The sequence below is a fragment of the Streptomyces sp. NPDC002386 genome (assembly GCF_053593175.1).
In genome coordinates, this window is sequence record NZ_JBSFBX010000004.1 from 223328 (window position 1) to 335112 (window position 111785).

Here is a 111785-nt window from a genome sequence, read left to right on the forward strand (position 1 = left end):
CGGGGTCGGGCAGGCCCAGGCCCCGGGCCGAGCGGGTCAGCCGGTCCAGGTGGCGGGTGAGCGCGAAGAGCCTGCCGTCGACGGCCTTCACCGTCTCGAAGACGCCGTCGCCGACGGTCAGCCCGTGATCGAGGACGGACACCCGGGCGGAATCGATGTCCCGCAGCGCGCCGTCGAGCCAGATCCTCATGTGAGAGCCCCTCCACTTTCCTGGTACAGCCCCGACGCTACCGCGAGCAGCCGGGACGCCTTCAGCTCGGTCTCCCGCCACTCCCCCTCGGGATCGGATCCCCAGGTGATGCCGGCCCCGGTGCCGAAGCGCAGCACCGGCGCGCCGGGGGCGGAGCGGTCGATCCAGAAGGTGCGGATGCCGACGGCCAGCTCGCCGACGCCGCGGTCGGCGTCGACCCAGCCGATGCCGCCGCAGTACGGGCCGCGCGGGGCGGGCTCCAGGGCCTCGATGATCCTGAGCGCGCTGGACTTGGGGGCGCCGGTGACGGAGCCGGGCGGGAAGGCCGCGGCGAGCAGTTCCGGCCAGCCGGCGTCCGGGCGCAGTTCGCCGCGGACCGTGGAGACCAGGTGGACCAGGCCGGGGTGCTTCTCCACGGCGCACAGGTCGGGGACGCTCACGCTGCCGGTGGCGCAGACCCGTCCGATGTCGTTGCGGACCAGGTCCACGATCATCACGTTCTCGGCGTAGTCCTTCTCCAGCAGGTCCGCCTCGGTGCGGCCGGTGCCCTTGATGGGGCCCGACTCGACGGTCCTTCCGGCGCGGCGCAGGAACAGCTCGGGCGAGGCGGTGGCGATCTCGACGCCGTGCCCGGGCAGCCGGACGGTGCCCGCGTACGGCGCCGGGTTGCCGCGGGCCAGCAGGGCGGTCAGCGCGTCCACGTCGGCGTCGGGGGCGACGGGCGCGCTCAGCACCCGGCAGAGGTTGGCCTGGTAGACCTCGCCGGCGGCGATGTGCTCGCGGATCCGGCCCACGGCCGCGGTGTATCCGGCGCGGTCCAGCGAGGAGGTCCAGTCGCCGGCCGCCGGGCCGCGCCAGGCGCCCGGCACCGGGGCGGGCACCGGCTCCTGCCGGACCTCGGCGAAGCGGGCGCAGGTCAGCCGGCCCTCGAAGTCCGCGCAGACCGCCCAGAAACCGGCCGATTCCAGGGCGGCGGGGTCGTCGGTGACATCGAGCAGGCCGGTGGCGAGGCGGGTACCGAAGCGGGCCAGGGGAGGTGGGCCGGAAGGGTGGTGAAGCACGAGGTCGAGTCTAGGGCTGGTGTCCGAATCGCGGCCGGGAGATGTCCCCCGGGAGCAGCCGGCCGTCACATCCGCCGAGTGCAGCGCAGCACGCTGCGCAAACGCGTTTTTGTACTGGACCGGGAATCCGCTAGAGTTCAACACGTCGCCGGGACGCGAGAGCGGACCGAAACGACAGGCGGACGTAGCTCAGTTGGTAGAGCGCAACCTTGCCAAGGTTGAGGTCGCGAGTTCGAGCCTCGTCGTCCGCTCGAAGGAAGAAGGGGTCATCCCGATCCCCTACACTCCTGGTGGAGTGGCCGAGAGGCGAGGCAACGGCCTGCAAAGCCGTCTACACGGGTTCAAATCCCGTCTCCACCTCCAAGGACGATTAGCTCAGCGGGAGAGCGCTTCCCTGACACGGAAGAGGTCACTGGTTCAATCCCAGTATCGTCCACTGGTTCCGCCGGCTCGTACGGCAGGGCCCGAACCCGCGCGATTAGCTCAGCGGGAGAGCGCTTCCCTGACACGGAAGAGGTCACTGGTTCAATCCCAGTATCGCGCACTGTCTGTGACTCACGGGTCACAGCCCGCGGACGATTAGCTCAGCGGGAGAGCGCTTCCCTGACACGGAAGAGGTCACTGGTTCAATCCCAGTATCGTCCACACAGCAAGAAGCCCCCGGCCGTCTCGTACGGCCGGGGGCTTCTTCGTGGTCCGGGCTCAGCTGGAGAACAGCATGTGGCCGAAGCTCTTGTGGCGGTGGTGACCGCCGTAGTGGCCGCCGTGGTGGCCACCGCCGTGCGGCGCGCCCCAGGCGGGAGCGGACGGCGCCGGGTACGCCTGCGGGGCGGCCGGGGGCGGGGGCGCCGGCTGGGACCACTGGGACTCCAGGCGGGTCAGCGACTCCAGCTCGCCGTAGTCGAGGAATATGCCGCGGCAGCCGCTGCACTGCTCGATCTGGACGCCGTTGCGGTTGTAGGTGTGCATCGGCGCATGGCACTTCGGACACTGCATGGTCGGCTCAACTCCTCGCCGGTAGGTCCTGCTTCGTGTTTCCCCAGGACAGACTCCGTGCGGCCCCGGTCGGTTGCACCCTACGCCGGGAAACCGGGCTTCAACTGGCGGGGTACGGGACTCATTCGGGCACAGGCGTCGACCAGGGCCTGCTCCACCTCGTCCAGCGGGCGGCCGGCGGCGATCGCCTTGGTGAGGGCGCGGGCCGCGGTCTGCGCGGTGAGCGCGCGGGCGGGGACGTCCAGAGCGGGCCAGGGGTCGCCGTCCGCCGGTACGGCGGGGCCGCCGGCCTCGCGGTAGGCGGCCAGGAACCGGGCCCACTCGTCGGGCGGGAGCAGGCCGCAGGCGTACCAGGCGGCGGGGCGGGCGAGATCCCAGGCCGGGACGCCGAGGCCGAGGTCGTCCACGTCGATCAGCCGCCAGGGGCCGTCGGGCGCCGGGTGCCGCACGAGCTGGCCGAGGTGCAGGTCGCCGTGGCAGAGGGCGGGGGTGCCGGGCATGGGGGCCTCCGCGCGGGCCCAGGCGGGGAGCGCGGCCCAGGCGCGGAGGACGGGGGTTCCGGCCGGATGCGGGGCGGCACCCAGGGACGCGCGCAGGCGGGCGATGGCGTGGGCGGCTTTGAGCGGGCCGCGCATCGGGGGTGGGGAGACGCCGTCACCGGGGGCCGTTCGGTGCAGGCGCGCGAGGAGGGTGGCGGCCGCCTCCCAGGGGGCGGCGTCGGGGTCGTCCGGGTCGACGGGGGCGCCGTACGGCCAGAGGGTGACGAGGCGGTCGTGCAGGACTGTGGCGGCGGTGGTGAGCGGGGGCAGGAGGACGTCCGGGACGCGGGCCGCGGCGGCCAGGCGGAGGGTGAGGCCGGCGGCGTCGGTGTCCGGGGCGTGGGCCTTGGCGACGATGCCGGCGTGGCGGACGACGGTGGCGTCGGGGCGGTCGGCGAGGGTTGCGCCCGGGCAGGGGCAGGGGGCTCCGCGGGGGTGGGGGTGGGCGGCGGCGACGGCCTCTTGGGCCAGGGCGGTCAGGAGGGTCACGGCGTTGCTTCGGCCTCGGGGGTGTTGGAGTGCGCGGGGTGAGCGTACGCCTGGGGTGGGCGGAGCTGGGGTGGTGGGCGGCGTCCTGGGCTCGGTGGGGTCGGGATGGGCGGTGCTGGGAGGTGGGCCGTGCCGTTGCCGGCCGCAGGGTGTTTCGCTCACCCGCGCTTGCGGGGTGCCTCCCCCACCGCCCACCCGTGCCGCCCCTGGCGGCACGCATGCCCGCGGCTACGCGGGCCCGGTACCCGAAGCCGGGTGGCCCACGTGCCCGAAGCCGGGCGGGGCGGATGCTGCCCGAAGCCGGGCGGGCGGATGCCTGCTGCTGGGCGGGGCGCCGGCCGCCGCCACGCGGGGCCTGGTGCGCGCCCGCAGTCCAGTGGGGCGGTGCTCGTAGCCGGGGCGGGGAACGGCGCAATGCCTGCGCGGGTCGGGGAACGGCGTAATGCCGGCGCAGCTCCCCAGCTGCGCCGGCATTTGTGCCGTCCGCCGCACCCCCGTCCCCACGGGGTTTCATGGATGGATGTCCCCGCCCGGACCGCTCTTCCGGGCCTGGGGTCGCCGCTCAGCGCCCCAGCATCACACCCACGGACGACGCCTGTGTGGCCACCGTCTCCCAGCCGTCGAAGACGAGCAGGAGCAGGGCCGCCAGGGGGAGGGCCATGAGCGTCGCCACCATCGGGTGGCGACGGCCCGTGCGGCGGGGGGCGAACGTGGTGCGCCGTGGTGCCGTGTGGGCCATGGTCCCTCTCCTGACCGTCTCTGTCTCACTGGATCCTGTGCCAGCAGCGGCGGGTGTCTGACCTCGGGGGACGAGTGCTGCCACCCGCCGCTTGACCTCAAATCTAGGCGCGCGGCGCGGGGCGGGCGTCATGCCCTCGTACCGATTGGCGGGCCTCCCGGAGGATGAGCGACGACCGGCGGAGTACTCCCCTGGGTGGAGACATGAACCTGACTCTCGGGGTCTTCCCGGAGGGGGCGTCCGCTGTGTCCCGTCATGTCCGGACCCGCCGGTGCGTCACTTCGAGTGAGTTCGATCACTTCCTCCGTTTCCGGGCGGTCGGCGGCGGGTGTCCTGATCGTCCGGTGGCCGGCCCCGCCGGGCGCGGTCCGGTCCGGGCGCGGGTGCCGCGTCCCGGCCGCCGGGGACTGCGCCGGGTCGCGGCGACCCCGGTCAACACACCTGTGACAAGGCCGGATTGGGGGCGTCCCGGCCTCAATGCCCCCGACGGGGACGGCTTCCTGACCTTGCCTCACCTCGCCCGTCCGAGGTGGACAATCCCTCGGGCCGAGAGGGCGCGGCCTATGCGCGCGGGCGGCCGTGGAAACGTAAGCTGTGCCACGTCACAGGGACCGGGCAGCGGGGATGAACATGGCGATGATGCGCCTGAGGCGCGAGGACCCGCGCGTCGTCGGCTCGTTCAGGCTTCACCGACGGCTCGGCGCGGGCGGGATGGGCGTGGTCTACCTCGGCTCCGACAAGAAGGGGCAGCGGGTCGCGCTCAAGGTGATCCGGCCCGATCTGGCGGAGGACCAGGAGTTCCGGTCGCGCTTCGCCCGCGAGGTCTCGGCGGCCCGGCGGATCAGGGGCGGCTGCACGGCCCGGCTGGTCGCCGCGGACCTGGAGGCCGAGCGGCCCTGGTTCGCCACGCAGTACGTGCCCGGACCCTCCCTGCACGACAAGGTCGCCGACGACGGCCCGCTCGGCGCGGCCGACGCGGCGGCGATCGGCGCGGCCCTGTCCGAGGGGCTGGTCGCCGTGCACGAGGCCGGCGTCGTGCACCGGGACCTGAAGCCGTCCAACATCCTGCTGTCCCCGAAGGGGCCACGGATCATCGACTTCGGCATCGCCTGGGCCACCGGGGCCTCCACGCTCACCCACGTCGGAACGGCGGTCGGCTCGCCGGGCTTCCTCGCCCCCGAGCAGGTGCGCGGCGCCGCCGTGACCCCGGCGACCGACGTGTTCTCGCTGGGGGCGACGCTGGCCTACGCGTCGACCGGCGACTCGCCGTTCGGGCAGGGCAGTTCCGAGGTGATGCTGTACCGCGTGGTGCACGAGGAGCCGCAGCTGCACGGTGTGCCGGACGCCCTCGCCCCGCTGGTCCGGGCCTGTCTGGCCAAGGACCCCGACGACCGCCCGAGCACGCTGCAACTCTCGCTCCGGCTCAAGGAGATCGCCGCCCGCGAGGCACAGGGCCTGGCCGACGTACGGCCGCCCGGGCCTCGCACCGCGGAGGCGGACCTGCCGACCGGCCGGCTCGTCGACACCTACCCCGAGCAGCAGCGCGCCCAGCGGCGCACGGCTCCCGGCACTCCGGTGCCGCGCGGGAACACGCCCGCCAGGGGCGGTGCGGCCGCCCGCGGCGGCAGCGCTCCGCGGAGCGGCGGGGTGGCCTCACGGCCGGGCGCGGCCCGGTCCACCCCGCCCCCGCGCGGCGGCGGCCCGCGCTCCGGCAGCCGGCCCGCTCCGCGCAGCGGTACCGGGCGGCCGGCGCCGCGCCCGACGGGAAGCCGGCTGCGGCCGGCCAATCCGCGGCTGCTGCGGCAGCGGCTGTTCGTGTTCGTCGTGGTGACGCTGCTGGTCGCGCTCGGCATCGCGGTCGCGCAGGGCTGCCAGGGTCCGGCGCGCGGTCTGGGCGACGACGGGCGGCGGCAGCAGCACGCGCAGCCGGACCCGCGGGCGGCGACCGGCGAGGAGCCGGTGCCGCATACCCACGGGGTGCGCCTGGAGGCAGGGACCCCTGCGTAAGAGGCCGTGTGCCGAACGGCGGTCCATGCCCCGGGTCTGGCACGGACGCGACTTCGAACGCCTCCGTCCGGGCGCGCGCGAGCCGGGTGTGGGCGCGAGACGCGCCGACGGTGCGGGGGGGGGTCAGCCCGTCGTCGCGACGGGCGAAACCGGCGTCAGCAGGCCCCGGGCCTGGACGGTGGGGAGGGACAGCGTGCGATAGCCCACGCTCTCGAAGAGAACCGTGATCCTGTTCCCCTCCTCGCTCATCACCTCGCCCTCACCCCACGCGCTGTGCCCCACCCGCGTCCCGGGCGGGAAGGCGCCGTCGGCCGCCACGGGTTCCAGCGGGTCCGGGCCCGTACCGGACAGGATGTCTCCCGGCCGTGCGGGATCGTCCCTCAACTCCCGTGCACGGGTGCATGTGTCGCAGCCCGCGCATTCGCCGTCCGCCAGGCTCTCACCGAAGTACCCGAGCATGTGCCGCCGGCGACAGCCGTTCGTCTCCGCGAACGCCCGCATCATCTCCACCCGGGAACGCTCCAGGTCGACTCGGGCGGAAGCGATCCGCATCGCCTCGCGGACGCACACGTCCCGCCGCGCCCCGGGCACGGCGCGAACACCGCCGCGCTTCTCCGTCGTCACGGCTCCCGCTTCTTCCAACAGGTGCAGCATCGACGTCAGCGGCGTCTGGGACAGGCCGGTGCGTTCGCGCAGAGCTGTGGCCGTGACCGGTCCCCGGTGCTCGCGCACCGCGTCGATCAGCCCGCCCAGCGCCTCCGGGTCGGGGGCGGCGCCGGTCCGGAACCGCTGGACGCCGAGATCCTCGGGCCGGTACGCGAGGATCGCCGTCGACGGTTCTCCGTCGCGACCCGCCCGGCCGATCTCCTGGTAGTAGGTATCGAGGGAACCCGGCACCGATGCGTGCAGCACGAAGCGGATGTTCGGCTTGTCGATGCCCATCCCGAACGCGGAGGTGGCGACGACCACGTCGAGTTCGCCGTCCCGGAAGCGGTCGTGCGTCCGGCTGCGCTCGGCCGCCGGCAGGCCCGCGTGGTAGGCGGCGCTGTCGAACCCGAGCGCGGACAGCTCCCGCGCGTACTCCTCGGTCTCCCGCCGCGTTCCCGCGTAGACGATGCCCGGTTTGGCCTCGGCGGCGGCCCGTTCCACCACCCACCGGCGCTTCTCCGCGTTCTGCCGGTGCCGCACGACCTCCAGCGTGATGTTGCGGCGGTCGAACCCGGCGACCACCTCGTGCACCTCGTGCATGCCGAGCCGCTCCACGATGTCCGCCCGCACGGGAGCCGCCGCGCTGGCGGTGAGGGCGAGGAGCGGAGGCCGGCCGATGCGCTCGCGCACATGGCACAGGGACAGGTAGTCGGGCCGGAAGTCGTATCCCCAGGTGGACACGCAGTGTGCCTCGTCGACGACCATCAGCGCGGGAGCGGCCGCGGCGATCTGTTCCACCACCTCGTCCTTCGCGAGCTGCTCGGGCGAGACGAACAGGAAGTCCAGACTGCCCTCGCGTACGCGCTCCCACACGGCCTCGTTGTCACTCGCGCGTTGCGCGGAGTTGACGGCCGAGGCGTCGAACGCCTCGATGCCGGAGAGATGGGCGACCTGGTCACGCTGGAGCGCTATCAGGGGCGAGACCACGACGGTCGGCCCGTCCAGCAGCACGCCCGGCACCTGGTACACGGCGGACTTCCCCGCACCCGTCGGCATCACCACGATGGTGTCGCGGCCCTCTATCACGGCCGTCATGGCGGCGAGCTGGGGCGGGCGCAGACTCTCCCAGCCGAACACCTCACGGGCACAGCGGTGCAGGCGCCTGCCGAGTGATCTGGTCTTGAGGGATCCGACCTTGACGCGCATGGCACTCCTGACGCCGCTCTCCAGTGGGTTCGGCGCTCGTGTACCCCCGGAAGGCACGAAAAACGGGCCGCTCGCGGGGAGATGCCGTTCCGTGTCCTGGACCCGCCTCCCGCGGGACGGCGCCCGCCTCCGGTCCTCCGCGGTCGGTCAGGACCTCTGACGAGTGGCGTAGAAGGCCACCGCGGCGGCCGCGCCGACGTTCAGGGAGTCGACGCCGTGGGCCATTGGGATGCGCACCCACTCGTCGGCGGCGGCCAGCGCCTTCGCGGACAGGCCGTCACCCTCGGCGCCGAGCATCAGGGCCACCCGGTCCATGCGGTGCGGGGCGACCTCGTCGAGGGTGCGGGCCTTGGCCTCGGGGGTGAGCGCGAGGAGGGCGAAGCCGGCCTCGCGGACCGGGTCCAGGCCCTTGGGCCAGGTCTCCAGGCGGGCGTAGGGCACGGAGAAGACCGCGCCCATCGAGACCTTCACGCTCCGCCGGTACAGCGGGTCGGCGCAGTCGGGTGAGAGCAGCACCGCGTCCATGCCGAGGGCGGCCGCGGAACGGAAGATCGCGCCGATGTTGGTGTGGTCGTTGACCGCCTCCATGACCACGACCCGCCGGGCGCTCCGCAGCAGTTCCGCCGTCGTCGGCAGCGGCTTGCGCTGCATGGAGGCGAGGGCGCCGCGGTGCACGTGGTAACCGGTGACCCGCTCGGCCAGGTCCGGGGTGACCGCGTACACCGGCGCCCGCGTGTCGTCGATGACGTCCCGCATGGCGTCGATCCACTTGGCCGAGAGCAGCATGGACCGCATCTCGTACCCGGCGTCCTTGGCCCTTCGGATGACCTTCTCGCCCTCGGCGATGAACAGGCCCTCGGCGGGCTCGCGCCTGCGGCGCAGCTCGACGTCGGTCAGGCCCGTGTAGTCACGCAGGCGCGGGTCGTCGGGGTCCTCGATGGTGATGAGCTCGGCCACGGGGTGATACTGCCTTGTCCTGGGGTGGGTCGGTTGCCGGCGGCGGGGAAGAGGGCGGGACGCCCCGGGTGCTGCTTCGGGTCGTGCCTGGTCAGACCGCGGGTTCGGGGCCCACGTTCACGACCTCGCCCACGACGATGACCGCCGGGGACCTGACGTCCTCGGCGCGTACGGTCTCGGCGACCGTGGCGAGGGTGGCGTCGACGCGGCGCTGCGCGGCCGTCGTGCCCTCCTGGACGAGGGCGACGGGGGTCTGCGGCGGCCTGCCGTGCGCGACGAGCGTGTCGGCGATCTTCCCGATCTTGTCGACGCCCATCAGGATCACCAGCGTGCCGGTCAGCCGGGCCAGGGACGGCCAGTCGACCAGGGAGCGCTCGTCGTCGGGGGCGACATGGCCGCTGACCACGGTGAACTCGTGGGCCACGCCCCGGTGGGTGACCGGGATGCCGGCCGCGCCGGGCACGGAGATGGAGCTGGAGATGCCGGGCACGACCGTGCACGGGATGCCGGCCTCGGCGAGCGCCTGGACCTCCTCCATGCCGCGGCCGAAGACGAACGGGTCGCCGCCCTTGAGCCGGACCACCGACCTGCCCTGCCTGGCGTGCTCGATCAGGGCGTTGTTGATGGCCTCCTGGGCCATGTAGCGGCCGTAGGGGATCTTCGCCGCGTCGATGACCTCGACGTGCGGCGGGAGTTCGGCGAGCAGGTCGCGGGGGCCCAGGCGGTCGGCGATGACCACGTCGGCCTCGGCGAGCAGACGGCGGCCCCGCACGGTTATCAGGTCCGGGTCACCGGGGCCGCCGCCGACCAGCGCGACCCCGGGGGTGCGGGTGCGGTGGTGCGGGGCGACGAGCGTGCCGTCGCGCAGGCCCTCGACCACCGCGTCGCGGACGGCCGCCGTGTGCCGGGGGTCGCGGCCGCGGGCGTCGGTGGTGAGGACGGCCACCGTGACGCCCTCGCTGTGTCCGGTCGCCGGGGTCCAGGCGGTCGCCTGGTCGGCGTCGTCGGAGCGTACGCACCAGACGCGGTTGCGCTCCGCCTCGGCGGAGGCGGCGGCGTTGGTCTCGGCGTCGCTGGTGGCGATGAGGACGTACCAGGCCTGCGCGAGGTCGCCCTCGGCGTACGGCCTGCGCTGCCAGATGATCTCGCCGCCGTCGGCCATGGCCTCGACGGAGGGCGTGGCCTCCGGGGAGACGAGGACGATGTCGGCGCCTGCCGCGATCAGCGCAGGGAGGCGGCGCTGGGCGACCTGTCCGCCGCCGAGGACGACCACGCGGCGGCCGGAGAGGCGGAGGCCTACGGGGTAGGCGGGATGTTCGGCCATGAGGGAGGGCTCCTCGTGCAGCTCTGCGATGGGCGCGCCGCGGCGTTGGAGCGGCCCTGACGTGCGGATTTTAAGACGTGGGAGCGAACGGGGCACGGGCGGTCCGGCAGCTGAACACCGGACCGCCCGCGGGGCCGCTACTTCTCCGTGACGCCCGCCGAGTCGAACGTGGCCACCTCGTGCATCGCGCGGGCGGTGCTCTGGACCAGGGGCAGGGCCAGCAGGGCGCCGGTGCCCTCGCCGAGGCGGAGGTCGAGGTCGACCAGGGGGCGCAGGCCCAGCTTGTTGAGCGCCGCCACATGGCCGGGCTCGGCGCTGCGGTGGCCGGCGATGCAGGCCGCGAGGACCTCGGGGGCGATCGCGCGGGCGACCAGGGCCGCCGCGCCGGCGCTGACGCCGTCCAGGATCACCGGCGTCCGCAGCGAGGCGCCGCCGAGGAGCAGGCCGACCAGGGCCGCGTGCTCGAAGCCGCCGAGCGCCGACAGGACGCCGATCGGGTCGGCCGGGTCCGGCTGGTGCAGTTCCAGGGCGCGGCGGACGACCTCGGTCTTGCGGGCCAGCGTCTCGTCGTTGATGCCGGTGCCCCGGCCGGTGACCTCGGCCGGGTCGGCGCCGGTGTACACCGAGATCAGCGCGGCGGACGCGGTGGTGTTGGCGATGCCCATCTCACCGGTGAGCAGCGCCTTGTTGCCGGCCGCCACCAGGTCGCGGGCGGTCTCGATGCCGACCTCGATGGCGGCCTTGGCCTCCTCGCGGGTCATCGCCGGGCCGGTGGTCATGTCGGAGGTGCCGCCGCGGATCTTGCGGGGCAGCAGTCCGGGCGTGGCCGGCAGGTCGGCGGCCACACCGACGTCCACGACGCACACCTCGGCGCCGACCTGGCCGGCGAAGGCGTTGCACACCGCTCCCCCGCCGAGGAAGTTCGCCACCATCTGCGCGGTGACCTCCTGCGGCCAGGGGGTCACGCCCTGGGCGTGCACCCCGTGGTCGCCGGCGAAGATCGCGACGGCCGCGGGCTCCGGGATCGGCGGCGGGCACTGCCGGGACAGCCCGGACAGCTGGGCGGAGATGATCTCCAGCATGCCGAGCGCGCCGGCCGGCTTGGTCATGCGCTTCTGACGCTCCCAGGCCTCGCCGAGGGCCTTGGCGTCGAGCGGGCGGATCTGTGCGACGGTCTCGGCAAGCAGGTCGTGGGGTTCCTCTCCGGGCAGGGCGCGGCGGCCGTACGTCTCCTCGTGCACCACCCAGGACAGCGGGCGCCGCTTGGACCAGCCGGCCTGCATCAGCTCGGGTTCGTCCGGGAACTCGTCGACGTATCCGACGCACAGGTAGGCGATGACCTCGAGGTGCTCGGGCAGGCCGAGGGCGCGGACCATCTCGCGCTCGTCGAAGAAGCTGACCCAGCCGACGCCGAGGCCCTCGGCGCGCGCGGCGAGCCACAGGTTCTCCACCGCGAGCGCGGCGGAGTACGGGGCCATCTGCGGCTGGGTGTGCCGGCCCAGGGTGTGGCGGCCGCCGCGGGTGGGGTCGGCGGTGACGACGATGTTCACCGGGGTGTCGAGGATGGCCTCGATCTTCAGTTCCTTGAACTGCTTGGCCCGGCCCTTGGGCAGCGACTTGGCGTAGGCGTCCCGCTGGCGCATGGCGAGTTCGTGCATGGCCCGCCGGGTGTCGGCGGAGCGGATGACCACGAAGTCCCAGGGCTGGGAGTGGCCCACGGAGGGCGCCGTGTGGGCGGCTTCCAGGACGCGCAGCAGCACCTCGTGCGGGATCGGGTCACCGCGGAAGCCGTTGCGGATGTCGCGGCGTTCGCGCATCACCTTCAGGACGGCCTCGCGCTCGGCGTCGTCGTAGGCGGGCGCGGCGGGTCCGGCGGACCGTCTCGGCTCCTCCACCGCGGCCGTGCCCTCCTCCTGGTCGGCGGCCGTGGTCAGCAGGTCCTCCGCGTGCTGTACGACGTCGGGCTGTACGACGGCGGGAGCGGCGTCGGCGTCCTGCGCGACCGGTGCCGCGACGGGCTCGGCCTCGCGGGGCGCGGGCACGGTGGCCACGGGCTCCGGCTGGTCCTGGGCGGGCAGCACGACGGGGTGCGGCGGGGTGGGGGCCAGGTGCGGGGTGGTCGGCACCTGGCCGTCCACGGGAACGAACTCGCCGAGCGGCTGCTCGGGGTGCGGCTGCAGCGGCACGGCGGAGGGCAGGGGCTCGGCCGGCGCGGCCGGGTCCCGCTCTCCGGCGGGCGCGGGCGGCGCCCCGGCTTCGGCGGCGACCGGTGCGGGCGTTGCCTCGACGGTCGCCGGCCCGGCGGACGTCTGCTCGGCGGGCACCGGCTCGACGGGCTGCTGCTGCGGGCCGGAGGGCACGCCGGGGCCGGTGGTCGGGGCCGGCATGCCGTCGGTGGCGGCCGGAACGGCGCCGTCCTCGGCGGGCTGGACCTGGGGCTGCTCCTCGACGGCCTGGGGCTGCTGCGGGGCGGTCGCCGCGTCGCCGTCCTCGGCGGCGGGCACGGTGAGCTGCGGGTCCTGCGCCTGCGGGACGGCGGGCGCGGCTGCCTCGGTGACCGGCGGGGCGGTCTCGGCCTCGGGCGCCGGGGCGCCGGACTGGGCGGCCGGGGCCGCTTCGGCGCCGTGCGCCGGCTCGGGGGCCTGGACCGGGTCGGGAGTCCGGGGCGGCTCGGGGACCCGGTCCGGCTCGGACGCCTGTGCCTGCTCGGGTGCCGGCAGCGGCTCCACGGCGGGGGCGGGTGCGGCGGCCTCGGCCGCTACGGGCACGGCGGAGGGGATCCCGACCGGCGCGGCGGGCTGGTCCTCGGCGGGCGCCTCGACCGCGTCGGGCACCTCGAGGGGAGCTGCGGCCTGCGCGGCGACGGCTTCGGCCGGCTGAACCGCTTCGGCCGGCTCGGTGCCGCCCTGAGGCGTGGCGGCGGCGGCCTCCGCCACCGGATCGGCACCGGGTGCGGAAACGGCGTCGGCGGCTTCCGGGACGGCGCCGGACGCCACGTCCACGTCCGGGGCGTCCCCGGCGGGCAGTGCCTCGGCGGCGACCGGGGCGTTCTCCTCCGGCTGGAGGGGTTCGGCGGCGACCGGGGCGTTCTCCCCCGGCTGGAGGGGTTCGGCGGCCTCGGCCGGTACCGCGGGCGCGGGCGCGGGCGGCGCCTCGGGGTCCTCCGCGGCCTGCGCCGGCGTGCCCGGAGCGGCCTGGTCCGCGAGGTCGGCGGCGTGCGGACCCGCGACCGGCTGTCCGGGCTCGGCGCCCTGCACCGCTTCCGCGGCCTCGGCCTCGGACACCGCTCCGTCGGTCTCCGCCACCGGCGGTGCCTCCACCACGGGCGGCTCGTCCGCACCGGCGCCGGACGCGGCCTGCGGTTCCTGGCCGGCGTCCGTCGGCAGCGGACCGCCCTGGGCCTCCTGCCCCTGGTCCGCCGCGGCGACGTACACCCCGTCGTGACCGAGCGCGGGCTGGACCCCGTCGTGACCGTGCACATCCTGGGCCACGGCGTCGTCCTGGGGCTCCTCGGCGGGTGCCTGCGCGGCCACCTGGGTGGTGAGGCGGGCCACCGCGGCCTGGGCGGCGCCGGCGACCGGCTCGGGCCCGGCGGCCGGAGCAACCGTTTCCGCAGCCGGGACCTGGGCGTCGACCTGGGCCACGGCGGCGGGCGCGGCGCCCCAGGGGGCCGCGCTCTGCGGGGCCACGCCGGGCAGGGCCTGGACGTCGAGGTACTCGAGCCCGGTCGTGGCAGGGCCGGAATGCCGGACCGGCGCTCCGGCGGGGCCGCGGTCGGCGAGGGAGCGGACCGGGCTGGCGGAGGCGTCGGGGATCGGCGGACCGAGGTGCAGCGGCCGGCGCTGCTGCTGGGGCGCCGCCGTCGCGTCGTGGGGGGCCGAGAGGATGGGGGAAGGGGGTACGGACGCCGGACCCGAGTCGGGCAGCCGGACGCCGCTGAGGTCGACGGAGCCGCTGTCCCGGCCGGCCGTCTCGTGCGGACCCGGCTCGTGGAAGGTCTCGACGACCGGTTCCGGCGCGGGCGGCGGAACCTCGTTGCCCCAGGCGCCCTGAGCACCCGGCAGCAGCAGGTCTTCGTCCTCGGCGGGAAGCTCGGAGAGGTAGGTGTACGCGCCGTGCGCGGGGACGCCCGGCTGCTCCACCATGCCTGCGCTCTCCGGCTGTCCCTCGGCCGGGACCTGCCCGGTGTCGGTCATGCGTACCCCTCGCCCATCGGTTAGTGCTTCTCTACGACCAGCTCACCCGGAACGGCGCACCGACCGCCCCGTAGTCAAGAACGAGCGTGCGTGCCCAGCGGCACGAACGACCGCCCGGAAAAGGCGACAAAGCCATTCAGTGGCATTGTCCCGGCCGTTCCGCCGTCGCGACAGCATGATCCGCGACAGCCCGCTGTGGACTGCGCCACGTTGCGCGTCCTCGGGTTCTGCCGTACCACACCCACCCCAAAACGGGCGCGCTTTCCGGACATTGATGAACGAAGCTCCGGGCCACCGGTACGGCACAACGATCGGCCAGCCTACCGCGCGCGGTACGACAACAGGATCACGGGGCGCGATCGGCCGGGCCCGTCCCGTCGTCCGGCCGCCGCCCGTCAGCGAGGCGCTTCGCGCCGCTGGATCTCCCCCGTGAGCAGGAACGCGACGTTCCGCTCGGTCTCCGTCCAGGCCCTGGTGTCCAGTTCGACGGACTGCAGCAGGGCGCACTCGACCCGGTACCCGTGCTCGGTCAGGCCGCGCCCGACGAGTTCGGCCTCGTCGCGGGTGGCGGCGTGGGTGACGATGCGCTGCGGCCGGCGGTCGGCGACCGCGGAGACCACGGCCGCTCCCCCGCCGCCCACGCGGACGACGTCGGGTTCGGGCAGGTTCTCGAGGACGTGCGGGGCGGCGCCGTGGACCACTTGGAGCTGGACGCCGAAGCGGCGCGCGGCCGCCTCGGTCCGGGCGCAGGCGTCGGGCAGCCGGTCGACGGCGATGACGGCGGCTCCGGCGCGCGCGGCCTCGGTGGCCAACGCGCCGCTGCCGCAGCCGATGTCCCAGACGAGGTCACCGACGCGGGGGCCGAGGCGGGCGAGTTGGGCGGCCCGCAGCAGCTGGGTCTCGCCCTCGCCGAGGTCACCGGGCGCGCCGTACTCCTCGTCCGGCCGCACCCAGCCGCGCGGCCCGGCGCCCGGGTCGCGGCCGGCGATCCAGCCGCCGTCCCCGGCCGTCGTCGCCCGGCCGCCGACGACGATGACGACGTTGGGGTCGCGCCAGGTGTGGTCGGCGGCCTTGTCGGACGTGACGACGGTGACCTGTTCGCGTGCGGTGCCGAGTTCCTCGCAGATGACGAAGGTCCGGTGCACTCCCTCCATCAGGAGGCCGAGTTCGGCGGGGCCGGCGCCCGGTGAGGTGAGGACGGCGACCTTGGTGTGGGCCCGGCACACGTTGACGGCGCGGCGCAGGGTGCGGGGATGGGCGACGACCACCTGGGCGTCGTCCCAGGGCATGCCGGCGCGGGCGAAGGCGGCGGCCACGGAGGAGACGGCGGGGACGACCTCGACCTCCAGCCCGAACTCCGGTGCGCGCAGGGTCCGTACGACGCCGAAGAAACCGGGGTCGCCGTCGGCCAGCACGACCGCGGTGCCGCGGTGCGCGGCGACGCGGCGGGCGGCGAGGGCGACGCTGCCGAGGCGGACGCGTTCGGCGGCGGGCGGGATCTCGGGGAGCTCCAGGTGGTGGGCCGCGCCCGCCACGAGCGTGGCGGCACCGAGGGCGGCGCGTGCCGCTTCGGTCGGCGGCGAGCCGTCCCAGCCGATCACCGTGACCCGGTCGGCCATCGTCGTCAGTCTCCGTTTTCGCAGGTCGTCTGGGGTACGGGGCCCTGAGTGGGCTCCGTGAGCGTACCCGGTGAAGCCGGCGGACGCGCGGTGGGGGCGGTGCGGAGCGTGCGCACGGCCCCGGTGGGGTCAGTTCCAGTCGGCGTAGGAGCTGAAACCCCCGGTGTCGGCGAACTGCTCGTCGCCGCCTTCGAGGTCTTCCGGCAGCAGGCTCCAGACGATGAAGTCGGTACGGCTGTCGGTCCAGGTGCCGTCCGCGGTGCGGACGTGGGCTATGCAGGCGTTGCGCAGCACGCCCTCGCTGATGCAGCCGATCTTCTGGGCGACCTGCTGGGAGGCGGTGTTGTCGGCGGCCGTGCGCAGCTCGATGCGCTCGAACTTCTGGTCGCCGAAGAGCCAGTGGGCGGTGGCGAGCGCGGCCTCGGACGCGTAGCCCTCGCCGCGGGCCCAGGGCGCGATGATGTACGACAGCTCGGTGGCGCGGACGTGCCAGTTGGTCCTGGTCAGCTGGACGATGCCGACCAGGCGCTGGGTGAGGAACTCGGTGACCGCGAGGTCCAGGCCCCGGCCCGCGGCGCGTTCGGCGGGCGCGTACGCGGTGATCCAGTGCCGGGCGCCGTTCTCGGTGAACGGCTGCGGTACGTCGGTCCAGGCGGCGACCTGCTCGTCGTTCATCATCTCGGCCATCGCGGGCACGTCGTCCTCGTCGAGGGGCCGCAGCACCAACCGCTCCGTGCTGATGGAGATGTTGGGGAAGGTGCTACTCATGCGCCGCTCCGTAACCTTCGGAAGAACCTGCAGGGGCTGCTGAACTGCCCAGCATGCAGCATGAAAGCACCGAATCGCACAACGGGGCCCTCCCCCACGGCCCGAAAGGCGTGGGGGTACCCCACCATGTGGGGAAGCGGGCCCCGTGCGTGGCGATATGGGCTCAGAAGGACGGGATGACCGAGCCCTGGTACTTGTCCTCGATGAACTTCTTCACCTCGGGCGAGGTCAGCAGCTTGGCGAGCTTCTTGACCCGGGGGTCCTTCTCGTTGCCTTCCTCGACCGCGAGGAAGTTGCCGTACGGGCTGTTCTTCGCGGACTCCAGGACCAGCGCCTCCTTGGCGGGCTTGATGCCGGAGGAGATGGCGTAGTTGCCGTTGATCACCGCGGCGTCCACGTCGTCCAGGGAGCGTGCGGTCTGGGCCGCCTCGACCTCCTTGAACTGGAGCTTCTTCGGGTTCTTGGTGATGTCCCGCGGGGTGGCCTCGGTGCCGACGCCGTCCTTGAGGGTGATGAGCCCGTTGGCGGCGAGCAGCTTCAGGGCACGGGCCTCGTTGACGGCGTCGTTCGGGACGGCGACGGTCGCACCGCTCTTCAGGGCGTCGGCCTTCTTGACCTTGTGGGAGTAGAGGCCGAGCGGCTCCAGGTGCACCGTGACGACGGGGGCGATGTGGGTGCCGCGCTTCTTGTTGAAGTCGTCGAGGTACGGCTGGTTCTGGAAGTAGTTGGCGTCCACCGAGCCGTCCTCGGTCGCCGTGTTCGGCGTGATGTAGTCGGTGAACTCCTTGACCTCCAGGTCGAGTCCCGCCTTCTTCGCCAGGTTCTGCTTGACGAAGTTCAGGATCTCGGCGTGCGGGGTCGGGCTCGCGGCGACGACCAGCGGGCCGCTGTAGTCGGAGGAGCCGGCGGAGTCCTTGCCGGAGCCGCAGGCGCTGAGCCCGAGGGTGAGGGCTCCGACGGCGAGGACGGCGGTGGTGAGCTTGGCGGTGTTACGCACGAAAAGTGCCTTTCCTTAAGGGTGGTGCGGCCCCGTGATGGGTGCACGGGGAGTTCGGGGGGCGGTGGCGCTCAGGCGACCTCGGTGACGTCGGCGGCCGCGGGCTCCTTCGCCTTGAGCAGGCGGAGCCTCGGCGCGGGGCCGGAGCGGGTGCCGCGGTGGTGCAGGGCGCGGGCCGCGAAGTCGCCGGCGAACTGGATGAGGGAGATGACCACGGCGAGGATCGCCACGATCACCCACATCAGGCCGGTCTCGAAGCGCTGGTAGCCGTAGCGGACGGCGAGGTCGCCGAGGCCGCCGGCGCCGACGGTGCCCGCCATGGCGGAGTAGCCGATGAGGGCGACGAGGGTGGTGGTCGCGGAGGCGATCAGCGAGGGCAGGGCCTCCGGCACCAGGACCTTGCGGACGATGGTGAGGGTGTTGCCGCCCATGGACTGCACGGCTTCGACGAGCCCGCCGTCCACTTCGCGGACGGCCGTCTCGACGAGGCGCGCGAAGAACGGGATGGCGCCGATGGCCAGCGGCACGATGGCCGCGTCACGGCCGATGCTGGTGCCGGTGACCCACCGGGTGAAGCTGGTCAGGGCGACCATGAGGATGATGAACGGCATGGAGCGGGTGATGTTCACGACCTGCCCGAGGACCTTGTTCACCACGACGTTCTGCAGCAGCCCGCCGCGCTCGCTGAGCACGAGCAGGATGCCCAGCGGCAGACCGCCGGCGATGGCTATGAGCGTGGACCAGCCCACCATGTAGGCGGTGTTCCAGCACTCCGGTTCCAGCAGCGACCACATCTCGGACCAGGTCACTTCGCACCCTCCTTCACCAGCACGGGCTCCTGGCCCTCGTGGCCGACGACGTCGATCTGCAGGCCCTGCTCGCGCAGGAATCCGACCGGCACCACGTTGTCCTCGTAGCGGCCGGGCAGCTCGATGCGCATACGGCCGATCTGGAGTCCGCCGACGGTGTCGATGGCGGCACCGAGGATCGAGATGTCGATGTTGTAGGTGCGCGAGAGCTGGGAGATGACCGGCTGGGTGGCGGCCTCGCCGTGGAAGGTGACGTCCAGGACGGTCCGGTCGGCGCCGGAGGCCTCGCCCCCGACCGGGAAGAGGGCGGAGGCCAGTTCGGAGCCGGGGGTGGCCAGCAGCTCGCTGACCGTGCCGGACTCCACGATCCGGCCCTTGTCCATGAGGGCGGCGGAGTCGCAGATCGACTTCACGACGTCCATCTCGTGGGTGATGAGCAGGACGGTCAGGCCGAGCTGCCGGTTCAGGTCGCGCAGCAGCTGGAGGATCGAGCGGGTGGTCTCCGGGTCGAGGGCGCTGGTCGCCTCGTCGGAGAGCAGCACCTTGGGGTCCCCGGCCAGGGCGCGGGCGATGCCGACGCGCTGCTTCTGGCCGCCGGAGAGCTGGGCGGGGTGGGCCTTCGCCTTGTCGGCGAGGCCGACCAGGTCCAGCAGTTCCAGGGCCTTGCGGGAGCGCTCCTTGCCGGACTTGCCGAGGATCTCCAGCGGCAGCTCGACGTTGTCCTGCACGGTCCGGGTGGAGAGCAGGTTGAAGTGCTGGAAGACCATGCCGATCCGGCTGCGCGCCCGGCGCAGTTCCCGGCCGGCCCGCGGGCCGTGTCCGGCGAGGGCGGTGAGGTCCTGTCCGGCGACGGTCACGGTGCCGGCGGTGGGGCGCTCCAGCAGGTTGACGCAGCGGATGAGCGAGGACTTTCCGGCGCCGGACTGGCCGATGACGCCGTAGACCTCGCCCTCGCGGACGTGGAGATCGACGCCGTCGAGGGCGGTGACCTCGCGGCCGCGGGAGCGGTAGACCTTGGTCAGGCCCGATGTGGTGATCACTGGGATTCCGTCACTGTCGAGTGCGCGGGCGTGGGTGTGCCCGGGCACGGGTGCATTCGTTGCATTCGGTCAGGGACGCGGCACGGTTCTCGCTGTGGCGATGGAACCGGGGAGAACATCGTGTGCGCGGCGGGCTCCCCATGCCGTTCGGGGCAGTGGGGATGGCGTCAGTCCGCGGTGCCGCGACGGCGGCGGGGACTGGCCACGGCTCTCGCTTCGGGGCGCGAGGCTCAGGTGGTGCGGGGGCCCTCTAGAAGGCGCACATTCGACACATACAGCGAGCACCGGGCGGCATGGTCGCCTCGGTCGCGGGGATGCGGCTGCTCGTCGTGGTCATGCGATCAGTAAACCAGAGGGACGGTGCTGACCGGCGACCGCCGTCCGCATAGTGGACAGCGATGGACAGTGAGGGGACGCGCTCAGCCGCGGACGGAGATCTCCACTCCCTCGTCGGTGACCAGTGCGGACAAGGCCGAGAGGTCCCCGACCACCAGGTCGGCCCGGAGTTCGGCGGCCCGGTGGGTTGTGGTCAACGCCACGGTGGTCATGCCGGCGGCGCGGCCCGCCTGGAGTCCGGCGGGCGCGTCCTCGAAGACCACGCAGTGGGCCGGGTCCACGCCGAGCTGCCGGGCCGCCAGCAGGTAGGGCTCGGGGTCGGGCTTGCCGCGGGTGATGTCGTCGGCGGCGACGAACGTCTTCGGCAGGATGCCGACCGCGTTCAGCCGCGCCTCCGCGAGCCGCCGGGTGGCGGAGGTCACGACGGCCCAGCGGTCGGCGGGCAGCGAGTCGAGGAAGTCCCGCGTCCCGGGCAGCAGCCGCACCCCTCCGCCCGGCACGTCCTCCACCTCCAGCTGCTCGACCCGCGCGACCGCCTCCGGGACGAGGCGGGCGGGCAGCAGGTCGGCGACTATCTCCGCCGCGGGCCGCCCGTGCAGCTCCACGCGCCCGAACTCCTCGGCCGTGATCCCGTACTCCCGCGCCCAGCGCGTCCAGCAGCGCTCGACGGATTCGAGGGAGGAGACGAGGGTGCCGTCGTTGTCGAACAGGAGGGCTTGTGCGTGGATCGTCATGGTCTAGACCCTACGGCGTACGACGGGGTCGGCGGCGGCGGGCCGTTTCCGCCGTAATAGGGTCACCGCATGCTCAATGCCCTGACGCTGGTGACCGGGCTCACCGCGCTGCTGCTCGCCGCCTGGTGCGGCTGGGCCGCCTACCGGGACCAGCCGACCAAGGACTGGCACTTCATCGGCATGGCCGTGGTGTCCCTGCTGGCCGTGGTCCAGCTGGTCGTCGGGGTCGTGCTGCTGGCGCGGGGCGAGAAGCCGGAGCAGGGCACGGCGATCTTCGTGGCGTATCTGCTGGGCGCGTTCGCCTGCGTGCCGGCGGCGGGCTTCATGTCGCTGGCCGAGCGGACCCGCTGGGGCTCGGTGACGGTGGCCGCCGGCGGTGTGGTCCTCGCCGTGCTGGAGGTGCGGCTGTATGACATCTGGGGAGCCTGAGATGACGGCGGTTCAGGAGAAGCGGGACCGGCTGATCAGCGGTCCGGGCATGCTGCTGGTCTGGTTCTACGGCGTGATGGTCGTCGGGGCGGTGTCGCGCTCGGTGTACCAGATCGCCACGGACTTCGACCGGGCACCGCTGGCCTACTCGCTGTCGGCGGTGGCCGGCCTGGTGTACGGGTTCATCACGTACTCGCTGGTGCGGGGCGGGGAGACGGCCCGCAGGGCGGCACTGGTGTGCTGTGCCGCCGAGCTCGCGGGCGTGCTGATCGTGGGTACCTGGACCCTGGTCGACCCCTCCGCCTTCCCGGACGCGACCGTGTGGTCCGACTACGGCATGGGGTACGTCTTCATCCCGGTGCTGCTGCCGCTGTCGGCGATGTACTGGCTGCGCAGGTCGCGCGAGCGCGTCACGCGGTAGCCGCGTAGGTACCGGCCCGCTTCTCCAGGACGATCAGCTCCACACCGTCGGCGCCCGTGGACCGGCCCACCGTCTCGTAGCCGACTCGGCGGTACAGCCGGAGGTTGCCCTCGCTGCGGTGCCCGGTGTGGAGGCGGAAGCGGGTGGCGCCGCGCTGCTCGGACAGCGCCGTCTCGGCCGCGCGCAGCAGCCGCGCGCCGATGCCGTGGCCCTGGAGCCGCGGGTGGACACAGAGCTTGCCGATGGCGGCCGCGCCGTCCTCGGTCACCTTGCCGCGCACCGAGCCGACCACCTCCTCGCCGAGCCGTGCGACGAACACGCAGTCGGCGACGACCTCCTGACGGACGGAGTCGAGGCTCTGCACGAGCGGGTCGATGCGGTAGTTGCCGTACAGCGCCGCCTCGCCCTGGAAGCACAGGTACTGGAGTCTGAAGATCTGCTCCACGTCCTGCTCGGTCGCCACCGAGATGGTCACGCTCATGCCCATGTGCGCACGCCTCCCGCTCACCTGATCGCCGGTTGTCCCACACTCCTATCCCCGTGCTTCGCGGGCCGCAACCTCCGGCGCGAGCAATCGCCGCAGACATCCCAGACATCTGGAGCGTTCCGGTCCGAGGCTGCCCTGTGAGATACCCAACTCCCCGGCGATTTCCCGGTATGTCGGGTCCTTCGGCGAGAGCAGCGCCGCCAGCAGCCGGGGGCAGCGCCCGGGCAGTGCGCGGACCGCTTCCCGCAGGGCGCGGTGCCGGGCGGCGGTGAGGGCGGACTGCTCCGGACCGGGGCGCGCGTCGTCGGCCGGTTCGGCCGCGTACGGCCGCTCGCGCCGGGCGGTACGGCGGCCGCGGCGGGCCTCGGCGCGCACCGCGCCGCGCAGCCAGCGGTGCGGGTCGGGCGGCGGGCCGGCGGCCGCCAGGCGCTCCAGGAGCCGCAGCCAGACGGCCTGTTCCAGGTCGGCCGGGTCGCTCCCGGCCGCCTGCGCCTCGGCCGACGCCTCGGCGGTGAGCAGGGGGCCCAGGGCGGCCACCAGGTCGTGCGTCATGTGCGGAACGACGCGCCGCCCCGGTGCCGGGTTCCGGGACGGCGCGCACTCACCCCGAAAGGGTGCGTGGCCGCTGGGCGTTGACGTGGGCCGCGGGTCAGCGGGCCAGGAAGTCGGCCCGGGCGAGCAGGCCGGTGTCGGCGTTGTCGGTGAAGACGCCGTCGATCCCGGTGGCGAAGTAGGTGGCGAAGGCGCCGAAGGCGTCACCGTAGGCGTCCGCCGCGCTTCCCTTGCGGTACTCGGCCGGGAGGAAGGGGTTCTCGTTGCGCATGGTGTAGGGGTGCAGGATCAGCCCGACCTTGTGCGCGTCGGCGACCAGCGTGCTCGGCTCGGCGAGGGTGCCGTCCGCCTTCCTCGGGATGACCAGGTCGAGGGTGGGGCCGATGCCCTGGGCGTAACCGGCGATCTCGCGCAGCCCCTTGGGCGCGATGAGGTCGGCGACCGTGCGCGGGTCGCCGGTGTCGACGAAGTCGTAGGGGCGGCTGTTCGCCGAGGAGAGCAGCACCAGCAGCGGGTTGTCGACGAGCCGGTTCAGCCGCTGGATGCTGGTCGGCTCGAAGGACTGCAGGATCACCGGCGCGTTCCGGCCGTCCTTGCCGTGCTTGCGCAGCAGCTTCGCCACCCGCTCCTCCAGGCCCAGGCCCAGCTTGCGGAAGTAGGTGGGGTGCTTGGTCTCCGGGTAGATCCAGACCTGCCTGCCCCGCCTGCGGGTCTGCTCGTCCTGCCACTTCAGGACCTCTTCGAAGGTGGGGATCCCCCAGCGGCCGTCGTAGAGGGTGTTGTGCGGCCGGTTGGCCGGGATGCGCTCGACGGCGCGCAGCCGCTTCAGTTCGGCGAGGGTGAAGTCCTCGGTGAACCAGCCGGTGGTGGAGACGCCGTCCAGCACCTTGGTGGTCCTGCGGCCGGCGAACTCGGGGTGCGAGGCGACGTCCGTGGTGCCGCCGATCTCCGGCTCGTGCCGGCAGACGAGATGGCCGTCCCGGGTGGGCACCAGGTCACCGGCCTCCACGATGTCCGCGCCGAGGTCGAGGGCCAGCTCGTAGGAGCCGAAGGTGTGCTCGGGGCGGTAGCCGCTGGCCCCCCGGTGGCCGATGATCGTCGGGACCGGCAGGCCCTTCAGCCCGTGCCCGCCGTGTGCGGCCGTCCCGGCGCCGGCGGCCCGGGCGGTGCCGGGCAGTCCGAGGACCGCCCCGCCCGCGCCGAGCACCGCCGCGCCGAGCACGGCCCGCCGTCCCGTGGTCCGCTGCCCCTCGTTCGCCCGGTCGCCGTCCATGCGGTCCATGCGCCCTCCTGCCGTTCGCTGGGTGTCCGTACCCGGCGCTCCGGTTCCGGGGCGCCGGTGCGCGCCGATCGTAGGGGTGCCGGTGTGACGTACGGGAGACCTTTGTTCGAACACGCGGGTGACGCCGGATGTCCGGCGGGCGGCGTAATCTGACGGTACGTCGGTGTCGCCGGGCGCCGGGCGGGCAGCCGGACCATGCGGGCTCCGCGCGATGTCCGTCACATCGCCCACCCGGACGCCACACCTGAGTTCCGGCGCTTCACCGCAGGTAAACCAGTGTCAACAGTGCGTAAGACCTCGGTGAACCGGGCCTCCCCGATGTGCGCTTCCCCCGGAGCCGCGAGTAATGTCCTCACCTGCACAGACACATATCGCCCACCTCGACATCGGAGGACCCGTTGTCCCGCTTCGCGCTCATCAAGGCCGTGCTCGGACCGATCATGCGTCTGATGTTCCGCCCTCAGGTGGAGGGCGTGGAGCACATCCCGGGGGACGGGCCGGTGATCCTGGCCGGCAACCATCTGACCTTCATCGACTCGATGATCCTTCCTCTGGTCTGCGACCGTCAGGTCGTCTTCATCGGCAAGGACGAGTACGTCACCGGCAAGAGCCTCAAGGGCCGCCTCATGGCGTGGTTCTTCACCGGCGTCGGCATGATCCCGGTGGACCGCGACGGCGGCCGCGGCGGTGTGGCGGCCCTGATGACCGGGCGCCGCGTCCTCGAGGAGGGCAGGATCTTCGGCATCTACCCCGAAGGCACCCGCTCCCCCGACGGCCGCCTCTACCGCGGCCGCACCGGCATCGCCCGGCTCACCCTGATGACGGGCGCCCCGGTGGTCCCGTTCGCGATGATCGGCACGGACAAGCTGCAGCCGGGCGGGGCGGGCATCCCGCGGCCCGGCCGGGTGACCGTCCGCTTCGGCGAGGCGATGGAGTTCTCCCGGTACGAGGGGATGGACCGGGACCGCTACGTGCTCCGGGCGGTGACCGACTCGGTGATGGCCGAGGTCATGCGGCTCTCGGGGCAGGAGTACGTCGACATGTACGCGACGAAGGCGAAGGCGGCGTAGGCCTCCGGCGGTTGGGCGATTCACCGCCGTGGGGGTGCTGCTTCGTCGCGCCTGCAGGTGCTTCCTGGCTGGTCGCGCAGTTCCGCGCGCCCCTTTGGGGGTGCTTGGCTCAGCCGGTGTTTTCCAGGTTCTGGTTCTTCAGGAGGAACCAGGCCGCCGCTGCTGCGGCGAGCAGGACCGCCGCTCCGGCGCCCGAGGCCAGGTGGAGGCCGTGGACGAAGGAGTCGCGGGCGGCGTCCAGCATGTGCTGCGCCGGGAGGGCCGGCATGTCCCTCGCCGCCTCCACCGCGCCGCCCAGTGACTCGTGCGCCTGGGCCGGGGTGCCGGCCGGGCCGGTGAATCCGCGGTAGGCGCCCGTCACGATGGAGCCCAGCAGGGCGATGCCCAGCGCGGCACCGAGTTCGTACGCCGTCTCGGAGACCGCGGACGCCGCGCCCGCCTCGTCCTTGGGGACACCGGCGAGGATGACGTCCGCCGTCACCGTGAAGGAGAACCCGGCGCCCACGCCCACGACGAGCAGCGCGGCGCCGAGCAGCGGGTAGCCCGTCGACCTGCTCAGCGTCGTCAGCACGGCCAGGGCCGCACCGACCGCCGCGAGGCCTCCGGAGACCACCACCCGCACCGAGAAGCGGCGCGCCGCGCGGCCCGCCACCAGGCCGGCCGCCACCGCGCCCACGGCCGCGGGGAGTTCGGCCAGGCCCGCCTCGAACGGCCGCCTGCCCTGGACGAGTTGCAGGTACTGGGAGAGGAAGAACACCAGGCCGGACATGCCCAGCACGGTCAGCAGGTCGGCGAGGACCGCACCGCTGAAGCCCCGGCGCCGGAACAGGCGCATGTCCAGCAGCGGGACCGGCATGGTGAGCTGGCGGCGCACGAACCCGTACAGCGCGGCCGCGCCCAGCAGGCCCGCGGTCAGCGCGACCGGGGTCGGGCCGTGCGCGGCGGCGTCCTTGACCGCGTACACGACGCCGATCATGCCGACGAGGGACAGCGCGACACTGCTCAGGTCCCAGGGCCCGGGGCGGGGGTTGCGGGACTCGGGCAGCGTGCGGATGCCGACCAGGACCAGCACCGCCATCACCGGCAGGTTGATCAGGAACACCGAGCCCCACCAGAAGTGCTCCAGCAGGAAGCCCCCCGCGATGGGGCCGACGGCCGTGCCGGCGGAGGCGGTGGCGCCCCAGATGCCGATGGCGAGGCTGCGCTCGCGCGCGTCGTGGAAGAGGTTGCGGATCAGGGCGAGGGTGGCGGGCATCAGGGTGGCGCCCGCGACACCGAGCAGCGCCCGCGCCAGGATCATCAGTCCGGGTGTGGTCGCGTAGGCGTTCAGGACGGATATCGCGCCGAACGCCGTGGCGCCGACGAGCAGGATGCGCTTGCGGCCGATGCGGTCGCCGAGGCTGCCCATGGAGACCAGCAGTCCGGCGATGACGAACGAGTAGACGTCGCCGATCCACAGCAGCTGGGTGCCGGTGGGGCGCAGGTCCTCGCTGATGTAGGGGGTGGCGAGGCCGAGCACCGTGGCGTCGACGGCCACCAGCAGCACGGCCAGGACGAGGACCGAGAGCGCGAGCCAGCGGCCCGGGCGCTTCACCGCCTCGGTCGTGCCGGCCGGCTGCAGGGTGCTGGTCATGATTCCTCTCTTCGCGGTGCGTTCGCACGTCGTGCGCCGCCGAGCAGCAGCTCGACGACCATGTGGCTGAAGTCCTTGCCGGCCACCCGGCCCTCCGTGACCGCCCATGCGGCGGAGGCCAGCAGGCCGTACAGCGCCTCGGTGAGCCAGGCCGGGGTCAGGTCGATGCGGAACTCGCCGCTCTCCTGGCCGCGCCGGAACAGGTTCGTGAGGCGCTCGTCGAGGCGGGTCCAGCCCTGGTTCTGCTCCTCGCCCTCGAAGAGCTGGTTCTCGGTGTAGAGGAAGGCGAGCAGGCCGGCCGCGGGTTCGATGGCGCGGACCAGGCGGCCGACGGCCTCGCCCGCCGGACCCTCGTCCAGGCGGGCCGCGTCCAGGGCTGCCTCGCACTCCGCGATGCCGAGCGCCTCCAGGGCCCGGACGAGGGCGTCGCGTCCCGCGAAGTGGCGGTGCAGGGTGGCCCGGCTGATCCCGGCGGCCTTGGCCACCTCGTCCATGGTCGCGGTGGACTTGCGGGTCAGCAGGGCGGCTGCGCTGCGCAGCACATGGTCACGATCAAGGGCCATGAGACAAGCATAGTCCATATGAGACATTGATGTCTCACTGTGGGCATGCGTGACTCATGACTGCTGGTCGGAGCCGGTTCGCAGCGGGTGTGTGTCAGTGCCAGGGCAGCTGCCCGCGCCGCTCCCAGTAGGCGTCCGGGTCCTCCACCAGGGTGGCGAGCCGGGTGAGCTGGTCCACGTCCAGGTCCACGACGGCGGCGTGCAGGTTGGAGGCGAGCTGGTCGAGCGTCGCGGCGCCGGAGAGGACGACCCCGGCCCAGGGCTGGCGCAGGATCACGGCGAGCGCCACGGCGTCGCAGCCGAGGCCGGTCTCCTCGGCCACCGACCTCAGCATCTCCGGGGCGTGCGGCGCGGCGAGCCGGCCGTTGGCCATGCCCTCCTTGACGATCACGGTCAGCCCGGCGTCGTGCGCCTCGGCCAGCGCGGGCCCGGCCGAGGTCTCGAGGGCGTTGTACGTCGACTGGACGGTGCGGAAGAGCGGCTCGCCCTCGACCGCCACCTCGAGGGCGGCCCGGATGGCGTCGGCCTGGGCGGGTCCGCTGGTGGAGAAGCCGACGGTGAGTCCGCCGGCGGCGGCCTCGGCGAGCCTGGCGTGCAGCTCCTTGTCGGTGAGGGCCGGGCTGTCCGGGGTGACCGAGTGGATCTGGTAGAGGTCGAGCCGGTCGCCGAGGAGTTCGCCGGTCTCGGCGCGCTGCCGCTCGTAGGTCGCCAGGCCGTGGTCCTTCACCTCGTGCCGTTCCGCGTCGGTGGACCAGCCGGCGGTGTAGGTGTAGCCCCACTTGCTGCCGACGACCACGTCGACGACGTCCGGGCGGGCGGCCAGCCAGTCGGCGAGGAACTCCTCCGAACGGCCGTAGGAGCGGGCCACGTCGATGTAGCGCACGCCCTGCGCGTAGGCGGCGTCGAGGAGTTCGTGGGTGCGCTCGCGCAGGGCCTCGATGCTGCGGTTCTCCCCGAGGTCCTGCTCACGGCCGAGGTTGATGTAGCCGGGGCGGCCCACCGCGGCCAGACCGAGGCCGATGTGGCTCGTCGGCGTGGTCGCGGTCGAGAGGCGGGCGAAAGGCATCGCGGGCTCCGTTCGGTCGGCTCCGGTACGGCTTCGACGACCAACGTAACCCGCGACGACCTCGCGGTCCGCCCGGCGACTCGGATGGATCGCCGCTTCGGCGGGGACGGACGCCCTACGCCCCGGCGAGCGGCCCGGTGTGCGCCTTCCGGGGCGCGGTGGCCCACGCGTGCTGCGCCGCGACGTCCGCCTTGACCTCGGCGAGCTGGACGGCGACCGCGCTGGGCGCCGTACCGCCGCGGCCGCTGCGGGAGGCGAGCGCGCCGGGGACGTCGAGGACCGAGCGGACCTCCGGGGTGAGGTGCGCGGAGATCTTCGCGAACTGCTCGTCCGTGAGCTCGTCCAGCTCCTTGCCCTCGGCCTCGGCGACCTTCACGCACTCCCCCGCGACCTCGTGGGCCACGCGGAACGGCACGCCCTGCTTCACCAGCCACTCGGCGATGTCGGTGGCGAGCGAGAAGCCGGCCGGGGCCAGTTCCTCCATGCGCTCGCGGTTGACCGTGAGGGTGGCCATCATGCCGGTGAAGGCCGGGAGCAGGACCTCGAGCTGGTCGCAGGAGTCGAAGACCGGCTCCTTGTCCTCCTGGAGGTCTCGGTTGTAGGCCAGGGGCAGGGCCTTCAGCGTCGCCATGAGACCCGTCAGGTTGCCGATCAGCCGGCCCGACTTTCCGCGCGCCAGCTCGGCGATGTCCGGGTTCTTCTTCTGCGGCATGATCGACGAGCCGGTGGAGAACGCGTCGTGCAGGGTCACGAAGGAGAACTCCTTCGTGTTCCAGATGATGATCTCCTCGGCGATCCGGGACAGGTCGACGCCGATCATCGCGGTGACGAAGGCGAACTCCGCCACGAAGTCGCGGGAGGCCGTGCCGTCGATCGAGTTGCCGGAGCTGCCGCGCTCGAAGCCGAGGTCCTTCGCCACCGCCTCCGGGTCCAGGCCCAGCGAGGAGCCCGCCAGGGCGCCGGAGCCGTACGGCGAGACGGCCGTGCGCTCGTCCCACTGGCGCAGCCGCTCGGCGTCCCGGGACAGGGACTGCGCGTGCGCGAGCACGTGGTGGGCGAAGAGCACCGGCTGGGCGTGCTGGAGGTGGGTCCGGCCGGGCATCGCCACGTCCGGGTGGGCCTCGGCGAGGCCGATCAGTGCGTCCTGGAGTTCGGCGATCAGGCCGCCGATGATCCGGGCGTGGTCCCGCAGGTACATCCGGAAGAGCGTCGCGACCTGGTCGTTCCTGGACCGGCCGGCGCGCAGCTTGCCGCCGAGGTCGGGGCCGAGGCGCTCCAGCAGGCCGCGCTCGAGCGCGGTGTGGACGTCCTCGTCGGCGACCGTGCCGACGAAGGAGCCGTCGGCCACGTCCGCCTCCAGCCGGTCGAGGCCGGCGATCATGCGGGTCAGCTCGTCCTCGGTGAGGAGCCCCGCCTTGTGCAGCACGCGCGCGTGGGCGCGGGAGCCCGCGATGTCGTAGGGCGCGAGCCGCCAGTCGAAGTGGACGGACGCGGACAGCTTCGCCAGGGCCTCGGCGGGACCGTCGGCGAAACGGCCGCCCCAGAGCCGTACGTCACCGCTGTTGCTGCTCACTTGCGTTGCTCCTCGAAAGTCGTCTCTGTGCGGCCGCCTCCCCACCCTTGCAGGCGGGGAGGCGGCTGTCAGGCGATGCGTGCGAGGTGACCCGTACGGGCCCCCGCCCTGGCTCAGCCCAGGTCGCGCTTGGCGGCGATCTTCGACGACAGGCTGTAGATGTCGATGAAGCCCTTGGCCGCGGCCTGGTCGAAGGTGTCGCCGGTGTCGTAGGTGGCGAGGTTGAAGTCGTACAGCGACGACTCCGAGCGCCGGCCGGTGACGACGGCGCGGCCGCCGTGCAGGGTCATCCGGACGTCGCCGGAGACGTGCTGGTTGGCCTCGTCGATGAAGCCGTCCAGGGCGCGCTTGAGCGGGGAGAACCACTGGCCGTCGTAGACCAGCTCGCCCCAGCGCTGCTCGACCTGCCGCTTGTAGCGGGCCAGCTCGCGCTCGACGGTGACGTTCTCCAGCTCCTGGTGGGCGGTGATCAGGGCGATCGCGCCGGGGGCCTCGTACACCTCGCGGGACTTGATGCCGACCAGGCGGTCCTCGACCATGTCGATCCGGCCGATGCCCTGGGCGCCGGCCCGCTCGTTGAGCTGCTGGACGGCCTGCAGCACGCTGACGGGCTTGCCGTCGAGGGCGACCGGGACACCCTCCTTGAAGGTGATGACCACCTCGTCGGCCTCGCGCTGGACGGCCGGGTTGGAGGTGTACTCGTAGATGTCCTCGATCGGGGCGTTCCAGATGTCCTCCAGGAAGCCCGTCTCGACGGCGCGCCCGAAGACGTTCTGGTCGATGGAGTACGGGGACTTCTTGGTGGTGGCGATCGGGAGCTGCTTGGCCTCGCAGAAGGCGATCGCCTTGTCCCGGGTCATCGCGTAGTCGCGGACCGGGGCGATGCACTTCAGGTCGGGGGCGAGGGCGACGATGCCGGCCTCGAAGCGGACCTGGTCGTTGCCCTTGCCGGTGCAGCCGTGGGCGACCGTGGTGGCGCCGTGCTTCTGGGCGGCGGCGACCAGGTGCTTGACGATCGTCGGCCGGGACAGCGCGGAGACCAGCGGGTAGCGGTCCATGTAGAGGGCGTTGGCCTTGATCGCCGGGAGGCAGTACTCGTCGGCGAACTCGTCCTTGGCGTCGGCGACCTCGGCCTCGACCGCGCCGCACGCGAGGGCGCGCTTGCGGATGACGTCCAGGTCCTCGCCGCCCTGGCCGACGTCGACCGCAACGGCGATGACCTCGGCGCCCGTCTCCTCGGCGATCCAGCCGATGGCGACGGAGGTGTCCAGACCGCCTGAATAGGCGAGTACGACGCGCTCGGTCACGGGTTTCTCCTCACAGTGCATTCGCTGACATGCATGAGTATGCAGAACTCCGCATGATTCGTCAATCGCCGCTCGGGCGAGCCGGACTTTTCCGGGAAAGTCCGGGCATCCGGCGGGGGGGCCGCGGCCGGGCGAGAGCCGGTCGCCTTCCAGGGGCCGCCGAACGTCGTCCGGGTCCACGGCCGGGGCGAGCCGGTCCTCCGCGACGACCCGCGCTTCGCCGGTCTGCTCGCCCGCTTCCCGGACACCGACCCGAGCAGGCACGGACTGCGCGCGATCGTCGTCGTGCGCGCCGAACCGGTCCGCGGCAGCTGCGGCTACGCCGTTGCCCGCATGGCGTACGAGGAGGACCGCGGCCTGCACGGGAAGCGGTTCGCGCGGGAGGACGACGCCTCGCTGAGCGCGTACTTCGCCAAGAAGGAGCACGTGGCGACGAGCCTGGACGGACTACCCGGGCTGCCGTTGCCGCTCCCCCCGTCTAGCGTCTGAGCCATGCGCCAAGGTGTCGTCCTCGCCCTCGTGTCCGCGTCCGTGTGCGTACTCGGTGTCTCCCCCCGCCACGGCCCGGATCCGCTGCCCGCCCGGATGGCGGACACCGGGGGCGGCACCCAGCTGATCACCGCGTCGGCCCCGGGCACCGGCTCGACGTCGGGGACGGTGACCTGGTGGGACCTGCGGGACGGGCAGTGGGTGGAGGCCGGTTCCGCGCCCGCCCGGTTCGGGGCGAACGGGCTGGTGGAGGGCGGCGCGCGCCGGCAGGGCACCGACACGACCCCGACCGGGCTGTACGGCATCCCGTTCGGCTTCGGCATCAAGGCGGCACCGGCCGGGACCCGGGTCGAGTACCGGCCGGTGACGGCCGCTTCCTGGTGGTGCCAGGACAACGACTCGGCGTCGTACAACCGCTGGACCGAACCGCTGCCCGCCGACTGCCGGGCCGCCCAGTCCGAGAAGCTGGGCTCCTACGACCCCCAGTACGGGTACGCGCTCGTCATCGGCTTCAACTACGACCGGCCGGTGCGCGGGCGCGGCGCCGGAATCTTCCTGCACGTGAACGGCAAGGCCGCTACGGCGGGTTGCGTGTCCGTGCCCGAGGACGCCATGCGGAAGATCCTGAGCTGGGCGGATCCGGCCCGCGAGCCGCACGTCGCGATCGGGACGGAGGACGGCGCCACGGCCGTCACGCGGTACTGAGCAGCACCGTGAAGGTCGTGGACCCCGGTTCGCTCACCAGCTCGACGCTTCCGCCGTGCGCCTCCACCACGGCCGCCACGATCGACAGACCGAGCCCCGCGCCGCCGCCGGAGGCGTCCGCGCGGCGGCGGTGCTCGGCGCGGGTGAAGCGTTCGAAGACGCCCGGCCGGACGTCCTCGGGGACGCCGGGGCCGTCGTCGTGGACCGAGAGGCGGGCCGTGCCGTCCGCGGCCGCCAGGGTCACCGTCACCTCGGTGCCGTCGGGGGTGTGCAGCCGGGCGTTGGCCAGCAGGTTGGCCAGCACCTGCTGAAGCCGGTGGGCGTCGCCCGTCACCGTCACCGGTTCCTCGGGCAGGTCCAGGGTCCAGCGGTGGCCGGGGCCCGCGGCCCGGGCGTCCGTCACCGCGTCCAGCACCAGCCGGGTCAGGTCGACCGGGCGGCGCTCCAGCGGGCGGCCGGCGTCGAGGCGGGCCAGCAGGAGCAGGTCGTCGACCATCTCGCCCATGCGGGATGACTCCGCGGCGATCCGCTCCAGGGCCCGGCTCACCTCCGCCGGTACCGGGCCGGGGTGCAGCAGTGCCAGCTCGGCGTGGCCGCGGACCGAGGCGACCGGGGTGCGCAGCTCGTGGCTGGCGTCGGCGGCGAAGCGGCGCAGCCGCTCCTCGCTGGCGTGCCGCTTGGTCAAGGCGCCCTCGACATGGCCCAGCATGCGGTCGAAGGCGGCCGCCACCTGGCCCACCTCGCTGCGCGGCTCGGACACCGGGGCACGGGGCGGCAGGGCGACCTCGCCGCTTGCCAGGGGGAGCTCGCTGACCCGGGTGGCGGTGGCCGCGACCCGGCTGAGCGGGCGCAGCGACCAGCGGACCCAGAGCGCCCCGGCCACGCCGGTGATCACGAGGGCGAGACCGAAGACGACGCCCGCCACCCGTTCCAGGCGGTGCACGGTGGCCTCGACCGGCTCCAGCGGCAGGCCGACGATCAGGACGTCCCCGTCGCGGCCCGGGGAGGCGATCACCCGGTAGTCGTGCAGGGCGGAGAGCTCGATGGTGTGGGGGCGGCCGTCCACCGGGAGCCGGGCGAGCCGGCCCTGGTCCCCGGCCGTCAGGTCGACGTTCAGGTCGGCGGACGGGTCACCGGAGCGGATGAGGCCCTTGTGGGTGACCTCGCCGTCCACCAGGCGCGCGCCGAAGGTGCCGGTGGCCTGGCGGCGGGTGTCGAGGGGCTCGTCGCCGTCGTGGTCGGTGCGCGGCGCCTCGTGCTCCATGCTCTCCGGGAAGCGGGTGCCGACCTGGACGAGCTGTTCGTCCAGGCGCTGGGTCAGGAAGCCGTTCAGTTCGACGACCGCGGCGAGTCCCACGGCGGCGCAGCTCACCGCGAGCAGGACGACGAGGCCGACGGTGAGCCTCGCGCGCAGCGTGCGGGGGCGGGGCAGGCGGCGCACGGCCCTCACCGGGTCACCGGCTTCAGCACGTAGCCCGCCCCGCGCACCGTGTGGATCATGGGTTCGCGCCCCGCGTCCACCTTTTTCCGCAGGTAGGAGATGTACAGCTCGACCACGTGGGCCCGGCCGCCGAAGTCGTAGGACCAGACCCGGTCGAGGATCTGGGCCTTGCTGAGCACCCGGCGCGGGTTGCGCATGAGGAAGCGCAGCAGCTCGAACTCGGTCGGGGACAGTTCGATCAGCTCCCCGGACCGGGTCACCTCGCGGGCCTCCTCGTCCATGACCAGGTCGCCCACGACCAGCCGGGGCCCGTCCTCGAGCTGGCGGGCCATGCCGGCCCGGCGCAGCAGGCCGCGCAGCCGGGCGACGACCTCCTCGAGGCTGAAGGGCTTGGTGACGTAGTCGTCGCCGCCCGCGGTGATGCCGGCGATACGGTCCTCGACCGCGTCCCGGGCGGTGAGGAACAGCACGCACACCTCGGGCTTCACCTCGTGCAGACGCCGCAGCACCGCGAAGCCGTCGGTGTCGGGCAGCATCACGTCGAGGACGACGGCGTCGGGCAGCAGCTCGCGCGCGGCGCTGACCGCCGCGGCGCCGTCGCCGGCCGCGCGCACCTCCCAGCCCTCGTAGCGCAGGGCACCGGTCAGCACCTCCGCGAGGTCGGGATCGTCGTCGACGACGAGGACGCGCAGCGGGGTGCCGTCGGGCCGGGTGAGGGCGGGGCGGCCGGAGCGAGTGGTGTTCATGGCGTCTACCAGCATCGCCCCTCGGAGGGCCGGCTGTCCGCCCTCCCCCCTCTGAGTTTCCTCTGAGCGTGCGGGCAGCTCCCTGAGATTCCTCTGAGAAAGCCCGCCGGGACCCCTGCGAAGCGGGTTTTTCAGAGGTGCCTCAGAACTTCGGCCCGCACAGTGGCATGGCTGACGGACGAAGGGAACGGCACAGATGACCACCGTGGAGACGAGGCGGGCGGCCCCGCCCCGGCCGGGGACCGCGCGGCGTTCCCCGGCGGCCTGGGTGCTCGCCGCGCTGTGGGCAGGCGTGGCGGCCGTGATCGCGCTCTGGTGGACGGACACCGGTTCCGTGGTCGGCACGGCCGGCTGGCTGACCGGGGCCGGCCGGATCGCCGGTCTGCTGTGCGGGTACGCCTGCGCGGTGCTGGTCGGGCTGATGGCCCGGGTCCCGCTGCTGGAGAGGCGGATCGGCTCGGACCGGGTGGCCCGGTGGCACGCGATGGCCGGCCGCTACACGATCTGCCTGCTCCTCGCGCACGTGGTGTTCGTCCTCGCCGGTTACGCGGCGCAGGACCGGGCCTCGCTGTGGCACGAGACGGTGACGGTGGTGCTGGACTATCCGGACATGCTGAAGGCGACCGCCGGCACGGTGATCCTCCTCGCGGTCGGCGTCACCTCGGCACGGGCGGCACGGCGCCGTACCAGTTACGAGTTCTGGTACTACGTCCATCTGCTGACCTACGCGGCCGTGTTCCTGGCCTTCTTCCACCAGCTCTCGCTGGGCGACCAGTTCAACGGCAGGCCCGTGGCCACCGGCCTCTGGTACGCGCTGTACCTCGGGGTGGCGGCCCTGGTGCTGTGGTTCCGGATCCTCGCGCCGGTGCGGCTCAACCGGCGGCACCGGCTGCGGGTGGACTCGGTGCACCAGGAGGCGCCGGGCGTGTACTCGGTCGTCGTGCGCGGCCGGCACCTGGACGAACTGGGGGCGCGGCCGGGCCAGTTCTTCCGCTGGCGGTTCCTGGGCGAGGGCATGGGCTGGACGTCCACGCCGTACTCGCTGTCGGCGCCGCCGCGCCCGGACCTGCTGCGGATCACCGTCAAGGCGCTCGGCGACCACAGCGCGGCCGTGCCGCTGCTGCGGCCGGGCACCCGGGTGTGGGCGGAGGGCCCGTACGGCTCGCTGACCGCCGACCGAGCCACCTCGCACCGCTCCCTGCTGATCGCGGCCGGCGTCGGCATCACCCCGCTGCGGGCGCTGTTCGAGACGCTCCCCGGCGAGGTCACCCTGCTGTACCGGGCCCGCGCCGCCGAGGACCTGGCACTGGGCGGCGAGCTGGAGGCGATCGCCCGCCGGCGCGGCGCCCGGGTGCTGTACGCGCTCAACGGACCGCACGGGCGGCGCCCGGCCTTCACGGCCGAGTCCCTGCGGGCCGCCGTCCCGGACCTGGCCGGGCACGACGTCTACATATGCGGGCCGCACGGCTTCGCGCAGGACGTGTACCGGGCGCTGCGGGCGGCCCGGGTCCCGGACCGCCGTATCCACCACGAGTCCTTCGAGCTGTGAGGGTGCTTCTCCGTGCACGCGCTGAACAAGAACCGGCCCTTCCGCCGCATCGTGCTGGCGAGCGCGGCCACCGTCTCCGGGATGGTGCTGCTGCTGTCGCTGAAGCCGCACGCCGGCCCGGCGCTCGCCGCCGGCACCCCCGCGCCCGCGCCGACCAGCAGCGGCGCCGGCGCCTCCCCGGGGACGACGAAGGCGCCCGCCACCGGGACGAGGACGGTCACCGGTGACTCCGTCCAGACCCGCTGGGGCCCCGTCCAGGTGCGGGTGACGATCCGGAGCGGCAAGCTCACCGACGTCACCGCGGTCACCTACCCGACGGAGAACCCGCGCGACCAGGAGATCAACAGCTACGCCGTCCCGCAGCTGCGGCGCGAGGCGCTGGACGCGCAGAGCGCGCAGATCGACTCGGTCTCGGGGGCCACGTACACCAGCGACGGTTACCGCCAGTCGCTCCAGTCCGCGCTGGACTCGGCGGGCCTCTGAACACTCGGCGCACCCGGCGCGTATCTCTGGGCCAAGGGTCAAGTCCCCACGGAGGAACCGTGACCACCACGCTCGCAGGCGGACGTGCCGCCCGCCGCCAGACGATGCGCCGCATCCGCCCGCGCCGCTCCCCGGCCGTTCCGCTGCTCATCGCGGTCTGGGCGGGCGCGGCGGCCGTGCTGTGGCTCTGGTGGCACAACACCCCGGCCATCGCGGACAACAACGGCAGGATCCTGAACGCGGGCCGGATCACCGGCCTGCTGGCGGGCTATCTGATGGCGCTGGTCGTGCTCCAGATGGCGCGGGTGCCGGCGCTGGAGCGGCGGGTCGGCTCCGACCGGGTGGCCCGCTGGCACGCGATGAGCGGCCGTTACACGCTCTGCCTGATCGTGGCGCACGTGTTCCTGACCATGTGGGGCTACGCCCTGCAGGCGGGCAAGTCGCTCGGTGACGTGGTGCAGCAGACCGTCGACTCCGTCGACCAGCTCCCCGACATGGGCAAGGCCGCCGTAGGCACCGGTCTGTTCGTGCTGATCGGGGTCAGCTCGGTGGGCGGGATCCGCCGCCGGCTGCCGTACGACGCCTGGTACCACGTGCACCTGCTGACGTACGCGGCGGTGTTCCTGACGTTCTGGCACCAGATCAGCACCGGCAACGACTTCGCGGTCGAGCCGGTCGCCAAGACCTTCTGGTACGGGCTGTACGGCGCCGTCACGGCGCTGCTGCTCTGGTACCGGATCCTCACCCCGGTCCGGCTGAACTCCCGTCACCGGATGCGCGTGGAGGCGGTGATCGAGGAGACGCCGGGCATCGTGTCGGTGCTGATCGGCGGGCGGAAGCTGCACCGGATGGGCGCGGAGGCGGGGCAGTTCTTCCGCTGGCGGTTCCTGGCCCCGGGGATGCGGTTCAGCTCGCATCCTTACTCGCTGTCGGCGGCGCCCCGGCCGGACATGCTGCGGATCACCGTGAAGGCGATCGGCGACCACAGCTCCCGGCTGCGCGAGCTGGAGCCCGGCACCCGGGTGTGGGCGGAGGGTCCGTACGGGGCGCTCACCGCGCAGCGGCGCAGCCGGGGCAAGGTGCTGCTGGTGGCGGGCGGCGTCGGCATCACGCCGATGCGGGCCCTGTTCGAGACGCTGCCCGGGGCGGCCGGCGACATCACCCTGCTCTACCGGGCCAACACCACCCAGGACCTGGCCCTTTGGGACGAGCTGGCCGCGATCGCCGAGGAGCGCGGCGCCCGGCTGATGTACGCGGTCAACAGCCCGGACGGTGAGCGGCCGGACATCTCGGCGGAGAACCTCCAGCGGAAGATCCCGGACGTCGACCGCCACGACGTCTTCATGTGCGGGCCGCCCGGGTTCGCGCAGTCCGTGTACGAGGCACTGCGCGGCGCGGGGGTCCCCGCGCGCCGTATCCACCACGAGTCGTTCGAGATGTGAGCGGGAGCTGCGAAGCGATGAGGAAGAGCCACCCCATTCGGCGCGTCGTGCTGGCCACCGCGGCCACCGTGTCCGCAGTCGTGCTGCTGCTGTCGCTGAAGCCCGCGTCGGACCCGGCGGCGGCACCGGCGGCCGGCGCGGCGGCGCAGCCGGGAGCGGGCGCGCAGCAGGCGCCGCAGGGCGGGCAGCAGGGCGGCGGCACGGCGGCGGGCACCGTCACCGGTGACGCGGCGCAGACCCAGTACGGGGCCGTGCAGGTACGGCTGACCGTGGCGGACGGGAAGATCACCGGGGCGGAGGCGGTGCAGGCGCCCAAGGGCGGGGTCAGCGACCAGAAGACCGCGCTCGCCGTGCCGAAGCTCAACCAGGAGGCCGTGGCCGCCGGGAACGCCGACATCGACGCGGTGTCCGGGGCGACGTACACGAGCGCGGGGTACAAGAAGTCGCTGCAGTCGGCGCTGGACAAGATGAAGGCGTCGTCCGCCGGCGCCGGGTCCTCGGACGCCGGGTCGGGCTCGGGCGCCGGGTCCTCGGGTGCGGGGTCGGGCTCGGGCGCCGGGTCCTCCGGCTCGGGGGCCACGCGCACCCGAACCCTCACCGGCCGCGTCGCGCAGACCCAGTACGGCCCGGTGCAGGTCCGGATCACGGTCAGCGGGGGCAGGATCAAACAGGCGCAGGCGGTGCAGGCGCCCAAGGGCGGGGTCAGCGACCAGAAGACCGCGCTCGCCGTGCCGAAGCTCAACCAGGAGGCCGTGGCCGCCGGGAACGCCGACATCGACGCGGTGTCCGGGGCCACCTACACCAGCACCGGCTACCAGCAGTCGCTGCAGTCGGCTCTCGACCAGGCCGGTGGCTGACCCGATGACCGGACCGGCCGGCGCCCCTGACGCGGTGCGGCACGCGGAGGAGGTCATGGGCACCGTCTTCTCCTTCGACGTCCGCGGCGGGCTGCCCGGCGCGGTGCGCGAGGCGCTGGCCGGGGCGGTCGCCGGGCTGCACCGGGCCGACGCGCTGTTCTCCACCTACCGCGAGGACAGCGAGCTGTCCCGGCTGGCCCGGGGCGAGCTGACCGTCGCGCGGTGCGCGCCCGAGATGGCCGAGGTGCTGGAGCTGGCGGCCGAGGCGGAGCGGGTCAGCGAGGGCTGGTTCAGCCCCCGGTACCAGGGCGGGCTGGACCCGACCGGGATCGTGAAGGGCTGGGCGGCGGAACGGGCCGCCCGGCTGCTGGCGGCGGTGGACGGCGTGTGCGGGGTCAGCGTGAACGGCGGCGGCGACGTCCAGATGCTGGGCGCGCCGGAGCCGCAGCGGCCGTGGCGGGTGGGAGTGGCCGACCCGCTCCGGCCGGGCGGGCTGGCGGCGGTGATCTCGGCGGCGGGCGTGGAGGAGCTGTCCGTGGCCACGTCCGGCACGGCGGAGCGGGGCGCGCACATCGTGGATCCGCGCACCGGCCGCCCTGCGGTCACCGACCTGGTCTCGGTGACGGTGGTGGGGCCGCGGCTGACCTGGGTGGACTGCTGGGCCACGGCCGCGTTCGCGATGGGGTCGCGGGCGGGGCTGGCGTGGCTCGACTCGCTGCCCGGCGTGGAGGGCCTGCTGATCACGGCCGGGGACGAGGTGCGGTGCACGGGGGGCCTGGCGGACCGGCTGGGCTGAAAGTTCAATTGGGTTCTTTTTACCTCCGAACGCCATCCGGCTCCGGCCCTGGCCCGTATCCCCTGTGAGGCAAGTTTCAGGAGGAACGCATGGCCATCTTCAGCAATCTCATGCCGGCCAACGGCCATGACCACGGCGACGACTCGTCCTTCGACGGCGGCTCGCGGAACGGCTTCGGCCACGACCACGGCGACCGTCACGGCTTCGGGGACCGCCACGGGCATGGTCACGGCCACGGTGAAGGCCACGGTCACGGTGGTCACGGCCACGGCGGCCACGGCGGCTACTGATCGCATCCCGAGGCGGAACGGACCGGTGACCGGAGGACCCGGTCCGCTCCGCCGCCGACTTCCGAGGAACGGATGCCATGGCGCACCTCCTGCGGCGTCTGCTGTCGGTGGGGGAGACCTCCGACGCCGTGGTCGCAGCCGCGCCCCCGGTGCCCCTGCGTGAGGTGTTCCGGCGGTTCTGGCCCTACACCCGTGGCGGGCGGCGCTGGCTCGTTCCCCTGGCCCTCTTCAGCCTGGCCGGTCCGGCCGTGGACGCGGCCGAGATCTGGCTCTTCAAGATCGTCGTGGACGATGTGCTCGTCCCCCGGGACCTGCGCCCCTTCCTGTGGATCGCGCCTGCCTATCTGGGGCTCATCCTCTGCTCCGGCGTCCTGGGCTTCGGCGACAACGTGACGTCCACCTGGGTCAGCGAACGCTTCCTGCTCTCGCTGCGCTCCGACGTCTTCCGGCACGTCCAGGGGCTGTCGCTCGGCTTCTTCGAGCGCCGGCGGCTCGGCGACGTGCTGTCGCGGGTCACCGGCGACGTCGACGCGGTGGAGACGTTCCTGCTGTCCGGGGTGGCGGACGTCCTGTACTACGTGATCCGCCTGGGCGTCTTCCTCGGGCTGCTGTTCTACCTGCGCTGGGACCTGACCCTGCTCGCCCTCGCCATCGTGCCGCTGTTCTGGGGTGCCGCCCGGCACTTCTCGCGGCTGATCAAGGCGGCGTCGCGGGAGCGCAGGCGGCGCAGCGGCTCGATCAGCGCGATCGCCGAGGAGTCGCTGGGCAATGTCGCCCTGGTGCAGGCGTACAACCGGCAGGGATGGGAGGAGCGCCGGTTCGAGCAGGAGAACCTCGGCAGGTTCCGGGCGGCGATGACGTCGGCCCGGATCCGTGCCGTGTACGGCCCCGTCGTGGAGATCATCGAGGTGGCCGGCGGTATCGCCGTGATGGGCCTCGGCACCTGGAAGCTGGCGCAGGGACAGCTCACGCTGGGCGGTCTGCTGGTCTTCCTGGCGCTGATCGGCAAGCTCTACGGCCCGGTGCGCGGCCTGTCCCACCTCGGCACCACGTTCTACGCGGCCTCCGCCTCGGCCGAGCGGATCATCGAGCTGCTGGACCAGCGGCCGCAGGTCGTCGAGGCCGCGCACCCCCGGCGCACCGGCCGGGCGCGCGGCGAGGTGGAGTTCGACGGCGTCTGCTTCCGTTACCCCGGGACGGAGTCCTGGGCCCTGTCGGACGTGTCCTTCGAGGTGGCCCCCGGTCAGACGCTGGCGCTGGTCGGGGCCAGCGGAGCCGGTAAGTCGACGATCGCGAAGCTGCAGCTGCGCTTCTACGACCCGGACCGGGGTGCGGTCCGCCTCGACGGCAGGGACCTGCGGGAGCTCAGCCTGTCCGACGTACGGGACAGCGTCGCCGTGGTGCTGCAGGAGACGCTCGTCTTCCACGGCACCGTGCGGGAGAACATCGCCTACGGCCGGCCGGAGGCGACGGAGGCGGAGATCGTCGCGGCGGCCCGCGCGGCGGACGCGCACGAGTTCGTCGAGCTGCTGCCGGACGGGTACGACACCCTGGTCGGCCAGCGGGGCCGGACGCTGTCCGGCGGACAGTGCCAGCGGCTGGCCATCGCCCGGGCGATGATCCGGGACGCGCCCGTGCTGGTGCTGGACGAGCCGACCACCGGCCTCGACGTACGGTCGGGCCGGCGGATCATGGACCCGCTGCGCCGGCTGATGGCCGGGCGGACGACCGTCGTGATCTCCCACAACCTGCTGACCGTCCGGGACGCCACCCGCATCGTGGTGCTGGACCACGGCCGGGTCGTCGAGCAGGGCACCCACGACGACCTGCTCGGCCACGACGGCGCCTACGCACGGCTGTACCGGCTGCACGCCCCGAACGGCGTCCCCTCCCCGGGACGGGTGCCGTCGTGAGCGCCCCCGCCGCCCCCACCGCCCGGGAACCCGCCCCGGCCCTGGCACCGGGCACGCGGCCGGTCCCCGGCTACGAGATTCTGGGCCATCTGACCCGTACCCGCTGGCTGGACGTCCACGACGCCTGGAGCGAGGAGCGGGACTGCCGCTGCGTGATCAAGGTGCTGCGGCCCGACCGGCGGGGCGAGGCGGGACTGGGCGAGCGGCTGCTGCGGGAGGGCCGGTGGCTGCGGGAGTTCAGCCATCCCCATCTGGTCCGCGGCTACGAGACCTTCGAGGCGCCCGAGCCGCTCGTGGTCCTGGAGACCCTGACCGGGGAGACACTGTCCCACCTGGTGCGGCGGCTGCGGCACCGGGCGTCCGCCGCCGACGTGGCGCTCCTCGGGGTCCAGCTCTGCTCCGCCGTCCACTACCTGCACCGCCAGGGGCTGCTGCACCTGGACGTCAAGCCGGGCAACGTGGTGGTGGACCGCGGGTACGCGAAGGTGCTGGACCTGAGTGTCGCGCGGCCTCCCGGCCCGGCCCCCGCGGGCGTGGGCACGTTCCGCTACCTGGCCCCGGAGCAGGCCGCAGGCGACCCGCTCACGGCCGCCGCCGACGTGTGGGGCATCGGCGTCACCCTGTTCGAAGTGGCCGTGGGCGAGCCGCCGTTCGGCCGCGACGACGGCACCGGGGACCCGGACGGACGGCGCTGCCTGCGACTGGACCGGACCGCCCCGCCCGTCGCGTCCCGCCGGCGCCTGCCGCCCGCTCTCGCCGCCGCCCTCGACGCCTGTCTGCGCCCCGGTCCGCCGGCCCGGCCGTCGGTCACCGAGCTGTCCGCCGCCCTGGGCTCGGCCCGGCCCGGGGCCCGTTCCCCCGGCTGAGGCCGGTACGGGCGCTCACGCCTCGCTCACGCGTCGCCGGTGCGGACCTGGCCGGTCTCCAGCGGGGCCGTGGCGAGGACCGTGCCGTCCGGGGAGGTCAGGCGGGCGCCCGACACCGCGGCCGGATCGACGGGGGCCGCCACGCCCCAGGCGCCGCGCCCCGCGTGCATCGGGAACTCGCCGAGCCGGACCGTGGAGCCGTCGGGGCGCTCCAGGAGACAGGTGACCTTGCCCTCGTACGCGCTGCCGGGGCCCGTCAGGTCGACGGACATGAACACCCAGCCGGGGCTCCCGGGATGGGCGTAGACCTCCCCGGCGGGCCGTGGTCCGGCCCCGGCCGAGGTCAGATCGCCGACCAGCATGGTCTCGGTCCCGGCGGGCGCCGCGGGCGCGGCCGTGACCTCCTCGATGGCGGTGCCGATCCCCCAGCCGGCGAACCCGAAGGCGACGGCGAACGCGACCGCCACCGACGCGAGCCGCAGCCTCGTCCGCCGGGCGCGGCCGCGCAGCCCCTCACGCAGGGACGCGCGCGCGGGCGGGCGCCGCTCGTCCGCCCCCATGTCCTGGGTCAGGGCGTGCGCCACCCGGGTCTCGAAGCCCGGCGGCGGCTCGCGGTCCGGCAGCAGGCCGATCAGCCGGTCACCGAGGAGGGTCAGGTGCTCCACGTACTCGCGGCACTCCGCGCAACCGTCCAGGTGCGCGACGGCGGCGGCGCGCTCGCGGCCGTCGAGCACGCCCAGCGCGAGCTCGGCGCCGAACTCCCGCAGTCGCCCGCAGGTCACCTCACTGGACATGGTTGCCTCGCTTCGGATCCGCGAGGGTGGTCCGCAGTTTGCCCATGGCCGCCCTGATCCGCGTCTTGGCGGTGCCCAGCGGGATCTTCTCCCGTTCGGCGATCTGCTGGGCCGTCATTCCGTAGACACCCGCCATCACCAGGGCACGCGCCTGTTCCCGCGGCAGCCGCGCCAGGGCGGCCCGGAGCTGGGACGAGGCCTCGTCGGCCAGCGCCCACCGCTCGGGGGTCTCGGTGACGACGCCCAGGAGCGCCTCGAGGTCCTCGGGCGCCACCGCCTGCGTCCGCCGGGCGCGGACGGCGTCGATCGCGAGGTTGTGCGCGATGGTCGTCAGCCAGGTCGTGACCGACCCGCGGCGCGAGTCGTAGATCTGCGCGTGACGCCATGCGCGCTCGAACGTCTGCTGGGCGATGTCCTCGGCGAGCTGCGGGTCACCGGTGACGGCCATCGCGACACCGAAGACCCTGTGCTGGAACCTCCGTACGAAGGCGACGGCGAGTTCCTGGTCACCGGTGGAGAGCCCGGACAGCAGAGCCTCGTCCGGAAGGCGCTCCACCGGTGTCCCGTAACCCGACACACCTCTGTATACGGTCGGCCGACGCCTGGGGATTGCGCCCCGGCTCCGGAAGATCACACGGCCATTGTCCGCCGGTCGGCCGGGCCCCGCACGCGGGTCACGGGCCGTTCTGCGCCAGCCGCAGCAGATGGGCCGCGAGCGCCTGCCCGCCGTCCGGGTTCCGGCTGATCAGCAGCAGCGTGTCGTCGCCCGCGATGGTGCCGAGGATGTCGTGCAGCTCGGCCTGGTCGATCGCGGAGGCGAGGAACTGGGCCGCGCCGGGCGGGGTGCGCAGCACCACCAGATTGGCGGACGCCTCGGCGGAGATCAGCAGCTCCTGGGAGAGCCGCCGCATCCGCTCCTCCTTCGCCGACTCCCCCAGCGGCGCGCGCGGGGTGCGGAAACCGCCCTCGCTGGGCACCGCGTAGATCAGGTCGCCGTCGTTGTTGCGGATCTTCACCGCGTTCAGCTCGTCGAGGTCCCGCGAGAGCGTCGCCTGGGTGACGTTCAGCCCGTCGTCGGCGAGCAGCTTCGCGAGCTGGCTCTGGGACCGCACCGGCTGCCGGTTGAGGATGTCCACGATCCGGCGGTGACGGGCGGTGCGGGTCTGCGGGACGGCGGGCCCGGCACCCGCCGCCTGCTCGTGGTCCTGCGCCTGGCTCATCGTCGTCTCATTCCCCGGATCGTCCGTCCCCGTCGGCTGCGTCGAGGATGCCGGGCAGTGCCCGCAGCAAGGCGCCCGTCTCGTCGTCGCGCAGGTTCAGCGGCGGCATGAGCCGTACGACGTCGGGAGCGGGCGCGTTCACCAGGAACCCGGCTTCCTGGGCCGCCTGCTGCACCTGTGGCGCGTGCGGCCCGGTGAGCACGATACCCAGGAGCAGGCCCGCGCCCCGGACGTGGTCGATCATCGGGTGGCCCAGCGCCTCGATTCCGTCGCGCAGCTTCTCGCTCTGCCGCTTGACGTTCTCCAGCAGTCCCTCGTCCGCGATGGTGTCCAGGACGGCGAGTCCGGCGGCGCACGCGACCGGGTTGCCGCCGAAGGTGGTGCCGTGCTGGCCGGGCCGGAGCAGTTCGGCGGCGCGCCCGAAGGCGACGGTGGCGCCGAGCGGCAGCCCGCCGCCGAGGCCCTTGGCGAGCGTGACGACGTCCGGCAGGACGCCCTCGTGGGCCTGGTACTCGAACCAGTTGCCGGTCCGGCCGATGCCGGTCTGCACCTCGTCCAGCACCAGCAGGGCGCCGGTGGCGGCGGTGATGGCGCGGGCCGCCTTGAGATAGCCGGCCGGGGGCACCACGACCCCGTTCTCGCCCTGGATCGGCTCGATGACGACGAGGGCCGTCTCCTCCGTCACCGCGGCGGCCAGCGCCTGCGCGTCGCCGTACGGGACGTGGGTGACGTCGCCGGGCAGCGGCAGGAAGGGCTGCTGCTTGCCGGGCTGGCCGGTGAGCGCGAGGGCGCCCATGGTCCGGCCGTGGAAGCCGCCCCGGGCGGCGACCATGTGGGTCCGCCCGGTGAGCCGGCCGATCTTGAAGGCGCCCTCGTTGGCCTCGGCCCCCGAGTTGCAGAAGTAGACCTTTCCGTCCCGGCCGAAGAGCTGGAGCAGGCGTTCGGCGAGGGCGACCGGCGGCTCGGCGACGAACAGGTTGGAGACATGGCCGAGGGAGCCGATCTGCCGGCTGACGGCCTCCACCACGGCCGGGTGGGCGTGGCCGAGCGCGTTGACCGCGATACCGCCGACGAAGTCGAGGTACTCCTTGCCGTCGGCGTCCCACAGCCGGGCGCCCGCACCGCGGACGAGGGGCAGCCGGGGGGTGCCGTAGTTGTTCATCAGCGCGCCCTGCCACCGCGCGGTCAGCTCCTGGTTGCCCGTCATGACTGCTCCCCCTGCGTGTCGTCGGGCACGACCATCGTGCCGATGCCCTCGTCGGTGAAGATCTCCAGCAGGATCGAGTGCTGCACCCGGCCGTCGATGACGCGGGCGGTGCGCACGCCGCCCCGCACCGCGTGCAGGCAGCCCTCCATCTTCGGGACCATGCCGGCGGACAGCTCCGGCAGCAGCTTCTCCAGCTGGGAGGCGGTGAGGCGGCTGATCACCTCGTCGGAGTTCGGCCAGTCCTCGTAGAGGCCCTCGACGTCGGTGAGGACCATGAGGGTCTCGGCCCCCAGTGCCGCAGCGAGTGCCGCAGCCGCCGTATCAGCATTGACGTTGTAGACATGTCCGTCGTCCTGTGACCTGGCGATCGAGGACACGACCGGGATGCGGCCGTCGGCGAGCAGTGCCTCGATGGCGCCGGTGTCGATCGCGGTGATCTCGCCGACCCGCCCGATGTCGACCAGCTCGCCGTCGATCTCGGGCTGGTGCCTGGTGGCGGTGATGGTGTGGGCGTCCTCGCCGGTCAGACCGACGGCGAGGGGCCCGTGCTGGTTGAGCAGACCGACCAGTTCGCGCTGCACCTGACCGGCGAGCACCATCCGTACGACGTCCATGGCGTCCTCGGTGGTGACCCGGAGGCCGGCCTTGAACTCGCTGACGATGCCGTGCCGGTCGAGGGCGGCGCTGATCTGCGGACCGCCGCCGTGCACCACGACCGGCTTGAGGCCGGCGTGGCGCAGGAAGACGACGTCCTGGGCGAAGGCGGCCTTCAGGTCCTCGTCCACCATGGCGTTGCCGCCGAACTTGATGACGACGGTCCTGCCGTGGTGCCGGGTCAGCCAGGGCAGGGCCTCGATGAGGATCTGGGCCTTGGGCAGTGCCGTGTGTTTCCGCGTCGTGGTCATGAGGAGTAGGCGCTGTTCTCGTGGACGTAGTCGGCGGTCAGGTCGTTGGTCCAGATGGTCGCGGTCTCGCCGCCGGCCGCGAGGTCGGCGACGATGTGCACCTCGCGGTAGCGCATGTCGACCAGCTCGCGGTCCTCGCCGACCGATCCGTTCCTGCAGACCCAGACGCCGTTGATGGCGACGTTCAGCCGGTCCGGGTCGAAGGCGGCCGCGGTGGTGCCGATGGCGGACAGGACGCGGCCCCAGTTGGGGTCCTCGCCGTGGACGGCGCACTTGAGCAGGTTGTTGCGGGCGATGGAGCGGCCCACCTCGACGGCGTCGTCCTCCGTCGCGGCGTTGATCACCTCGACCTTGATGTCCTTGGCCGCGCCCTCGGCGTCGCCGATGAGCTGCCGGCCGAGGTCGTCGCAGACCTGCCGGACGGCCTCGGCGAACTCGTCGTACCCGGGGGTGACGCCGGAGGAGCCGGAGGCGAGCAGCAGCACGGTGTCGTTGGTGGACATGCAGCCGTCGGAGTCGACGCGGTCGAAGGTGACCCGGGCCGCGGCGCGCAGCGCCTCGTCCAGCACCTCGCCGTCGAGGTCGGCGTCGGTGGTGAGGACGACGAGCATGGTGGCGAGGCCCGGCGCGAGCATGCCGGCGCCCTTCGCCATGCCGCCGACGGTCCAGCCGTCCCTGCTGACCACGGACGTCTTGTGGACGGTGTCGGTGGTCTTGATGGCGATGGCGGCCTTCTCGCCGCCGTGCTCGCTCAGCGCGCCGGCGGCCGTCTCCACCCCCTTAAGGAGCTTGTCCATGGGGAGCAGCACGCCGATGAGCCCGGTGGAGCAGACGGCGACCTCGATGGCGCCCCGGCCGAGCACCTCGGCCGCCTTCTCGGCGGTGGCGTGGGTGTCCTGGAAGCCCTGGGGGCCGGTGCAGGCGTTGGCGCCGCCGGAGTTCAGCACCACGGCCGACACCTGGCCGCTCCTGAGGACCTGCTCGGACCACAGCACCGGGGCGGCCTTCACACGGTTGGAGGTGAAGACACCGGCCGCGGCACGGCGGGGCCCGTCGTTGACCACGAGGGCCAGGTCGGGGTTGCCGTTCTCCTTGATCCCGGCGGCGATGCCCGCCGCCGTGAATCCCTTGGCTGCCGTGACGCTCACGGTGCGACTCCGATCGTGGAAAGTCCCGTGGTCTCGGGGAGACCCAGGGCGATGTTCATGCTCTGCAGGGCACCGCCCGCGGTGCCCTTGGTCAGGTTGTCGATGGCGCTGATCGCGATGACGCGGCCCGCGGCGGCGTCGTACGCGACCTGCACCTGCACGGCGTTGGAGCCGTACACGGACGCCGTGGCCGGCCACTGCCCCTCGGGGAGCAGGTGGACGAAGGGCTCGTCGGCGTAGGCCTTCTCGTAGGCGGCGCGGACGGACTGGGCCGTCACCCCGGCGGCGGCCCTGGCGCTGCACGTGGCGAGGATGCCGCGCGGCATCGGCGCGAGGGTGGGGGTGAAGGAGACCGAGACCCGCTCCCCCGCCACCCCGCTGAGGTTCTGGATCATCTCGGGGGTGTGCCGGTGGCCGCCGCCGACGCCGTACGGCGTCATGGAACCCATGACCTCGCTGCCGAGCAGGTGCGGCTTGGGCGCCTTGCCCGCGCCGGAGGTGCCGGACGCGGCGACGACCACCGCCTCGGGCTCGGCGAGGCGGGCCGCGTAGGCCGGGTAGAGGGCGAGGGACACGGCGGTCGGATAGCAACCGGGTACCGCGATGCGCTTGGACCCCTCCAGCGCGGCGCGGGCACCCGGCAGTTCGGGGAGGCCGTAGGGCCAGGTACCGGCGTGCGGGGAGCCGTAGAACCGCTCCCAGTCGGCCGGTTCCCGCAGCCGGAAGTCGGCGCCCATGTCGACGACGAGGACGTCCGGGCCGAGCCGCTCGGCGACCGCGGCGGACTGCCCGTGGGGCAGCGCCAGGAAGACGACGTCGTGCCCGGCGAGGTTCTCCGGGGTGGTCTCGGCCAGCACCCGGCCGGCCAGCGGCAGCAGGTGCGGCTGGAGCGCGCCGAGCCGCCGGCCGGCGTTGGAGCTGCCGGTCAGGGCACCGATCTCGACCTCGGGGTGCGCGAGGAGCAGCCGCAGGACCTCACCGCCCGCGTATCCGCTCGCTCCGGCCACCGCCGCACGTACCGCCATGTCCACCCTCCTCTGGATGGCATGACTATACGTATCGCTGCACGTTTATGCAATCGTCCGGATCTGCCTCCGCTTTTGGCTTGCCGAAGCGCCTTGGGGACCCGGCCCCCGGGAGTAGCGTTGACCGCAGGGATCTTCGGGGCACGGGGGAGTCGTCATGGGATCTGAAGCGGCGCCGTCCGGGTGCGGCAGCGTCCGGGTGCGAGATGTGGTGCGCGACGTGGTGGCGGAGACCGCCCCCGAGGAACTGCCGGTCGTCGCCGGGCTGGCCCACCTCGACGACGCGGCCGTCCTGCGGCGGCTGGAGCGCGGGGGCCGCGGACGCCCGGATCCGCTCGGTTTCGGTCTGGGCGAGATCACCGTGCTGGTGGCCCCGGTGGTGTGGCTGGTGGTGGACCAGGCGGCCCGGCAGATCGGGAGCGCCGCCGCGGAGAGCACGACAGCCGGCCTGAGGTCGCTGCTGCGCAGGAGGTTCCGGCGCGGGAGTTCCGCGGTGACGGTCCCGCCGCTGACCCCCGGCCAGCTCGCCGAGGTGCACCGCCGGATCTCGGAGACGGCCGGGCGGCGGGGGCTGGCGCAGGAGCGCGCGGAATCGCTCGCGGACGCGGTGGTCGCGAGACTGGCGCTGATCGCGCCGGAGGAGCGGACGGACACGCCCGCGGCACCGGCCGCGCAGCGAGAGCCGGCGGACGCGCGCAGAACCCTGACCGCTCCGGCCGGGGACGCCGACCAGCCGCAGGGCTAGCCGGCGGTGGCAGCGAGCCCTGAGACGGCTTCCGGGGACACGCGGCCGGTCGGTGACGGCACGACCGTGCGGTTCGCCGTTCTAGTGATCCTGATCCTGGCGACCAGCGGCCTGATGCTGATGTACGTCGCCCTCTGGTGGGTGTCGGACGCCGACTCGTCCGGCTGCGGCCTCGCCGCGGGGCTGGACCCCAGCCACCCCTCCGATCTGCAGGCCGTCGTCAGCCAGATCAACCAGGGCATGGCGTACGCGAACTGCCAGCGCCGCTTCGCCCAGCCGCCGCCGTGGTGGGTGCCCGTCTCCTGGCTGGCCCTGCTGGCCGCCGCCGCCGTCGCGCTGTTCAGCTGGCTGCCGGTGTGGAAGGCCCGGCGGAGCCGGGTCGTCCCGCTGGCCGCCGTCGACGGGGACGGGGAGATCCGGCGCGTCCTGAAGGAGGTCGCCTCGGTGGCCGGGGTGGCCCGGATGCCGCGTGTCGTGGTGGATCCGGCGGCCGCCTCCGTCGGGGCGCTGGTGTTCGGCCGCACCGGGAAGCCGGTCCTGAGCCTGCACGGCGGCCTGCTCGCTCGCCGGGTCCGCGATCCCGAGGGCTTTCGCGCGGTCCTGCTGCACGAGTTCGCCCACATACGCAACGGGGACATCACCCTCACCTACGCTACGGTCGCCCTCTGGCGGGTCTTCCTGGCCCTGGCCGCTCCGCCGTATCTGGCGGGTCTGGCCATGATCCTCTTCGACGGGCTGCGGTCCGGCAGCCGGTTGCTGGCGGCCCCGTCGCGCAGCGTCCTGCTGATGGCCTTCCTCACGGCCCTGGTGTACCTCGCGCGGTCGGACGTCCTGCGCAGCCGGGAGTTCCACGCCGATCGCGCCGCGGCGCGCTGGGGCGCCGACCCCCGCGGCTGGCACGGCACGGCGCCGGCGAAGAGGGGCGGCGTGCTGACGCGAGAACTGGCCACTTTCGCGGGTCTGTGGCGCCCCCATCCCCGGTGGGACCAGCGCCAGGACGCCCTGACGGACGCGGGTCCGGTGTACGGCGTCTTCGCCCTGCCGATGTTCCTGACCGGCGCCGGCGCCATTCTGATCGACACCCAGCTCCTGGCCGCCCCGATGCCGTACGTCCAGTACACGGTCGGCCAGCTCGTCGGGCAGGCGGCGGCGCTGGTGGCGGCGGGCACGGCCGCGGGAGTCGTCGGGACCGCCCTGTGGCGGGCGGTGATCCACGCGGTGCTGACCGGGCGCCGCTCTCCCTCAGGCATCCGGGCGGGGCTGTGGCTGGGGGCCGGCATGACCGTGGGCAACCTGATCAGCGGCCAGGGCACGATCGCGCAGTTCTTCCCGAGCCGCAGCACGCTGCTGCTGCAGTTCCTGCTCGGCGGCCCCGCCTTCACCTGGTGGACCGCGCAGTGCGCCCAGCTGTGGGTCAGGACGTGGCGGGGGCGCACCCTCCGGCCGGCCCTGGTCGTGAGCCTGGTGGCGGGCGGACTGGCACTGGCGCAGTGGTTCACCTGGTGGCACGGCTACGGGGTGCGGCTCGCGACCGGATGGTGGTACGACCCCGCGGGGTTCCGGCAGTGGCTGGAGCAGGTGTACCCCGGCCCGGCCGCGGACCACCGGACCATGCTGTCGGCGATCACCCTCGTCTCCCCCTTCATGCTGAATCTGGCGCAGGGGGTGCCGCTCGTCGGTCTCGCGGTCGCGGCCCTGTGGGTCGTGCCGCTGGCGGCCTGGACGCTTCGCCCGCGTCCTGGCGCGCCGCCCTGGACGCGCGGCGCCGCAGGCGACATCGAGGGCGCCGTGGAACCGCCCGCCGAGGCCCTGCCCGGGATGCGCCGGGTGATGCTGCCGAGCGTGCTGTGCGGGGTCGGGTGCTGGGGCGTCGTGGTGGCGGCGCTGGTGATCCCGCAGGCCGGTGTGTTCGCAGCCGATCCGCGGCGGGCCAGCATCCCGGGACTGCTCTTCCTCGCCTGGACCTACGTCGCGCTGACCGCGACGGCCCTGACGGCCGCCGTGGTCGCCGCGGTGCGGGCGGACCGCTACCGGCTGCTCGTCACCCTCGCTGCCGCCCAGACCACCGTGCTGGTGGGCCTGGCCGCCCCGGTGGCACTGCTGACCTTCGACGGCTGCGTCGACCGGCTGAGCCTCTTCGAGTCGTCCTGCGGATGGCGGCCCGCCAGGCTCGCCGGCTGGACCGACTCCCACATCGTCCTGGACTTCGCGGTGATGACCGTGACCGTCGCGGCCGTCGCGGTGGCCGCGACGGTGTCGGCCGTCCGCAGGACGCCCTGGTTCCGGCGGCGGCCTCCCTCCCCGGCACCACAAGGTAGGGAGGGTCCGCGAGTGCGCCGCGTCCTGCTGACGGCGCTGTGCGTCCTGGCGCTGACGGTCTCCGCGGTCCGGGCGGTGCACCAGGAGGAGCTGGTCACGGCCAACTTCGACGTCCGTCACTGGCAGGAGTCCGCCCTGCGCGACCGGCAGGAGCAGTCCCGGAAGGTGTCTCCCAGGATCAGGACCGGGCCGGTCTCCCCGCGGATCAGGGCGATGCAGGTGAACGCCTGGAGCCGGCTCGGCGGGGAGGAGCTCCTGCACCGTGTCCGCCGCGAGCGGGACGGCATCGACGCGATCGGGCGGGTGTTCGTCGCGGGGAAGAAGCCGCCTGCCTACCTCAACCGCATACGCCCCCACTGTGAGCGCATCGGCCTGACGGCCGTCGACGCGGCCTCGTACTTCGACGTGCCCGACCCCCAGGCGCAGAAGCTCTGGCAGCGGTTCATGCTCAACGCCGCCTACTCGACCCTGAACTGCCGGAAAGGCCTCTCCCACCTGAACGCCAACCGCTCGAAGGAAGCGCACGACGCCCTCGGCACGTCGTTCCGGGAGATCCGCGCGGCCTGCCTCCTCAGCGAGGCGATCGACTCCCGGATCGAGGCGGTCGAACGCGCGGGCGGCATGTAGTCCGGGCCGGCCCGGACAGGCACCCGGTGTGACCGCGGGGCCGTATCCCGTCGGCTCGGGCGCGGCCGTCAGGTCACCCGCCACCCGGGGCCGCCCGGGCCGGGACGCACCGCCACGCCAGGGCCGCGGCGGACAGGTAGGCGAGGGCGCCGACGGCCATGGAGACGCGCAAGCCGGTGCCGTAGTCGGTGCCGGTGGCCAGCAGGCTGCCGCCCAGGGCGACGCCGGCGGCACTGCCGATCTGGCGGGTGGTGTTGAACAGGGCGGAGGCGGCGCCCGCGTAGGCCGGAGGCGCGGCGCCCATCACGGTGGCGGTCGCGCCGGTCAGCGCGAAGGACGTGCCGAAACCGGCGGCCATCATCGGGAGCACCAGCAGCGGGTACGCGGGGTCGGGTCCGGCCGCGGCCCAGCCGGCCAGGCCCAGGGCGCCCAGGAGCATGCCGGTGACGACCAGCGGGCGGTCTCCGGTGCGGCGGCTCAGCCGGCCGGACAGCACGGAGGCGAACATCGTCATCGCCACCGCGGGGAAGAGGGCGAGCCCGGTCCTCAGGGCGCTGAAGCCGCGCTGGTGCTGGAAGTACAGGCTGGCGGTGAAGACCATGCCGTAGAAGCCGAAGTTGAACAGCAGCCCTACGACGGCACCGCCGCTCATCGCGCGCGAGCGCAGCAGCCGCGGCGGCAGGGCGGGAGACCGGGCGAGCCGCTCGCGCAGCGCGAACGCCGCGACGGCGAGCACGGCCAGGGCCAGACCGGCGAGTACGGCGGGGTCGGTCCAGCCGCGCCGTCCCGCCTCGTTCAGCGCGGCGGTGAGCAGGGCCACCGCCGCCACCACGGCGCACTGCGCCGGCCAGTCCAGGGCCCGGTCCGGGTGCCGTGGCGAGGGCGCGACGAAGCGGGACGTCAGCAGCAGGCAGACCACGCCGACCGGCAGGTTGATCAAAAAGACCCAGCGCCAGCCCACCGTGGACACCAGCAGCCCGCCCAGCAGCGGCCCGGCGGAGGCCGCGATGCCGGCCATCGACCCCCAGAGGCCGAAGGCGCGGGAGCGGGCCGCCGGCGCCGGATAGGCCTCCTGGAGCAGGGCGAGGGAGCCGGGCACGATCAGGGCCGCGCCGAGTCCCTCCACGAGCCGGGCCGCGACGAGGAAAGAGGCGCCCGGGGCGAACGCGCACGCCGCCGAGGCCACCGTGAACACCCCGACGCCCGCGCAGAAGACACGCCGGTTGCCCAGCCGGTCGCCCAGCGCTCCCCCGGTCATCAGGAAGCCGGCGAGGACGAGGGTGTACCCGTCGGTGATCCACTGGACGCCGGTGAGCGAGGCACGCAGGTCCCGGCCCACCACGGGCACGGCCACGTTGATGATCGTGACGTCCAGGATGACCATGAAGTATCCGGCGCACACGGCCAGCAGCGGTGCCGTGGAGCGTGGTGCCGCCGCGGCGCCGGGGTCACCGCCGGCGGTGGACTCCGCGAAGGGCATGGCGCCGACCCCGTCCTGTCCGGAACCCCTGAGCGGTGAGCATGCTAGGCGGACGCGGACGCCGGTCCGGCGAGACCGGGCCGCCGGGCGGCCCGGGTACACCGGACGGGCCAATCGGAGGCGGCCGGCCACCGGCCGGCCCGGCATGGGGGCTCGGGCCCGGCCCGGCAGGCGTCCGCCGGCGTTCCTCAGCGCCTCCCGCCGAACTCCCAGTCGTGGACCTCCACGGCGGCGTATCCGCCGGGAGCCAGGACGGCGCGGGCGGCCGCCGGGTCCGGGGCCCGGACCAGTGCCGCCGTACCCAGCCAGGTGGCGCCGTCGTCGGACAGCAGCGGCCCGAAGGCGATCAGGTCGTCCCGGCCGGGCGGCACCGCGAGCTCGGCGGCCCGCTCGACGCCGAGCCCGAGCACCAGGTACCGGTTGCCGCCGGCCGGCCCCCCGGGGAAGTCCCACATGGTGCGCCCCAGCAGGTTCCGCCACCGGCGCAGCAGCACGTCCCGGTAGACGCCGGCCTGGTGGTTCGGCTCGTCGAAGGCGAACGCGCGGGCGGCGGCGGGACCGGGCAGGTCGACGATGTGCACGCTGCCGGTGGGCGTCTCGCCGCCGGCGGCGAACGTCGGGCCGCGCGCGATCAGCTCCTTCGCGTACCGGTCCATGTAGGACCAGTGCGCCTCCAGCAGTTCGTCGCGCAGTGCCCCGGAGCCGGGCCGGTCGCGGTGGTGGCAGAAGAACTCCATGCGGCGGACCCTCGCGCATCGCGGGCCGGTGCCTCAACCGGATTACGTCACGCGGGCATCTCCGGCCGGTCCCGGACCTTCCGGCCGCCGGGCAGCATGATGCGGCGGGACACGACGAACGTCACCGGGACGGCCACCGCGGAGGCGAGCAGGGGGGCGAAACGGTTTCCGGCGTGGAGGACGTCCACGATCAGGTACACACCCGCGGTGGTGACGAGGAAGTTGGTGACGTTCGTCAGCGGGAACAGCAGGAATTTCCGCCACGTGGGCCGCGTCCGGTAGGTGAAGCGCGCGTTGAGGAAGAAGGATCCGACCATGCTGAGCAGAAATGCCAGAACATGCGCGCCGAGATAGGGAAGCCGGTGCAGGAGCAACAGGTAGAGACCGTAGTAGACGGCCGTGTTGACGACGCCGACCACGGCGAAGGTGACGATCTGTCTCGGTACCACGGTCTTTTCCGGCATCAGGGGATGAGGTCTTTCGTTCGTTCCACGTCGGTCGCCTTCACCAGGGAGTGCGGCCGCCCCCTCACCTCGTGGAAGATGCGGCCGGTGCACTCCCCGACGACTCCCAGCATGACCATCCACGCGCCCGCGAGGGCCGTGAAGGCGGTGATGATGGTCACACAGGCGGGGCGTCGTCGCGCGGGTTCGGCGACGACCTGGTCGTGGCCCTGCTCCCGCGGCCGGACCAGGCGCTCGATCAGCTCGGACGGGTGCTGGAGCTCGGCGTCCATGACGACGACCGGGTCGCCGGGACCGGCCTTGACCTGGAGTGCGCTCCAACTCCTAGCGTGACGGCAACGGCGAACGGCCGTCGCGCCGAGCGGCGGCCCGGAGGGGATGTACCGGCATGAGCGAGAGCACCACCCGTGACGAGCGTTTCGCCCACGGCCTGGAGGTCCTGCGGAAGGTCGACGGCGAGGCCGGGCAGCGGGTCGTCGACTCGCTCGCGGACATCAGCCCCGAGCTGGGCCACCAGGTCGTCTCCTGGGCCTTCGGGGAGATCTACGACCGGCCCGGACTGGCGCCGCGCGACCGCCAGTTGGTCACGCTGGGCGTGCTCACCGCGCTGGGCGGCTGCGAGGCCCAGCTCGACGTGCACGTGGGCGCGGCCCTGAACGTGGGCCTCACCCCGGAGGAGATCACCGAGGCGCTGCTGCACTCCGCCGTCTACTGCGGGATGCCGAAGGCGCTGAACGCGACGTTCGCCGCGAAGAAGGTCTTCGCCGAGCGCGGGCTGCTGCCGGTGGGACAGCGGCCCGCGCCCGGGACCGGCTCCGCCTGATCCCGCGCTCGGTCCCGGGGGTCGGTCCGGCGCCGTACGGGCCGCGGCCGACCGGGCGCGGGCCCGCTCGTAGACTCGGGGCATGCCTGCGCCGACGCCCTGTCCGATCATGCTCGGCCGCCTCGCCGCGGTCCCGCCGGCCCGTACGGGACTCGGGCGCGCGATCCGTCGCCGCGGCTCGGTCGGCGGCCGTGTGGGCGCGGCACCGGCCGCCTACGAGGAGGCCCTCCGGGCGACGAGCCACGCCTCGCACCACGAGATCCGCTGCCGGGCCGGGCGGAGGTCCCCCATCGGGTCGCCGGACGGTCCGCGCCGGGGGTCCTGGAGGGGCCGGCGATGAGCGGGGTGCTGTCCGTACCCGATGTGCTGGCCTATCTGGCCGGGCGCTGGCGGGTGGAGCGGAGCGTGCGGGATCTCGCGGGCGGGGACGAGGGGCACTTCGCGGGGGTCACCGTCTTCGGTCCGCTCGACGGCGGCGGGCTGCTGCACGAGGAGTCCGGGGAGTTCACCTGGCGCGGTGTGCCCCGGCCGGCGACGCGGACGCTGCGGTTCCTGCCGGGGCGGGAGCCGGGCACGGCGGACGTGCGGTTCGCGGACGGCCGGCCCTTCCACGAGCTGGACCTGACCTCGGGGCGGTACGTCGCCGGCCACCCCTGCGCCGCTGACTTCTACCGGGGCGAGTTCACCGTGACCGACGCCGACCGCTGGCGCACGGTGTGGCTGGTGGGCGGCCCGGCCAAGGACCTGGTGCTCACCACGGACTACGTGCGCGAGGGCTGAGCGAGGACGCCGTCGAGACGGAGGTTCCAGCGGCCCGAGCGGCCCGTCACGGTGGTGACCGACAGCGGGCGGACGTCGATGTTCCAGTACGCGGCGGGCGGCGCCTTCAGGGTGTACACCAGGGCCGCGCGGATCACGGACGGCTCCGCGACCGCGACGATCCGGCCGCCGTCGTCGACGGGACGGGTGTCGAGCCAGCCGCCGACCCGGGAGACGAAGGCGAGCAGCGACTCGCCGCCGTGCGGGGTGGAGCGCGGGTCGGCGAGCCAGGCGTCCACGGACTCCGGCTCGCGGGCCATCGCCTCGCCCAGCGTCAGCCCGCGCCAGCGGCCCATGTCGCAGTCGCGCAGCGCGAGCTGGACCAGCGGGGCGTAGCCGAGGGCGTCGCCGGTGGCACGGCTGCGCGGGGTCGGTGAGCAGTAGCGCAGTTCGGCCGCCGACAGCGGCAGCAGGTCCCCGGCGGCGCGCTGCACCTCGTCCCAGCCGGCCTGGTCAAGCGGCCGGTCGTCCTCGAAGCGCTCCGCGAGCAGCGGGGAACTGCGCGCGGCGGCGACGAACGTCACCCGAAGTGGCATGCGGAGATGGTGAGCCTCGGGGGTACGCAGGTCAAGAGGCACAGACCATCGGTTACCGAAGGTAAATGAACGCTCACTCGAAGGTGTGGATCATCCACCGTTCCGGGTGGTCGACCGCCCGGAAGCCGAGCCTTGCGTACACCTCCTGCGCGTCCTCGGTGGCCAGCAGGACGCGGCGCAGCCCGTACGGCCGCAGGTGCTCGCGGATCCGGCCGACGAACGCCGTGCCGACCCCCTTGCCGCGCACGCCGGGGTCGACGTACACGTCGGCGAGCCAGGCGAACAGCGCCCGGTCGGTGACCACGCGCGCGTACGCAACCTGCTCCCCCGACCCGGCGTCGTACACCCCGAAGTTGACCGACTCCGCCATCGCGCGCTCGTGCTTCTCGCGGGACCGGCCGATCGCCCAGTAGGCGTCGCGGGACAGCCAGCCGTGGACGCGGTCCACGTCCACGCGGTCGGTCTCGGCGGAGAACTCGTAGCCCTCGGGCAGCTCGGGTGCGTCGCTCATGCCGGTATCCTCACAGCCCGCCGCGGCCGGCGTCGACTCCGTTTCCCCGCCCGGCCAGGACGTTCGGGCCACCGCTCCCGGTCAGCGGCGTCCGGGCCGGAAGACCTCGTCGCAGGCGGCCCGCAGCCGGCGCACCCCCTCCGTGATCTCCCCCGTGCCCGCGACCGCCGCGAAGCTCAGCCGGAGGTGGCCGGCGGGAGGTTCGGCGCTGAAGTAGGGGCGGCCGGGGGTGACGGCGACGCCCGCGCGCAGGGCGGCGGCGGTGAGGGCGGACTCCGCCTCGGGACCCGAGCCGCCGGTGCCCGCCACGCCCTCGGGGAGGCGGAGCCAGAGGTGGTAGCCGCCGGACGGGATGTGGGGCAGGGCGAGTTCGGGCAGACAGCGGGCGAGCTCGGCGGTCATGGCGTCGCGGCGGGCCTTCAGCTCGGCCGACAGGGTCCGCAGATGGCGCGGCCAGGCCGGGGAGCCGACGAGTTCCAGCGCCGCCTCCTGGAGCGGCCGGGGCACGAAGAAGCTGTCCACCACCTGGATGGCGCGCAGCCTTTCCAGCACCGGCCCCCGGGCGGCCAGCGCGCTCACCCGGAAGCTGGGCGACGTCGCCTTGGTCAGCGAGCCGACGTGGACGACGACGCCGTCGGGGTCGTCGGCGGCCAGCGGCCGGGGCAGCGGCCCGGCGTCCGCGTGCACCAGACGCCGCACGAAGTCGTCCTCGACCACGAACGCGCCCGCCGACCGGGCGATGCCCAGCACCTCGGCGCGGCGGCCGGGGGCGAGGACGGCGCCGGTCGGGTTCTGGAAGAGCGGCTGGCAGACGAAGACCCGGGCACCGGTGGCCCGGAAGGCGTCGGCGAGCAGGCCGGGGCGGACCCCGTCGGGGTCGACCGGCACCGGGACCGGGCGCAGCCCGGCGGCGCGCGCGAGGGCGAGCATGCCCGGGTAGGTGGGGGACTCGACGAGCACCGGGGCACCGGGCGGGGCGAGCGCCCGCAGGGCGGTGGCCAGCGCGGACTGGCCGCCCGCCGCGACGAGCACCTCGGCGGCGGTGACGGCGCCGCCGATGCCGCGGGCGAACCACTCCCGCAGTTCCGGCAGCCCCTCCAGCGGAGGTCTGCCCCACGCGCCGGGCCGCCGCCCGGCCCGGGCGAGGGCGGCCGCCATCGCCCGCTCGGGCTGCAGGCAGGGGTGCGGATAGCCGCCGTTGAACTCCAGGACGCCCGGTGGCGGCGCGGCCAGCGAGACCGTGACCCCGGAGGCGTCCACGGTGCGCGGCACCAGGTCGGCGCCGTCGGCGCTCAGCGCGACCTCCTGCCAGGAGGTGTCACCGGCGGGCGCGGCGGCGGTGCGCGGTCCGGCCCGGAAGGCACCGGCGCCGGGCCGGGTGACCACCAGCCCCTCGGCGGCGAGCTGGGCGAGGGCCCGGGAGACGGTCACCGGACTCACCCGGAACCGTTCGACCAGGGCCCGGCTGGACGGGAGCTTTCCTCCGTGCGAGTAGCGGTCCAGCTCTCGGCGCAGCCGTTCCGCCAGTTCACCCACACTGCTACTCTGCTCCATGAAAGTACAGAGTAGCGCTACTGCCGCCACCCCGATAGCGGTCACCGCCCCCGCCGCCGAGCGCCGGGGCTTCGGCACCGGTCAGGCCGCGCTCGGTGTCCTCGCCTTCTCCCTCACCTTCCCGGCCACCGCCTGGGGCCTGGAGAGCTTCGGGCCCTGGTCGCTGGTGGCCGTGCGCAGCGTGCTCGCGGCGCTCGTGGCCGGCGGCTGCCTGCTGGCCCTGCGCGTGCCGCTGCCCGGGCGCCGGCAGCTGGCAGGCCTCGCGGTCGTCGCCGGCGGAGTGGTGTTCGGCTTCCCGCTGCTGACCACGCTGGCCCTGCGGACCTCCACCACCGCGCACGCCGCCGTGGTGGTGGGTCTGCTGCCGCTGACCACCGCCGTCTGCTCGGCCCTGCGCACGGGCCACCGCCCCGCACGGCGGTTCTGGCTGGCGGCGCTGGCGGGCGCGGCGGCGGTGGTCGCCTTCACCGTCGGCCAGAGCGGCGGCGCGCTCACCGTCGCCGACGGGTATCTGTTCGCCGCGCTGCTGGTGTGCGCGGCCGGGTACACCGAGGGCGGCAGGCTGGCCCGGGTGATGCCCGGCTGGCAGGTCATCGGCTGGGCCCTGGTGCTGTGCCTGCCGCTGAGCGTGCCGGCCGCCGCGCTGGCGCTGTCGTACGAGCCGGTGCGGCTGACCGCGCACGGGGTGACGGGTCTGCTGTGGGTGGCGCTGGGCTCGCAGTTCCTCGGGCTGGTGGTCTGGTACCGGGGCATGGCGGCCATCGGCATCCCGAAGGCCAGCCAGTTGCAGTTGGCCCAGCCCCTGCTCACACTGGTGTGGTCGGCGCTGCTGCTGGGCGAGAACCTCACGGCGGCCGCTCCCCTGACCGCCGTCGCCGTACTCGTGTGCATCGCCGTCACCCAGCGGTCGTGACGTGAGGAGGGCCTGCCGATGCGTGCATCCGTGGGAGACCAGCTTGTCCAGCACGGCAGGGTGGTCGGCCAGCACGATCAGGTGTCGGAAGTCGTCGAGGTGATGGGCACGGAGGGCAGCCCGCCCTACCGGGTCCGCTTCGCCGACGGACACGAGGCCGTGATGTCCCCCGGCCCGGACTGCCAGATCAAGCACAAGGAGAAGGAACAGCGGCTGTAGCTCAGCGCGGGGTCCTCGCCGGCTGCCGGTAGTGGTCGGCGACCACCCGCGCCATCGCCCCGATCGGGTCCGCCGCCACCTCCTTGGCGGCGAAGAACACGTGCCCGCGCACCTGCGGGTACCGGGCGGCGAGCGTGAGGTGCCGGGACAGCTCGACGGGGTCCTGCCACTGCGAGGGCTGCCCCGCCGCCCCCGCCTTGTACAGCGCCTCCCCGACGTACAGGCGGGTACCGGTGCCCCGCGCCACCCCGGCCCACCAGTCGACCAGGGTGGCGTAGTCGGCGGCGGCGAAGCCGATGTTCCAGTAGAGCTGCGGGACGATGTAGTCGATCCAGTGGTTGCGCACCCAGGTGCGGGTGTCCGCGTGCAGGTCGTCGTACGTCTGCACGCCCGCCCGGGTGTCCGAGCCCAGCGGGTCGGTCGTGGCGTTGCGCCACACCCCGAAGGGGCTGATCCCGAACCGGGTGCCGGGCCGTACCCGCCGGATGCCCGCCGCCATCTCCCGCACCAGCCGGTCGATGTTGTCGCGGCGCCAGTCCGCCCGGGCCGTGAAGTCACCGCCGTACCGGTCGTAGGAGGCGTCGTCGTCGAAGGTCTGTCCGGCGACCGGGTAGGGGTAGAAGTAGTCGTCGAAGTGGACGGCGTCGACCGGGTACCTGGCGACCGCGTCCAGCATGGCCCGCTGCACGAAGGCCCGGACCTCGGGCAGCCCCGGGTCGTAGTAGAGCCTGCCGCCGTACGGCACCACCCAGTCCGGGTGCAGCCGGGCCGGGTGGGACGGGGCCAGCCGGCCGGGGTCGGTGTGGTTGGCGACGCGGTACGGGTTGAACCAGGCGTGCAGTTCCAGGCCGCGGGCGTGGGCCTCGCGCACGGCGGTGCCCAGCGGGTCCCAGCCGGGGTCCCGGCCCTGGGTGCCGGTGAGGTACTCGGACCACGGCTCGTACGGCGAGGGCCACAGGGCGTCCGCCGTCGGTCGCACCTGGAGGATCACCGTGTTGAGCCTGTCCCGGACCGCCCGGTCCAGATGGCCGATCAGCTCCTCGCGCTGCTCGGCGGCCGTGAGGCCGGGCTTCGACGGCCAGTCGCGGTTGGCCACGGTCGCGACCCACACGCCCCGCATCTCGGCGGGCGCGCCGTGCCCGCCCGCCCCGCCCCGCCCGGCGCCGGCGCCCCGCCGGCCGGGCGCCGCCACCGCCTCCTGGGCCCCGGCCGCCTGGGCCGCCGCCAGCGTCGACAGCGCCGCCGCAGCGAACGCCCGGCGTGAGATCCGCCCCATTCCCGCACCCCCATACGCTCCGGATCCGCACCCTCACGGATCGTTCCGGGCCCCAGGATGCCCCCACCCGCGCGATCGATCATCGATACTTGGCGGTAACGTGCACGATCGGAGCAGGCGCCGACCCGGAGTCCTGCCACACCCGGACAAAGCCGGAGAACCAGCGAAGGGGACGATGTGACCGACATCGAGCGCGTCGGAGTCGTGGGCTGCGGCCAGATGGGCGCGGGCATCGCCGAGGTGTGCGCCCGCGCGGGACTGGACGTGAAGGTCGCCGAGACCACCGGCGAGGCCCTGGAGATCGGCCGGACCCGGCTGCTCAACTCCCTGACCAAGGCCGCCGAGCGCGGCAAGATCTCCGAGGAGGAGCGGGACTCCACGCTCGCCCGGCTGAGCTTCACCACGGACCTCGGCGAGTTCGCCGACCGCGACCTGGTGATCGAGGCCGTGGTGGAGAGCGAGCAGGTGAAGACGGAGATCTTCCAGGTGCTCGACCAGGTGGTGACCCGCCCGGACGCGATCCTCGCCTCCAACACCTCCTCCATCCCGCTGGTGAAGCTGGCGGTCTCCACCTCGCGGCCCGACCACGTCGTCGGCGTCCACTTCTTCAACCCGGCCCCGGTGCAGAAGCTGGTGGAGCTGATCCCGGCGCTCACCACCTCCGAGGGCACCCTCAGCCGGGCCCAGGCGTTCGCCGAGAAGCTGCTCGGCAAGCACGCGATCCGCGCCCAGGACCGCTCCGGCTTCGTGGTCAACGCGCTGCTGGTGCCCTACCTGCTGTCGGCGATCCGGATGTTCGAGTCCGGCATCGCCAGCCGCGAGGACATCGACAACGGCATGGAGATGGGCTGCGCCCACCCGATGGGCCCGCTGAAGCTGTCCGACCTGATCGGCCTGGACACCATCGTCTCCATCGCCAACTCCATGTACGCCGAGTACAAGGAGCCGCTGTACGCCGCTCCCCCGCTGCTCCAGCGCATGGTCGAGGCCGGCCGGCTCGGCCGGAAGACGGGGTCGGGCTTCTACAGCTACTGATTACCGTCCGCTACACCCGTGGGCCCGGCACCGATTTCGGTGCCGGGCCCATCTGTTTCACACACCGTGTGCGCGCCGGGCCCGCATATGCCCGTCACACACGCTCCCCACGCGCTTACCAGCGGAGTTGACTCTGCATGCGCATGCAAGTGGTGTGGAACCACCACGTCCGACTACGGAAAGGAGTGGACCCGTGAGCGCCGAACCGGAGCATCCCGTGGTCCATGGAGAACTCGCAGAGTTACGGCGCCGCCTCGACGTGGCGTACGCCCGCGTCGAGGGAGGACTCGCCCTGCTCAGTCACCGCGCCGAGGAGACCGCGAAGGAGGTGGACGACCTGCACACGCGCATGAGCTCACTGGAGCACGCACGCTGGCCCCTGCCCTCGCTGGCCGTCCTCACCGCCCTCGGAGCACTCGTCGTGACGGTCTGGCAGGCGCTGGCCCGCTAGGCGGCCCGGTCGTCGGCGAGCCTCATGTGGTGCAGCAGGAGTAACGCGGCCGCCATGTTGGCGGCCGGGACCTCCCCCCGGGCGACGAGGTCGGGGACGATCTTGAGCGGGACCCACTCCCGGCGGTCCGACTCGAAGTCGTCCACGGGGTGTCCGACGTACTCCCCGTGGTCGGACCAGTAGATGTGGTGCCGGGCGTCGGTGAGGCCGTTGGACGGCTCCACGCTCATCAGGTGGTGCAGCGGTCCCGGCCGCCAGCCGGTCTCCTCCTCCAGTTCCCTGGCGGCCGCGCTCGCGATGTCCTCGCCGTCCTCCACCACACCGGCGGCCAGTTCCCAGCCCCAGCTGTCGGTGATGAAGCGGTGCCGCCACAGCAGCAGGACCTCGTTGGCCTCGTTGACGACCGTGGCGACGGCGACCGGCCGCAGCCGGATCAGGAAGTGGTCGAGATGCCGGCCGTCCGGCAGCTCCACATCTGCGAGATTGACGCTGAACCAGCGGTTCTCATAAACAGTTTGTTCGTTCTGTTTCGTCCACTGCACGGTTCTGCCACCTTCCACCGAGTAAGGGGCAATATCGCAGCAGGGGCTGTGTACCTACAGTGCGCCTACAGCGGTACGCGCAGTGCGCCGTCGATGAGTTCGGCGGCTTCGGCGGTCCCGGCCGAGCCGCAGCGCACCAGGTGCTCGCGCACCGCGCGGAGTCTGTCGCGCAGTCGCTGGGACTCCATCCCGCGCGCCTGCTCGGCCATCTGCACGGCCGTGGCCACCGCGTTGTCGGCGTTGCCCTGGCGCAGTTCGATGGTGCTGAGCATGGCGAGCCGGTGCACCCGGCCGCGGTCGTGCGCGGGGTTGTCCACCGCGGCCGCCGCGTGCTCCCGGGCGGCGGCCAGCTCACCGAGGCTCAGCAGCGCCTCGGCCACCTGGACGTTGACCAGGCCGGGCTGTACGTATCCCGTCTCGTCCGGCTCGTACCCCCGCCGGATGCGGTCGGCGGCCGTCTCGGCCCGGCGGATGCAGGACAGGGCGCTGCCGGAATCTCCGAGGTGGGCGTACGCCTTCGCCTGCATCGCGTACAGGTCGGAGGCGAGGGCCGGGGTGATGTGCTTGCCCGCCGCGCGCAGGGCCGCCTCGGCGAACGCCACCGCCTGCCGGTGCTCCCGCATGAACAGCGCCTGGTTGACCAGCAGCGCGATCACGTACGCGCCGAGCCCCCGGTCCCCGCTGGCCTTTGCCAGCCGCAGTGCCTGGTGGAAGTAGCGCTGGGCCAGCCCGTGCGCGTCGGAGTCGTAGGCGCAGATACCGGCGATCGCCACCAACCCGCCCGTGGCACGGTGCAGTTGGCGCCCGGTGGCGTCGGTGTAGCCGCCGCGCAGCAGTGGGGCCGCCTCGGCGTTGAGGAAGCCGACGATCCGCGCCCGGGTCGCCACACCGCCGGCCTTGCGGTACATCTGCTCGTAGTGGGTGCGGGCCGCGCGCAGCAGTTCGAGGTCGGCCGCGGTGACCCGGTGGCGGCCGCCCCGGGAGACGTCCACGTCCTCGGGCGGGTTCTCCCACTCCCACACCGGCATGACGGCGGGGGTGCCGGTGACCGCGGGCGCGCCGAGCACGTGCGGGCGCTGCTGTTCGTCCGAGCGCCACAGCGCGGTGGCCCGCTCCACGAAGCCGGACAGCGAGCCGGTGTGCGGGGCGCTGGGCTCACCGGGCACGCCGAGGCCGATGTCGTCGAGGGTGACCGGGCGGTGCAGCCGTCCGGCGAGCACCTCGCAGATCAGGTCGGGCACCTGGCCGCGCGGCCGCTGGCCCTTCAACCACCGTGCCACGGCGGTGTGTTCGTAGCGGAGCGCGAGACCCCGTCCACGGCCGGCCTGGTTCACGTGGGCGGCGAGACCGGCGTGCGAGATCCCCGCCTCGTCCAGGATCGCGTCGAGCAGAGTGTTGGGCTGCATGGATGCCCCCCGAGTGGCCTGGTGTCCGTCAGCGTAGTGGCTCGGCCTTCACACGGGGTGTGAACGGAGTACGCGCATCCGCGGCGTGCGCGCGCTGTCGCGGAGCGTGGTGCCGCCGGTTGACTGGTCGTCCGGCCAAGCCGCCGGCTCCCCCTCAAAAAGCGGTGGCTTGGCCGGGTCGCCCTCCGGCGGTTCGGGGCGGTGGGCAAAGCGAACGGACCGGCCCCCGAAGGGGCCGGTCCGTCGCCGCCGGCAGTCGAACGAGACGGGCCGGCGGCCGCGTCGACGCGGATCAGCCGCGCAGCACGGCTCCGGTCCGCTCGCCCGCCAGGGCGACCGCCGCGTCCCGGGCCGCGGACGCCTCGTCCACGGTCAGCGTCCGGTCACCCGCGCGGAAGCGCAGCGCGTAGGCCAGGGACTTGCGGCCCTCGCCGAGCTGCTCCGCGTTCTCGTACACGTCGAACAGCCGGATGGACTCGAGCAGTTCGCCCGCGCCCTCCCGCAGCGCGGCCTCCACCTCGGCGGCGGGGACCGGCCGGTCGACCACGAGGGCGACGTCCTGCGTGGCCACCGGGAACGTGGAGATGCTCGGCGCCTGCACCACGCCGTCGCCGACCGCCTCCAGGGCGTCCAGGTCCAGCTCCATCGCGCAGGTGCGCTCGGGCAGGCCCAGCGCCTTGAGGACCCGCGGGTGCAGTTCGCCCGCGTGGCCCACGACCCGCTCCGTGCCTCCGTCGGCGACGACGAGCTCGGCGCAGCGGCCCGGGTGCCAGGGACCGTACTGGCCCTTGCGCACGATCAGGTCGGCACCGGCCTCCGCGGCGACGACGCGGCCGGCTTCGATCGCGTCGGCCCAGTCCGCCGGGCGGCCCTTGCCCCACCAGCCGGCCCGCTCGCGAGCGCCCGCGAGCACCACGGCGACGTGCCGGGGCTGCTCGGGCAGCGCGCCGTTCAGCGACGCGATCTCCTCGTCGGTCGGGCGGCGGTCGACGGACAGGTGCACGCCGGCGCGCTGCTCCTCCCGGGGCTGGAACACCAGTCCGGTCTCGAACAGGGCCAGGTCGTGCGAGCCGCGGCCGTCGTTGCGGCGCAGCGCGCCCAGCAGGCCGGGCAGCAGTGTCGTCCGGAGCGCGGGCTCCTCGTCGTTGAGCGGGTTGACCAGCTTCACCACGCGGCGGGCCGGGTCACCGGACTCCAGGCCGAGCTGGTCGAAGACCTGCTCGCCGACGAACGGGTAGTTCGGCGCCTCGACGTAGCCGGCGCCGGCCAGCGCGCGGCCCACCCGGCGGTGCAGCCGCTGGCGGTGGGTCAGGCCGCGGCCGGAGGGCGGCTTCGGCAGCGTGGAGGGCAGGTTCTCGTAGCCCTCCAGGCGGATGACCTCCTCGGCCAGGTCGTTGGCCTCGGTGAGGTCGGGCCGCCAGGACGGCACCGTGACGACCAGTTCGTCCTGGCCCTGGACGTCGCAGCCGATCTCCTGCAGCCGGCGCACCACGGTCGCGCGGCCGTAGTCCACGCCCGCGACCCGGTCCGGGTGGTCGGCGGGGATCGTGACGGTCCGCGGGGCGGTGGGCGCGACGACCTCGGTGACGCCGGCCTCGGCCGTGCCGCCGGCGAGCAGCACCAGCAGGTCCACGGTGCGCTGCGCGGCGGCCGCGGCGGCCCGCGGGTCGACACCCCGCTCGAAGCGGCGGGAGGCCTCGGAGGACAGCTTGTGACGGCGGGCCGTACGGGCGATCGAGACGGCGTCGAAGTGGGCGGCCTCGATGACCACGTCGGTCGAGGCGTCCACCCCGTTCCCGGTGTCGTCGTGGTCGGCGATCTCCGTGTTGGCGCCGCCCATGACACCGGCCAGGCCGATCGGGCCGCGCTCGTCGGTGATGACCAGGTCCTCCGAGTGCAGCTTGCGCTCGGTGCCGTCGAGGGTGACGAGCTTCTCGCCCTCCTCGGCCCGGCGGACGCCGATCGTGCCCTGGACCAGATTCCGGTCGTAGGCGTGCAGCGGCTGACCCAGCTCCATCATCACGTAGTTCGTGACGTCGACGGCGAGCGAGATCGGGCGCATGCCGACCTTCTGCAGCCGGCGCCGCAGCCAGATCGGGGAGCGGGCCTCGGGGCTCAGGCCGGTGACCGTGCGGGCGGTGAAGCGGTCACAGCCGACCGGCTCGGCGACCTGCACCGGGTAGCCGAAGGCGTTCGGGGCGGGCACGTCGAGCAGTGCCGGGTCGCGCAGCGGCAGGCCGTAGGCGATGGCGGTCTCGCGGGCGACGCCGCGGATGGACAGGCAGTCGCCGCGGTTGGCGGTGACGGCGATGTCCAGCACCTCGTCGACGAGCTGGAGCAGCTCGACGGCGTCCTGCCCGACCTCGGTCTCCGGCGGCAGCACGATGATGCCGTGGGTGCCGTCGTCGCCCATGCCCAGCTCGTCGGTGGAGCAGATCATGCCGTGGGACGTCTTGCCGTAGGTCTTGCGGGCGGCGATGGAGAAGCCGCCGGGCAGCGTGGCGCCGGGCAGGACCACGACGACCTTGTCGCCGACGGCGAAGTTCCGGGCACCGCAGACGATCTCCTGCGGCTCGCCCGTGCCGTTGGCCTGGCCGACGTCGACGGTGCAGAAGCGGATCGGCTTCTTGAAGCCCTCCAGCTCCTCGATGGTCAGCACCTGACCGACGACCAGCGGCCCCTTGAGGTCGGCACCGAGCTGCTCGACGGTCTCGACCTCGAGGCCGGCCGAAATGAGCTTGGCCTGTACGTCACGGCCGGTTTCGGTCGCCGGCAGGTCGACGTACTCCCGCAGCCAGGAAAGCGGGACCCGCATCAGATCTCCATCCCGAACGGCCGGGTGAACCGGACGTCACCCTCGACCATGTCTCGCATGTCTTCGACGTTGTGGCGGAACATCAGCATCCGCTCGATGCCGAACCCGAAGGCGAACCCGCTGTACTTCTCCGGGTCGACGCCGCAGGCGGCCAGCACCTTGGGGTTGACCATGCCGCAGCCGCCCAGCTCGATCCAGCCCTCGCTGGAGCAGGTGCGGCAGGGCCGGTCGGGGTTGCCGACGGACTCGCCGCGGCAGACGTAGCACACCATGTCCATCTCGGCGGACGGCTCGGTGAACGGGAAGAAGTTCGGCCGCAGCCGGGTCTTCATGCCCTCGCCGAACAGGGACTGGACCATGTGGTCCAGGGTGCCCTTGAGGTCGGCCATGGTCAGGCCCTCGTCGACGGCGAGCAGCTCGACCTGGTGGAAGACGGGAGTGTGGGTGGCGTCCAGCTCGTCGGTGCGGTACACGCGGCCGGGGCAGATCACGTAGACCGGCAGCTCACGGCTGAGCAGCGAGCGGATCTGCACCGGCGAGGTGTGGGTGCGCAGCACGACGCCGGAGTCGGCGGTGCCGTCCGGGCCGCTCACGAAGAAGGTGTCCGCCTCGCCGCGGGCCGGGTGGTCCGGGCCGATGTTGAGGGCGTCGAAGTTGAACCACTCGGCCTCGACCTCGGGGCCCTCGGCGACCTCGTAGCCCATGGCGACGAAGACGTCCTCGATGCGCTCCGAGAGCGTGGTCAGCGGGTGCCGGGCACCCGCCGGGACACGGTCGTGGGGCAGCGTGACGTCGACGTCCTCCTCGACCAGCACGCGGGCGTCCCGCTCGGCCTCGAGCTCGGTCTGGCGGCCGGCGAGGGCCTTGTTCACGGCGCCTCGGGCCATGCCCACCCGCTTGCCGGCCTCGGCCTTGGCGTGCGGGGGCAGGGCGCCGATCTCGCGGTTGGCGAGGGCCAGCGGGGAGGCGGGGCCGGTGTGGGCGACCTTGGCCTCGTGGAGCGCGTCGAGGGAGTCCGCGGCGGCGAAGGCGGTGAGCGCCTCGTCCCGCATGCGCTCGATCTCTTCAGGTTTCAACGCCTCGACCTCGACAGGGTCGTACGACTTATTCGGTGCCGACATCTCTTCCCGTGCTTCCGGTTGGCTGGCGGACGGTCCCCGTCACCGACGTCGAGCCGGCTGTGGCTCTCGGCGGGCCGTGTGCAGGACACAAAGGTGCCAAAGGCCGATTCTAACGGGGTGGGGGTGGACGAATGGCCCGTGGGCCGCTAGGCGAGATACGCCGGCGTGCACACGGGCAACGTAAATCGGAACTCGGCGCCGCCGCCGGGGGCGCGGCCGACCGTGATGGTGCCGCCGTGGGCTTCGACGATGCCCTTGACGATGTACAGCCCGAGGCCCGTCCCGCCGCGCTTGCTGCCCCGCCAGAAGCGGGTGAAGACGCGGTTCATGGACTCCTCCGGGATGCCGGGCCCCTCGTCGCTCACCGTGACCGACGTGGCCGTTTCCTCGCCCTCGCGCGGGGACGGCGCGGGCGTGACGTCAATGGTGACGGTTCCCTCGCCGTGCCGCACCGCATTTTCCAGCAGGTTGCTCAGCACCTGGTCGACCTTGTCGGGGTCGGCCCACAGGGCGGGCAGCGGCTGCTCGACCCGCAGCAGGAAGCGGTCGGCCCGCTGGCCGGCCGCGACGTAGGCCTGGATGTGCCGGCCGACGGCCGCGCCGATGTCGACGGGCTGCCGGCGCACCTCGAGCCGCCCGCTGTCGATCCTGGAGATGTCCAGCAGCTCGGCGATCAGGCGGGTGACGCGGTCGGCGTCGGCGTCGACGGTCTCCAGCATCAGCCGCTTCTGGTCGTCGGTGAAGCGTTCCCACTTGGCGAGGAGCGTGGCGGTGAACCCCTTGACCGAGGTGAGCGGGGAGCGCAGCTCGTGAGCGACGGTCGCTATCAGCTCGGCGTGGCTGCGCTCGGTGCGGTGCCGGGCCTCGGTGTCCCGCAGGGAGACGACCACCCCGCGCACGGGCCCGAGGGGTTCGTCGCGCACGTACCGCGCGGAGACCAGCACCTCCCGTCCGCCGGGCAGCAGCAGGTTGCGCTCGGGCTGCCGTACCCGGATGGCGAGGCCGCCGTAGGGGTCGGTGAGCTGCCACCAGCGCCGCCCCTCCAGGTCCTCCAGGGGCAGCGCCTTCTCCAGGTGCCGGCCGAGGGCGTCCTCGGCCCGGATGGCGGTGATGCGCTCGGCGGCGGCGTTGAAACAGGTCACGCGGCCGTCCTCGTCGGCGGTCACCAGGCCGTCGGGCAGCTCGTCGGGGTCGATGCCGGGACCGGTGCCGGAGCGGCCGGCGTGCCGGGGCGCGGGTGCGCGGCGCACGTCACGCCCGTCCGGCGCGGTGCTGCTGCCGACCACCCTCATCCCCGTACCCCACCTCTCAGACGGCGCAGGGCCCCGAGCTGGCCACCCTACTAGCTCTGGGTGACGGAGCGGCACCCTCCGGAGGCGCGCTGGGCACGCGCCGACGCGTAGAGACATACGGCGGCGGCGGTGGCGAGGTTCAGGCTCTCGGCGTTCCCGTGGATGGGGACGCGCACGACGGCGTCGGCCAGCGCGCGGGTCTCCTCCGGGAGCCCCCAGGCCTCGTTGCCGAACACCCACGCGGTGGGGCCGCCCATGGTGCCCTTGTCGAGTTCCTCGTCCAGGTCGCGGTCGCCCGCTCCGTCGGCGGCGAGGATGCGCACCCCGGCGTCCTTCAGCCCCTCGACGGCCCGCTCGACGGGCACGCCGACGGCGACCGGCAGGTGGAAGTGGGAGCCGACGGAGGCGCGTACGGCCTTGGGGTTGTACAGGTCGACGGAGGCGTCGGTGAGGACGACGGCCTCGGCGCCGGCGGCGTCGGCGCAGCGCAGCACGGTGCCGGCGTTGCCCGGGTCGCGCACGTGGGCGAGCACGGCGACCAGCCGGGGCCGGGCGGCCAGGACGTCCTCGAAGGGGGTGTCCAGGAACCGGCAGACGCCGACCAGGCCCTGCGGGGTGACGGTGGTGGAGATGTCGGCGATGACGTCCTCGGAGGCGAGGTGCACCCGGGCGCCGGCCTCGCGCGCCGCCCCGACGATGTCGGCGTACCGCTCCGCGGCCTCGACCGTGGCGAACAGTTCGACGAGCGTGGGCGTCCCGTCCACCCGGTGCCCCGCGGCCTCCCGGACGGCCTGCGGCCCCTCGGCGAGGAACAGGCGGTCCTTGCCCCGGAAGTTCCGCTTGCCGAGCCGCCGGGCAGCGGCGACACGAGCGGACCGGGAGGAGATCAGCTCGGGGCTGACGGGGGGCATCTTCTTCTTCACCTCAGGAGATCTCGACGGGCACCGCACAGCTGATGCGGCTTCCGCCGGGCAGCGGCCGACCGGCGACCCCGACGAAAGGACCCGCAAGCCACACCGGCTTGCGGGTCCATGAGCCGGCCCGGGGCCGGCGCGGCGTCACGCAGCCTTGGGCGCGTTGACGTCGCTCGGCAGAGCCTTCTGGGCGACCTCGACCAGCGCGGCGAACGCGTTGGCGTCGTTGACGGCCAGCTCGGCCAGGATCTTGCGGTCGACCTCGACGTTCGCGGCCTTCAGACCCTGGATGAAGCGGTTGTAGGTCATGCCGTTGGCGCGGGCAGCGGCGTTGATGCGCTGGATCCACAGCTGACGGAAGTCGCCCTTGCGCTTCTTGCGGTCGTTGTAGTTGTAGACCAGCGAGTGGGTGACCTGCTCCTTGGCCTTGCGGTACAGGCGCGAACGCTGACCGCGGTAGCCGGAGGCCTGCTCGAGGATCGCCCGGCGCTTCTTGTGGGCGTTGACTGCCCGCTTGACGCGTGCCACTTCTTAACTCCTTGTAGCGGGGCCGCGGGGGATACTCACGCGGCCCGGAAACGAATGGGTCCCGGTCCAGACGTACGGCGTCGCCAGGGCGACGCCGGGCGTCACTTGCCGAGAAGCTTCTTGATCTTCGCGGCGTCGCCCGGGGCCATCTCGGCGTTGCCGGTGAGGCGACGCGTCACACGGGACGACTTGTGCTCGAGCAGGTGGCGCTTGCCGGCGCGCTCACGGAGCACCTTGCCGGAGCCGGTGATCTTGAAGCGCTTGCTGGCACCGCTGTGCGACTTGTTCTTCGGCATAGCGCCGTTCTCTCCTCGTCGGTGGCGCTCCGGTGCCCGGTCGTGAAAAACCGGGCACGGTGGAGCGTCTCTCTTGTTTCGGTTACATCCTCGGGGACTCGCGTCCCCCGGGATCACGCCTCGGCAGGCTCCTCGGACGGCGCCTCGGCCTCTAGACCGGCCTCGGCGGCGTTCTGCGACTTGCCGGGGTTGGCCTTCGCGTCAGCCTTGCGGGCTTCCTGCGCCTGGCGAGCCTCGGCCATCGCCTCGGTCTTCTTCTTGTGCGGACCGAGGACCATGATCATGTTTCGGCCGTCCTGCTTCGGGTTCGACTCCACGAAACCGAGGTCCTGGACGTCTTCCGCGAGACGCTGCAGCAGTCGGTAGCCCAGCTCGGGGCGGGACTGCTCGCGGCCACGGAACATGATCGTGATCTTGACCTTGTCGCCCTGCTTGAGGAACCGGACGACGTGACCCTTCTTGGTGTCATAGTCGTGCGGGTCGATCTTCGGCCGGAGCTTCATCTCCTTGATGACCGTGTGCGCCTGGTTCTTGCGCGCCTCACGGGCCTTCATGGCCGACTCGTACTTGAACTTCCCGTAGTCCATGAGCTTGCACACGGGCGGACGGGCGTTCGCCGCGACCTCGACCAGGTCCAGGTCGTACTCCTGCGCAAGCTCCAGGGCCTTGGCCAGCGGGACGATGCCCACCTGCTCGCCACTGGGACCGACGAGTCGCACCTCGGGAACGCGAATCCGGTCGTTGATGCGGGGCTCGGCGCTGATGGATCCTCCTCGGTAGCACCACGCGACCGCCTGGCGGACAGCCGCGTATGTCTGTTTTCGACAGACCTAACCGCGCCGAAGCACAAAAAATGCCCCGGACGATCACAGGCGGGGCTCCCATAGCTACCGGAGCACCGCCGCGGGGACCGCGGGGCGCAGTTCGGACGGCTCCATCGTCCGTACGGAACGATGGTGGCCGTCTGACCGGATGACCTGCCGTCCCGGGGGACGGTCAGGTGGGAGATCGGAGCCTCCACTTGTGGGCCGGGCACAGCGTGTCCGGCCGGTCGTCAACAAGGTTAGCAGGATCGCTTGACAAGGGCTAATTGAGAAGGCGTGACGGGGAACGCCTATCGTGTGGGCATGAGTGACACCCCTCCTGAGTCCCCCGACTTCGACGCGATGACCCGGGACATCGCCGAGGTCCCCGCCGTCGAGGTGATCGTGACGGTCGCCGTCAACCTGATGAGCGCCGCCGCCGTGAAGCTCGGGCTGAGCGAGGAGGGCGAGAAGTACAAGGACCTGGACGAGGCCCGCAAGCTGATCGGCGCGCTCGCCGGTCTGCTGGACGCGAGCGCCACCGAGGTCAGCTCCTTCCACGCGGCCCCGCTGCGGGACGGCCTGAAGTCGCTGCAGCTCGCGTTCCGCGAGGCGTCGATCGTGCCGGACGAGCCGGGCCAGGGTCCGGGCGAGAAGTACACCGGCCCGGTCTACGGCTGACGCGTCCCCGTACTCCCGCCGTACGCGATCCGCGTACTCACTCCCGCACGAACAAGGGCTCGCCCGGAGGCGCGGTCCCGGCCGGCAGCAGTGCCAGGTCGAGGCCGCGCACCAGGCGGGCCCGCAGTGTCTCGTCGGCGGCCAGCCGCCCGGCGACCGCGCGGGCGGCCTCCGCGGGCGCGGCGGCCGGGTCGAGGACGAGGACGAGCGTGCCGTCGGCCTGACCGGGGCCGAGGTGGGCTCGCAGGACCGCCGGCTCGGCGGCGACGGCGCCGCGCACGGCCTCGAGGACGGCCGGGTCGGTGAGCGGGTCGGCGCTGGTGCGTCCCTCGGCCAGGGCGAGCAGCGCGGGGCCGGTCAGCTCGAAGGGCACGGGTCCGGCGAGGTCGAGCACGACCGTGTCGGCCTTCTCGTGCGCGGCGGCCTCGAGCGCCTGGTGCAGGGGGACGGCGACGGGCCGGGCCGACGGGTCCCAGCGGGCCAGGGACTCGGTGGAGGTGAAGGCGGGCAGGGCCGTGCGGTCGCCCGCCTTGAGGGTCGGCACCGCCATGTCGCTGGTCTTCTCGCGGCGCAGTCCCCTCTCGTCCTCCTCGGCCTCCCCGAGCACGGCCACGACCGGAACCAGCAGCCGGGCTCCCTTCAGCGCCGCGAGGACCGGGTCCACGGCCGTGCGGTCCCCGGCCCAGGCGGTGAGCGCGGCGCTCAGCCGGGGGTCGGCGGAGCCGTCGTCGTCGGAGTAGCCGGAGTCGGGAATGTTCTTCTTCGCCACGGTCCCGACCCTATAGGCAGGCCCGAGCCGTGCCCGTCCGGGCCCGGAGCGGGATTCACAGCGGACCCGGGAGTTCGCTGACGTGGTTCCCAGGTCCGTCCGACGGAACGCACAGCGACCGCCCCGAGCATCGCGGGCATGGAGTCCTCCGGTTCCGGCCGTCGTGGCCGCCGCGCCCGCCGTCCGCTGCTGTCCGCCGTCCTGGCCGTGGTGGCGACGGGCGGGGTCGCGGCGGGCGGCACGGTCTGTGTGACGGCGCGCGCACTCCGGTGCCGGGACCGTATCGTCGGCCCCGTCGCCGGCGGCCTCCGGCTCGGCCGCGGCGGGTGAGGAGGCGTCGGTGGAGAGCGCGGAACAGCCGGTGACGGTGGACCGGGAGGCGCTGCTGGCGCGGGCCATGGGGTCGGTGACCGTCCCGTCGGGGGCCCGGGTGTCGGCGGCGGTGCTGGAGACGGGCTCCGGGCAGAGCGCCGCGTACGGGACGGACACCTTCGACACGGCGAGCATCGTCAAGGTGGACATCCTGGCCGCGCTGCTGCTCCAGGCGCAGGACGCGGGCCGGGAGCCGACCGCGGCGCAGCGGGCGTACGCGACGAGGATGATCGAGAACAGCGACAACGCGTCCGCGACCGAGCTGTGGCACGCGATCGGCCGGGCCGCGGGGCTGGACGCGGCGAACGAGCGGTTCGGGCTCACGCGCACCTCGGGCGGCGACGGCGAGCTGTGGGGGCTGACCCGGACCACCGCGGCCGATCAGCTCCTGCTGCTGCGGCAGGTGTTCGGGGAGGACTCGGAGCTCGACGCCGCGTCGCGCGCGTACGTGCGGAAGCTGATGGGGGCCGTGCAGGCCGGTCAGCGGTGGGGGGTGTCGGCCGCCGGTTCCTCGTGGGCGCTGAAGAACGGGTGGCTGGCGCGCAGCACGACCGGGCTGTGGGACGTGAACAGCGTCGGGCGGGTGACGGTGGACGGCGCCGAGTACCTGGTGGCGGTGCTGTCGCGGGGCACCGCCACGCAGGCCGAGGGGATCTCGCTGGTGGAGGCGGCCGCGAAGGCGGCGGTGTCGGCCTTCGCCCGCGCCGGCTCCGCCGCCTCCCCGGACGCCGGATCCGCCGGCCCGGGGACGCGGGCCGGCGCCGCCGGTTCGTGAGGCCGGTCAGCCGTAGGCCAGGCTGAGGGCCAGGTAGCAGGCGAAGGTGGACAGGACGTAGTAGGCGGCGGATGCGGCCGGCCAGCGCGGGGCGCGGGCCCGGAAGAAGCGCCAGCCGGCCCGGGCGGGCAGCAGCAGCGGCAGCAGGGCCAGCGGCACCAGCAGCGCCTCCGGTCGGGCCTGCGTGACCAGCAGCAGCACCGCCAGTACGGGCGCGGTGAGCGCCACCGCGACGGTGCCGCCGAGGCCGAGGGTGCTGACGTAGCTGCGCTCACCCGGTTCGATCCTGCGGGTGATCTTCTTGGCGAACTCCAGGTGGACGGTGACCAGCACGGTGATCACGATGGCCAGCACTCCCCCGCGGCCGGCGCCCTGCCCGGTGTCGCCCAGGTAGCGGGTGTACAGGTAGACGTGCAGCAGCAGTTGGGCGGGGAAGCTGATCAGCAGACTGAGCAGCAGCCGGTCGCCCGGCGGCCAGCCCAGGACCCGGTCGGCGGCCAGCACCAGGGCGCAGTAGAGGAGCTGCCCGGCGAGGACCGCGAGGGCGGCCGGGCGGCCCGCGTTCAGGGCGAGGACAGCGACGGCGCCCACCGCGCACAGCACGAGCAGGTCGCGCTCGCGCACGGCTCCGGAGGCCAGCGGCCGCCGGGGGTTGAACGCGCGGTCGTAGGCGAGGTCGCGGATGTCGTCCACGGCCCGCATCAGCAGCAGCGTGACGGTGAGCGTGAGCGCCGCGGTGAGCGTGCCGGGGCCGGGGCGCCAGGCGGGGTGCGCGGGCTGGACGACCGCGAACAGCCCGGAGACGCCGTAGGCCCACAGGAACGCCAGCGCCACGGACGGCAGCGGCGGGTAGCTGCCCGCCACGAAGCGGGCCCAGCGGCTCAGCACGGCCGGGCCTGTCCGGCCGGGCGGACACGTACGGGGAGTTCCCACACGCCGCGCATGAACATCCGGTCCCGCCAGCTCAGTTCGGCCGGGTCGACGGCGAGTTCCAGTCCGTCGAGCCGGCCGAGCACGGCGGTGAGGCCTTCCTGGAGCTCCACGCGCGCGTGGGCCGCGCCGAGGCACAGGTGGCGGCCGTGTCCGAAGCCGATGTGCGGGTTGGGCGAGCGGTCGGCGCGGAAGACGTCCGGGTCGGGGAAGACGTCCGGGTCGCGGTTGGCCGCGTCGGTGAGCGGGACGACCACCTGGCCGGCGGGCAGGGCGCGGCCCGCCAGCCACACCTCCTCGGTGGTGACGTGCGGCTGGCCGCCGGTGCCGGCGAACCAGACCCAGCGCACCAGTTCCTCCACAGCGGCCGGGACCGCCGAGGGGTCGCGGCGCAGCCGGTCGGCGAGGCCGGGCGTGGTCAGCACGTGCAGTACGCACATGGCGAGGTGGGAGGCGGTGGTCTCGCCGCCCGCCATCATCAGGCCGAAGCCGAAGACGGCGATCTCCTCGTCGGTGAGCCTGGTGTCCGGCGGCGCGGTCAGAAGCTGGGTGAGCAGGTCGTCGCCGGGCCGGCCGGCCTCGACGGCCGCGCGGCGCTCGGTGAGCTGCCCGAAGAAGTAGTCGTACATGAAGGCGTGGGCCCGGGCGCTCTCCTCGGGGGTGAAGCGCCCGGCGGACATCATGACGGTGACCTCGGGCAGCAGCCGGTCCAGGTCGGCCACGGGCACGCCGAGCATCTCGCAGATCACCCGGTACGGGAACGGCGTGGTGAACTCGGCGATCAGATCGACGGGGCCGTCGGCGGCGCGCAGCCGGTCCAGGAGCCCGGCGGCGATCGCGGCGATGCGCGGGCGGTCCTCCTCGGCCCTGTGGTGGGTGAAGCGGGCCTGCACCCGGCTGCGGCGCCGGGTGTGGGTGGGCGCGTCGCTGGTGACCAGGGCCAGGGCGCTGGACCTCCGGGCGAACAGCGTGCCGCCGGCCCAGGCCTCGCGGCTGAAGCGGTCGTCGGACAGGACGGTCCTGACGTCCTCGTGGCGGGTCACCAGCAGCGCGTCCCGGCCGTTCCCGAGCCGCACCGGCACCAGCGGCTCCTCGCGGAGGCGGGCCAGCCGGCCGGGGTCGAGGCAGATGCCGGGCAGGTCGGGGAAGGGGTAGGCGGGCGGCTCCCGGTCCGGGCCGGCCCCGGTGACCGGGCACCGCAGGGTGGGCGCGCCGGTCATCGCAGCCACCCCTCGGCGGGCTCGAGCTCCTGGTCCGGGGCACCGTGCCAGTACTCGTGGAAGGAGGCGCAGCGGCCGTCGGCGGCGAAGCGGAGCACCAGGCAGCCGGCCGCGTTGCGGGGCGCGCCGGTTTCCGGGTCGTGCAGGACGCACCACCATTCGACGGCGGCCCGCCCGCCGGAGACGACGGGCTCGCCGAACCACATGCGGGCGTCCTTCTGCCGGGACAGGGTGGTGCGCCAGTGCGCGGCGACGGCCTCCCGGCCGGTGTGCGGGGCGCCGTAGGGGCCCTGGTGGTAGACGGCGTCGTCGGTGAAGAGGGCGGCGACGGCGTCCGCGTCGCGGGCCCGCCAGCCGTCCTTCAGGGCGTCGATCCACCGGTCCACGGCGGTCGTGGCCCCGGACGCAGGGGCGAGGGTCTGCTGCTGGGTCATGTCCGTTCCTTGTACGGGGAGGGCGTCCCGGTGGCCCAGGACGGGGTGGCGGTGATCTCGACGACGGCGGCGAACAGGGAGACGCCGAAACTGTTGTTGAGCATCAGCACCCGGTCGCCGGGGCCGACTTCGCGGGTCTCGACGAGGTGGTGCAGGGCGGCGAAGTGGTCGCTGGTGGTCATGTGACCGAGGGCGCGGCCGAACTCGAGGACGCCGCGGGCCGGGTCGATGCCGAGCGGTTCGAGGACCGAGCGGATGTACTCGGGGCCGCCGGACAGCACGTGGGTGACGCGGGTGATGTCACCGGGCCGCAGCCCGGCGTCCTCGATGGCGCGCAGTCCGGTCTCGGTGCGGGCCGCGTCCACGGCCTTGCGGGCGAGGGTGGCGGCGCCGGGGTCGCTGCGGGCGTAGTCGATCATCCGGGCGACCAGGTCGATCCGGCCGGTGCGGGTGCGCCGGGGCGGGAAGAGGGGCCCGCGCGGCCGGTTCATCTCCTCCAGCTCGGGCAGCGAGCCGGAGACGAGGGACAGGACGCGGGCGAAGCCGCCGCGGGTGGACAGCACGACGGCGGTGGCCGCGTCGCCGAGGATCGACGGGCGTTTCATCCGGGCGCCGCTCTGGTAGCGCCAGCGGTCGACGCGTTCGGTGCCGAAGTTCTCGGCGGCGGTCACCAGCGCGGCCGTGCGGGACGGGTCGGCGCTCAGGTGGCCGTGGGCCAGTTCCAGGGCGCCGAGGGCCGCGTTGCAGCCCTGCCGTACCTCCATCGCCGGGACCCGGGTGCCGACCGCGTGCCGGAGCACGTACTGGTGCGGGGTCCACAGTTCGGGTCCCTGCTCGTGCAGCGAGGCGTGCAGCACGAGCGCGATGTCGGCGGCCGGGTGCGCGGAGCGTTCCAGAGCGGTGCGGGCGGCCTCCACCGCCATCTCGGGCGGCGAGACGTCGCCCGCGACGGCGGCGCCGGTCCAGCCGCCGGCCCGCCACTCGTCCTCGGCGTACCGGCCCTCGGCGACCGCGCGGTCGGCCGGGTGGGGCCGGGGCAGGTAGCAGCCGAGGCCGTCGATGAACAGGTTCGCTACGCGCACGGTCCGTCCTCCTCCGCCGCGGTGCCGTCGCCGGGCAGCAGGCGTACGGTGCCGGCGGTGCCGTCGATCTCGATCCAGGCGCCGTCCTCGATGGCCGTCATCGCCTCGCGGACCGCGACGACCGTGGGGACGCCGAGCAGCCGGCCGCTGATGGCGGTGTGGGAGACGAGGCTGCCGCGCTCGACGACGATGCCCTTGGCGGCCATCATCAGCGCCAGCCAGCCGGGGTCGGTCTCCTTGGCGACGAGGATGCGGCCCACGCAGGCCTCGGGCTGCACGTCGGTGTCCCGGATGACGAGGGCGCGGCCGCGTGCCGTGCCGCTGCTGGAGGCGATGCCGCGCAGCACGCCGTCCGCGTCGGGTCCGCCGGCCGCGGCGGTGTCCTGCCGGGAGGCCAGGGCGACCGGCACGGGCAGGCCGCCGGGGACGGTGAAGTAGGCGGGCGGGTCGGCGGCGGCCGCGCTCTCGGCGAACCGGACGGCGCGCCGGCGCACCAGCGCGCGCAGGTCGGTGTCGGGCAGGGTGCCGTCGAAGGCGCCGAGCACCTCCTCGGTCTGGAGGTGGACGACGTCCTCGGCCCGGTCCAGCAGCCCCGCCTCGACGAGCCGCCGGGCGAGCCCGCGCATGACCTCGCGGGAGACGCCGTAGAGCTGGCTGCGGCAGAACCGGGTGTCCTCGCGGGCCTTGACGCTGAACCGCAGCGACGCCAGCACGGCGCCGAGCGCGGCCCGCTTGAGCGGGGCGGGGCAGGCTTCGCGCAGGGCGTCCCGGGCGGCGGCGCGGGCGGCGGCCTCGTCGGCCTCGTTGGCGGCGACGGTCAGTCCCTGGCCGATGTAGGGGCGCAGCGCGGTGACGATCTGCCAGGGTTCCTGGCGCGGGGTCAGGACCTCCAGCTTCAGGTCGTGCAGTGCGCGGTCGCCGTAGGTGCGCAGGTGCCGGGCGAAGGCGTCGGCGGTGCCGGTGCCGTACTTCCCCTCGGTGATCTCCCGCCAGACCTCGGGCGCGGGGCGCTCCAGGACGGCGGTGCGCAGGGCCGGGTCGGCGGCCGCGCGTTCGGCGAGGGCGAGCGCCGAACGGACCGACGCGAGGGTGCGGTTGGGGCGGCCGCCGCCCATCAGCCGGGGCAGCAGCGCGGCGCCGTCCGGCACCCAGCGGTCGAGGAGGGCGTCGGCGCAGGTCAGGGAGACCAGGGCGAAGTAGCTGGCGACCATGGTGACGCCCCAGCGGTGTTCGGCCTCGGTCCACATGGTGCGGTAGCGGGCGATGAGTTCGTCGGCGGTGCAGTCCTCGAAGGAGGGCCAGCGCGCCATCAGGTCGTCCCACCAGCGCAGGAACTCCCGCAGCCGGCGCGGCTGGGCGACGTAGGCGCGGGTGAGGCGGGGGGCGGCGCGCAGCACCTGCTTCCAGGCGCGGCGGCGGGCCGCCCGGTCCGGGGCCGTGTCCTCGTCGCGTTCGGTGAGGCCGAGGGAGCGCTGCCACATGGGGCGGATGAGGTCGAAGCCGGGTATCTGGCCGTGCAGCGCGAACCAGGCGTCGAGGCGGTAGTAGACCCGTCCGTCCAGGTGCCCGATCATCCGGCTGAGGTGGTGCTGGTTGCGGCGCAGGGAGTCCTCGGGCACGCCGAGCCGCCGGTAGAAGTCGGTGAATCCGGTCCGGTAGAAGACGCGGGCCTGGGAGTAGGTCAGCGTGGAGGTGACGCCGGGGAAGGACTCGGTGAGGTTGTGGTTGGTCCACGGCACCGGGGGCGCGTCCTCCCCGCGCGGGACGGCGGCGCGGACCACGGGCCGGGCCTGGACGAGGTGGATCCGGCCGTCGGCGGTGAGGGTGCCCTCGATGTCCTGGGGGCCGCCGAAGAGTTCCTCGGCGCGGGCGGCCAGCTCGCCGATGGCGCGGACCTCGTCGTCGGACAGCACGGGCGGTGCGCCGAGCGCGTCCGGGACGGGCAGCGGCACCGGTCCGGCGTCCGGCCGGGCCGGGTCGAGGCCCGCCATCACGGACTTGACGGCGAGTTCGGCGCGTACGGCACCGGTGGCGCGGTCCACGAAGAAGTGGTCGATGTCGGCCTTCTCCTGCACGATGCCCTCGCCGATGCCGTGCGCGGCGGCCACCACCGCCTGGTCGGCGCCGCCGCGGGGATCGCTGGTGAACATCACGAAGGACCGCACACCGGGCACCATCCGCTGGACGCCGACCGCGACCCGGACGGCGGTGGCGTCGACGCCGCGCCGCACGCGGTAGAGCACGGCCTCGGGGTTGTAGGCGGAGGCCCAGCAGTCCGCGACGCGGTCCAGGAGGGCTTCCCGGCGGACGTACAGGTAGCTGTCGGACAGGCCGGCGAACGGGTCGTCGGCGCCGTCCTCGCCGCTGCCGTCCGGCTGGGCGGCGACGCAGCCGCGCACCGCCACCAGCCCCTCGGGTCCGGCGAGTTCGTCGAAGCAGGCGAGCACCTGCCGGGCGAGGCCGGGCGGCAGCGGGGTGGCGCGGACCTGGTCACGGGCCGTACGGGCCCATGCGGTCAGCTCCCCGGTGCCCGCCCCGGCGCCCGGGAAGCCGGCGGGAACCGGCACGCAGGCGGTGTACGCCTCGGCGGTCAGGGCGAAGAAGGCGGGTACGGGCAGCCCGGCGCGGAGCATCTCGTGCTGCCGGGAGAACTTGTGGCCCACCAGGACCGGGTCGGCCGGCGCGGTGCCGGTGCCGACGCCGGTGCCGGCCAGCAGCGGGCCGCGTCCGGTGGCGGGGCCGGGGTGGGCGAGCGGCGTGGTGGAGGCCATCGGCTACCACACCCCCGGCAGCAGCCGCGCCCGGCCGCCCGCGTATCCCGGGTATCCGGGGACGGCCCACAGCACACGCTCCTCGACCCGGATCCGCCACACGATCACCCCGGCCAGGGCGAGCAGGAACAGCACGCTGAGCGGGTTGCAGAAGAACGCCGTGAACGCCGCGTTGGCCAGCAGCATCCCGGTGTACGCGGGGTGCCGCACGTGCCGGTAGGGGCCGTTGGTGACGATGGAGTGGTCCGAGTAGCGGACCACGTGGTGGGAGTAGAAGCGGCCGAGGGTGCGGATGGCGGTCAGGCGCAGGGCGACGGACGCGGTGAACACCACGACCGGCACGGTCAGCCACACCGACCAGGTGTGCCAGGGCAGCGGCCACAGCACCGCGGAGACACCGGTGCCGGCCCGGGTCAGGGCGTACGGCAGCAGGGTGCTGTTCTCCGCGGCGGACTGCTTGGGGTGGCGCACGGTGATGCCGGTCTCGGCGAGGATCCACAGCACGTAGAGGCCCGCGAACAGGGCGGCCACGGCGTGCGGTCCCGCGGTGTCCGAGGTGAGCTGCAGTGCGATGGCGAGGGCGAACAGGGCGCAGGTCAGCGGCAGCAGGGCGCGCAGGACGAGGACGACGAGGCGCTGGTTCATGCCGCCGTCCCGGCACCGGCGCGGAAGGCCCGGTAGGCCTCGGGGGTCAGGCCCTTGCTGACGTAGACGAGGCTGCCGATGCGGGTGCCCGGTCCCTCGCCCGCGATCAGCTCGAAGGTGAGCCGGGCCTTGTCGTCGGACATGCGGGTCTGCCGCCAGCGCAGCGCCAGCGGGAGCCCGGCGGGCAGGTCGGCCGGCAGGTCGGCGGTGAGCCGCAGCCACAGCATCTGCACCTCGTCCGGCCAGCCGCCGACCCGGTGCGAGAGCCAGGTGGCGAACTGGCGGCCGGCCTCGACGACCGACTTCACCGAGCGCCGGTCCGGGCGCCGGCTCGCCAGGGTGTGCCCGGCCTCCGGCAGCAGGACCGCAGCGGTGAACACGCCGTCCTCGGCGAGGGGTTCGCCGAGCATGACGTTCTCCGGGCGGGTGCGGTGCACCAGGAAGGCGCGGGCGGGCTCGGCGACCGGGGCGGGCGGTAAGGGCGCGGCGGCGGGCCGGTCGGCCTCCGGGTCGGCGGTGAGGGTGAACCAGCTGTCCGACACGACGGCCGGGCCCTGGGTGACGCGCAGGGTGTGGCGGCCGTTCTCGGGCGGCGCGGCGTAGAGCACCAGGCGCGGGGTCAGCTCGGGCATCACCCGGAAGTTGACGACCCATTTCACCCGGGAGCCCGCCGGGATGCCGACGCGGTCGCTGACGGCGTCCGCCATGGCGCACACCAGGAGCATGCCGGGGACGTGGTCCAGCGGGTGGTCGTAGAAGAACGGGTTGCTCTGGTCGACCGTGAGGTCGGTGAGCCAGGGGTCGGCGTCGTAGCCCCCGGCCGCGGGGCGCGGTGCCCCGGCCGGGCCGTGGCCGCTCTGCTGAACGCGTGTCTGGGCTCGGGTCGTTGGCGTGGTCATCCGTCTTCCTCGATTCCTGACTGTGCTGTCGCTCGGCCCGGGCCGGCCCGCGGCGTCTGTTCCCGCGCTCGCGGTGGCGGCGCGCCGCCCGGCCCCCGGTCCAGCACGTGGGGCGCGTCCGCGGCGCCGGGCCCGGTGGCCGGCCGCATCGGTGCGGGCCGCCGTCGGCCCGGTGTCCGCGGCAGTCTTGACGAGCCGCCTGACATGCCGCTGACCCCTGCCGGCGGCAGCGGCCTCCGGCATGACAGCGTTGTCCGCATGTCAGCGGCGGGTCAGCGGCGCGGACCACGATCGGTCATCCGTCCGCTTTCCGAGGGACCGGACGCGGTCGCCGGCCGGGTCCGTTCCCCGTGGTCCCGCAGGGGAGGTCTCCGCATGATCCTGGTGACGGGCGCGACCGGTGTGGTGGGCGGCGAGGTGGCGCGGACGCTGGCGTCGGCCGGTCCGGTGCGGGTGTTCTGCCGTGACCCGGCCCGGCTGCCGGTGCTCGGTCCGGGCTGCGAGGTGGCCGTCGGCTCCTACCAGGACCACGGGTCCCTGCTGCGCGCGCTCGCGGGGGTGGACCGGGCGTTCCTGGTCACCCGTGATCCCGGCGGCGACAGCGACGCGCGCTTCCTGCGGGCCGCGGAGGCGGCCGGGGTGCGGCACGTGGTGAAGCTGTCCGCGTACGCGGCCGGTGAGGACGGCGCCGACGACCTGATCACGCGGTGGCAGCGGGACTGCGAGGACCTGGTGCGCTCCTGCGGCCTGGAGTGGACGCTGCTGCGGCCGCGCGCGTTCATGTCGAACACGCTGGCGTGGGCGGGTTCGATCCGCTCCGAGGGCGTGGTGCACGCCCTGCACCCCGAGGCGCCGAGCGCCTGCGTCGATCCCCGTGACATCGCCGAGGTCGCGGTGGCCGCGCTGACCTCACCCGGCCACGCGGGCCGGGTGCACGCGCTCACCGGCCCGGAGGCGATCTCCGCCGTGGGGCAGACCCGGGAGCTGTCCCGGGTGCTGGGACAACCGCTGGTGTGCCGCGCGCTGACGGCGGAGCAGGCCGCGGTCCGCTGGTCGCGCCGTCATCCGCCGCATGTGGTCGAGGCTCTGCTGCGCGGCGCCGAACGGCAGTCGAGGGGCGGCAAGGCCACGGTGGATCCGTCCGTCACCCGCCTCACCGGCCGCGCGGCCCGGTCGTACGCCCGCTGGGCGGCGGATCACCGGGAGGCGTTCGGACCGGTGCCCGCGACCGCGGTGCTCTCCGGGGCCGGGCGGGTCTAGGACGGGTCGCCGGCTGCCCGCCGTCCGCCCGGGGCCGGGCGGCGGTGCGACGGTGCGACGGTGCGACGGCGGACCCTAGAACTCGTCCTCGCGCCGCCGTCCCTGGTTCCGGCCCCGCCACAGGACCACACCGGCCACCAGCAGGACCGCGCCGGCGCCGCCCGCGAGCGGGCCCGCCCAGCCGGACGTGGAGCCGGTGGCCGTGGCGGTGTCGGGGCCGGGACCGAAGTACTTCTCCCCGTACGACGCCGGGCGCAGGCTCCGGGGTTCGAGGCGGGACGCGGCCTTCAGGGCCGCCGCGGGGTCGATCATGCCGAAGCCGCGGGAGTCGTCCCGGCCGCCCACCGGGGCGTCCCGGGCGGTGTCCTCCAGAAGCTTCTTGACCTGGGCCGGGGTCAGCCCCGGACGGGCCGCCTTGACCAGTGCCGCCGCGCCCGAGACGTAGGCGGCGGCGGCCGAGGTGCCCCAGCCCTCGTAGTACTTGTGGTCGGGGTCGGCGATGACCACGTTCACACCGGGCGCGCTGACCGCCGCGTACCAGCGGCGGGTGGAGAAGGAGGCGCGGGTGCCGTAGCGGTCGACGGCGGTGGCGGCGATGACGCCCGGGTAGGCGGCCGGGTAGGAGACGTGGTCGCCCTTGGCACCGCCGTTGCCCGCGGAGGCCACGACCACGACGCCCTTCTTCAGGGCGTACTGCACGGCCTCGTCCTCGCTCGGCTCCGGGTGGGCGGAGTCGGAGTCGTCGCCGAGGGAGAGGTTGATGACGTCGGCGCCGTGGTCGGCGGCCCAGCGGATGCCGTCGGCGAGGGCGTTGCCCCGGCTGGTGCGGGCCTTGCCGCGGGCGGAGTCGCCGTCCTCCAGGATCACCCGCACGGGAAGGATCTTCGCCTCGGGGGCGACGCCCATGACACCGGCGGTGCGTCCGGCGCCGTGGCCGTGCCCGGCGATGATGCCGGCCATGGCGGTGCCGTGCCGGGCCCAGTCGCGGTCGCCGGGACCGGCGCCGAAACCGATCATGTCCTTGGCGTCCAGGACGTTGCCGGCCAGGTCCGGGTGGTCGGCCTCGACCCCGGTGTCCAGCACGGCGACGGTGACGCCCCGGCCCTTGGTGGTCTGCCAGGCCTCGTCCAGGCGCAGGGCGGACAGGCTCCACTGCTGGGCGCGGATGCCGTCGGCGTGGGCGGTGGCGGACGGCAGCAGGACCAGGGAGCCGGCGAGCAGCAGGCTCACCGCGGACCCGGTTCCGCGCGGGCGGCGGCGCGGCGTTCGCCTCATGAGGGACTCTCCGTGGCCGGTCCGGCGGTCTGGCGCAGCCGGCGTTCGACGCGGTCGGCCAGGCCCTGCGCCTCCTGGCCGAGGCCGGCCTGCGCGGGTGCCGAGCCGGCGCCGGAGCGTACGGCGTCCGCGGCGGGCTGCGGCGAGTCGACCGTGCGGCCGTCGGCCCAGCCGGACACCGCGTAGGCGACGACGGGGGCGTCGGTGAGGACGGAGACGGTCCAGGTGGCGCGCTGCCGGTCGCCGAACCGGGCCGCGGCGGTGCCCTTGGCGGCGTAGGGCCGGGGCATCAGATCGGCGCGCCGGTCCAGGTGTTCGTCGCGGAAGCGGGCCGCGAGCGCCGACATGGCGGCGGAGTCGCCCTTGGTGAACAGCAGGCCCACGGTGGTGACGTGGCTCTGGGTGGCGTCGCTGTACGTGGCGCGCAGGAGCCGCCGGCAGCCGACCGGGGCGAGGACCTTGCGCAGCAGCGGGTCGAAGGCGTCGGCGCAGCCGCTGTCCGGGGCGACGGCGATCCGCGTCCAGGTCCGGTCGGCCCCGCCGGGGCCGGCGCCGGTGCCCTGGACGACGGGCGGGAACAGCCGGTCCACGGGCATGCTGTGCCACAGCGTGCCGGCCGCGCTGAACCCGGTGCCCACCTTGCCGTCGGAACCGTCGCCGGTGAGCCAGCTCCCGGTCACCGCACCGCCGACGAGACCGAGGCCGAGGACCAGGCACGCGGCGGCGGCCGCGGTGCGGGGCCGCAGCCATGCCGGGGCCCGGGTCCGCGGCCGCTCGCCGTACTCGGGCTGCCCGAACGACACGACGGGCCGGGCGGCGCCGCCCGCGCTCCAGGACAGCACGGGGTCCGGCGACACCGGCGCGGGGCTCCCGGGGTGGGCGGGGTCGCCCGGACTCCACGCGGGCCGCCCGTCCCGCACGCCGGAACCGGACGGCGCCGGGGACGACGGGGCCGTGACACCAGGCTGGGCGGGCCGCTGCGCGGAGGCGGGGCGGGCGGGAGCGGACGGCGGCTGGGGGAGAGGGCGCGCGGGAGGCTGGGCGGAGACCGGACGGGAGGCGGCGGACTGCCGCGCGGCGGCCGGGCGGTCGGAACCGGACGTGGGGACCGGTCCGCCCCGGCCCGGGGCGGACCCGGAACGCCGCTGCTCCGGCGCGGACGGGACGGGCCGCAGCCGGGTCGTCGTCTCCGCGCCCGACTCGGCGGGAGCGGCCGGCCGCGCGGCCGCCTCCCCGCCGGAACCGGAGCGGCGCTGCTCGGGCGCGGACGGGACCGGCCGCAGCCGGGTGGTCGTCTCCGACGCGGACTCCGCCGGAGCGCCCGGCCGGCGCGACGGCGCCCCCGCGCGTGCCGCGTTCGGCGGGGCGTCGGGGAAGCGGGCGGAGGCGGGCGGCGGAGGCGGGTCCGACGGATCGGTGCCGCCGGTCCCGGTGGCGGACGGGAAGGCGGGGAAGCGGGGGCCGGCGGCCGGGCGCGCGGTGCCGGACCGCTCGCCGCCCTGCCGCGTCTCCCCGGGAACCCGGCCTGCCGGGTTCCGCGCGGCGCGCGGCGCGAAGACCGAGGGCTCGTCGTCGTCGGCGTCGTCCGGCGCGGAGGCGGGCACGGCAGCGGTGGGGGCCCCGGGGCGACGGCCGCCCGGCCGGGCGGCGGTCCCCTGCGGGGCGCCCGGGCCACCGGCTCGGCCGCCCGGCGCGGGAGCGGGCACGGTCGCGTCGGCACGGGCCTCCTGGCCCCGGCCTTCGCTCGGCGCACCGGCACCGCCGGGCGCCGTGCCGCCCCGGCCCAGGGCGCCGTGCGCGGTCCAGGACTCGCCGCCCCGGTCACCCGGCCGGGCGCCGGCCGCGGTGGTGTCCGTCCCCTGGGCGGCGGACCGCGCGTAGCCGCTCCGCGGGGCGGCTGCCGGACCGGTCATGGGGGGCCGCGGTGCCGTCGTGCCGGTGTCGGCGGGGGCGATCTCCGGGGCCTGGCCCCGAGGCGGGTCCGCGGGGCGGGGCGGGGTGGCGGGACGCGGTGGGATCGGGGTGCGGCGCGCTTCCGTGCTCAATGCACCCCCCGTTTCCTCGTGCCCGGGCCGTCTGCGCGTGCGGGCCGCTCTGTGCTCGTCGGCGATGCCCGGTGCGAAGCTCCGTCCGGGCACGCATACCTACCCGTACGGCTGGACCGGCATCCCGGTTCAGGTAATGCGGCCGGGAGCGTTCCGCCGTTCGTGCGCGTCACTCTACGGGTTGTCCGGGAGAGAACGAGAACCAGTCCACGAGCCGGTCGCATCTGCCCCTATCGTCCCCCTACCCTGCGGTAATCCTGTCTGGCACGCTTCCGTCATGACTGCGCGCGCCGCCGACCGGGCCCGTTACGACCGGGCCACCGCCCATCTGGACGCCCCACTCGCGATCGTGGATCTGGAGGCGTTCGACGCGAACGCGGACGACCTCCTGCGCCGGGCCGGCGGCAAGCCGGTCCGGGTCGCCAGCAAGTCCGTGCGCTGCCGGGCCCTGCTGGAAAGAGTCCTGGCCAGGGACGGTTTCCAGGGCCTCATGTCGTTCACCCTCGCCGAGTCCCTGTGGCTGGCCCGCTCCGGGTTCGACGACGTCCTCCTCGCCTATCCGTCCGCCGACCGGGCGGGGTTCGCGGAGCTGGCCGCCGATCCCAAGCTCGCCGGCGCGGTCACCGTGATGGTGGACGACGTGGCCCAGCTCGACCTGATCGACGCGGCCCGCGACGGCGGACGTGAAGTGGTGCGCGTCTGCCTGGAGTTGGACACCTCGCTGCGGCTGCTGGGCGGCCGGGTGCGGGTCGGGGCCCGGCGCTCGCCGCTGCACTCCCCCGCCCAACTCGCCGACCTGGCGCGGACGGTGGCACGGCGGCCCGGCTTCCGACTGGTCGGGGTCATGGCGTACGAGGGCCATGTCGCCGGGGTCGGGGACGCGGTGGCCGGGCGGCCGCTGCGCTCACGGGCGATCCGGCTGATGCAGGCGGCCGCGCGGCGGGAGCTGGCCGAGCGGCGCGCGGCGGTGGTGCGGGCGGTCCGCGCCGTGGCGCCCGGCCTGGAGTTCGTCAACGGCGGCGGGACGGGCAGTGTGCAGCACACCGCCGCCGAGGACGCCGTCACCGAGATCGCGGCCGGCTCGGGGCTCTACGTGCCCCGGCTCTTCGACAACTACACGTCCTTCACCGGGCGTCCGGCCGCCCTGTTCGCCCAGCCCGTCGTGCGGCGGCCCGGCGTGGGTGTCGTCACCGTGCTGGGCGGTGGCTATCCGGCCTCCGGCGCCGCAGGACCCGACCGGCTGCCGGTGCCGTACCTGCCGGAGGGGCTGGCCTACGACCCGCAGGAGGGGCCGGGCGAGGTGCAGACCCCGCTGCTCGGCTCACCCGCGGACGATCTGCTGATCGGCGACAAGGTGTGGTTCCGGCACGCCAAGGCGGGCGAGCTGTGCGAGCGGTTCGACGTCCTGCACCTGATCGAGGGCGACACGGTCACGGCCGCCGTGCCCACCTACCGCGGTGAGGGCCACACCTTCCTGTGATCCGCGCCCGGACCGCGCCCGGCGGACGTCAGCGCATCCGGCCGGCCTGGTCCGGCACCACCGATCCGTCGGCGCGCCGGACCGGCCCGGGCGTGCCGTCGGGCGCGGTCCAGGCGGTGGTCGAGCACGGGTACGGCGCGGTCCGGGGCGGCAGCGGGTCGATGAACATGGGGTTCACCAGCCAGCGCCGGTCGGCGTCGTCGTAGGCCCGGCACATCAGTTCGGGCTTTTGGCGGTCGATCACGAGGTGGGCGCCGGTGGCGTCGCCGACGAAGGTGACGTCGGTGTCGGCGTCGCCCGCCGCGAGAGCGGGCCGCCGCTCCCAGGGCTGCCGCCGCCAGGCCGCGGCACCCCGCACGCCGTAGACCTCCTGGTTGATCCAGCAGCGCTTGCCGTCGATGTACGGGATCACCGTGCCCCGGGTCGCCGGGACGCCGCCGCAGCCCTCGGTCCGGGTGGTGATCCGGCCGCGGCGGTCCAGGACCGGGCGGATGGCGATGGTGTGCGCCGCGTCCACGCCGACGCCCCTCGACCAGACCTCGGTGACGGGCTCGGCGCCCGCCGAGACGACGTAGACCCGGAACCCGGCCCGGTGCAGGGTGCGGATGAGGTCGCGCTGCTGGGCGTAGGGGCGCACGTAGGCCGGGACGGTGTGGGTGCCGAGGACGCGGGTCGCGCCGACCGGGGCGGCCAGGGCCTCGCGCCGGGCGGCGCGGGCGTAGGAGGCGAGTTCGGCGGGGGTGCGGCCGGCGAAGAGCTGCGGGACCCAGGCGTACTGGGGCACGGTGCGCCGGTGGTTCCAGTGGCCGGCGAAGGCGCGCGCGCCGCTCGTGGTGGCGGCGTTCTCGCGGATCTCGAGGATCTCGTCCGTGCAGCGCGGCCGGGTGGAGGTCCGCAGGGACGTGCCCGCCCCGGTGCCGCAGGCGGCCGTCAGGGCCCTGTCGGCGGCCTCGGTCAGCCAGGCGCTGGTGTCCTTCCAGCGGGCGGGGCGCGGCAGGCGGTCGTGGCGCAGGGCCCAGGAGAGGGTGGCGTCGGTGACGTCGTTCTTGGTGACCGTGTTGTCCCAGTCGAACGCGGCGACCGCGCCGGTGTGCCCGGAGCAGGTGCCGCGGGCGTCGATGACGCGCTGCAGACGGGCGCGGTTGTCGCCGTGCCAGGAGGTGGTCAGCCGGGGGCAGTCGGGCCGCGCCGACGGCGCGGTGGGCGCGGCCGCCAGGGCGGCGGCCGCTGCCAGGGTCCACGCGAGAAGTAGTCGCATATGCGCGGACCGTACACCTTCGTCCCTTACAGGGGGGTGACGTACGCGCCCGCGATCCCGCCGTCCACCAGGAAGTCGGTGGCGTTGACGAAGGACGCGTCGTCGCTGGCCAGGAAGGCGACGGCGGCGGCGATCTCCTCAGCCCGGGCGAACCGTCCGACGGGGATGTGCACCAGGCGGCGCGCGGCGCGCTCCGGGTCCTTGGCGAACAGCTCCCGCAGCAGCGGGGTGTCGACCGGGCCGGGGCACAGGGCGTTGACCCTGATCCCCTCCCGGGCGAACTGCACGCCCAGTTCACGGGACATGGCGAGCACGCCGCCCTTGGAGGCGGTGTAGGAGATCTGCGAGGTGGCCGCTCCCATCCGGGCCACGAAGGACGCCGTGTTGATGATGGAGCCCCGGCCCTGGCGCCGCATGTACGGGAGGGCGGCCTTGCAGCACAGGTAGACGGAGGTGAGGTTGACCTCCTGGACGCGCTTCCAGGCCTCCAGGCCGGTGTCCAGGATGGAGTCGTCTTCGGGCGGTGAGATCCCGGCGTTGTTGAAGGCGACGTCGACGCTGCCGTAGGTGTCGTGGGCCGCCGCGAACAGCGCCTCGACCTGCCCGGGATCGGTGACGTCGGTCTTCACGAAGAGCCCGCCGGTCTCGTCGGCGGCGGCCTTGCCGCGCTCCTCGTCGACGTCGCCGCAGACGACGTGGGCGCCTTCCGAGGCGAGCCTGCGGGCACTGGCGAGGCCGATGCCGCTGCCGGCTCCGGTGACTACGGCGGTACGGCCGACCAGGCGGCGGCAGACGTGTTCTGCGTTCACTGTGCGGGGCCCTCCGTGCTGATGAAGACGTTCTTGGTCTCGGTGAAGGCGGTCAGGGCGTCGGGCCCGAGTTCGCGGCCGAGCCCGGACTGCTTGAAGCCGCCGAACGGGGTCCAGTAGCGGACGCTGGAGTGGGAGTTGACGGACAGGTTGCCCGCGCGGACGCCCCGGGAGACGCGCAGGGCGCGGCCGACGTCCCGGGTCCAGACGGAGCCGGACAGGCCGTAGGGAGTGTCGTTGGCGAGGCGGACCGCGTCCTCCTCGTCGGTGAAGGGCAGCAGGACGGCGACCGGGCCGAAGATCTCCTCGCGGGCCGCCGGGGAGTCGGGCCGCTCGCCGGTGAGCACGGTCGGCGGGAACCAGAAGCCGGGGCCGTCGGGGGCGGCGCCGCGCAGGGCCTCGGCGTCGTCGGGGACGTACGACCGGACGCGGTCCAGTTGCGCACGGGAGATCAGCGGGCCCATCCGGGTCTTCTCGTCGGCCGGGTCGCCGACGACCACGGAGGCCAGGGCACCGGCCAGGAACGCGCGGGCCTCCTCGTACACGGTGTCCTGCACCAGGACGCGGGTGCGGGCGCAGCAGTCCTGGCCGGCGTTGTCCAGGAACGAGCAGGGGTCGAGGGCGGCCTCGAGGTCGGCGTCCGCGAAGACGATGTTCGGGCTCTTGCCGCCGAGTTCCAGGGTGACCGGCTTGACCAGCCGGGCGCAGCGCTGCATGACCTCGCGGCCGGTGGCCGTGGAGCCGGTGAACACGATCTTGGCGACGTCCGGATGGTCGGCCAGGGCGCGTCCGGCGGTGTGGCCGTGCCCGGGCAGCACCTGGAAGAGGTGCTCGGGAAGGCCCGCCTCCAGGGCGAGTTCGGCGAGGCGTAGGGCGGTGAGCGGGGTGGTCTCGGCGGGCTTGAGGACGACGGCGTTGCCCGCGGCGAGCGCCGGGAAGGAGCCCCAGGCGGCGATGGGCATGGGGAAGTTCCAGGGGGCGATCACCCCGATGACGCCGAGCGGTTCGCGGAAGGTGACGTTCCAGCCGCCCGGTGCCGGGATCTGGCTGCCGAGGAGGCGTTCGGCGCCGCCGGCCGCGTACAGCAGCAGGTCGCGGGCGTTGCCGGCCTCCCAGCGGGCGTTGCCGATGGTGTGCCCGGCCTCGCGTACCTCCAGCCGGGCCAGTTCCTCGACGTGGCCGTCGACGGTGTCGGCGAAGCGGCGCAGCAGCCGGGCCCGGTCGGCGGGCGGGAGCGCGGCCCACTTCGGCTGGACGCGCGCGGCCCGCGCGACGGCGGCGTCCACGTCCGGCGCGCCGGCCGCGGGGACGGTGGCGACGACCTCCTCGGTGGCGGGGTTGAGGACCTTCAGCTCGTGCGGGTCGGACACGTGAGGACCTTTCACCGGCGTTCTCGTCACAGGCGTTCGAAGGAGCGGCGCAGTTCCCAGTCGGTGACGGCGGCGTCGAAGGCGGCGAGTTCGACGCGGGCCATGTTCCCGTAGTGGGCCACGACCTCGTCACCGAAGGCGGCCTTGGCCACGGGGCTGTTCTCCCAGAGTTCGGCGGCCTCGCGCAGGGTGGTCGGCACGTGCTCGTAGTCCGCGGTGTAGGCGTTGCCGGAGCACGGCTCGGGCAGTTCGAGGCCCTGCTCGACGCCGTACAGACCGGCCGCGACCAGTCCCGCGACGGCGAGGTAGGGGTTGACGTCGCCGCCGGGGAGGCGGTTCTCGAAGCGCAGGGAGCGGCCGTGGCCGACCACCCGGAGCGCGCAGGTGCGGTTGTCGTGCCCCCAGGCGACGGCGGTGGGGGCGAAGGAGCCGGGCTGGAACCGCTTGTAGGAGTTGATGTTGGGCGCGTAGAGGAGGGAGAAGTCGCGCAGGGCGGCGAGCTGCCCGGCGAGGAAGTGCCGCATCACGCCGGACATTCCGTCCGGTCCGGCCATGGCGTTGCCGCCGTCGGCGTCGGCGAGCGAGAGGTGGATGTGGCAGGAGTTGCCCTCGCGCTCGTCGTACTTGGCCATGAAGGTGATCGAGACTCCCTCCTGGGCGGCGATCTCCTTGGCGCCGGTCTTGTAGAGCGCGTGCTGGTCGCAGGTGACCAGGGCCTCGTCGTAGCGGAAGGCGATCTCGTGCTGGCCCGGGTTGCACTCGCCCTTGGCGGACTCCACGGTCAGGCCGGCGCCCGCCATGTCGTTGCGCAGCCGGCGCAGCAGGGGCTCGACGCGGCCGGTGCCGAGGATGGAGTAGTCGACGTTGTACTGGTTGGCCGGGGTGAGGCCCTGGTAGTTCGCGTCCCAGGCCTGCTCGTAGCTGTCCTTGAAGACGATGAACTCCAGCTCGGTGCCGGCCTGGGCGGTGTAGCCGAGTTCGGCGAGCCGCTCGAGCTGGCGGCGCAGGACCTGGCGGGGCGCGGCGACGACCGGGGTGCCGTCGCTCCAGGCGAGGTCGGCGACGAGCAGGGCCGTGCCGGGGTGCCAGGGGACGCGGCGCAGGGTGGCGAGGTCGGGGTGCATGGCGAAGTCGCCGTAACCGCGGTCCCAGGAGGACATCGCGTAGCCGTCGACCGTGTTCATCTCGGTGTCCACGGCGAGGAGGTAGTTGCAGCCCTCGGTGCCGTGGTGCAGGACCTCGTCGAGGAAGAAGCGGGCGGCGAACCGCTTGCCCTGCAACCGCCCCTGCATGTCGGGGAAGGCCAGGACGACCGTGTCGATCTCACCGCCGGCGACGAGTGCGCGCAGCTCCTCGACGCTCAGCGGGGGTGTGCGGTCTGCCACGGGAGATCCTCCTTCGGCTGTTCGGCACTTTGTCGGCCGGACCGGGAGCCATAAGGTATTGCTCACGACCATTGCCTGGGAAGGGGGCACGGCCGGATGCCGCGGGAAACGGACGCACGGGGGGAGCGGGCACGGGCGGCGGACGACCGGCTCGCCGCGGTGCTGCGGCCGGTGCGGGCGGGCAACGGCTTCGAGGAGGCGCTGGAGCAGATCCTCCAGGTGGTGCGGCTCGGCCTGGTGCCGGGCGGTGAGCGGCTGCCCGCCGAACGGGAGCTGGCGGAGCGGCTGGGCATCAGCCGGGTGACGCTGCGCGAGGTGCTGCGCGTGCTGCAGGACCAGGGCCTCGTGGAGTCGCGGCGCGGGCGCTACGGCGGGACGTTCGTGCTGCCGCGCGCGGACGCGGGCGGCGAGGACGAGCTGCGGCGGCGGATCGCCGAGGTGGACATCGAGGACGTGCTGCGCTTCCGCGAGGTGCTGGAGGTGGGCGCGGCGGGGCTGTGCGCGGCGCACGGGCTGGCCCCGGAGCAGGCCGGCCGGCTGCGCGAGGCGCTGCACCGCACCCACGAGGCCCCGCTCGCCGACTACCGGCGGCGGGACACGCTGCTGCACCTGACGCTGGCCGAGCTGTGCGGTTCGCCCTCGCTGGCCGCCCGGTACGCGGCGGTGCGGGCGAGCGTCAACGACCTGCTGGACTGCATCCCGCTGCTGGTGCGCAACCTGGAGCACTCGCAGCGGCAGCACACCGCGCTGGTCGAGGCGGTGCTGGACGGGGACGCGGACGGCGCGCGGGAGATGATGCGCGAGCACTGCGCGGGCACGGCGGCGCTGCTGCGGGGGTTTCTGGCATGACCGGGCTCTGCAAAGGTACACGGGTGAACCTTTGCGTTTCGGGAAGGGCGGTGGGACGGTGCGGCCGCTGATCGGTGTGAGCACCTACCTGGAGCCGGCTGCGCGGTGGGGGGTGTGGGAGCTGGCGGCCGCGCTGCTGCCGGCCGCGTATCCACGGCTGGTGCAGCGGGCCGGCGGACTGGCCGCCATGCTGCCGCCGGACGAGCCCGCGCGGGCCGCCGCCATGGTGGCCCGCCTCGACGGGCTGGTCGTCGCGGGCGGCCCGGACGTCGACCCGGCGTGCTACGGCGCCGAGCGGTCCCCCCGTACGGGGCCGCCCGCCCCGGAGCGGGACGCCTGGGAACTGGCCCTGGTCGACGCCGCGTTGGCGGCCGGCGTGCCGCTGCTGGGGATCTGCCGGGGCATGCAGCTGCTCAACGTCGCCCGCGGCGGCACGCTCGTGCAGCACCTGGACGGGCACGCGGAGCTGGTCGGAGTCTTCGGCGGGCATCCGGTGAAGCCCGTGCCGGGGACCCGGTACGCCGGGATCGTCCCGGAGGAGACGACCGTGCCGACGTACCACCATCAGGCGGTGGAGCGGCTCGGCGAGGGACTGGTGCCCTCCGCGCACGCGGCGGACGGGACCGTGGAGGCGGTCGAACTGCCGCCCGGCGCGGGGTGGGTGCTCGGCGTCCAGTGGCATCCGGAGATGGGGGACGACACCCGGATCATGCGGGCGCTGGTACGGGCCGCCGCGTCCTGAGCAGGCCGGACCCGCGAGGATCGGGGAGACGACCCCTAGGGGGCGTCTCCCCGGTCTTCGTGGATCAGGCCGCGGCGTCCGGTGCGGTGCCTCGGCGTGCGACCGAGTCGCCCTCGTACCGGGCCTACGTGGGCGGTTCGGCCGTGCGGCGAGGTGCCGTGCCGGGCGTCGCGGACCCACGAGGATCGGGGAGACGGCCCCTAGCCCCGCGTCAGCGAGAGCAGTTCCCGTGCCGGTCCGGTGGGCCGGTGTCCCGTCGGCCACACCGCGCGCAGGTCACGGCGCAGGGCGACGCCGTCGACCGGGATGCGCACCAGGCGCCGCATCGCCAGCTCCTCCCCCACCGCCAGTTCGCTCAGCACCGACGGGCCGGCGCCGCTGACCGCCGAGGCCTTCACCGCCGTCGTGGAGGACAGCTCTATCAGCGGCCTGGCCAGGCCGCCGAGCGCCGTGTCCAGCACCTGGCGGGTGCCCGAGCCGCGTTCGCGCAGGATCAGCGGGGTGGCCGCCAGTTCGGACGGGGTGAGCGGGCGCCGGCGGCGGGTCCAGGGGTGGCCGGGCGCCGTGACGACGATCAGGCGGTCCCGGGCGATCACCGCCGAGTCCAGGCCCGCGGGGATCGTCAGGCCCTCCACGAAGCCCAGGTCCGCCTCGCCGTCCAGGAGCAGTTCCGCGACCTTCGCCGAGTTGCCCGCGAGCAGGGACACCGCGGTGTCGGGCCGCTCGGCGTGCAGGGCGAGCAGCCAGCCCGGGAGCAGGTACTCGGCGATGGTCATGCTCGCCGCGACCCGCAGCCGGGAGTCCCGCCGGTCGCGCAGCGCCCGCGCGCCGGCGTCGAAGGCGGCCGCCGCCTCCACCACCCGCCGGGCCCAGTCGGTCACCAGGGCGCCCGCGTCCGTGAGCCGGGACCCGCGCGGCGAGCGGTCGACCAGGGCCACGCCGAGCTGCCGCTCCATGGAGCGCAGCCGGCTGCTGGCGGCGGGCTGGGTGATGCCGACCTCCCGTGCCGCGGCGCCGAGGCTGCCCAGTCGCGCCACGGCCAGCAGCAGTTCCAGCGCGCCGAGGTCGGGCACCCGGTGCGCCAGAGAACCGCCGGGCGGGCCGTCGTCCGTCGCGTTCCGCTCGCTCATAAGACCAGCTTATGCCCCCATACACCGGGACTCCCTGGTCGGCCGGGGCCGGCGGCGGGATCGTACGGTCATGGTCATCGCAGCCCACTCCCTGCCCACCGTGCGTGCCGCCCGGGTCCGGCACCTCGGCCCCCACTGGTACGCCTCCGTCATGGGGACCTCGGTCGTCGGTACTGCGGGCGCCGCGCTGCCCGTGCACGTCCCCGGGCTGCGCGGGGCGTGCACCGCGCTGTGGGCGCTGTCCCTCGTCGTGCTCGCGGCCCTGCTGACCGCCCGCGCCCGGCACTGGACGCACCACCGCGACCGGGCCCGCGCCGGCCTGCTGGACCCGGCCACGGCCCCCTTCTACGGGTGCCTGTCCATGGCCCTGCTGGCCGTGGGCGGCGGTGCGGCGACCGTGGGGCGGGACTGGATCGGCACCGGCCCGGCGCTGGCGCTCGACGCGGTCCTGTTCACCACCGGTACGGCGGTGGGCCTCACGGCCGCCGTGGCCGTGCCGTACCTGATGGCCGCGCACCACCGGGGCGGGCCCCGCGAGGCCGCTCCGGTCTGGCTGCTGCCGCTCGTCGCGCCGATGGTGTCCGCCGCCGTCGGCCCGCGCCTCGTGCCGCTGCTGCCGCCGGGGCAGCCGCGGGAGACCCTGCTGCTCGGGTGCTTCGCGATGTTCGGGCTGAGTCTGCTCGCGACGCTGGCGACCCTGCCGATGGTCTTCGCCCGGCCGCTCGTCTCAGGTCCGCTGCCGCTCGCGCTCACCCCGGGCCTGTTCCTGGTCCTCGGCCCGCTCGGGCAGTCCACCACCGCCGTGGGCCTGATCGCGGACGCGGCCCCCGGGGTGGTGCCGGCCCCCTACGACCGCGGCCTCGCCGTCTTCGCGGTGCTGTACGGGGTGCCGGTCATGGGGTTCGCGCTGCTGTGGCTGGCGCTCGCCTCGGCGCACGTGGTGCGGGCCCGGCGGCGGGGCATGGGCTTCTCGATGACCTGGTGGGCGTGCACGTTCCCGGTGGGCACCTGCGTCACCGGCGCCGCCTCCCTCGCCGGGCGCACCGGACTCGCGGTGTACGACGTCCTGGCCGCCGGTCTCTACGGCCTGCTGGCCGTCGCGTGGCTGGCGGCCGCCTCGGGGACGGTACGCGGGCTGCTCAGCGGAGAGCTGCCCGAAGCGCCCCGCCCAGCACCCGCGGCGCCTCGGCCAGCGACGGCCCGTACCAGGTCAGGTGGCGTCCGCTGACGAGTGCGCAGCGCAGGCCGGGGAAGGCCTCGGGGCCGTCCCCGGCGGTGAAGCGGTAGGGCTCGTCCGGCAGGACGACCAGGTCCGGGGCCGCCGCCACCAGCTCCGCCAGGGGCACCCGGGGGTAGCGGTCGGGATGGCCGGCGTAGAGGTGGCGCACGCCGAGGCGGGCCAGCACGTCACCGGCGAAGGTGTCCCGGCCCAGCACCATCCAGGGGCGGCGCCAGACGGGCACGACCGCCGTCGTCGGGGCCGGGGCCTCGGGCAGGTCCGCCCAGGCCGCCTCCGCCTCGTCCAGCCAGCCGGGCCGGGCCGGGGCACCGCACGCGGTGAGCACCCGGTCCAGCTCGCGGAACGCCTGCGGCACCGTGCGCACCTCAGTGACCAGCACCTCGACACCCGCCGTACGCAGGGCGTCCAGGTCGGGGGCGCGGTTCTCCTCCTCGTTGGCGATCACCAGGTCGGGGGCGAGGGCGACGATCCGGTCGACGGCCGGGTTCTTGGTGCCGCCGATCCGGACGGCCCCGGTGTCCGCGGGGTGCGTGCACCAGTCGGTGACCCCGGCCAGCACGCCGGGCAGCGTCTCGGCGACCGCCTCGGTCAGCGAGGGCACCAGGGAGACCACGCGCACCATGGGTCCTAGGCCGTGTCCGCGAAGTCGCGTCGTTCGCCCGCAGGGCGGGCGTCGCGACGCAGGCGTGAATTTGCGGACACGACCTAGCGCGCCCGGTCCTGCACGGCCTCGATGTGCTCGGCGACCGCCACCACGATCACCCGGGTGTCCGGGACCGTCGCGCGCCAGCGGTGGCGGACACCGCCGGTCAGATACAGGGTGTCGCCGCGGCCCAGACGGTAGGCGCGGCCCTCGGCCTCGATCTCGACGGCGCCGTCGGCGACGTACATCAGCTCGTCGTTGCGGTGCTGGAACTCGCGCCCCGCCTCGTGGTCACCGGTGAACTCCGAGGCGTGCAACTGGTGGTGCCCGCGCACCAGCGAGCGGGTGCGGGGCAGGCAGTCCGACTCGGTGACGGGCTCGGCGCGTACGACGTCCACGCTGGCCGCCGGGTCGGCGGCGGCGAGGAGTTCCACCGCGGTGGTGCGCAGGGCGTCGGCCAGCTTCTCCAGGGAGCCGCGGCTGGGGCGGGCCTTGTCGTTCTCGACCTGGCTGAGGAAGGGCACCGAGAGTCCGGTGCGCTCGGCCACGACGGCGAGAGTGAGCTCCAGCGCGCGACGCCGCCGCCGTACGGCGGCGCCCACCCGCACGGGCTGCTGCTCTTTGTGGTCGCCCATCGCTCCGGCTCCCTCCTTCACTCGTCGTGCCGCCGTCCGGTCACCCGTCGCCGGGCGGTCCCCCGAAGAGTTGTCTGCACCCTACGCATGTTCGGCAAACCGTTTCACGCGCCTGTCACATCCCCGACACGCCGGTGGGCCCGCACCCCCACGGTTCACGCCAGTGCGACGGCTCGCGGTGCGGGACGGGTCTCCCTTGTTCCAAGGCCCGGACGGCCCCCGATGTTCCGCCGGGGCGATGCCGATGACCCTCCGTGGTTGGCCGGATCCTTACCGTGGATGGTCCCGGGGGCGTCGGGCGGGCCAACGGGCCGTGCCGGGGCCCGGGGAAAGCCGCGAGGGGTGGGCGCCGCGGACACGTGCGTGGACGTGTCGGCGGCGCCCACCCCTCGGGCGGCGACCGGGACGGTCAGGTCATCCGGCCGCCTGGCTCTCGTGGCCCTTGCGGTCGATCGGCGCCCACTTGTCGGCCTGGCCCGGGTGCTGCTTCAGCCAGGTGCGGACGGCGTCCTGCTCCTTGCCCTTGCCGGCCTTCTGGATCTGCGCCTCCAGCCCGGTGAGCTGCTTCTCGGTCATCGAGAAGTTCTTGAGCCAGGCGCCGACCTCGGGGTTGTCGTCGGCGAAGCCCTTGCGGGCGAGGGTGTGCACCCCGTCGCCCTTGCCCCAGGCGCCCGCGGGGTCCTTCAGCTTCTTCAGGTCGTAGTCGCTGTACGCCCAGTGCGGCGACCACAGGGTGACGACGACCGGCTGCTTCTTGGCGTAGGCGCGCTTGAGCTCGGCGAGCATGGCGGGTGTGGAGCCGTCGACGACCTGGTACTCGCCCTGCAGGCCGTAGCTCTTGAGGACCTTGTCCTTGAGCAGGCCCATCATGCCGGCGCTGGGCTCGATGCCGACGATCCTGCCGTCGAACTCGGAGGCGTGGTCCTTCAGGTCCGCCAGGGAGTTCACGTCCTTCACGTAGGACGGGACGCTCAGCTCCAGGGAGGTGGGGCCGTACCACTTGCCGAGGTCGTCCAGCTTGCCGCCGTACTTCTTCCAGTACTCGGCGTGCGTGGTGGGCAGCCAGGAGTCGGTCTCGAAGTCGAGCTGGCCGGTGGCGAGGCCGGTGTAGAGCGGGCCGGCCGCGTACTGGGTGGTGTTCACCTTGAAGCCGCGCCGCTCCAGCAGCTCCTTCCACAGGAACGTGGAGGCGATGCCCTCGTCCCAGGGGATGTAGCCGATGTTGATCTCCTTGCCCCGGCCGATGTCGGTGCCGGAGGCCTCGGAGGTGCCGGAGGAGCCGAAGATGCCCAGACCGCCCGCGACGAGCGCGAGGGCGACGACACCGGCGACGGCGACCACCGGGCGCGGACGGTACGACCAGGTCGTCGTCCGGGTCTTGGCGGCGGCCCTGCGGCCGAGCGGGGAGAGCTGGGTGCCGAGGGCGCCGGTGACCCGGTCCAGGTAGATGGCGAGGACGACGATGCCGACGCCCGCCTCGAAGCCGTAGCCGATGTCGAGCTGGCCGATGGCCTCGTTGACCGCGCCGCCGAGTCCGCCGGTGCCGACCATGCCGGCGATGACGACCATGGACAGGCCCAGCATGATCACCTGGTTGACGCCGGCCATGATGGTCGGCAGGGCCAGCGGGAGCTGCACGCGCCACAGGGTGTCGCGGGGCGTGGTGCCGAACGCCTCGGCGGCCTCGACCAGTTCGGCGTCGACCTGCCGGATGCCCAGCTCGGTCATGCGGACGCCGGGGGCGAGGGCGAAGATCAGGGTGGCGACGACACCCGCGGCGGTGCCGAGACCGAAGAAGAGCATCGCGGGGATCAGCAGGACCATCGACGGCATCGTCTGGAGCAGGTCCAGGACGGGCCGGACGGCGGCGCTGACCGTCTTGGAGCGGGCGGCCCAGATGCCCAGCGGGATGGAGATGACCAGGGCGATCACCGTGGCCACCAGGACGAGGGCCAGCGTGGACATCGCCCGGTCCCACAGGTCCAGCGAGTCGACGAGCGCGAACCCGGCGAAGGCGAGGACACCGCCGAGCAGCCCGCGCAGCCACCAGGCGATCACGCCGAGAATGCCGGCCATGAGCAGCGGCTCGGGAGCGGCGAGGACGGCGTCGATGCCGTCGTACATGCCCTCCATGACCGCGCGGATCGCGTCGAAGAGCCAGGACAGGTGGTCGACGAGCCAGTTGACGCCGGAGTCGACCCAGTCGCCGAGAGGGATTCTAGGCACGGGCGATCACCTTTCCGCCGTTGTCGTTGTCGCAGGCGGTGGGATCGCCCTGTTCGTCGCCGAGGAGGCCGAGCAGACGCTGCCGCGGCACGACGCCGACGAGCTCGCGGCCGGCGTCCAGGACGGCGACGGGGTGGCTGAGGCGGGCGCTGATCGCGCACAGCTCGGTGAAGGGCGTGCCGGGGGCGGCCGTCTCGCAGCCGCAGTCGGCCTCGTCGCCGCGGACGTCGGTGTCCATCACCGCGGCGGCGGTCAGCACCCGGGAGCGGTCGACGTCCTTGATGAAGGAGGCGACGTAGTCGTCCGCCGGGCGCAGCAGGATGTCCTCGGCGGTGCCGGTCTGGACGATCCGGCCGTCGCGCATGACGGCGACGCGGTCGCCGAGGCGCATCGCCTCGTTGAGGTCGTGGGTGATGAAGACGATGGTCTTCTTCAGGGTCTTCTGCAGCTCCAGGAGCTGGTCCTGCATGTCCCGGCGGATCAGCGGGTCCAGGGCGCTGAAGGACTCGTCCATCAGCAGCAGGTCCGCGTCGGTGGCCAGGGCGCGGGCGAGGCCGACGCGCTGCTGCATGCCTCCGGACAGCTCGTCGGGCCAGGAGTCCTCCCAGCCGGCCAGACCGCACAGGGCGAGCGCCTCGTCGGCGCGGCGTTCGCGCTCGGCGCGGGGCACGCCCTGCACGGACAGGCCGTAGGCGGCGTTGTCGCGCACACTGCGGTGCGGGAAGAGCGCGAAGTGCTGGAAGACCATGCTGATCTTCTTGGAGCGCAGTTCGCGCAGCTCGCGGTCGCCGAGCCCGGTCAGGTCCCGGCCGTCGAAGCGGACGCGGCCGGCGGTCGGCTCGAGCAGGCCGTTGAGCATCCGCAGCAGGGTGGACTTGCCGGACCCCGACAGCCCCATGACGACGAATATCTCGCCCGCCTCGACCTGGAAGGAGGCGTCGATGACGGCGGCGGTGGTGCCGTCGGCGCGCAGTTCCTCCCGGTCGGTGCTCCCGCGCAGTTTCTCGACTGCCTGGTCCGGTCGTCTGCCGAACACCTTGAACAGGTGCTCGGCCTCAAGCCTTGGTTGCACGCGTGCCTCTCGTCTCGGCCGTACATGACAGAAGCCGCGCCTCCCCAGATCCCGATTGGTCAAACTTTTAAGTGTCTTACGTCACAACGGGGCCGTGTCAGTGGCGTACGGCATGATGCGAGCGTGACCGGACGACTGATGCTCCTCGACACCGCCTCGCTCTACTTCCGCGCCTACTTCGGCGTGCCGGACTCCGTGCGGGCGCCGGACGGCACCCCGGTGAACGCGGTGCGCGGACTGCTGGACTTCATCGACCGGCTGGTGAAGGACCACCGGCCGCAGCGGCTGGTGGCCTGCATGGACGCCGACTGGCGGCCGCAGTGGCGGGTGGACCTGATCCCGACGTACAAGGCGCACCGCGTCGCCGCGGAGCACGAGGGCACACCGGACGAGGAGGAGGTGCCGGACACGCTCTCCCCGCAGGTGCCGGTCATCGAGGCGGTACTGGACGCCATCGGCATCGCCCGGGTGGGCGTCGCGGGGTACGAGGCGGACGACGTGATCGGCACGTTCACCGCGCGGGCCGGCGGCTCCGTGGACATCGTCACCGGCGACCGCGACCTCTACCAGCTGGTCGACGACGAGCGCGGCGTGCGGGTGCTGTACCCCCTGAAGGGCGTCGGCACCCTGCAGCTCACCGACGAGGCGGTACTGCGCGAGAAGTATGGGGTCGACGGGCGCGGGTACGCGGATCTGGCGCTGCTGCGCGGCGACCCGAGCGACGGCCTGCCGGGCGTGCCCGGGATCGGTGAGAAGACGGCCGCCAAGCTGCTCGCCGAGTTCGGCGACCTGGCGGGGATCATGGCGGCGGTCGACGACCCGCGGGCGAAGCTCACGCCGTCGCAGCGCAAGCGGCTGACCGAGGCCCGGCCGTACGTCGCCGTCGCGCCGAAGGTGGTGCGGGTGGCCGGTGACGTCCCGCTGCCGGACGTCGAGACCGCCCTGCCGCGCACCCCGCGCGACCCGGCGGGACTGGAGGCACTGGCGGCGCGCTGGGGACTGGGCGGCTCCCTGGGACGACTGCTGACGACGCTCGGTACGTGATGCTAACTTAGGTAAACCTAACCAATGCAGCAGGAGGCCGTGATGGCAGAGCGTCCGGGACGAAAGCCGCGCAAGCCCTATACCGCCCAGGTGGTGCGGACCGAGCGGCTGACCCCGCACATGCAGCGCGTGGTGCTCGGCGGCGAGGGTCTCGCCGGTTTCGCCGCGGACACCTGCACCGACCACTACGTGAAGCTGCTGTTCGGCCCCGCGGGCGTCACCTATCCCGAGCCCTTCGACCTGGAGCGCGTCCGGGCCGAGTTCCCGCGTGAGCAGTGGCCGGTGACCCGGACGTACACCGTGCGCGCCTGGGATCCCGAGCACCGTGAGCTGACGCTGGACTTCGTGATCCACGGCGACGAGGGCCTGGCCGGGCCCTGGGCCACCCGGGCGCGCCCGGGTGACACCCTGCGCTTCACCGGGCCCGGCGGCGCCTACGCCCCCGACCCGGGTGCCGACTGGCATCTGCTCGCCGGTGACGAGAGCGCGCTGCCCGCGATCGCCCGCGCCCTGGAGACGCTGCCGGCCGGCGCCCCGGCGCACGCCTTCGTGGAGGTGGCGGGCCCGGAGGAGGAGCAGAAGATCGACTCCGAGGTGGAGGTCGTCTGGCTGCACCGCGGGAACCGGCCGGTGGGCCAGGCCCTGATCGAGGCCGTGCGGGCGCTGGAGTTCCCCGAGGGCCGGCCGCACGCCTTCGTGCACGGCGAGGCGGCGTTCGTGAAGGAGCTGCGCCGGATGCTCCGCGTCGAGCTCCAGATCCCCCGTGAGGACCTGTCGATCTCCGGCTACTGGCGCCTGGGCCACAACGAGGACGGCTGGCAGGCCTCCAAGCGGGAGTGGAACGCCCGCATCGAGGCCGAGCAGGAGACCGGCGACGCGGCGGCCGCCTGACCCCGGCGCCCGCACGGCGACCGGCCCCCGTCACCGACTCCCCGGCCAGCGGCCGGAGGTGACCCGGCCTTCCGCCGCGCTCGTACGCTTGACCTCGTGAGACGCCGTACCCCGCCCCCGCCCGCCCCGCTCCCCCAGCGCCACGGCGTCGACCCGGTGAGGGTGCGGCTGCCGCCCGACGGCGCGTGGGCGACCGTGCGGGAGCATCTCGTGGCACGGCTGACGGGCGCCGGACCCGGAACCGTCGAGGCCATGTTCGACGCGGGACTCTTCGTCGGCGCCGACGGACGGGCCGTCGAGCCGGAGGCGCCCTACCGGCCGGGGATGTTCGTGTGGTTCCACCGGGAGCTGCCCGCCGAGGTCCCGGTGCCCTGCCCGCTTGAGGTGGTGCACCGGGACGAGCACATCGTCGTGGCCGACAAACCGCACTTCCTCGCGACGACCCCGCGCGGCTCGCACGTCACCCAGACCGCGCTGGCCCGGCTCCGCGACGAGCTGGGCCTTCCGGCACTGAGCGCCGCGCACCGGCTGGACCGGCTCACCGCCGGCCTGGTGCTGTTCACGGTGCGGCCCGAGGAGCGCGGCGCCTACCAGACGCTGTTCCGGGACCGGCTGGTGCGCAAGGAGTACGAGGCCGTGGCGCCGTACGATCCTGACCTCGCCCTGCCCCGCACGGTGCGCAGCCGGATCGTGAAGGAGCGCGGGGTCCAGGCCGCGCGGGAGGTCGAGGGCGAGCCGAACGCGGTGACCCGAGTCGAGCTGACCGGGCACCGGGACGGTCTGGGCCGCTACCGGCTCCTGCCGGAGACGGGGCAGACCCACCAGCTCCGGGTGCATCTGAACGCGCTGGGCGTCCCCATCCTCGGCGACCCGCTGTACCCGGAGGTGACCGGCCCCGTCCCGCCCGGTGACTTCCGGCGCCCCCTGCAACTGCTGGCCCGGAGGCTGGAGTTCACCGACCCGGTGACCGGGGAGCGGCACACCTTCGTCAGTAGGCGGACCCTGCGGGCCTGGTCCTGCCCGGCCGGGTGGGCCGGGCAGGAGCCCTAGCGGTCCCGCTCACTCCCCGCGGGACGCCTCGCTCACTCCCCGCGCCACCAGCGCAGCAGCCGCTGCCACACGTTCTCGCGCCGGGCCGGCTGCGGCGCCGCGGGGACGGCAGAAGCGGCGTGGACCGGCGCGGGAACCGGGGGCCGGGATGCGGCGGCGGCAGCCGGCTCGCCGTAGGCGGTGGCGGCGGGCGGGGCGGAGCGCTGCGGCGGCACGGTCGACGGGCCGGGCGGCAGGCTCACGTCCTGCTGGGCCTTGGGCTCGAAGCGCACCGGCAGCGACACCAGGTGCCGGGAGGCGATCGACGAGCGCCAGCGCAGCTCCTCCTCGGCGCAGTCGAGCTGGACGTCGGGCAGCCGCATCAGCAGCGCGTCCACACCGACGTCGGCGATGGCCCGGCCGATGTCCTGGCCGGGACACTCGTGCGGGCCGCCGCCGAACGCCAGGTGGGACCGGTTGCCCTGCATGCCGGCGGACAGGTCCGGGCGCACCCGGGGGTCGACGTTGCCCGGGGCGGGCGCGAAGAGCAGTCCGTCGCCCCGGCGGATGCGGCGCCCGCCCAGTTCGGTGTCCTGTTTGGCGAAGTAGCCGAGGACGGTGCTGAACGGCGGTTCGTCCCACAGCGACTGCTCGATGGCCTCCGGCACCGTCATCTGGCCGCCGTTGAGCTGGGCGCGGAAGCCCGGCTCGGTCAGCACCATGCGCAGCGCGTTGGAGAGGAGGTTGACCGTGGCCTCGTAGGCGGCGAACAGGACGAGCCGCAGGTGCTCGCGGACCTCGTCGTCGGTGAGTCCCGCCGGGTGGGTGATGAGGTGGCTGGTGAAGTCGTCCTCGGGGCGCGCCCGGCGGCGGGTGGTGAGCCGGCCGAGCGCCTCCATCACGTAGGCGTGGCTCTGGATGGCGGTCTCGGTGCCCTTGAGCGCGTCGCGGGCGGCCTGCACCAGCCGGTCGCCATACTCCTCGGGCATGCCGAGGATCTCGCACATCACGGCCATCGGCAGGTGCTCGGCGAACTGGGAGACCAGGTCGGCCCGGCCGCGCTCGCAGAAGTCGTTGACCAGGGCCTGGGTGTAGCGGCCGATGTGACGGCGCAGGCCGCGGTGGTCGATGGGGGCCATGGCGCCGGTGACCGCCGCGCGCAGCCGCTGGTGCTCGTCGCCCTCGGCGTGCGAGCAGATGGGCTGCCAGGCGATGTGCGGCATGAGCGGGTGGTCGGGCTTGACCCGGTCCTCCAGCAGCGGGGACCAGACGCGGCTGTCGCGGGTGTACTGGGAGGGGCTGCGCACCATCTGGAGGTTCTCGGCGTGGCCGAGGACCACCCACATCGGCACGTCGTCGTGCAGCAGGACGGGCGCCACGGCCCCGTGCAGCTCCCGCAGGTGCTCGTAGAGGCCGCCCAGGTCCTCGGCGTCGGGGCCGTGGATCCGGTGCGCCTCGCCGGGGCCGAGGCCGTGGGCCGGGCAGCCGGGGGGCGGGCCGGGGGTGGGTTCGAGGCCGGTCAGGGACTGGGGTTCAGACGTCACGGTGCAGCTCCGGAACGGATGGGGTGGGGGTCGGACACGGGTCAGCGGAGGGCGCCGGACAGGGCCAGGGAGTGCAGGAAGCGCATCAGGGTCATCAGCACGTCCTTGCTGGAGGCCCGGCGGCGCACGTCGCAGTCGATGATCGGGATCTCCGGGGCCAGGTCCAGCGCGGTGCGCAGCTCCTCGATCGGGTAACGGGGCGCGTCCGGGAAGGTGTTGACGGCGACGACGAAGGGCACGCCGCGTTCCTCGAGCCGTCCCATGACGTCGAAGCTCACTTCCAGGCGCCGGGTGTCGACCAGGACGACCGCGCCGAGGGCGCCTTCGAACAGGCCGTTCCACAGGAACCAGAAGCGCTCCTGGCCGGGGGTGCCGAAGAGGTAGAGCACCAGCTTGTCGGTGATGCCGATGCGGCCGAAGTCCATCGCCACCGTGGTGGCCGTCTTGGTGTCGGAGCCGTAGTTGTCGTCGACCCCGATACCGGCCTGGGTCATGGTCTCCTCGGTGGTCAGCGGCCTGATGTCGCTGACCGAGCCGACCATGGTGGTCTTTCCGACACCGAACCCGCCCACGATCACGATCTTCACCGCGGCCTGGGCCGTCTGCGGCAGATGGTCCTCGGTGCGCGGGCCGGGGATGGTGTCAGAGCCGTTGAAGTCCATGCATCACCGCTTCGAGGAGTGAACGGTCGGGGAGCGCCTGGCGGACGATCGGGGCGCGCGCCTGCACCAGTTCGGCCGTGATCAGCTCGGTGAGCAGGACGGTCGTCGCGCTGAACGGCAGGTTGAGGTAGGCCGAGAGTTCGGCCACGGACAGCGGCGCGGTGCAGAGCCGGAGCACCGCCGCCCGCTCGGGGGAGGCGGACGGTGTCGGCGCGGAGTGCGCGACGATCAGCGTCACCAGGTCGAGTTCGGCCCGGGCGCCGTCGGCGGAGCCGGCGATGGTGTACAGCCGCTCGGGGTTGCCGGGCCGCTCGGGGCCGTCCGCCGCCTTCGCCGGCCGCGGAGGCGGCGGGGGCGACGGCAGCTGCGGTGGCCTGCGGCGTTTGCGGCGCGGCGGAGTCATACGGTCTGCCCGTTCCGCCGGGGCGGGCTCGTCAGGTGGGTGCCGATCCGGACGACGAGGTCGCGCATCATGCCGCTCATCCGGCCCGGTTCGCAGGTCACGTCGGCGAGCACCGCGAGGAAGGCATTGGCGCCGGCGTTCATGAGGTAGAAGTAGCCGCCGTCGATCTCGATGACGACGAGCTTCATGTCGCCGCTGCCCTCGATCTCCTGGGTGATGGCACCGGCCAGGCTCTGCAGTCCGGCGCAGGCGGCGGCCACCCGGTCGGCGGTGTCGGGGTCGCCGCCGTGCCGGGCGATGCGCAGTCCGTCGGCGGAGAGGACCACGATCATCTGGATGCCCGGGACGCCGTCGTTGAGCTGCTTGAGCATCCAGTCGATGTTGCCTCGCTGCTGGATCACTTGAGGTTCCCCTCGTCGTCGGCCTCGGTGGGGCCTGCCGAATCGTCGATCAGGTGCAGGTAAGCGGTCGGGTTCCGGGTGAAGTCGGTCAGCTCGGCCGCGGTGGCGCCCTCGGGCATGCCCTTCTTCAGGCCGTCCCAGAAGGCGTCGACCCACATGCCCGGCGGCCGGTCCTTCAGCTTCTGGAGCTCGGGGTCGATCTCGGGCTCGGGTTCCGGTTCGGGCGCCGGCCGGGACCAGACGGTGGGCCTGCCCTCGCGTTCGGCCTGCTCGATGGCGGCCTGCTCGGCGATCCGGCGGCTGAGCGGGGTCTTCACCCGGCTGCGGCGCTGCGGCAGGCCGCCCGCCGTCCACTCGGTGACCTCGGGGACGTCGTCCTCCATGGAGATCCCGGCGGGGATGCGGGGGCTGGTGGGGCGGCGCTTCTTGGGCGGGCGCTTGGGGCCCTCCACGGCGCCGAGTTCGGGCATGGGCACGGCGGTGGCACCGATGCCGTGGGCGGCGCCGACGCCGGGTTCCGTGGTGGTCATCACGCGCGGCACGACGAGGATCGCGCGGACCCCGCCGTAGGCGGAGGCGCGCAGCGAGACCTGCATGTCGAACGCCTTGCAGAGCCGGCCGACGACGGCGAGGCCGAGACGCGGGCTCTCGCCCAGGTTGTGGGCGTCGTCGGCCGCCATGGCGTCGGTGATCGCCTTCTCGATGCGGGCCCGCGACTCCTCGCTGAGGCTGACGCCGGCGTCCTCGATCTCGATGGCGAGGCCGGTCTGCACCTCGACGGCGGTGACGTGCACCTTGGTGGACGGCGGCGAGTAGCGGGTGGCGTTGTCGAGCAGTTCGGCGGCGGCGTGGATGATGGGCTCCACGGCCGTGCCCTTGATGTTGATGTTGACGATGGAGTTCAGGTCGATGCGCCGGTACTCAAGGATCCGGGACATCGCGCCGCGCAGGACGCTGTAGAGCGACACGGGCAGCGGCCACTGGCGGCCGGGGCGGCCGCCGCCGAGCACGGAGATGGAGTCGGCGAGGCGGCCGATCAGCGCGGTGCCGTGGTCGATGCGCAGCAGGTCGTCGAAGACCTCGGGGTTGCGGCCGTGGTCCTCCTCCATCTCGCGCAGTTCGCTGGCCTGCTGGTGGACGATGGCCTGGACGCGGCGGGCGATGCTGACGAAGGAGCGCTCGGTGGCGTCGCGCATCGAGATCTCGTGGTCGGCACCGCGCAGTGCCGTGTGCAGCAGCGTGCGGTGCGAGTCGGGCAGGTGGCGCAGCTCGGGGTCGCCGTCGACGACCTTGCGCATCACCTCCCGGAGCGGTTCTCCGGCGCGGAGGTGGAGCAGCGCGGTGGGCAGGACCTGGGTGCCGAGCCGGACGATCTCCGCGTCGTGGATGGCGAGACGGTGCTCCAGATACGCGGTGTGACGGGCGTGTTCGGCTTGTGTCTCGCGGAGCCCGCGGCCGCGGCGGACGATCTCCGCGGCCAGGGCGACGATCAGCAGCAGGGCCACGGTCCCGCATCCGACGACGGCGATCCGGGCGGAGGCCGGGACCAGGGCGGCGGCGGCCCCGGTCGCCCCTGCCATCACTATGGCCGGCGGCAACAGCACGCGCGCGAGGGGAAGTTCATGGCCACCGGGAGGCTTTCGAACACTCACCATGGATGCCTTCTGAGACGAGTCGGCTGGGTGTCGGGGGAGCTTGCGCGGGGAAGATTCACGGAAGTAACGGGATCTTCGGGAGGTTTGGCGACAGACGCCCGAATTGGCTCAACTCGGTGCGTCGCGGGCGAGCTTAGTCCGACCGGATCATCGCCGTGTCATATTCGGCAAGCACCTGAATTCACCCGCGCAACAGGAGTACGCTCGGCTCCATTTACACGCTTTGCGTTTGTTCGAACACCATCAGTGACGGCGCAAGGGCATACGAAACCCCCTCACCGTGACGAGTGAATGAGGGGGTTCGGCGGCCGACGCGACCGGCCGCGGCCGGTCGCGTCGGCCGGGCGGGCTCAGCCCACCGACGAGTAGGCCACCACGCCGCGCAGGAGCTGGTCCACGGCCTTGCGCGCCGCCTTCGCCACGGTCGAGCCCTCGACGGGCGCGGCGGCGGAGATCTGCCCGAGCACGTCGATCACCTGCTTGCACCAGCGCACGAAGTCGCCCGCCGGCATCTCCGCCTCGCGCAGCACCTCGTCGAGGCCCTTTCCGGAGGCCCACATGTAGGCGGCCCAGGCGAAGCCGAGGTCCGGCTCGCGCTGGCCGACTCCCTCGGTCTGGCTGATCCGGAACTCCTCCTCCACGGCGTCCAGCCGGCCCCAGATCCGGACCATCTCGCCGAGGGCGGCCTTCGCCCTGCCCGCGGGCAGCTTGGGTGCCATCGCGTCGTCGCCGACCCGGGCCTCGTACACCAGCGCCGAGACGCAGGCGGCGAGTTCGGCCGGGGCGAGGTCCTCCCAGACGCCCTCGCGCAGGCATTCGCTGGCCAGCAGGTCCAGCTCGCCGTAGAGCCGGGCGAGCCGCCTGCCGTGCTCGGTGACCTCGTCACCGCGCAGGTAGTCCAGCTCCGTGAGCAGCGCCACGATCCGGTCGAAGGTCCGGGCGATGGTGTTCGTACGGCCCTCGATCCGGCGCTCGAGCTGCGAGGTGTCCCGCAGCAGCCGGTGGTAGCGCTCGGCCCA

General features: G+C 73.8%; 103 protein-coding genes, 5 tRNA genes and 3 pseudogenes (2 of these 111 running past the window's edge). 37 read left to right on the forward strand and 74 right to left on the reverse strand.

Annotated elements, in window-relative coordinates; all coding sequences use genetic code 11:
- Both ACWCPN_RS10655 and ACWCPN_RS10660 read right to left on the reverse strand, forming a co-directional pair.
- Positions 1-190, reverse strand: the 5' portion of a protein-coding gene (locus ACWCPN_RS10655; protein ID WP_451204178.1) for an aminotransferase class IV. Its footprint begins 632 nt before the window's first position; the window shows 190 of its 822 coding nt (coding positions 1-190); it begins with the start codon at positions 188-190; the stop codon falls past the left edge of the window.
- A complete protein-coding gene (locus ACWCPN_RS10660; RefSeq protein ID WP_365122808.1) occupies positions 187-1251 on the reverse strand; it encodes a chorismate-binding protein in 1065 nt (354 codons plus the stop codon). Before ACWCPN_RS10660 ends, ACWCPN_RS10655 begins: the two co-directional genes overlap by 4 nt.
- 178 nt (positions 1252-1429) lie before the next feature.
- Between ACWCPN_RS10660 and ACWCPN_RS10665 the strand changes: the two genes are divergently transcribed.
- From ACWCPN_RS10665 to ACWCPN_RS10685, 5 genes are all read left to right on the forward strand, one after another.
- Positions 1430-1502 (forward strand) — tRNA-Gly (locus ACWCPN_RS10665).
- Positions 1503-1540: 38 nt separating this feature from the next.
- Positions 1541-1614: transfer RNA gene (locus ACWCPN_RS10670), tRNA-Cys, on the forward strand.
- A gap of 1 nt (position 1615) precedes the next feature.
- Positions 1616-1687: transfer RNA gene (locus tag ACWCPN_RS10675), tRNA-Val, on the forward strand.
- Positions 1688-1723: 36 nt separating this feature from the next.
- Positions 1724-1795 (forward strand) — tRNA-Val (locus tag ACWCPN_RS10680).
- A gap of 29 nt (positions 1796-1824) precedes the next feature.
- A tRNA-Val gene (locus tag ACWCPN_RS10685) sits at positions 1825-1896 on the forward strand.
- 57 nt (positions 1897-1953) lie between these two features.
- On the opposite strand, the gene ACWCPN_RS10690 is transcribed toward ACWCPN_RS10685, so the two are convergent.
- The 3 genes from ACWCPN_RS10690 to ACWCPN_RS10700 all read right to left on the reverse strand — a co-directional run bounded on the left by ACWCPN_RS10690 (position 1954) and on the right by ACWCPN_RS10700 (position 4014).
- Positions 1954-2247 (reverse strand): TFIIB-type zinc ribbon-containing protein, encoded by a 294-nt coding sequence (locus tag ACWCPN_RS10690; protein ID WP_451204180.1) that lies wholly within the window; start codon positions 2245-2247, stop codon positions 1954-1956.
- Positions 2248-2327: 80 nt separating this feature from the next.
- Positions 2328-3275, reverse strand: coding sequence for a phosphotransferase family protein (locus tag ACWCPN_RS10695; RefSeq protein WP_451204182.1), 948 nt, complete (start codon positions 3273-3275; stop codon positions 2328-2330).
- Between the two features lie 562 nt (positions 3276-3837).
- Positions 3838-4014: a hypothetical protein gene (locus ACWCPN_RS10700; RefSeq protein WP_199209825.1), complete on the reverse strand. Its 177-nt coding sequence runs from the start codon at positions 4012-4014 to the stop codon at positions 3838-3840.
- A 624-nt stretch (positions 4015-4638) separates the two neighbouring features.
- On the opposite strand from ACWCPN_RS10700, the gene ACWCPN_RS10705 reads away from it, so the two are divergent.
- Positions 4639-6021 carry a protein kinase domain-containing protein gene (locus tag ACWCPN_RS10705; RefSeq protein WP_451204185.1) on the forward strand — a complete coding sequence of 461 codons (1383 nt, stop codon included), beginning with the start codon at positions 4639-4641 and terminating at the stop codon, positions 6019-6021.
- Positions 6022-6144: 123 nt separating this feature from the next.
- On the opposite strand, the gene ACWCPN_RS10710 is transcribed toward ACWCPN_RS10705, so the two are convergent.
- From ACWCPN_RS10710 to ACWCPN_RS10755, 10 genes are all read right to left on the reverse strand, one after another.
- Positions 6145-7875 (reverse strand): RecQ family ATP-dependent DNA helicase, encoded by a 1731-nt coding sequence (locus ACWCPN_RS10710; protein WP_451204187.1) that lies wholly within the window; start codon positions 7873-7875, stop codon positions 6145-6147.
- A gap of 147 nt (positions 7876-8022) precedes the next feature.
- Entirely contained in the window at positions 8023-8832 is an 810-nt protein-coding gene (locus tag ACWCPN_RS10715) for a TrmH family RNA methyltransferase (protein WP_451204189.1), read from the reverse strand.
- A gap of 91 nt (positions 8833-8923) precedes the next feature.
- The gene (gene cobA / locus ACWCPN_RS10720) at positions 8924-10156 is read right to left on the reverse strand and encodes a uroporphyrinogen-III C-methyltransferase (RefSeq protein WP_451204191.1); all 1233 of its coding nucleotides are present in this window, start codon (positions 10154-10156) and stop codon (positions 8924-8926) included.
- 137 nt (positions 10157-10293) lie between these two features.
- A complete protein-coding gene (cobT, locus tag ACWCPN_RS10725; protein WP_451204193.1) occupies positions 10294-14352 on the reverse strand; it encodes a nicotinate-nucleotide--dimethylbenzimidazole phosphoribosyltransferase in 4059 nt (1352 codons plus the stop codon).
- 395 nt (positions 14353-14747) lie between these two features.
- The gene (gene cbiE, locus ACWCPN_RS10730; protein ID WP_451204195.1) at positions 14748-15971 is read right to left on the reverse strand and encodes a precorrin-6y C5,15-methyltransferase (decarboxylating) subunit CbiE; all 1224 of its coding nucleotides are present in this window, start codon (positions 15969-15971) and stop codon (positions 14748-14750) included.
- Positions 15972-16100: 129 nt separating this feature from the next.
- Positions 16101-16739, reverse strand: coding sequence for a GNAT family N-acetyltransferase (locus tag ACWCPN_RS10735; protein WP_392294434.1), 639 nt, complete (start codon positions 16737-16739; stop codon positions 16101-16103).
- Between the two features lie 163 nt (positions 16740-16902).
- On the reverse strand, positions 16903-17736 hold the full coding sequence (locus ACWCPN_RS10740) for a MetQ/NlpA family ABC transporter substrate-binding protein (RefSeq protein ID WP_451204198.1): 834 nt from the start codon (positions 17734-17736) through the stop codon (positions 16903-16905).
- Between the two features lie 71 nt (positions 17737-17807).
- On the reverse strand, positions 17808-18545 hold the full coding sequence (locus ACWCPN_RS10745; RefSeq protein ID WP_199209831.1) for a methionine ABC transporter permease MetI: 738 nt from the start codon (positions 18543-18545) through the stop codon (positions 17808-17810).
- A complete protein-coding gene (locus ACWCPN_RS10750) occupies positions 18542-19585 on the reverse strand; it encodes a methionine ABC transporter ATP-binding protein (RefSeq protein WP_451204200.1) in 1044 nt (347 codons plus the stop codon). The genes ACWCPN_RS10745 and ACWCPN_RS10750 overlap by 4 nt, the downstream gene beginning before the upstream one ends.
- A 419-nt stretch (positions 19586-20004) precedes the next feature.
- On the reverse strand, positions 20005-20655 hold the full coding sequence (locus ACWCPN_RS10755; RefSeq protein WP_365122780.1) for an HAD family hydrolase: 651 nt from the start codon (positions 20653-20655) through the stop codon (positions 20005-20007).
- Positions 20656-20724: 69 nt separating this feature from the next.
- Here ACWCPN_RS10755 and ACWCPN_RS10760 point away from each other — a divergent pair, with 69 nt between their 5' ends.
- Positions 20725-21084 carry a hypothetical protein gene (locus ACWCPN_RS10760; protein WP_199209834.1) on the forward strand — a complete coding sequence of 120 codons (360 nt, stop codon included), beginning with the start codon at positions 20725-20727 and terminating at the stop codon, positions 21082-21084.
- Position 21085: 1 nt separating this feature from the next.
- Positions 21086-21505 carry a hypothetical protein gene (locus ACWCPN_RS10765; RefSeq protein WP_365122775.1) on the forward strand — a complete coding sequence of 140 codons (420 nt, stop codon included), beginning with the start codon at positions 21086-21088 and terminating at the stop codon, positions 21503-21505.
- Here ACWCPN_RS10765 and ACWCPN_RS10770 read toward each other — a convergent pair.
- From ACWCPN_RS10770 to ACWCPN_RS10780, 3 genes are all read right to left on the reverse strand, one after another.
- Entirely contained in the window at positions 21495-21992 is a 498-nt protein-coding gene (locus tag ACWCPN_RS10770) for a GNAT family N-acetyltransferase (RefSeq protein WP_199209836.1), read from the reverse strand. The genes ACWCPN_RS10765 and ACWCPN_RS10770 overlap by 11 nt on opposite strands.
- Positions 21993-22037: 45 nt before the next feature.
- Positions 22038-22544: a sigma-70 family RNA polymerase sigma factor gene (locus ACWCPN_RS10775; protein WP_451204202.1), complete on the reverse strand. Its 507-nt coding sequence runs from the start codon at positions 22542-22544 to the stop codon at positions 22038-22040.
- Between the two features lie 97 nt (positions 22545-22641).
- Positions 22642-23826, reverse strand: a complete 1185-nt coding sequence (locus ACWCPN_RS10780; protein ID WP_451204204.1) for a glycerophosphodiester phosphodiesterase — start codon at positions 23824-23826, stop codon at positions 22642-22644.
- A gap of 398 nt (positions 23827-24224) precedes the next feature.
- On the opposite strand from ACWCPN_RS10780, the gene ACWCPN_RS10785 reads away from it, so the two are divergent.
- On the forward strand, positions 24225-24896 hold the full coding sequence (locus ACWCPN_RS10785; protein WP_250401287.1) for a lysophospholipid acyltransferase family protein: 672 nt from the start codon (positions 24225-24227) through the stop codon (positions 24894-24896).
- Between the two features lie 109 nt (positions 24897-25005).
- On the opposite strand, the gene ACWCPN_RS10790 is transcribed toward ACWCPN_RS10785, so the two are convergent.
- The 5 genes from ACWCPN_RS10790 to ACWCPN_RS10810 form a co-directional block, all read right to left on the reverse strand.
- Positions 25006-26529, reverse strand: a complete 1524-nt coding sequence (locus ACWCPN_RS10790) for an MFS transporter (protein WP_451204206.1) — start codon at positions 26527-26529, stop codon at positions 25006-25008.
- Positions 26526-27092: a TetR/AcrR family transcriptional regulator gene (locus ACWCPN_RS10795; RefSeq protein WP_365122765.1), complete on the reverse strand. Its 567-nt coding sequence runs from the start codon at positions 27090-27092 to the stop codon at positions 26526-26528. The genes ACWCPN_RS10790 and ACWCPN_RS10795 overlap by 4 nt, the downstream gene beginning before the upstream one ends.
- Before the next feature lie 94 nt (positions 27093-27186).
- A complete protein-coding gene (locus tag ACWCPN_RS10800; protein ID WP_451204208.1) occupies positions 27187-28158 on the reverse strand; it encodes an aldo/keto reductase in 972 nt (323 codons plus the stop codon).
- Positions 28159-28273: 115 nt separating this feature from the next.
- The gene (gene argH / locus ACWCPN_RS10805) at positions 28274-29731 is read right to left on the reverse strand and encodes an argininosuccinate lyase (protein ID WP_392294427.1); all 1458 of its coding nucleotides are present in this window, start codon (positions 29729-29731) and stop codon (positions 28274-28276) included.
- A 113-nt stretch (positions 29732-29844) separates the two neighbouring features.
- On the reverse strand, positions 29845-31038 hold the full coding sequence (locus tag ACWCPN_RS10810; RefSeq protein WP_451204210.1) for an argininosuccinate synthase: 1194 nt from the start codon (positions 31036-31038) through the stop codon (positions 29845-29847).
- 144 nt (positions 31039-31182) lie between these two features.
- Here ACWCPN_RS10810 and ACWCPN_RS10815 point away from each other — a divergent pair.
- Positions 31183-31527 (forward strand): annotated as a pseudogene (locus ACWCPN_RS10815) (pyridoxamine 5'-phosphate oxidase family protein); the annotation flags it as partial.
- A gap of 3 nt (positions 31528-31530) precedes the next feature.
- Positions 31531-32232, forward strand: a complete 702-nt coding sequence (locus tag ACWCPN_RS10820; protein WP_451204212.1) for a L,D-transpeptidase family protein — start codon at positions 31531-31533, stop codon at positions 32230-32232.
- On the opposite strand, the gene ACWCPN_RS10825 is transcribed toward ACWCPN_RS10820, so the two are convergent.
- Together ACWCPN_RS10825 and ACWCPN_RS10830 are read right to left on the reverse strand one after the other, a co-directional pair.
- The gene (locus ACWCPN_RS10825; RefSeq protein WP_451204214.1) at positions 32219-33673 is read right to left on the reverse strand and encodes a sensor histidine kinase; all 1455 of its coding nucleotides are present in this window, start codon (positions 33671-33673) and stop codon (positions 32219-32221) included. The genes ACWCPN_RS10820 and ACWCPN_RS10825 overlap by 14 nt on opposite strands.
- Before the next feature lie 5 nt (positions 33674-33678).
- Complete coding sequence (locus tag ACWCPN_RS10830; protein ID WP_199209842.1) at positions 33679-34419, reverse strand: response regulator transcription factor; 741 nt, start codon at positions 34417-34419, stop codon at positions 33679-33681.
- Positions 34420-34615: 196 nt separating this feature from the next.
- Between ACWCPN_RS10830 and ACWCPN_RS10835 the strand changes: the two genes are divergently transcribed.
- From ACWCPN_RS10835 to ACWCPN_RS10870, 8 genes are all read left to right on the forward strand, one after another.
- On the forward strand, positions 34616-35968 hold the full coding sequence (locus tag ACWCPN_RS10835; protein ID WP_451204217.1) for a ferredoxin reductase family protein: 1353 nt from the start codon (positions 34616-34618) through the stop codon (positions 35966-35968).
- A gap of 12 nt (positions 35969-35980) precedes the next feature.
- Positions 35981-36451, forward strand: a complete 471-nt coding sequence (locus ACWCPN_RS10840; RefSeq protein ID WP_451204219.1) for an FMN-binding protein — start codon at positions 35981-35983, stop codon at positions 36449-36451.
- Positions 36452-36510: 59 nt separating this feature from the next.
- Positions 36511-37893, forward strand: coding sequence for a ferredoxin reductase family protein (locus ACWCPN_RS10845; RefSeq protein WP_451204221.1), 1383 nt, complete (start codon positions 36511-36513; stop codon positions 37891-37893).
- 17 nt (positions 37894-37910) lie between these two features.
- A complete protein-coding gene (locus ACWCPN_RS10850; RefSeq protein ID WP_451204223.1) occupies positions 37911-38750 on the forward strand; it encodes an FMN-binding protein in 840 nt (279 codons plus the stop codon).
- 4 nt (positions 38751-38754) lie between these two features.
- Positions 38755-39546, forward strand: coding sequence for an FAD:protein FMN transferase (locus ACWCPN_RS10855; protein WP_451204225.1), 792 nt, complete (start codon positions 38755-38757; stop codon positions 39544-39546).
- A gap of 89 nt (positions 39547-39635) precedes the next feature.
- Complete coding sequence (locus tag ACWCPN_RS10860; RefSeq protein ID WP_451204227.1) at positions 39636-39836, forward strand: hypothetical protein; 201 nt, start codon at positions 39636-39638, stop codon at positions 39834-39836.
- 77 nt (positions 39837-39913) lie between these two features.
- The gene (locus ACWCPN_RS10865; RefSeq protein ID WP_451204228.1) at positions 39914-41749 is read left to right on the forward strand and encodes an ABC transporter ATP-binding protein; all 1836 of its coding nucleotides are present in this window, start codon (positions 39914-39916) and stop codon (positions 41747-41749) included.
- Complete coding sequence (locus tag ACWCPN_RS10870) at positions 41746-42615, forward strand: serine/threonine-protein kinase (protein WP_451204229.1); 870 nt, start codon at positions 41746-41748, stop codon at positions 42613-42615. The genes ACWCPN_RS10865 and ACWCPN_RS10870 overlap by 4 nt, the downstream gene beginning before the upstream one ends.
- 26 nt (positions 42616-42641) lie before the next feature.
- Here ACWCPN_RS10870 and ACWCPN_RS10875 read toward each other — a convergent pair whose 3' ends face one another.
- The 7 genes from ACWCPN_RS10875 to argC all read right to left on the reverse strand — a co-directional run bounded on the left by ACWCPN_RS10875 (position 42642) and on the right by argC (position 48914).
- Positions 42642-43409, reverse strand: a complete 768-nt coding sequence (locus ACWCPN_RS10875) for a hypothetical protein (protein ID WP_451204231.1) — start codon at positions 43407-43409, stop codon at positions 42642-42644.
- Positions 43399-43986 carry an RNA polymerase sigma factor gene (locus ACWCPN_RS10880; RefSeq protein WP_199209849.1) on the reverse strand — a complete coding sequence of 196 codons (588 nt, stop codon included), beginning with the start codon at positions 43984-43986 and terminating at the stop codon, positions 43399-43401. The genes ACWCPN_RS10875 and ACWCPN_RS10880 overlap by 11 nt, the downstream gene beginning before the upstream one ends.
- A gap of 97 nt (positions 43987-44083) precedes the next feature.
- The gene (locus ACWCPN_RS10885; protein ID WP_199209850.1) at positions 44084-44629 is read right to left on the reverse strand and encodes an arginine repressor; all 546 of its coding nucleotides are present in this window, start codon (positions 44627-44629) and stop codon (positions 44084-44086) included.
- Positions 44630-44636: 7 nt separating this feature from the next.
- Complete coding sequence (locus tag ACWCPN_RS10890) at positions 44637-45836, reverse strand: acetylornithine transaminase (RefSeq protein WP_451204232.1); 1200 nt, start codon at positions 45834-45836, stop codon at positions 44637-44639.
- On the reverse strand, positions 45833-46741 hold the full coding sequence (gene argB, locus ACWCPN_RS10895) for an acetylglutamate kinase (RefSeq protein ID WP_199209851.1): 909 nt from the start codon (positions 46739-46741) through the stop codon (positions 45833-45835). Before argB ends, ACWCPN_RS10890 begins: the two co-directional genes overlap by 4 nt.
- Positions 46738-47889 carry a bifunctional glutamate N-acetyltransferase/amino-acid acetyltransferase ArgJ gene (argJ, locus tag ACWCPN_RS10900; protein ID WP_451204234.1) on the reverse strand — a complete coding sequence of 384 codons (1152 nt, stop codon included), beginning with the start codon at positions 47887-47889 and terminating at the stop codon, positions 46738-46740. The genes argB and argJ overlap by 4 nt, the downstream gene beginning before the upstream one ends.
- Positions 47886-48914 (reverse strand): N-acetyl-gamma-glutamyl-phosphate reductase, encoded by a 1029-nt coding sequence (gene argC, locus ACWCPN_RS10905; protein ID WP_451204236.1) that lies wholly within the window; start codon positions 48912-48914, stop codon positions 47886-47888. The genes argJ and argC overlap by 4 nt, the downstream gene beginning before the upstream one ends.
- A gap of 157 nt (positions 48915-49071) precedes the next feature.
- Here argC and ACWCPN_RS10910 point away from each other — a divergent pair, with 157 nt between their 5' ends.
- Both ACWCPN_RS10910 and ACWCPN_RS10915 read left to right on the forward strand, forming a co-directional pair.
- Positions 49072-49659, forward strand: coding sequence for a hypothetical protein (locus ACWCPN_RS10910; RefSeq protein WP_451204238.1), 588 nt, complete (start codon positions 49072-49074; stop codon positions 49657-49659).
- 6 nt (positions 49660-49665) lie between these two features.
- Positions 49666-52605: a M48 family metalloprotease gene (locus tag ACWCPN_RS10915; RefSeq protein ID WP_451204240.1), complete on the forward strand. Its 2940-nt coding sequence runs from the start codon at positions 49666-49668 to the stop codon at positions 52603-52605.
- Between the two features lie 73 nt (positions 52606-52678).
- On the opposite strand, the gene ACWCPN_RS10920 is transcribed toward ACWCPN_RS10915, so the two are convergent.
- The 4 genes and pseudogenes from ACWCPN_RS10920 to ACWCPN_RS10935 form a co-directional block, all read right to left on the reverse strand.
- Positions 52679-54085 carry an MFS transporter gene (locus ACWCPN_RS10920; protein ID WP_451204242.1) on the reverse strand — a complete coding sequence of 469 codons (1407 nt, stop codon included), beginning with the start codon at positions 54083-54085 and terminating at the stop codon, positions 52679-52681.
- Positions 54086-54273: 188 nt separating this feature from the next.
- Positions 54274-54822, reverse strand: a complete 549-nt coding sequence (locus ACWCPN_RS10925) for a YciI family protein (RefSeq protein ID WP_451204244.1) — start codon at positions 54820-54822, stop codon at positions 54274-54276.
- Between the two features lie 47 nt (positions 54823-54869).
- A complete protein-coding gene (locus tag ACWCPN_RS10930) occupies positions 54870-55286 on the reverse strand; it encodes a GtrA family protein (RefSeq protein WP_451204246.1) in 417 nt (138 codons plus the stop codon).
- A pseudogene (locus tag ACWCPN_RS10935) lies at positions 55286-55456 on the reverse strand (glycosyltransferase); the annotation flags it as partial. The gene ACWCPN_RS10930 and the pseudogene ACWCPN_RS10935, both read right to left, overlap by 1 nt.
- Positions 55457-55674: 218 nt before the next feature.
- Here ACWCPN_RS10935 and ACWCPN_RS10940 point away from each other — a divergent pair.
- Both ACWCPN_RS10940 and ACWCPN_RS10945 read left to right on the forward strand, forming a co-directional pair.
- The gene (locus ACWCPN_RS10940; protein WP_451204248.1) at positions 55675-56109 is read left to right on the forward strand and encodes a carboxymuconolactone decarboxylase family protein; all 435 of its coding nucleotides are present in this window, start codon (positions 55675-55677) and stop codon (positions 56107-56109) included.
- 336 nt (positions 56110-56445) lie between these two features.
- Positions 56446-56889 carry a DUF6314 family protein gene (locus ACWCPN_RS10945; protein WP_451204250.1) on the forward strand — a complete coding sequence of 148 codons (444 nt, stop codon included), beginning with the start codon at positions 56446-56448 and terminating at the stop codon, positions 56887-56889.
- On the opposite strand, the gene ACWCPN_RS10950 is transcribed toward ACWCPN_RS10945, so the two are convergent.
- From ACWCPN_RS10950 to ACWCPN_RS10960, 3 genes are all read right to left on the reverse strand, one after another.
- A complete protein-coding gene (locus ACWCPN_RS10950; protein WP_365122716.1) occupies positions 56871-57464 on the reverse strand; it encodes a histidine phosphatase family protein in 594 nt (197 codons plus the stop codon). The genes ACWCPN_RS10945 and ACWCPN_RS10950 overlap by 19 nt on opposite strands.
- Positions 57465-57537: 73 nt before the next feature.
- On the reverse strand, positions 57538-57975 hold the full coding sequence (locus ACWCPN_RS10955; RefSeq protein ID WP_451204252.1) for a GNAT family N-acetyltransferase: 438 nt from the start codon (positions 57973-57975) through the stop codon (positions 57538-57540).
- 81 nt (positions 57976-58056) lie between these two features.
- Positions 58057-59529, reverse strand: a complete 1473-nt coding sequence (locus ACWCPN_RS10960) for an aminotransferase-like domain-containing protein (RefSeq protein ID WP_451204254.1) — start codon at positions 59527-59529, stop codon at positions 58057-58059.
- Here ACWCPN_RS10960 and ACWCPN_RS10965 point away from each other — a divergent pair.
- Positions 59528-60442 carry a DMT family transporter gene (locus ACWCPN_RS10965; protein WP_451204256.1) on the forward strand — a complete coding sequence of 305 codons (915 nt, stop codon included), beginning with the start codon at positions 59528-59530 and terminating at the stop codon, positions 60440-60442. The two genes, ACWCPN_RS10960 and ACWCPN_RS10965, sit on opposite strands and share 2 nt — an antisense overlap.
- An 18-nt stretch (positions 60443-60460) precedes the next feature.
- Positions 60461-60661, forward strand: coding sequence for a DUF1918 domain-containing protein (locus tag ACWCPN_RS10970; RefSeq protein WP_199209860.1), 201 nt, complete (start codon positions 60461-60463; stop codon positions 60659-60661).
- Position 60662: 1 nt separating this feature from the next.
- On the opposite strand, the gene ACWCPN_RS10975 is transcribed toward ACWCPN_RS10970, so the two are convergent.
- Positions 60663-61937, reverse strand: coding sequence for a glycoside hydrolase family 10 protein (locus tag ACWCPN_RS10975; RefSeq protein WP_451204258.1), 1275 nt, complete (start codon positions 61935-61937; stop codon positions 60663-60665).
- Between the two features lie 177 nt (positions 61938-62114).
- Here ACWCPN_RS10975 and ACWCPN_RS10980 point away from each other — a divergent pair, with 177 nt between their 5' ends.
- Positions 62115-62972 (forward strand): 3-hydroxybutyryl-CoA dehydrogenase, encoded by an 858-nt coding sequence (locus tag ACWCPN_RS10980; protein WP_199209861.1) that lies wholly within the window; start codon positions 62115-62117, stop codon positions 62970-62972.
- Between the two features lie 193 nt (positions 62973-63165).
- Positions 63166-63423 (forward strand): hypothetical protein, encoded by a 258-nt coding sequence (locus ACWCPN_RS10985; RefSeq protein ID WP_365122704.1) that lies wholly within the window; start codon positions 63166-63168, stop codon positions 63421-63423.
- Here the strand turns inward: ACWCPN_RS10985 and ACWCPN_RS10990 are convergent.
- From ACWCPN_RS10990 to infC, 9 genes are all read right to left on the reverse strand, one after another.
- Positions 63420-63965, reverse strand: a complete 546-nt coding sequence (locus tag ACWCPN_RS10990; protein ID WP_451204261.1) for an NUDIX hydrolase — start codon at positions 63963-63965, stop codon at positions 63420-63422. The two genes, ACWCPN_RS10985 and ACWCPN_RS10990, sit on opposite strands and share 4 nt — an antisense overlap.
- 65 nt (positions 63966-64030) lie before the next feature.
- Entirely contained in the window at positions 64031-65371 is a 1341-nt protein-coding gene (locus tag ACWCPN_RS10995) for a transcriptional regulator (RefSeq protein WP_451204263.1), read from the reverse strand.
- A 292-nt stretch (positions 65372-65663) separates the two neighbouring features.
- Positions 65664-68186 carry a phenylalanine--tRNA ligase subunit beta gene (gene pheT, locus ACWCPN_RS11000; RefSeq protein ID WP_451204265.1) on the reverse strand — a complete coding sequence of 841 codons (2523 nt, stop codon included), beginning with the start codon at positions 68184-68186 and terminating at the stop codon, positions 65664-65666.
- Positions 68186-69307 (reverse strand): phenylalanine--tRNA ligase subunit alpha, encoded by a 1122-nt coding sequence (gene pheS / locus ACWCPN_RS11005; protein WP_451204267.1) that lies wholly within the window; start codon positions 69305-69307, stop codon positions 68186-68188. Before pheS ends, pheT begins: the two co-directional genes overlap by 1 nt.
- 146 nt (positions 69308-69453) lie before the next feature.
- Positions 69454-70599, reverse strand: a complete 1146-nt coding sequence (locus ACWCPN_RS11010) for an ATP-binding protein (protein WP_451204269.1) — start codon at positions 70597-70599, stop codon at positions 69454-69456.
- A 50-nt stretch (positions 70600-70649) separates the two neighbouring features.
- A complete protein-coding gene (locus ACWCPN_RS11015; protein ID WP_451204271.1) occupies positions 70650-71510 on the reverse strand; it encodes a TrmH family RNA methyltransferase in 861 nt (286 codons plus the stop codon).
- 147 nt (positions 71511-71657) lie between these two features.
- Positions 71658-72041, reverse strand: coding sequence for a 50S ribosomal protein L20 (rplT, locus tag ACWCPN_RS11020; RefSeq protein WP_030381833.1), 384 nt, complete (start codon positions 72039-72041; stop codon positions 71658-71660).
- 101 nt (positions 72042-72142) lie between these two features.
- Complete coding sequence (gene rpmI / locus ACWCPN_RS11025; RefSeq protein WP_003977225.1) at positions 72143-72337, reverse strand: 50S ribosomal protein L35; 195 nt, start codon at positions 72335-72337, stop codon at positions 72143-72145.
- Positions 72338-72450: 113 nt separating this feature from the next.
- Entirely contained in the window at positions 72451-73101 is a 651-nt protein-coding gene (gene infC, locus ACWCPN_RS11030; RefSeq protein WP_351664179.1) for a translation initiation factor IF-3, read from the reverse strand.
- Between the two features lie 363 nt (positions 73102-73464).
- Here infC and ACWCPN_RS11035 point away from each other — a divergent pair, with 363 nt between their 5' ends.
- Entirely contained in the window at positions 73465-73821 is a 357-nt protein-coding gene (locus tag ACWCPN_RS11035) for a DUF1844 domain-containing protein (RefSeq protein ID WP_351664041.1), read from the forward strand.
- A 37-nt stretch (positions 73822-73858) separates the two neighbouring features.
- On the opposite strand, the gene ACWCPN_RS11040 is transcribed toward ACWCPN_RS11035, so the two are convergent.
- On the reverse strand, positions 73859-74590 hold the full coding sequence (locus ACWCPN_RS11040; protein ID WP_392294403.1) for an SseB family protein: 732 nt from the start codon (positions 74588-74590) through the stop codon (positions 73859-73861).
- A 138-nt stretch (positions 74591-74728) separates the two neighbouring features.
- Here ACWCPN_RS11040 and ACWCPN_RS11045 point away from each other — a divergent pair.
- A pseudogene (locus tag ACWCPN_RS11045) lies at positions 74729-75737 on the forward strand (serine hydrolase).
- Between the two features lie 6 nt (positions 75738-75743).
- Here ACWCPN_RS11045 and ACWCPN_RS11050 read toward each other — a convergent pair.
- The 7 genes from ACWCPN_RS11050 to ACWCPN_RS11080 are packed head-to-tail and all read right to left on the reverse strand — an operon-like array spanning position 75744 to position 83718.
- On the reverse strand, positions 75744-76625 hold the full coding sequence (locus ACWCPN_RS11050; protein ID WP_199213798.1) for a hypothetical protein: 882 nt from the start codon (positions 76623-76625) through the stop codon (positions 75744-75746).
- Positions 76619-77887 carry a cytochrome P450 gene (locus tag ACWCPN_RS11055; RefSeq protein WP_451204274.1) on the reverse strand — a complete coding sequence of 423 codons (1269 nt, stop codon included), beginning with the start codon at positions 77885-77887 and terminating at the stop codon, positions 76619-76621. Before ACWCPN_RS11055 ends, ACWCPN_RS11050 begins: the two co-directional genes overlap by 7 nt.
- Positions 77884-78321 carry a nuclear transport factor 2 family protein gene (locus ACWCPN_RS11060; protein ID WP_451204276.1) on the reverse strand — a complete coding sequence of 146 codons (438 nt, stop codon included), beginning with the start codon at positions 78319-78321 and terminating at the stop codon, positions 77884-77886. Before ACWCPN_RS11060 ends, ACWCPN_RS11055 begins: the two co-directional genes overlap by 4 nt.
- The gene (locus ACWCPN_RS11065) at positions 78318-79403 is read right to left on the reverse strand and encodes a ketoacyl-ACP synthase III family protein (RefSeq protein ID WP_365122676.1); all 1086 of its coding nucleotides are present in this window, start codon (positions 79401-79403) and stop codon (positions 78318-78320) included. Before ACWCPN_RS11065 ends, ACWCPN_RS11060 begins: the two co-directional genes overlap by 4 nt.
- Positions 79394-82174 (reverse strand): PEP/pyruvate-binding domain-containing protein, encoded by a 2781-nt coding sequence (locus ACWCPN_RS11070; protein ID WP_451204278.1) that lies wholly within the window; start codon positions 82172-82174, stop codon positions 79394-79396. The genes ACWCPN_RS11065 and ACWCPN_RS11070 overlap by 10 nt, the downstream gene beginning before the upstream one ends.
- Positions 82175-82177: 3 nt before the next feature.
- The gene (locus ACWCPN_RS11075; RefSeq protein ID WP_451204280.1) at positions 82178-82819 is read right to left on the reverse strand and encodes a methyltransferase family protein; all 642 of its coding nucleotides are present in this window, start codon (positions 82817-82819) and stop codon (positions 82178-82180) included.
- Entirely contained in the window at positions 82816-83718 is a 903-nt protein-coding gene (locus tag ACWCPN_RS11080) for an AfsA-related hotdog domain-containing protein (RefSeq protein WP_451204282.1), read from the reverse strand. Before ACWCPN_RS11080 ends, ACWCPN_RS11075 begins: the two co-directional genes overlap by 4 nt.
- A gap of 375 nt (positions 83719-84093) precedes the next feature.
- Here ACWCPN_RS11080 and ACWCPN_RS11085 point away from each other — a divergent pair, with 375 nt between their 5' ends.
- Positions 84094-84978 carry an NAD(P)H-binding protein gene (locus tag ACWCPN_RS11085; RefSeq protein WP_451204283.1) on the forward strand — a complete coding sequence of 295 codons (885 nt, stop codon included), beginning with the start codon at positions 84094-84096 and terminating at the stop codon, positions 84976-84978.
- 75 nt (positions 84979-85053) lie between these two features.
- Here the strand turns inward: ACWCPN_RS11085 and mycP are convergent, their stop codons facing one another.
- The gene (gene mycP / locus ACWCPN_RS11090) at positions 85054-86253 is read right to left on the reverse strand and encodes a type VII secretion-associated serine protease mycosin (protein ID WP_451204285.1); all 1200 of its coding nucleotides are present in this window, start codon (positions 86251-86253) and stop codon (positions 85054-85056) included.
- Positions 86250-88166 (reverse strand): hypothetical protein, encoded by a 1917-nt coding sequence (locus tag ACWCPN_RS11095; RefSeq protein ID WP_451204287.1) that lies wholly within the window; start codon positions 88164-88166, stop codon positions 86250-86252. The genes mycP and ACWCPN_RS11095 overlap by 4 nt, the downstream gene beginning before the upstream one ends.
- A 409-nt stretch (positions 88167-88575) precedes the next feature.
- On the opposite strand from ACWCPN_RS11095, the gene ACWCPN_RS11100 reads away from it, so the two are divergent.
- The gene (locus ACWCPN_RS11100; RefSeq protein WP_451204288.1) at positions 88576-89778 is read left to right on the forward strand and encodes an amino acid deaminase/aldolase; all 1203 of its coding nucleotides are present in this window, start codon (positions 88576-88578) and stop codon (positions 89776-89778) included.
- A 28-nt stretch (positions 89779-89806) separates the two neighbouring features.
- Here the strand turns inward: ACWCPN_RS11100 and ACWCPN_RS11105 are convergent, their stop codons facing one another.
- Genes ACWCPN_RS11105 through ACWCPN_RS11120 form a run of 4 tightly spaced genes read right to left on the reverse strand, consistent with a single transcriptional unit; the run spans position 89807 to position 94600 of the window.
- Positions 89807-91036 carry a haloacid dehalogenase-like hydrolase gene (locus ACWCPN_RS11105; RefSeq protein ID WP_451204290.1) on the reverse strand — a complete coding sequence of 410 codons (1230 nt, stop codon included), beginning with the start codon at positions 91034-91036 and terminating at the stop codon, positions 89807-89809.
- A 26-nt stretch (positions 91037-91062) separates the two neighbouring features.
- Positions 91063-91845: a 3-oxoacyl-ACP reductase gene (locus ACWCPN_RS11110; protein ID WP_451204291.1), complete on the reverse strand. Its 783-nt coding sequence runs from the start codon at positions 91843-91845 to the stop codon at positions 91063-91065.
- Entirely contained in the window at positions 91842-93215 is a 1374-nt protein-coding gene (locus ACWCPN_RS11115; RefSeq protein ID WP_451204293.1) for an aldehyde dehydrogenase family protein, read from the reverse strand. Before ACWCPN_RS11115 ends, ACWCPN_RS11110 begins: the two co-directional genes overlap by 4 nt.
- A gap of 26 nt (positions 93216-93241) precedes the next feature.
- Positions 93242-94600: a glutamine synthetase family protein gene (locus tag ACWCPN_RS11120; RefSeq protein WP_451204294.1), complete on the reverse strand. Its 1359-nt coding sequence runs from the start codon at positions 94598-94600 to the stop codon at positions 93242-93244.
- Between the two features lie 96 nt (positions 94601-94696).
- Between ACWCPN_RS11120 and ACWCPN_RS11125 the strand changes: the two genes are divergently transcribed.
- Both ACWCPN_RS11125 and ACWCPN_RS11130 read left to right on the forward strand, forming a co-directional pair.
- The gene (locus ACWCPN_RS11125) at positions 94697-95449 is read left to right on the forward strand and encodes a FadR/GntR family transcriptional regulator (RefSeq protein WP_451204296.1); all 753 of its coding nucleotides are present in this window, start codon (positions 94697-94699) and stop codon (positions 95447-95449) included.
- Positions 95450-95516: 67 nt separating this feature from the next.
- Positions 95517-96191: a gamma-glutamyl-gamma-aminobutyrate hydrolase family protein gene (locus ACWCPN_RS11130; protein ID WP_199213468.1), complete on the forward strand. Its 675-nt coding sequence runs from the start codon at positions 95517-95519 to the stop codon at positions 96189-96191.
- Between the two features lie 200 nt (positions 96192-96391).
- On the opposite strand, the gene ACWCPN_RS11135 is transcribed toward ACWCPN_RS11130, so the two are convergent.
- The gene (locus ACWCPN_RS11135; RefSeq protein ID WP_451204298.1) at positions 96392-97321 is read right to left on the reverse strand and encodes a LysR family transcriptional regulator; all 930 of its coding nucleotides are present in this window, start codon (positions 97319-97321) and stop codon (positions 96392-96394) included.
- Positions 97322-97391: 70 nt separating this feature from the next.
- Here ACWCPN_RS11135 and ACWCPN_RS11140 point away from each other — a divergent pair, with 70 nt between their 5' ends.
- Positions 97392-98549 (forward strand): TDT family transporter, encoded by a 1158-nt coding sequence (locus ACWCPN_RS11140; protein WP_451204300.1) that lies wholly within the window; start codon positions 97392-97394, stop codon positions 98547-98549.
- On the opposite strand, the gene ACWCPN_RS11145 is transcribed toward ACWCPN_RS11140, so the two are convergent.
- The 4 genes from ACWCPN_RS11145 to ACWCPN_RS11160 form a co-directional block, all read right to left on the reverse strand.
- Positions 98461-99183, reverse strand: a complete 723-nt coding sequence (locus tag ACWCPN_RS11145) for a helical backbone metal receptor (RefSeq protein WP_451204302.1) — start codon at positions 99181-99183, stop codon at positions 98461-98463. The two genes, ACWCPN_RS11140 and ACWCPN_RS11145, sit on opposite strands and share 89 nt — an antisense overlap.
- Positions 99184-99266: 83 nt before the next feature.
- Positions 99267-99839 (reverse strand): helix-turn-helix domain-containing protein, encoded by a 573-nt coding sequence (locus ACWCPN_RS11150; RefSeq protein ID WP_199209901.1) that lies wholly within the window; start codon positions 99837-99839, stop codon positions 99267-99269.
- 414 nt (positions 99840-100253) lie between these two features.
- On the reverse strand, positions 100254-102065 hold the full coding sequence (locus ACWCPN_RS11155; RefSeq protein ID WP_451204304.1) for an ABC transporter permease/substrate binding protein: 1812 nt from the start codon (positions 102063-102065) through the stop codon (positions 100254-100256).
- Positions 102058-103137, reverse strand: coding sequence for a quaternary amine ABC transporter ATP-binding protein (locus ACWCPN_RS11160; RefSeq protein ID WP_451204306.1), 1080 nt, complete (start codon positions 103135-103137; stop codon positions 102058-102060). The genes ACWCPN_RS11155 and ACWCPN_RS11160 overlap by 8 nt, the downstream gene beginning before the upstream one ends.
- Positions 103138-103260: 123 nt before the next feature.
- Here ACWCPN_RS11160 and ACWCPN_RS11165 point away from each other — a divergent pair, with 123 nt between their 5' ends.
- The 3 genes from ACWCPN_RS11165 (at position 103261) to ACWCPN_RS11175 (ending at position 106122) form a co-directional block, all read left to right on the forward strand.
- Entirely contained in the window at positions 103261-104181 is a 921-nt protein-coding gene (locus tag ACWCPN_RS11165; RefSeq protein WP_451204308.1) for a 5'-3' exonuclease, read from the forward strand.
- 42 nt (positions 104182-104223) lie between these two features.
- Positions 104224-105072, forward strand: coding sequence for a siderophore-interacting protein (locus ACWCPN_RS11170; protein ID WP_451204310.1), 849 nt, complete (start codon positions 104224-104226; stop codon positions 105070-105072).
- A gap of 96 nt (positions 105073-105168) precedes the next feature.
- A complete protein-coding gene (locus tag ACWCPN_RS11175; RefSeq protein ID WP_451204312.1) occupies positions 105169-106122 on the forward strand; it encodes an RluA family pseudouridine synthase in 954 nt (317 codons plus the stop codon).
- Positions 106123-106154: 32 nt separating this feature from the next.
- Here ACWCPN_RS11175 and ACWCPN_RS11180 read toward each other — a convergent pair whose 3' ends face one another.
- The 6 genes from ACWCPN_RS11180 to ACWCPN_RS11205 form a co-directional block, all read right to left on the reverse strand.
- A complete protein-coding gene (locus ACWCPN_RS11180; protein ID WP_451204314.1) occupies positions 106155-107645 on the reverse strand; it encodes a cytochrome P450 in 1491 nt (496 codons plus the stop codon).
- A gap of 41 nt (positions 107646-107686) precedes the next feature.
- Complete coding sequence (locus ACWCPN_RS11185) at positions 107687-108307, reverse strand: GTP-binding protein (RefSeq protein ID WP_199209907.1); 621 nt, start codon at positions 108305-108307, stop codon at positions 107687-107689.
- The gene (locus tag ACWCPN_RS11190; protein WP_199209908.1) at positions 108288-108710 is read right to left on the reverse strand and encodes a DUF742 domain-containing protein; all 423 of its coding nucleotides are present in this window, start codon (positions 108708-108710) and stop codon (positions 108288-108290) included. Before ACWCPN_RS11190 ends, ACWCPN_RS11185 begins: the two co-directional genes overlap by 20 nt.
- The gene (locus ACWCPN_RS11195) at positions 108707-109111 is read right to left on the reverse strand and encodes a roadblock/LC7 domain-containing protein (protein ID WP_199209909.1); all 405 of its coding nucleotides are present in this window, start codon (positions 109109-109111) and stop codon (positions 108707-108709) included. The genes ACWCPN_RS11190 and ACWCPN_RS11195 overlap by 4 nt, the downstream gene beginning before the upstream one ends.
- On the reverse strand, positions 109108-110766 hold the full coding sequence (locus ACWCPN_RS11200; RefSeq protein WP_451204317.1) for a sensor histidine kinase: 1659 nt from the start codon (positions 110764-110766) through the stop codon (positions 109108-109110). The genes ACWCPN_RS11195 and ACWCPN_RS11200 overlap by 4 nt, the downstream gene beginning before the upstream one ends.
- Before the next feature lie 350 nt (positions 110767-111116).
- Positions 111117-111785 carry the 3' portion of a DEAD/DEAH box helicase gene (locus tag ACWCPN_RS11205; RefSeq protein WP_451204319.1) on the reverse strand. 2184 nt of this gene lie beyond the right edge of the window, so the window shows 669 of its 2853 coding nt (coding positions 2185-2853); its start codon lies off the right edge, out of view; it ends in the stop codon at positions 111117-111119.

Coding starts and splice junctions, on each gene's coding strand:
- ACWCPN_RS10690 (WP_451204180.1), bottom strand. CDS start 2,247: ATGCAGTGTCCGAAGTGCCATGCGCCGATGCACACCTACAACCGCAAC.
- ACWCPN_RS10755 (WP_365122780.1), bottom strand. CDS start 20,655: ATGACGATCCACGCACAAGCCCTCCTGTTCGACAACGACGGCACCCTC.
- ACWCPN_RS11140 (WP_451204300.1), top strand. CDS start 97,392: ATGGTCATCGCAGCCCACTCCCTGCCCACCGTGCGTGCCGCCCGGGTC.
- rpmI (WP_003977225.1), bottom strand. CDS start 72,337: ATGCCGAAGAACAAGTCGCACAGCGGTGCCAGCAAGCGCTTCAAGATC.
- ACWCPN_RS10820 (WP_451204212.1), top strand. CDS start 31,531: ATGCGCCAAGGTGTCGTCCTCGCCCTCGTGTCCGCGTCCGTGTGCGTA.
- ACWCPN_RS10965 (WP_451204256.1), top strand. CDS start 59,528: ATGAAAGTACAGAGTAGCGCTACTGCCGCCACCCCGATAGCGGTCACC.
- mycP (WP_451204285.1), bottom strand. CDS start 86,253: ATGAGGCGAACGCCGCGCCGCCGCCCGCGCGGAACCGGGTCCGCGGTG.
- ACWCPN_RS10925 (WP_451204244.1), bottom strand. CDS start 54,822: ATGGAGTTCTTCTGCCACCACCGCGACCGGCCCGGCTCCGGGGCACTG.
- ACWCPN_RS10955 (WP_451204252.1), bottom strand. CDS start 57,975: ATGAGCGACGCACCCGAGCTGCCCGAGGGCTACGAGTTCTCCGCCGAG.
- ACWCPN_RS10960 (WP_451204254.1), bottom strand. CDS start 59,529: ATGGAGCAGAGTAGCAGTGTGGGTGAACTGGCGGAACGGCTGCGCCGA.
- ACWCPN_RS10865 (WP_451204228.1), top strand. CDS start 39,914: ATGGCGCACCTCCTGCGGCGTCTGCTGTCGGTGGGGGAGACCTCCGAC.
- ACWCPN_RS11085 (WP_451204283.1), top strand. CDS start 84,094: ATGATCCTGGTGACGGGCGCGACCGGTGTGGTGGGCGGCGAGGTGGCG.
- ACWCPN_RS10800 (WP_451204208.1), bottom strand. CDS start 28,158: ATGCCTTTCGCCCGCCTCTCGACCGCGACCACGCCGACGAGCCACATC.
- ACWCPN_RS11200 (WP_451204317.1), bottom strand. CDS start 110,766: ATGGTGAGTGTTCGAAAGCCTCCCGGTGGCCATGAACTTCCCCTCGCG.
- ACWCPN_RS11190 (WP_199209908.1), bottom strand. CDS start 108,710: ATGACTCCGCCGCGCCGCAAACGCCGCAGGCCACCGCAGCTGCCGTCG.
- ACWCPN_RS11070 (WP_451204278.1), bottom strand. CDS start 82,174: ATGGCCTCCACCACGCCGCTCGCCCACCCCGGCCCCGCCACCGGACGC.
- ACWCPN_RS11150 (WP_199209901.1), bottom strand. CDS start 99,839: ATGGGCGACCACAAAGAGCAGCAGCCCGTGCGGGTGGGCGCCGCCGTA.
- ACWCPN_RS11080 (WP_451204282.1), bottom strand. CDS start 83,718: ATGACCACGCCAACGACCCGAGCCCAGACACGCGTTCAGCAGAGCGGC.
- ACWCPN_RS10790 (WP_451204206.1), bottom strand. CDS start 26,529: ATGACCAGCACCCTGCAGCCGGCCGGCACGACCGAGGCGGTGAAGCGC.
- ACWCPN_RS10930 (WP_451204246.1), bottom strand. CDS start 55,286: ATGCCGGAAAAGACCGTGGTACCGAGACAGATCGTCACCTTCGCCGTG.
- ACWCPN_RS10885 (WP_199209850.1), bottom strand. CDS start 44,629: ATGAGCCAGGCGCAGGACCACGAGCAGGCGGCGGGTGCCGGGCCCGCC.
- ACWCPN_RS10700 (WP_199209825.1), bottom strand. CDS start 4,014: ATGGCCCACACGGCACCACGGCGCACCACGTTCGCCCCCCGCCGCACG.
- argB (WP_199209851.1), bottom strand. CDS start 46,741: ATGACCACGACGCGGAAACACACGGCACTGCCCAAGGCCCAGATCCTC.
- ACWCPN_RS10760 (WP_199209834.1), top strand. CDS start 20,725: ATGCTCAATGCCCTGACGCTGGTGACCGGGCTCACCGCGCTGCTGCTC.
- ACWCPN_RS10850 (WP_451204223.1), top strand. CDS start 37,911: ATGAGGAAGAGCCACCCCATTCGGCGCGTCGTGCTGGCCACCGCGGCC.
- ACWCPN_RS11100 (WP_451204288.1), top strand. CDS start 88,576: ATGACTGCGCGCGCCGCCGACCGGGCCCGTTACGACCGGGCCACCGCC.
- ACWCPN_RS10995 (WP_451204263.1), bottom strand. CDS start 65,371: ATGCAGCCCAACACTCTGCTCGACGCGATCCTGGACGAGGCGGGGATC.
- ACWCPN_RS11170 (WP_451204310.1), top strand. CDS start 104,224: ATGGCAGAGCGTCCGGGACGAAAGCCGCGCAAGCCCTATACCGCCCAG.
- ACWCPN_RS11095 (WP_451204287.1), bottom strand. CDS start 88,166: ATGACCGGTCCGGCAGCCGCCCCGCGGAGCGGCTACGCGCGGTCCGCC.
- ACWCPN_RS10780 (WP_451204204.1), bottom strand. CDS start 23,826: ATGGACCGCATGGACGGCGACCGGGCGAACGAGGGGCAGCGGACCACG.
- pheS (WP_451204267.1), bottom strand. CDS start 69,307: ATGTCGGCACCGAATAAGTCGTACGACCCTGTCGAGGTCGAGGCGTTG.
- cobT (WP_451204193.1), bottom strand. CDS start 14,352: ATGACCGACACCGGGCAGGTCCCGGCCGAGGGACAGCCGGAGAGCGCA.
- ACWCPN_RS11145 (WP_451204302.1), bottom strand. CDS start 99,183: ATGGTGCGCGTGGTCTCCCTGGTGCCCTCGCTGACCGAGGCGGTCGCC.
- ACWCPN_RS10705 (WP_451204185.1), top strand. CDS start 4,639: ATGAACATGGCGATGATGCGCCTGAGGCGCGAGGACCCGCGCGTCGTC.
- ACWCPN_RS11135 (WP_451204298.1), bottom strand. CDS start 97,321: ATGAGCGAGCGGAACGCGACGGACGACGGCCCGCCCGGCGGTTCTCTG.
- ACWCPN_RS10945 (WP_451204250.1), top strand. CDS start 56,446: ATGAGCGGGGTGCTGTCCGTACCCGATGTGCTGGCCTATCTGGCCGGG.
- ACWCPN_RS10765 (WP_365122775.1), top strand. CDS start 21,086: ATGACGGCGGTTCAGGAGAAGCGGGACCGGCTGATCAGCGGTCCGGGC.
- pheT (WP_451204265.1), bottom strand. CDS start 68,186: ATGCGGGTCCCGCTTTCCTGGCTGCGGGAGTACGTCGACCTGCCGGCG.
- ACWCPN_RS11060 (WP_451204276.1), bottom strand. CDS start 78,321: ATGACCCAGCAGCAGACCCTCGCCCCTGCGTCCGGGGCCACGACCGCC.
- argC (WP_451204236.1), bottom strand. CDS start 48,914: ATGGCGGTACGTGCGGCGGTGGCCGGAGCGAGCGGATACGCGGGCGGT.
- ACWCPN_RS11015 (WP_451204271.1), bottom strand. CDS start 71,510: ATGCCCCCCGTCAGCCCCGAGCTGATCTCCTCCCGGTCCGCTCGTGTC.
- ACWCPN_RS10975 (WP_451204258.1), bottom strand. CDS start 61,937: ATGGGGCGGATCTCACGCCGGGCGTTCGCTGCGGCGGCGCTGTCGACG.
- ACWCPN_RS10770 (WP_199209836.1), bottom strand. CDS start 21,992: ATGGGCATGAGCGTGACCATCTCGGTGGCGACCGAGCAGGACGTGGAG.
- ACWCPN_RS11185 (WP_199209907.1), bottom strand. CDS start 108,307: ATGGACTTCAACGGCTCTGACACCATCCCCGGCCCGCGCACCGAGGAC.
- ACWCPN_RS10970 (WP_199209860.1), top strand. CDS start 60,461: ATGCGTGCATCCGTGGGAGACCAGCTTGTCCAGCACGGCAGGGTGGTC.
- ACWCPN_RS10875 (WP_451204231.1), bottom strand. CDS start 43,409: ATGTCCAGTGAGGTGACCTGCGGGCGACTGCGGGAGTTCGGCGCCGAG.
- ACWCPN_RS10775 (WP_451204202.1), bottom strand. CDS start 22,544: ATGACGCACGACCTGGTGGCCGCCCTGGGCCCCCTGCTCACCGCCGAG.
- ACWCPN_RS10835 (WP_451204217.1), top strand. CDS start 34,616: ATGACCACCGTGGAGACGAGGCGGGCGGCCCCGCCCCGGCCGGGGACC.
- ACWCPN_RS10855 (WP_451204225.1), top strand. CDS start 38,755: ATGACCGGACCGGCCGGCGCCCCTGACGCGGTGCGGCACGCGGAGGAG.
- ACWCPN_RS11075 (WP_451204280.1), bottom strand. CDS start 82,819: ATGAACCAGCGCCTCGTCGTCCTCGTCCTGCGCGCCCTGCTGCCGCTG.
- ACWCPN_RS11105 (WP_451204290.1), bottom strand. CDS start 91,036: ATGCGACTACTTCTCGCGTGGACCCTGGCAGCGGCCGCCGCCCTGGCG.
- ACWCPN_RS10950 (WP_365122716.1), bottom strand. CDS start 57,464: ATGCCACTTCGGGTGACGTTCGTCGCCGCCGCGCGCAGTTCCCCGCTG.
- ACWCPN_RS10860 (WP_451204227.1), top strand. CDS start 39,636: ATGGCCATCTTCAGCAATCTCATGCCGGCCAACGGCCATGACCACGGC.
- ACWCPN_RS10735 (WP_392294434.1), bottom strand. CDS start 16,739: ATGAGTAGCACCTTCCCCAACATCTCCATCAGCACGGAGCGGTTGGTG.
- ACWCPN_RS10940 (WP_451204248.1), top strand. CDS start 55,675: ATGAGCGAGAGCACCACCCGTGACGAGCGTTTCGCCCACGGCCTGGAG.
- ACWCPN_RS10830 (WP_199209842.1), bottom strand. CDS start 34,419: ATGAACACCACTCGCTCCGGCCGCCCCGCCCTCACCCGGCCCGACGGC.
- cbiE (WP_451204195.1), bottom strand. CDS start 15,971: ATGGCCGACCGGGTCACGGTGATCGGCTGGGACGGCTCGCCGCCGACC.
- ACWCPN_RS10920 (WP_451204242.1), bottom strand. CDS start 54,085: ATGCCCTTCGCGGAGTCCACCGCCGGCGGTGACCCCGGCGCCGCGGCG.
- ACWCPN_RS10795 (WP_365122765.1), bottom strand. CDS start 27,092: ATGGCCCTTGATCGTGACCATGTGCTGCGCAGCGCAGCCGCCCTGCTG.
- ACWCPN_RS11125 (WP_451204296.1), top strand. CDS start 94,697: ATGCCGCGGGAAACGGACGCACGGGGGGAGCGGGCACGGGCGGCGGAC.
- ACWCPN_RS10890 (WP_451204232.1), bottom strand. CDS start 45,836: ATGACGGGCAACCAGGAGCTGACCGCGCGGTGGCAGGGCGCGCTGATG.
- ACWCPN_RS11035 (WP_351664041.1), top strand. CDS start 73,465: ATGAGTGACACCCCTCCTGAGTCCCCCGACTTCGACGCGATGACCCGG.
- ACWCPN_RS11010 (WP_451204269.1), bottom strand. CDS start 70,599: ATGAGGGTGGTCGGCAGCAGCACCGCGCCGGACGGGCGTGACGTGCGC.
- cobA (WP_451204191.1), bottom strand. CDS start 10,156: ATGGCCGAACATCCCGCCTACCCCGTAGGCCTCCGCCTCTCCGGCCGC.
- ACWCPN_RS11055 (WP_451204274.1), bottom strand. CDS start 77,887: ATGACCGGCGCGCCCACCCTGCGGTGCCCGGTCACCGGGGCCGGCCCG.
- ACWCPN_RS10910 (WP_451204238.1), top strand. CDS start 49,072: ATGGGATCTGAAGCGGCGCCGTCCGGGTGCGGCAGCGTCCGGGTGCGA.
- ACWCPN_RS10710 (WP_451204187.1), bottom strand. CDS start 7,875: ATGCGCGTCAAGGTCGGATCCCTCAAGACCAGATCACTCGGCAGGCGC.